The following is a 115,343-nucleotide window of genomic DNA, read 5'->3' as shown; positions in this document are numbered from 1 at the left end:
TCAACTTCATGCCTGGTGTACGCATTTTCAAAATCGTTACGATGAAGTTAATCCCCGTTGCCAAGCTTCCGATACCGGAAATTTGAATACCCCAAATATAGAAGTTCTGTCCAACACCTGGGCTATGCGACAATTCCGAGAGCGGTGGATAGCTTAACCAACCTGCATCTGGTGAACCGCCGATCACGAAGGAAACGTTGAATAACATAGCGCCCCAGAAGAACATCCAGAAGCTTAGTGAGTTCAAGAATGGATATGCGACATCGCGTGCTCCAATTTGTAAGGGAACGATAATGTTAAATAACCCGAACATAAGCGGCATCGCCATGAATAGAATCATGATAACGCCATGTGTTGTGAAAATTTGATTATAATGATCAGGCTGCAAGAACTGACTATCCGGAATGGCGAGCTGTACGCGCATGAGAAGCGCATCCACACCACCTCGGAATAACATCAGAATTGAACAGATGATGTACATGATGCCGATTCGTTTATGATCAACACTTGTCAACCATTCGCGCCAGAGCCACCCCCATTTTCTGAAGAAGGTGAGCACGAATACCATGGCTACTAATGAGAGCCCAATACTAACTTGAGCTCCCAGAATCATTGGATCGCCCGTTACGAAAAACTCGGATGCAAATTCTTTTATTTTATCCAGCATGAGCAGATCTCCCTTTCATGAAACTTTAATCTATATCCAACTACTTCGACATATTCATCTGACTATGATCCATTTGCATTTGCGAATGGTCCATGGAGCTTTCTTTCTTTGTATCCTTATTCTCATGACCAGCACTGTGACCATTGTGTACGGACTGACCATTCGTATATTTGTTTACCACTTGTTCAAAAAGTCCGTCAGGAACCTCAGAGAAATATTTCACACCAGATTTACCTGGCATTGCTAACTCATCGTAGCCTTCTTTGGTCAATTTCGTAGGGACTTTCTTGGTCTTCGCAATAAATGCATCAAAATCTTCTCGCGAAGTAGCATTCACGTCAAACGTCATGTCAGCGAAATGTTCCCCACTGAAATTCGCTCCTGTACCGAAATAATGTCCGATCTCATCTGCTTGCAAATACAGCGTCATCGCCATGCCTGACATTGTATAAATTTGACCACCTAATTGCGGAATCCAGAATGAGTTCATCGGTGCATCCGAAGTTAGTTCGAATTTAATAGGTGTATCTTCTGGAATTTGCAAATAATTCACAGTAGCAACCCCTTGCTCCGGATAGGTAAACAACCATTTCCAATCTAGTGATGTTACTTGAATAGTAATCGGTTCTTTATCCGACTTCAATGGTTTTGACGGCTCCAAAGCGTACGTGTACTTCAGCGTAATCACAGCCAATGTGACAATAATGATGATCGGCACAGCCCACCAAACGATTTCAAGTGAAGTACTGTGAGACCAATTTGGTTTATACGATGCCTTATTGCCTTTGCTATCGCGATATCGCCACACAATCCAACCCGTAAGCACAAGAACTGGAACGAGGATTACCCCGCACAAAATAGTTGCAATCACGATTAAATCTCTCTGCTCTGCACCAACGGGTCCTTTCGGATCCAACACCATAGCTTGGCTGCAGCCAGAAAGTACTAGGATGATGGCGACCATCATGAAGAGCATTCCTGCTTGTACAAGCTTTCTCATCTTCATCCACTTTAACCTCCCAAATCAACAAATCCTACCTGTTATCACCATATCATCTTGTTCATGAAAGTTCACCATCACAAAGTCAACTTAACAAATACGTCAACGGTTCGACGTAGTAATGTAAAACAAATGTCACAGAACGTTTGTTGACTCTGCTGTAAAAATATGAACAGTAAAAAGCCTTTCAAGTAGTAAACTTGAAAGGCTTGCATAGTATTCCTTCGTACCCTTGTTCTCATTCACCTTTGGAAACATTGCGAGAATGTACCAAGTGAATTGCTGTACGAATCACGTAAATATGGACACTACCGACCATGAACCCAATACCCACCATTAAAGTTGTATTGCGATCGCTGAAGCTTTCTAAACTAAACAAGCTAAGTACTAAACCTATAGCAAGCAACGCCCACGCAGCAAAAGTCATTAATTTCACTAACGGCATCACATCTCGTTCAACACGCTCTACGGAATTTACGGACACGGCTCTATTTGACATTATCATCACAACTCCTGACTTAAATGTAAGTGCTTTAAAACTAGTATAACACAAAAATCTGTTTTTGTTCATATTTTATTCACACGATGATCAAAATTTGGACAAAATTATATAGGTTCATATTGATTTTGAATTTATCATTGACTTTTCGCCATTAATGTGTTATAATAAAATATTTTATTGACACAAAACAACCCAGTGGATATGATATTTCCATGCCTTATCACACTTATCATTCCAATTTGGAGGGTTCCGCATGCAAATTTCAGAAGGACTTTATTCGCTTGAATTATCTGTCACCATCATGGGCCGACCCAATGTCATACACCCTGCACTAATTGAAGATGAGCATGGCGCTATTCTCGTGGATACCGGATATCCTGGCACTCTTTCACTCCTGCATCAGTCATTTGATAACATAGGCATTGCTGCATCAGCTTTGGATTCTGTCATCCTTACGCATCAGGACATCGATCATATCGGAGGCTTGCCTTCACTTCTCGAAGAATCTTCTCAGTACATTGAAGTTTTTGCTACAGAACAGGAAAAACCATATATTCAAGGTGATACGATGTTGATTAAAATAACACCCGCATCTATCGAACTCGCCATGGCGAATTTACCTGAGGACACAGCCCCAGAGTGGCGCGATGCATTTCGACGTAACCTCGAGAATCCACCTAAAGCACCGGTTAACACCCTTCTTGAAGATGGACAGGTGATTGACAGATGTGGCGGGATTGTTGTGATCCTTACACCTGGGCATACGCCAGGACATATGAGTCTCTATCATAAAAAAAGTAAAACTTTAATCGCCGCGGATTCCATGGTTGTCGCTAACGGTCAGCTCCAAGGACCAATCCCTGCTTATTGCTCTGATTATCCATTGGCTTTGCAGTCATTGCGTAAATTTTTGCAATTCGATATTGAAAAAGTGCTTTGCTACCACGGCGGCTTAATCACCGACAACGTGAATCAACGGATTGCTGAAATCATCAATGCTATGGAAGCTTAACAATAACAAAAGGCTGACTAACCGTAGATGATCTAACGGTAGTCAGCCCTTATTATTATGTAAGTACTACTTAAGAAGTGTATAACTGCCGATAATGGGAAGAGGTTTAACTTGGCCTTGCGCTGCCGCGACAATACCCAGCACGGCCAAAACCACCAAAGCCAAGTTAGCAATAGGCTGAAGAATCCAACCAATGAACGGGATAATACCTAGCACGACATTCACAATGACCCAAGCCAAAAACAAAGTGAGTCCTTGATTAGCATGGTACCAAGCATATTTGGACTCCTTTGCCGCAATCAGCGGGATGAAAAATAGAATGTACGCAAGAATAGCCATTCCCTTGTTACTTTGAATATCTGTGGAATCATACATAGACAGCACCTCATCTTCTCAGAGTTTACTCTTACATTATATTCAAAATCTCGCAGCTATGCATCCGCCTATTGGACAAAACTCAAATTATTTTTGACCAGCCAACCACTCCTGCCATGCCAGCAGCAGTTGCTCCTCCCTCTCAGGGTCCAGCCCTGCTACCCGTTTAACATCGGGGTCACGACTTTGATCCCATGCTCTTGTATCCTTCACCGTGTCAACGAGAGCTCTCGTCGTTAAACCCGAATTGAACGCTTTCGCATTGTTTAATTGCAACATACCTACCCAGCTGTCGCTCGGCAGCCACAGTGGAAGCTCCATCCAACCACCTACATTGTGATGCAGCAAAAACTCTTCAGTCACCCAAGTAAGCGTCGATTCTATGTCCTTGGTTCTACATGCCTCAACGACCTCTTCCATCGTATAATCGCTTCCACTCGCATGAATCGTTCCTGTTATGCCCTGTTCAATCAAGCTTATCGTCCATGAGGCTAAGTCACGTACGTCAATGAATTGAAGCTTGCGCTCTTTGGGCAGCGGAACTAACACCTCACCGCCTCGTCGTAACCGTGCTGGCCAGTAGGTGAATCGGTCTGAAGCGTCATAAGGCCCAACGATGAGTCCAGGACGAATGATAAGCGCTCCATTCGAAAATGCCGTTTGGACAACCTTTTCACATTCCACTTTTTGCGCCCCATAGCGCTGTCCAGGATCCGCTGCCTCTTCAAGCTGTAACACGGCTGCCGTTTCATCTAATTGAACCTGCTTTAGATCCGCATACGCAGATATGGTAGAAATGAATGTGTAGTGCTTCGCTTGTCTTTTCAACATATCGGTTGCTGCCATTACAGACTCCGGCTCATAACCACTCGTATCAATTACCGCATCCCACTCCCTGTCCTGCAGTTTAGCCAGGTCGCCATTACGATCACCTAGAATGTGATGTACTTGAGGGAATGCAGCAGCATTATGAAGACCGCGATGGAACAATGTCACTTCGTGCCCATTGACCATTGCCGCTTCCGTCAGTGCTCTACCTAGAAATTTGGTGCCGCCAAGGATCAGAATGTTCATTCGTGACCTCCACCTCCCTCCGGATATTCTTGAATGAGTTCATCTAATATGGTTCTCGCTTGTCTTACTCTCTCTTCCTCCACTGGCCCGCTCACAGTTCCATTTTCTCTAACAGCTGTGCCTAGGTGGACGCTTTGTACCCCTGTTGCCTGGACAAATGAAGCCAAACTGTCAAGCGTAAGTCCACCGCCTGGCAAGACGCTTAATTGACTACCGCGGGTAAGAGCTGTTAGTAACCGTATCTGTTCCACAGCATGAAGTGCACTTGCGGCGCCTCCAGATGTGAGGACGGAATGAATTTGTTGATATGACATCAGCAGTGCCAAAGCTTCTGCTTGTTGTTTAATTTCGTCGAAGGCCCGATGAAACGTAATCGGTAAAGTAGTAGCCGCCAACAAGATCTCAAGATGAAGGCGATCTATCTTCAAATCCGGTGACAGCATGCCGAATACAAGAGCGTTGGCACCTGCTTGCTCCGCACTTTGGATCGAAGCGAGCATGGTTGATATATCAGCCTCAGACATATGAAATGAGCGAGCATGCGGACGAATCATAACGTGCACTGGTATTTGCACGGAAGCTATAATTTGCTTAACGAGCTCTGTATCGGGCGTTAACCCCCCTTGTTGCAAATCTGCAACAAGTTCAATCCGATCTGCGCCGCCAGCTTCAGCCCTTAAGGCATCTTGCAACGTAGTCGCGATAACTTCCAGTAGCATGTTTCGAACTACCTCCACTTTCTAATATAATTCCCACTCTAAATGTAACACAAAGCGGACAACACAAAAACTCCTTAATCTATTGATTAAGGAGTTTTGAATACGCAATGGGATATATAGGGTCCTAAATATTCGCAGCTGTTTGCCATTGTTGTTGATGCACTTCGACGAGCTCAAGATTGGCAAATGAACGACTAAGCTTCAACATTTTCTCCGTTGCTGCTAATTTCGGCAGTGGTGCACTCATAGGCTTGCCTTTGTAACATACAATAAACAACAATATCATCACCTTCGCTTTCTAGGATTACACTGTAGAATTAAAATTTCTATTATATAATTCGAAAGACCCCCTCAGGTTTGAGGGGGTCTTTTCTACATTTCGACAAATTTCGCTTACTGCATTTATACGATTGCCAAATCAGATAATTTCGCACGAACCTCTTGGACCAACTGCGCTGCATCTGCCGCGCGGTTAACAACATCTACCCGGTCCATATCAACGATGAGAACTTCAGATGCATGGTAGTGATTCATGACCCAGTCATCGTATCCAGACCAAAGCTTGCGATAATAATCAACCAACGATTGATCCTGCTCAAAGCTGCGGCCACGGAGACCAATGCGGTACATAACAGTTTCGAATGAAGCTTTCAAATAGACCATCAGATCAGGCGCCTTCTTAGGCAGCTCCGCCAACTCTGACATCATGTTATCAGCCAAACCTTCATATACATCAAATTCTAATTGTGAAATACGCCCTAACTCACGGTTCACCTTGGCAAAATACCAATCCTCATAAATACTTCTATCCAGTACATTTCGGTTATGTACTAATGCCTGTTTAATGGCCTTAAATCGCGTATTCAAGAAGTGTAATTGCAGCAAGAACGGATACCGATGCTTTTCGATTTCTTCCGGTGATGCTGTGTAAAAAAGCGGTAATATCGGATTATCATCAACACTCTCATAGTAAACATTCGAATTTAGTTCTTGTCCAAGTAAAGTGGATACAGATGTCTTACCAAGACCGATCATTCCCCCAACCACAATCACTGCCATTGACCCCTTTCCCCTTCTACCCAATCATAATTTACCTACTGTCAATTCAGCAAAGCTTTCCTATTATACAAGGAATTCAAACGCTAGGGAACCCTCTTTTTTTCCTTTATCGTTCATCTTCGATATCACTGGTAATTCGCTCAATCACATCACATGTAAAATTTCGGGCATCGAATGCTCATATTCTACATAATTTAGGAAATCCTCAAAGTAACGAATTGAAATAAGACAATCTTGATTCTACTTGGAAAGAAATCAGAACGCCACAAAAAAAATTATAAACACAGTGTGATGATTTCATTTGCCATACTGTCCCTATTAATAAGTGCCTTACAACTAACCATATGACAGAGGTGTATTGATGATTTACGGAACAAAGCTACTAGATACAGATTCAGAATTATTTACTGCTGCCCTAACGAAAACACCTGTGTTCGTATGGTCACTCGATCAACTAGGCGTTTATTACCAAGTAACTACAGGGATTATCATCAAATACACGCCAGATCATGTTCTTGTTTACAATGAAAATAACACCACTATTTCAACTTGGTATTCGAGAGAAACTTCGGAATTTAGTATTGCATTCTAGAAATAAGAAAACCGCCGTTCTCGGTTCAACCCGACGGCGGTTTTCAACATCTCAACGTACATAACGCAAGGAAGTCAACTATGATCCCTTGTATAAGTAGGCAAGAACACATCGATTGTCGTCCCAAACCCCACTTGGCTCTGGATATTCATGGTTCCTTTGTGCGCTTCTACAATCTTGAAGCACATCATTAAACCTAAGCCAGTTCCCTTCTCTTTCGTCGTATAGAAGGGCTCCCCTAGCTGTTTCAATCGTTCCTCAGGTATCCCGCATCCGTTATCTTGTGTCCGAACTCTAATCTGATCAATCCCATGTAAAGAAACGATTAATTTGATTTGACCGTCCTTTGGAATAGCTTCCATCGCATTTTTGATCAAATTAATGAACAATTGCTTCAAATGCATCTCCGAGCACGTTATTTCTGGTATCTCCGATTGGAATTCCAACACAAGTTGAACGTTACAGAGTACGGCTTGCGTATCCAGAAGGGCAATGACCGATTGCAATATCGTCACTAGATCGCTCTTTTTATACGTTATAGCTTCCGGCTTAGCGATCACTAGAAATTCACTAACAATGAAATTGATGCGATCCAACTCAGATAACATGATGTCAAAATAATGCTTCTTATCTTTGAGATCATGTTGAAGTAGCTGTAAGAAACCGCGAAGCGAGGTAAGAGGGTTCCTAATTTCATGTGCAAGTCCCGCCGCGAGCTGTCCTGCAACGGAAAGCTTGTCTGATTTTCGGAGAAGCTCTTCCGTTTGCTTACGTTCAGTAATATCTCGCGTGATACCTGCAAATCCGAAAATATCACCCTTTTCGTTCCGAATTGGTGTTTTCGTTATACTCACGTGAATCAATTGACCATCTTTGCGAAGTCGAACCGATTCCATTCCTGATATCCGCTTACCTAATCGTAGCTCGTTATATATCTCATTGCGTTCATTTTCCAAGTAGTCAGGATAAATCGGTAATATTCGACCCGCTAACTCCGCTTGACTCCAACCAAAAATATGCTCATGTGCCGCATTGACTGAGATCACTCGCTCATTCAAGTCAAGCACACTAATGGCGTCTGAGGTGTTATTAATAACAGATTCCAGAAGCTCCTTCGTTTCTCTGAGCTCTGTTTCCATCCGCTTACGTTCCGTAATATCAACACACGAGCCGATAACCTCCACCATGCGCTCATTCTCCATAATGGGTCGCAAGGAAGTGAGGTAGGTAATCCCCCTGAAAGTTGCTTCAAACATCACATTTTCTTCGCCATTCCATGCTCGATGGTAATAAGCTTCTATAGAACTGGCCAAAAAGGCCGGCCAAATATCATGCAGTGTATTCCCTATAATGTGTGTTGGTTTAAAACCCAAACGATACAACAGCTCACCATCACATAATGTATGGATGAAATTACCATTTATTTTTCTGAACTTTAAAGTCATCCCCTGTTGTCTTCGTACGGTATCATGAAGATCCTGTTGAGCGACTCGCAATGATTCTCGATCACGATTGAATCGCGTGATATCTTTAGCAATTAAATACACGCCATCCAATTTATCATTGACAATGATCGGAACATTTTTGACACCTAATTCAATTTGTTCGCCATTCTCTTGTTGAAACACTACCATATAATTATCACTTTGCAACAGCATCTCTGCTGCATCAGCTATTCTCGTGTTATTTTGCATAAAAATATGATGAATAAATTGAGAGATCAATTCATCTTTAGAGTAACCTAGAATCCTTTCCATGGCTGGATTAACACCTTGAATGCGTCCATGAATGTCACAAGTCAGAATACCTGCGGGGTTATGTTCAATCAAAGATTTATAGCGCTGTTCGCTTTCCGCCAGTTTTCGTTCCATCTCGGACTGTTGGGAGACGACGTTCATTTGAACAATGAATGCCTGTGGCTTGCTCTCCGAATCTCGTATGATTGACATCCGCCAGTCAACGTATAGTAAAGTTGAATTCTTATGAATAATACGAATCGCTTCTTGAGATTTAGGTAACTCTCCATTAAGTAAGTTCTTCATGATACGATCTATGTGACGCACTTGATTAGGTTCTACTAACAACTTCATTTGCGTAGTAAGGAGCTCCCGCTCTGTATAGCCAACGATGTCGCACAAACTGCGATTCATTCTCAACCAATGACCCTCAAGCGAAATCAGAGCCATTCCCATTGTGGTGAATTCAAAAATCGCATCGAACGATGGCTCCATTTCCGAATGTTTATTCATATTTTTTCCCCCAGGGTACATGCTTAGATGGTAATCCACACCGTTTGATAGATTCGACAATCCTACAAACAATCCTGCAATTAAAACCTTATGGTTTGAAATTGTTCACGAAATATGCCCTTACTTTCCGTCAATATGTTAGAATGAAAACGTTCATTATTCTTCATCTCGAGTTATAGGAGGATGCTCCCTTGCCTAATATTTGGACACATTTAATTTTCGGTCAAAAAGCTATGAACCAACTCGGTCATACTTCGGTTCTTAATGATAAACAGCAGCGTCACATTTTTTCACTTGGCTGCCAAGGACCTGATTTTCTTTTTTATCACAACTTCCTACCTTGGCAAAAAGATAAGAAGTTAAATGCACTCGGTAGTCTCATGCACAAAGATTCCTGTGGACCTTTCTTACTTGATCTAGTTCGACAGGTGCGAGGCCGCGGCCTATATAATCCTGCGGTTCTCTATGTTCTCGGATTTCTGACACACCATGTTTTGGATCGCAATTTACATCCATATGTATTCTATAAATCCGGCTTCAAGAAATGGGATCATCAACGATTTGAAATCATCATGGATACCCTTTACGCCAAGCATGAGCGAGATATCCAAACGTGGAAAACACCCGTATGGAAAGAAATATATGTAGGTGAAAAATTCCCCTTAGGCATCGTTCCGGCTCTCACCGCTGCAACCGCAATCCATTATCCCGGAATCGCCTCACAAATGAAAGATTCCGATTGGGATGATGCCTACTATGACATGATCCGTGCACAACGGTTATTTCATGATCCGCATGGTATCAAGCGAATATTGACAGTAGGTCAAATATCGCCATTGGTTTACACGAAGCATCCCGCTCCACGCGATTATTTCAATGAAGCCAAGACGACTTGGAACTGTCCAACGGATCTGAATGAAACCTATACCTTCAGTGTATGGGAGTTGTTGGAGACAGCGATGGAGGATGCCGTCACTGTGCTTGAAGCAGCCATCCAAGTCTTGCAGCGAGGTACCGAAGCTGATTACGACGCATTTCGCGAAGTTCTCGGAAACCGCTCCTACGAATCAGGTAAAAATTGCGAGCTGAACTTGCCGATTACCTATGTACAACCTATATTATAGAAGAGCTAGGCAATCTTTACATAGTCTATACATACTATTCGTTTCGGAACGTAGGTTTCGGTCGATACATAATGAAAAAAACCACGAATGTTGTCATTCATGGTTTTTGTTATGCTTATTATTCGGGATTTCCCAGTCGATCTCTGTCATTTGAAGTCGATTCAATACGGCATTAACGTTAGAAAAAGGCTTGCTGCCAAAGAATCCGCGATATGCCGATAACGGACTAGGATGAGCCGATGTTATGATGACATGTCGCGTGGTGTCGATCACAGATCGTTTGGCTAGTGCATGGCTTCCCCAGAGTAGAAAAATGACGGGTTGCTCACGCGCACTTAATGCTTGGATGATTCGATCCGTGAATCTCTCCCAGCCCTTTCCTTTGTGTGAGTTAGGTAATGCCTCTCGTACGGTTAAAACCGTATTAAGTAACAGAACACCTTGATCTGCCCACGCCTTTAAATAGCCATGATCAGGAATAGGACAGTCGAGATCTGAGACTAGTTCCTTATACATATTTCTAAGCGAAGGCGGGATTGCAGTCCCAAGCTTCACAGAGAAACTTAGCCCATGGGCTTGTCCGCTTCCATGATAGGGGTCTTGTCCAAGTATTACTACCTTCGTATCCGCAAATGAGGTCCACTCCAACGCACGAAACACTTCATCCACAGGTGGATAGATCGTATGCTGGGAATACTCTTGCTGCAGAAACTGTTCTAGTTCCTTATAATAAGGTGCTTGAAATTCCTCTGCCAAAACCGTCAACCAATCATTCGTAACAGGTTTCACTCCATAGTTCCCCCATTTACTCATTCCGTTCCGAGTGCTCCCGTAGCAACGTCCATCAGCACAATCTTCCCGTCTGTTTCTGTCCCATCAGCTAAAACCAGCTTCAGCTTCGTCGTTTTCCCTTTCTGAACGAGTGCTTGCACTTGCGTGTCTGTTAAGCTTCGTCCGAAGCTTTCCTTCCAAATGACGAAGCTGCAGCCTTCCTTATAATGCGAGCAGCCATAGCCCTTACGCCCCATAAAAAGTGAGCCGCCGCAGCCAGGTCTCGGACACGTTGCAATGAACGTGTTAGCTCCGTCCGCTGCAGGTTTCGCAGCAGATGCTTTCTTCTTCGCAGGAGCTTTCGCAGAGCCGTCCCCACGAGACACCGTCTTCGTCGAAGCTGCGCCACGCTTGCCGCTGGTTTCCGGTGCAATCTCCCCTTCGAAATCCGTTTTCGAAGCTCTAGCTTGCTTGCGCACCTTATCGACGATCAGCGTCGCAAACCGCTTCACATTGTGCATAAACTGGTCGTCCGATGCTGTGCCACGGGAAATTTCGTTCAACCTACGCTCCCATTGCCCTGTCATCTCAGGAGACGTCAATAGCTCAATACCCGCTCCGCGAATCAATTCAACAACCATTCTACCCTTCTGAGTCAAAATGATTTTCTTACCCTGCATGTCGATATAGCCGACCTTCTTCAAGCGTTCAATCGTTGCTGCACGAGTCGCAGGCGTGCCGAGGCCAGAGTCTTTCATCGCATCGCGAAGCTCTTCATCCTCAATCTGCTTCCCCGCGCTTTCCATCGCTTTCAGTAACGTTCCTTCATTAAAGTGCTTAGGCGGCTGTGTATCTTTCTCCTTCACAATCGCATCCGTACACACCACGTCCCCATTCGCATCGATGGAGAACGGTTCGTTGACTTCGACCTCTTCGTCTTCTTCAGTGTCTTCTTTCTCTTTCCCCTTGGTTGCCTTGGCCTTTTCCTTCTTCTGATCAGCGTAAATAACCTTCCAGCCTAGCGACAACAATTCTTTGACGGTTGTCTTGAACAGTTCTTGTTCCACTTCCGTCATGACCGTATGTACCTTGTAAGCAGCAGGAGGATAAAACTGAGAAAGAAAACGTCTGACAATGAGATCATACAATTTCTGTTCATCCGGACTTAGTCCTGATGCCTTCTTATTCGTCGGCAAAATAGCGTGGTGATCCTCAACCTTGGTTGGATTACAAATAAATTTATTATTGATATGAACAAGATTGCGATTAGCGCCTTGTACTAGCTCATGATAAGCCGTTCCTTGCAAAGCGTTGAGCGCTTTATGCATGTCCGGAATATTTTGCTCTGTCACATAGTTGGAATTCGTTCTTGGGTAAGAAATAACCTTGTGCTTCTCATACAATGCTTGCGCCGTATCTAATGTTTTCTTTGCAGAAAACGCATATTTCCCATTCGCCTCACGTTGCAGCAAGGTCAAATCATACAATTTGAATGGGAATTCTTTGGTTTCCTTCACTTCATAAGACTGAATTCGTGCCGGTTTCCCTTTCACCTTAGCAGCAAGTGCAGAAGCCTTCTCGCCATCCGTGAAACGTTCACCCTGCCACATGCCTCGGTAAGGTGTTTCGCCTTGGGCGAAGTGACCCTCCAGCTCATAAAATTTGAGTGAGGAAAACGCCTCAATCTGCTTTTGACGATCATAAATCAATGCGAGCACCGGCGTTTGGACGCGTCCCACCGAAAGCAACACATTATGCTTCGTCGTAAACGCACGTGAACCGTTCATGCCAATCAGCCAATCCGCTTCACTACGGGAGCGTGCGGCGCGCGTTAAGTTCTCGTATTCGGCGCCATCCTTCAGCGTTGCGAACCCATTGCGGATCGTTTCCGAGGTTAAATCAGAGATCCAAAGCCGCTTAACAGGCTGATTGAGCCCCAGATGACGTTGGATAAGGGAGAAAATATGCTGCCCTTCACGCCCAGCATCACACGCGTTAACTAGCTGATTGCATTTCTTCGCTAACTCCGCAATCACCTTAAGTTGATCATACGTACGCGGGTTAGGAATTAACTTAAATTCTGAAGGAATAATCGGGAGATGATTAATATTCCACTTTTTATATTTTTCGTCATAATGATCCGGTTCTGCCAACTCAATCAAATGTCCGATTGCCCACGTGATGATATATTGCTCACCTTCAAGATGTGACCTCATATTTTTGGCTTTTGGTTCTATTGCGGCAGCTATGTTTCGGCCCATATCGGGTTTTTCCGCAATAATTAATGTCTTCAACCACAAATCGCTCCTATCATGTGATTCCCGAAGTCATACTGGAAATCAGATTCTGTCGATTCAGTGTATCCCACTTTATAATCGCCTGCAATATCGATTGCGTGAATTATGACTTTTAGCATAAAAAAAACCCTCACACCACATTAAAGTGGAGTAAGAGATTTACATAATTGAATGAAATATAAGTTGTCCTGGCAAGTCAAGTGAATTAAACCAACTTCCCATTCCAATAATAACTATCTTCCCGATAGACCTTGAAAGCAATTTCTACTTCAGGAATCCCGAGTGATAAGATATGTTTCGTCAGAACCTTCGCGTACGCATCACGAATTTCTTGCCCTCGCTCGAACCAGCCTACCTCTATAAATGGATAGGTCTCACAGATCTCCCCTTGGAAGATAGAGACGGTCGGCAAACATTCCAGCATGAAATTGTCTGTACCGCAAGAACAGACATCCGCCAATTCAACAATCAGCGCAGTACTTATAGCTTGGATTTGAGGAACACTGATTCCTCTAATTATCATATGGGGCATACTCGAAAGCTCCTTTAGTTGCTGGTGCGGTTAAGCTCTCATTAATTCTTTTATGGTTTGTAAGGAAACTCCTGTTTGATGGTAAATTTCAATAAGACTCGCTCGCGGATGCGTTCGAACAAAATCCTTTACTTTATTCGAATCGATCAATACCAGTTGCGAACAGCTTGTACATCTTGTTTCCCATTTCGTGAGGAACACGCGCCCACATTTATCGCAATTGCAAAGTGACATCCTTACACTCCCCTAGAAACATTGAATGACCTGCTCTATAAGAGCATTCGTCACTACTTGTCGATTTCTGGGGGTACACCAGAAGATATTTCTCAAATGTTGCCAATTAGATATCAACCTGCCATCCGAGAACAAAGGCCTCATAGCGTCTCTCTTCCGGAAAATCCACCAGATTGCCAAAGTGTCTCCCGATCGTGACATGCTGTGTTTGATGCGCTTTAAGTGCAGCAGCCTTTACGGGCCATTCCTTCTCAGTGTCAACTAGAATGGACGGTTGATGCCCTTGCGAACGCAGCAGCGGAGAAAAGGCATAATACAATTTCCTGACACTTGGACAAGCTCCACTGTGAACAGCCGCAGTAGTCGCTTTGGAGATCGCAATATGGTCTCGATGTCCATTACCGCCATCCTCAGCAAACGTGTAAACATTCTCAACTTCGTGACGCTGAATAAACGTGATGATCTGTGTCACGAGTGTCTCAAAATCAACTTCATCTAACTGTCCATCAGGCCAGCCTAAGTGTTCAATCGTTGAAATCCCTAGGATATCCGCTGCTGCACGCATTTCTTGTTCTCGTAGCTCCGCTAATTCTTGCCGATTCTTCGCCCGCTCTAATCCTTGTCTTCCCGCATCGCCACGTGTGGCTAGAAGTAAGACATTGTCTTCTCCAGCGTCAGCAAGACGGCGAATGAGGCATCCGCTCAAGAATGTTTCATCATCGGGATGGGCATAAATAAACCCGTTTTGGGACCCCACTGCGCGTCCACCTCATCTTTCCTTTAAGCTAAAACTGCCTCAATATCGGCGCTAATGTCAGCAGGTTCCGTACGAGCACTGTATTGTTTAATCACATTTCCGTTCGCATCAACTAAGAATTTCACGAAATTCCATTCAATGTCGCCAGTAGCATACGGCTCAGGCGTATGGCTTAGCAAATACGTGTACAATGGATGCGCATGCTCACCTTTTACATCGATTTTATCAAATAACGGGAATGTCACTTGGTAGTTAAGCTCGCAAAACGCTTGGATCTCTTCATTCGTTCCAGGTTCTTGGCCAGCGAATTGATTACAAGGAAAACCGAGTACAACCAACCCTTGGTCTTGATATTGCTCATAAAGCGCTTGAAGCCCCTTATAATGAGGCGTAAGTCCGCAAGCGCTAGCAACATTCACAATGAGAAGCGCCTTCCCTTTATATGCTGAAAGTGTTTGTGTTTCGCCTGAAATCGTTGTAACTGCGATATCATAAATAGACATGAATCCCTTCGCCTCCATGAATTAAGATGTATACTTTCTGAGTATACCATTCCTTTCCACAGAAGCCCAAATGATCGCTGATGATTTTCCAGAATCACTTTCTATCTCCCGCCAGGTATGTTATAGTGTTTACCTGTTTATTACAAATCAATAGACAACATCTGATCTTAGGAGGTAACTGATCTTGGACACAAAGACTCAAAGTGCCTATCAAGAAGAACTTCAACGGCTTGAACAAACGAATAAGGAAATTGATAAACAATTGGAACGCCTTAGAGCAACTCCCGTTTATTACGGTCCTGATCTAACAGAGCAAGCACTTGAAGTTTTGCGCGAGAACGGCAGGCACAATTTATCCAAAGCCATTGATGAACCTTATTTCGGCCGCCTTGACTTCGAAGAAAGGGGTAACGGCTCCCCATCACCGCTTTATATCGGTAAAGCAGGTGTTGAAGACGAACGTACTGGTCGACTTCTTGTCATCGATTGGCGCGCTCCTGTTGCAAGCTTATTCTATTCCTTCACAGGCGGCTTGGATGCAGCTTCTTATGATTCACCTGACGGCATCATTGACGGCTTAGTCTATTTGAAGCGGAACCTTGTTGTGCGCAAGCAGATTCTCCAGCGTGTTGTCGATACATATGATCGGAATGAAGACTCCCTCTCTGTCGGCGATGAGTTCTTGCTTTACCGCTTAGGCGAAAATAAAGATAACAAGCTGCGCGATATCGTTTCCACGATTCAAGCGGAGCAAGATCGGATTATCCGTGCAGCGAAGAATACCGCACTCATTATTCAAGGGGTCGCAGGAAGCGGTAAAACAACCGTAGCTCTGCACCGCCTCGCATTCCTTCTCTATCAATACCGCGAACAAGTTCGAGCGGAACGCATGATCATTTTCGCGCCTAACTCGATGTTCTTGGACTATATCTCAGGTGTGTTGCCTGAGCTCGGGGTCGGTAATATCCAGCAGAGCACCTTTACAGACTGGGCACTTGATGTGCTCGATCATGAAGTGCAGATCGCAGATCAAGAGCTCACCTTGCAACGTTGGTTTGCGCTCGGAAGCAAGCGGCCTCCAGTCGACGACCAAGCGCCAGGACGCTTCAAAGGGGCTATCACTTTCCAAAGTTACCTAGATGATTGTCTGAATCGTCTTGAAGCCACCTACGTACCTACTGCAGATTTCTCACCTTGGGATGGTGTTAAGCTGCCCATCGCCACCATTCGCGAATGGTTCTTCGTCGAGAATAAGCATTATCCGATGATCAAGCGTCGCGAGCGTGTCGTTGCACGTATCAAGCGTTGGATGGAGATCCAGCTAGAGAAAGTTTGGGAGCAAAGCTTGAAGAAAGAGCTGAAGAAGAAATCAGCTCAGAAGCTGCGGACCTATTTGACGGCATGGCCTGAGTATACCGCGTTTACGTTTTACAAAATGCTGTTCACCGACAAAGGTCGACCTGACAGCTTGCCCACAGATCTGCTCCAGAGCATACCAGAGCCCATCGTAACTGCATCTGCGAAGCTATTCAAAAAGAAAGAAGTTGGGCTTGAGGATCTAGCTCCTCTGCTTTACATTCATACTCGGCTTCATGGCATTTCATCGGATCGCCTATTCGATCATGTTGTCATAGATGAGGCGCAAGACTTCTCGCCATTCCAAGTCGCGGTATTAGATGCATACACCCGCAACAGTTCATTCACGATTTTGGGCGATTTATCGCAAGGGATACATGCGTATCAGGGCATCCAAGACTGGAAGGAATTTTCCAGTCTGTTCCAAGAAGAGGAAACAGGATATTTCGAACTTGAGCGGAGCTATCGTTCCACCATGGAAATCATCCAGTTTGCCAATTCGGTGCTCCAGCGCGGTGTAAGCAATCCCTTGCTTGCGGTCCCCGTCTTCCGCAGTGGCAATAAAGTTCGTGTCCTGCAGACTTCGCTCAAGGAGCGGCTGCCGATGGTCCATAAGGCGATTACGAGTTTACTCGCCGGCACTTCCAGCACCGTGGCTGTCGTCGCACGTACGGAGAAGCAAGCTCTGGAACTGCATGAAGCCTTGACACTTGCCGGGATCGAGACGAATCTAATCACCTCTAAACAACGCGTCTATCGCGGCGGAATATCAGTGCTGCCTGTCTATTTGACCAAGGGCTTAGAATTCGATGCCGTTATTCTGATGGACGTTACAGCGGAGCATTATGAAACAACCCTTATGGATGCGAAGCTTCTCTATGTTGGATGTACACGCGCCCTGCATGAGCTTTGGCTGCTCGTGACAGGAGATATTTCGCCGCTAGTTATTGTGGATCAACCGGAGATCACAACAACGGAGTTTCCGAAATAAATACCCAAAAAGACACCTACTCACCGATCACTTGCATCGATCGGGAGATAGGTGTCTTTTTTCAGCTTAATAAGCGACTAATACGCCGCCCTCACCAGCATAGGTGCCAATTACAGTACCCATATTGGAGAATATCACATTGCGGAACGGGTGTTTTTCTAAAAGTTGAGCCATGAATTCGCGAGCTCTTACTTCGCAGTTGCTATGTGCGATAGCAATCACGTCCTTCTCGTAATCATGCTCTTTCTCACCAAGAAATGAGAGTAATCGCTTCAAGGCTTGTTGTGAGCCGCGAATTTTATCGACAACCTCAATTGCGCCTTCCTCACTTGCTTTCATAAGAAGCTTAATATTCAAGACAGAAGCCACTGCGCCGCGCACACGATCGAGTCTTCCACCTTTAATTACATTTTCTAATGTGTCGAGGAAAAAGAAAGTACCTGAGCTCGTTACCGCTTGCTGAATGGACGTTGTTAGCTCTTCATACGACATACCACTTGCCACCATCCGCGCTGCTCGATACACAAGTACGCCTAAACCCAGTGAAGTTGTCTTGGAATCAATGACTTCGATCCGGCCTATATAACCATCTTCCAACAGCATTTCTTTCGCCATAACAGCATGATGGTACGTTGAGCTTAACGCCGATGATAGACACAGCACAAGAATATCTTGATCAGGACCGCCCTTCTGATACTCACTTAGGAAGTGCCCAGGTGAAGGGCTTGAGGTTTTCGGCAACACGCTCTCCCGCTTCATCCTAGCATAGAAATCGGCAACATCCATATCTGTCGGCATACATTCCTCGCCAAATTGAACAGATAAGGGAACGATCCCTGCTCCTATTGCCTCTACAGTGCTTCTTGGAAGGTCGCAGCTGCTGTCCGTGATAATCTTGATTGTCGTCATGGCTGTCCACTCATTTCTTAATTTTTTGCGAAAACAATACCTAGCTTAAGTAGTCCGAAGTGGCTCGAAACGACGTAACAATCGCTTGAATCTCTGACGCGTTTCGACATTCTAACGCCTCTTGTGCCGCCTTCCCTACTAGTACGCGAAAACCTGCTGATAGGTTTCGAGAAATGAACACCCTAATACTACCATCTTAACTGGCTGTACTTCCTAAAAGTCTGACCAATGATTCTTTGCCCAGATCTGTGAATAGTATATTAGAACTATATCGAAAGCTCAATCTTACAATTTTAGATATAATTAAACAATTTTCGTGAATCTATTGCATAAAAAATAAAAAAAATGGTATTAATTCCCATTTTCCCCAAAGCACTTATGCAGCCAACCGCAGCATACAGCGCTTTTTTTTACTAGAATCCGTAAATTGTCATACCGCCATCCACAAACAACGTTTGGCCTGTGATATAATTCGCTGCATCAGATGCCAGGAATACAGCTGGCCCAACAAGTTCCTCAAGCTCCCCTACACGACGAAGTGGTGTGCGGGCAATGATTTCGGCTAAATAATCCGGCTGATTTAGGATTTTCTCTGTCAATGGCGTTTTGAAATACCATGGACCAATCCCATTTACCAAAATGCCATATTTCCCCCATTCAAGGGCAAGCACCTTCGTCATTTGGATCATCGCCGCTTTTGTTGCAGCATATACAACACCCGTTCGCAGCGCTACTTGCCCTGCAACCGAGGCAATATTGATAATTCGTCCATATTCACGTTGTTGCATGTGACGACCGACGATCTGCGAGCACAAGAAAGCAGATTTCAAGTTCGTTTGCATGATGGTGTCCCATTCCTCATCTGTGACGGCCAAAGCCTGGCTACGGATGTTCATGCCAGCATTATTGATGAGAACATCTATGCGCCCCGTCTCTCTGATGATAGACGAAACAGCCGCTTCAATTTGTTCGCGATTCGTTACATCTACCGTAAATGGATAGGCTCGTCTACCCAATGCCCGAATTTCACCCGCCACCACTTCCAAATCTGAAGCTGTTCGAGCAAAAATTGCTACGTCAGCCCCCGCTTCTGCTAAGCCAATTGCGAGCGCTCGTCCAATGCCTCTTCCGGCCCCAGTCACTAGGGCCACTTTATGATTCAATTGAAATGAAGGTAAGTACATCGTTTCGTCGTCCAATCTATATGTTATGTATGGAGGCGCATCCTCTATCACCATGCCATCTGGCACTTAATCGTGCCGGCTGGCAGCGCCTGTCATTTCTGTATTTGGTTATGTGCGATAGTTTCATTTCACATGAACAACTGCTGCAGCTGCTGTAAGGAGACGGCAACCTCTAATTGGTTGGCCAAACGCTCATAGCCTAGATCATTTGGATGAATGGCATCCTCAGACAAAAATAGTGCCGATTGACCAACGAAAGCGTCGTAAACCTGCACGATTTGAATGTGCGGCTGTTCTAATTTACGCAGAAATAGATTAAAACGTTGTACCCAATAAGCAGCATCTGGGATCTGCGGTAATGGATTATATAAACCAATCAAGGCCAATAGATACGGGGTTTGTATACCTTGCCGCAACCGTTCAATTTGAGCGATAAGCTTACGATAGTTGGATTCGTACGTTTGCAGAGCTGTTTTGAGTACCGTATTATCGCCGTCATAAAAGAATGGTATAGCTGCTTGAATGAGATCGTTACCGCCAGCTGTAATTGTAATGAGAGTCGCTTCTTGAATATCCTTCTGAAGCTGCGGATCAGATTCGATAGTCTCCAGCAATTGCGCAGTCGTGGCACCATTGGTGCCCGCATGACGCAAGGAAACAGGTACATTCAGCAAACATTCTAACCTTTGTCGATACAGCGAAACGAAGCCTTGACCTTCCTCAGCACCATAACCAACGGTTAAAGAATCACCAAATGCCAAATATTGAATTCTTTTTTCCATCGCTATCCTCTCCCCTAAAGCGTGACGTATATTACTATATGCGCCACCGCCCAGTTTGGGAAGGGATACCTACAGGGGTTCATTCGTCGTTTTTTTGGCGCTTACATGTTGATTCACATATTTTTCAATTTGTTCCTTCTCCGCATAGGTAAATTGGAACTCACTATCACAACCTTCATCGTGCAAGACAATCTGTACAATTTCACCTTCCATATTGCAAATCACAAGAATAGATGGATCTAATAAATCTTCTGGAAGCTTTTCTCCCTCTTCCAATTGGATCCCTAAATAAACATCCCGCCACTGTCCGCGGCTTTCCGTTTCTAGAAAGCATAAGCTAAACCGATGTTCCTCATGCTCTGCTCCATATTTCATCATCGACGACCCCTCCAATTTCACTGTTCAAAAATGATCCTTCTTATTGCCTCTTGTCTTTGCATTTGGTAGTTCTTGCTTCTATATACTACAATGGAGTTAAGAACCATTCAACAAAGGAGCTTACCACGCCATGAAATCAATGATCGCTCAAACCATAGAAAGTAATGCCGCAAGATTTAAAGACATCTCTCGCTTTATTGGGGCAAACCCAGAGCTTGGGCATGAAGAGTTCCTTGCATTTGCTCGTTTAACCGAAGAATTAACCTTTCATGGGTTCACGATCGAACGGGGAGTTCTCGATATACCGACCGCTTTCATCGCGACATACGACTCGGGTCAACCTGGTCCCGTTGTAGCGTTCATGGCCGAGTACGATGCACTTCCTGAGCTCGGTCATGCCTGTGGCCATCATCTCATCTGCATGATGAGTATCGGGGCTGCAATCGGCCTCAAATCCGTCATAGCCGAAACTGGTGGCAGCATACGTGTGTATGGTACGCCAGCAGAAGAAACGAAAGGCGCCAAGGTTCCCATGGCTGCGGCTGGGCTTTTCCAAGACGTTGATATCGCTCTTATGGCACACCCGTACTATACTTATGAAAAATCAGGCGAATCTCTTGCGATGGACGCGATTGAATACGAGTTCTTCGGCCGTTCCGCACATGCCGCGGCTCATCCATACGAAGGTATCAATGCGCTTGACGCAGTCTTGCAACTTTTCAACAGCATTAATGCACTGCGCCAGCAGCTCAAGACGGATGCCCGTATTCACGGTATCATCAGCGAAGGCGGTAAAGCACCGAACATCATTCCAGATTATGCCGTGGCTAGATTTTACGTCCGCTCGGCTACACGCACATATACGAATGAGCTAGTTCAGAAAGTCCTCAAATGCGCAGAAGGCGCTGCACTCCAAACTGGCTGTTCACTAAAAACATCGTTCTACGAATACTCGTATGACGAGCTCCGTACGAATGAAGCCTTGTCCAACGTGTTTACAGATCAATTATTCGAGCTTGGCATCCATCCGAAGGAAATCGAAATTGGCAAAGATCACGGTTCCCTCGATCTCGGCAATGTGTCAACTCAGTGTCCTACCATCCATCCATTCGTGAAGGTAGTTAATGAGCGCCATTTGCTCCATACCAAGGAATTCCGTGATCTCGCCATGACAGAACCTGCACTAGACAGTATGCTCTTCACAGCCAAGGCGCTAGCTTATACAGCTTATGAAGTACTCTCCAAACCAGCTTTATTAGCTTCAATTAAAGAGGAATTTGCCGCTGCGAAATGAACGTTCTTCCGCTCTTCAAGCGATTCTAATTAAGGGTCTGCCATACCGCTATTTGCTCCACAAGTAGGTTTCAAGACACTATAGCATGATTAAATAGCGCTATTTCGATCAAAATGAGCAAAATACGGCCATTTAGTTCGAAATATCGCTATATCATAACGATATTCTCCTGATTTCTCTTCCGGACTAGCAAATAAGGTGTTCTCATAAAACTATTTTTGCGAACAATCCTCTGCTCCTAAGGTTTCTCATTACTACGTAAGAATAAGGCTACGCCAACCAATAGGAGACAACCAGCTAAAAGCTGTATCGTCGATATCGTCTCACCCAATAAGAAATAAGCCAATATAGAGGCACCCAATGGCTCTCCAAGCACGGTCATCGACACCGATGAAGCTTTCATATATTTGAGCAACCAGTTAAATACATAGTGACCGAAAATCGTGGAAACAAAGGCTAGCAGGAAAAAGATCCCCCATTCCTTCATCGGATAGCCTGTAAACGATTCTCCCGAATAAACATTCGTCACCGCAAGCGTTAATCCAGCGAATAAGAAAACGAGAAAGCTGTAAACATATGCGGAGATACGTTCGCGTAAGCTTTTGCCAAGTAACATATGAAACGCTACAGCGATCGTCCCCACGAAGGACAGCATATCCCCCTTAAGCGCCTCTCCGGAAAATTGAAAATCACCCCATCCGATGCAAATGGCACCCACAATCGCGATACACATCGCAATCAATGAGGTACGGTTTGTCCGAACACCATAGAGCAGGAACGCACCAATGAGCACAAAAATCGGCTCAAGCGTCAATATCGCAGTTGAACTAGCCACAGTGGTATATCGGAGTGAGTCCATCCAGAATAAGAAATGAAGACCAAGTGCAATGCCAGATATGGCGGTGCGCATCCAATCTCTCAGTTTAATTCTCTGAAACTCTTTACGATAAGCCCATAGGAATGGCAGCATTAATACATTCGTCATAAATAGTCTATACATGGCTATGACAGCGACTGATGCATCTGACCATTTTACAAAAATAGAAGAAAAAGAGATCGCAATAATGCCAATTAATAGGTAGATCGGGATGGGGACTTTTGTTTTATTCATTGCATTCATGTTTAAGTAACTCCTTAAGTGAACGTATCCTTCATGTTGTCGTCAATAAGTATATAGGAGGATTGTTTGGCTAAGCAATCTTTTTTTGACCATCGTTCATTTAATGGACAGCATAAAAAACCCTTCGTTTCACCTACATCACGTAGACCAAACGAAGGGTTGTATGTGTGACAGAATTAGTCCAAAACCGCGGACATATGTTTGTTCGTCACTGACCAGTGCGAAGTATTCCAGATGGATTCTTTATCTTTGAAATAAAGAATTTGCGGGGACGCATGCTTGATTCCTAGGTCCTCTGCAATTTGATTCGAAACCGGACGTGATTCAATCACTTTCACCAAGAAATAATCAACTGCCTCGTTGTGTGTTCCAGACAAATATTGTTCGTATTCATCAAGTGCACTCGCACTTACTGGACAAGTTGTACTGTGCTTCAGAATGACAGCAGGCTTTTCGCTCGAACGATCAAGTACTTCCTGCCATTCTGTTAACGTCGTTAACTCTTTCCATGCAGACATGTTTCACATCTCCTTTCTCTACTCTCTCTTCAAAATTATAAGGCAACGAATTCGCTTATGCAACTAAGCTGGTTACCTACATTACTCAAACTAAAAAACCCTTAGCACCTTAATGGCCCTCGGGTTCTAATCATTTAAGATCTTACTTGCAAGAATTGACGGAAAAGGAAAACCACCTTTAGCTTCAAGAGATCATTTACTTTTTTGAAATCAACTTGCAGAAGATCACTAATTTTCTCCAACCGATACGTAACCGTATTACGATGAATGAATAATTGCTTTGCCGCCTCACTGACTTGACCATCGTTCCGAATAAAAACTTCAAGAGTGCGGATCATCTCTTGGGAGTACTCAGGATCCTTCTCTAGGAGAGGGCGCAAGATCTTCGCACAGTAATCCTCCATCATCGGTGATGACATGTGCTGAAAGAGATGAGCGAATTCGATCGTTTCGTAATGTAGAACTCGATCTGGCAAACAGAGCTTCTCTGCCATTCGCCCCGTCTCACTACATTCCAAGTACGCTTCGCGAAGTGCTGTCGGCTTCACCTTCATCGATGATGTGTAGAACACCATGCCATCTCGATCTGACGCTTGACCAGCATCTCCCTCAAATTTACTTAACAATTGCGATAGCTCTTCTTCAGGGAAGCCGTCGGCTTGTGTCGTCGAGTAAATCGAGAAGATGTGATCTTTCAAAACAAAATGATGTCCACGCAAGTTGCTTGATTTTGAATGGGACTCCATGTAAGGCTTTAAATCTCTGAGCTTCTCGTTTGCGGCAGTTGGAATCAATGACTCCTTCTTGAACTTCCCAATCACACATTGGTAGCTACCTGTAAAGATGAATAATCCTCTGGACTCCGCTTGCTCCATAAACTCTTCGAGGGACGTACCTTTATCTAAATATCGGAGCAGGGTGTTCTGTAGATCTCGCTCTGCCGAAGCTTCCACATGTGATCTAAATGTATAACTCATATGGAACGTAAGAATATCTGCGGCTTGTTGAAACAATCCTTCCTCTACAGTTGCAAGTAACATCACATCTGGCATAATTAACAGATGGCCAAACGGTTCATCATCTTGTTGTTGTAAACCCACGCGGTACGCTCTCTCTTTGCCTGCGTACACCCAACCTGATTTACGTTTTGTCGGCCAATGCTGAGCAAGTTGATCTGAACTCCAGTTACTTGTATTATATAAAACTTGACCTCTCGCTCCAACAACCGCCATCGGGTACCCCAAAATTTCACAGACAAGTTGAAACATAGAGAGCATCTTGTCTTGCTTCAGTCCAAATTGCATCAGCTTCTTCTGCTTCTCAAGCACCGAATGCAGCAGTTCTGTATTCCGTCGATATTCGGCGTTAAAAAGGGCATTCATGCCATCTGAAAATGTAAATTGAAAAGGCATTTCAATAATTGGGAAATGCAATCGATCCGCTTCGTCCATGACGATTTGCGGCAGCTCCGTCCAAAATCTCCCAAGCTTAATCCCTAGACCCGCAGCTCCGCGGTCGTTTAATTTACGAAGGAGGTTCACGGTTTCTTGCGGGCTGTCTTTCATCGCAAAGGCTGTTGTAAACAGCATTTCACCTGATTTCGTCCAATCTGCAATATCAGGTGCGTCCATGACATTGACTGATTTAACAATTCGGGATTCCCCTTGTTTTCCAGCGACTAGTTTCGCTTCCGTTAAAGGATAAATCGCCAACGCTTCACGAATGGTAAGATGCATCGTGCTCCCCCCTATGCCTTTTAATCGATTATAGGATGACCGCATGTAAACAGTCAATGCTTATATGTAAGAAAACATAACATACATATAATATTTCATGGGATTTTCACAAAAAATCTTTATTCTATGTAATGTTATATGACATTCGATATCAAAAGAGCCTTCATGACCACTATCCTTGTGGTTATGAAGGCTCCAGCGCTCGCTCGAAGCTCTCGTCTAAATCACACGAAACGTCCCTGTCCCCATCGTCCCTAAATTACCTTCACTATCTTCAACTCGACTTTGTGCGGTAATCATTTTACGTGATTGATGGACAAGTTCCGCTGTCACTAGCAGCCGACCGGCATATAACGGAGACACAAAATGCACATTCAGATTTGTCGTAACGACCTTCTCCTCGGGCCTAGCTATCATGGCTATTATTCCCATGGCTGTATCTAACAACGAGGAAGTTACGCCGCCATGAACCATGCCGATCGGATTCAAATGATGCGGCTTCGCATCCAAGGCAATTGTGATAACACCGTCCTTCATAGCTACAAATTCACAACCCAGAAAACCCCAGAAGGTGGGCTCCACTGCTGCTGCGAGCTGTTGCAACCTTCGAATTATGCGATCATTTCCATCATCCATTGGACTCCCTCCTTCTTTGTAAGGGCTGCCCCTATACATGATAGCTAACAGATTTACTGCTTTACTTCTTCCTCTAGTAATTGCCGCCGGAGTACTTTTCCAATCATCGTTTTCGGCAAAGACTGCCTGAACTCAACTTTACGCGGCACTTTATAGGCCGCTAATCGCTCTCTGCACCAGACATCTAAATCCTTCTCAGAGAGCGTCATCCCTTCTCTTAGCACAATAAATGCTTTCACTGTTTCCCCTCGGTATTCATCAGGAACACCTGCTACAGCTGCTTCTAGAATCGCTGGATGCTCGTAGAGCACTTCTTCAATATCTCGTGGATAAATATTAAAGCCGCCTGCAATAATTAAATCCTTTTTCCGGTCAACAATCGAGAAGAAACCATCCTCATCCATTCGTCCCATATCCCCAGTGTATAACCAGCCATCTTTGATCGTCTTCGCCGTTTCTTGCTCACGCTTCCAGTAGCCTTTCATAATTTGCGGGCCTTTAATAATAATTTCACCGATTTCACCAATTGGCATTTCCTCGCCAGAGTCAGAATCCACGACTTTCGTTACCGTATCTGGAAAAGGAACTCCGATTGACATAATTTTACGAAATCCCCAAATCGGATTCGCATGCGTAACGGGAGAAGCCTCCGTCAGTCCGTACCCTTCAACTAATCTACCGCCGGTCAAAGATTCAAATCGCTCTTGAACCTCCAAAGGCAGTGGCGCTGAACCGCTTACACAAACATTGATCGAAGAAATATCAACTTCCTTAACCCGTTTATGATTGATTAACGCAACATACATCGTAGGTGCACCTGGGAAAATGGTAGGCTTTAATTTGTCAATTGTATCAAGAATCATATCAATATCGAACTTAGGAATAAGGATGAGCATACCGGCTCGATACATGGATTGATTCAGTAAAACCGTCAGACCAAAGACATGGAAACAAGGAATGGCACCTAAGTAACGATCTCCACCAGGCTCAACTTGATAACACCAGTTACTCGTCTGATACGTATTTGCGATTAAGTTGGTGTGCGTCAGCATCACACCTTTGGATAACCCGGTGGTTCCGCCCGTGTATTGAAGCAATGCAATATCGTCATCTGCGTTGACGTCCACACAGATAGGCGCAGCCGAAGCTGCTCGCAGTAACTTCTTGAATGCATAAACGCCATCACCAAAGTTAACATCGAGCTTGGCGCCATCCTTTTTCATTTTAATCGGATATAAAAGATTCTTCGGAAACGGTAAATAATCCTTAATCGAGGTCACAATTACATGGCGCAGAAATGTCTGCGATTTCGCCTTCTGTACACGATTGAATAGCAGATCCAATGTCACAATGACGACAGCTTCCGAATCAGAGAGCTGATGGATCAGCTCTCTCTCCACATAAAGCGGATTCGTCATCACGACAATTCCACCCATCATCAACGTGCCGAAGTACGCAATGATCGCCGAAGGACAATTCGGCAGCATAATCGATACCCGTTCCCCTGGACGTACCCCAAGATCCATTAACACGTGAGCAAATTGATAAGACGCATGAAGCAATTCGCGATACGATAGCTTTTTCCCCAAGAAATACAAGGCCGGCCGTTCGGGAAATTGATTTGCTGAATCAACCAACAGACGTGCTAGATTATGTTTCGGGTACTCGTAAGTCGGCGCCACTTCCGCTGGATAATGACGCAGCCAAGGCTTTGTCTCCCTCATACAAAACCATCCCCTTCAGGTTCTTGACATCAGGAATCATCCGATGAATTTCTCACCCTGAATGACACGTGCGGCGATGTCGCGCTTCAAGCCCACCGTATTGACACTGCTGCGTCTAGACAGCTTTTTGAGTATGGATAGCTGAGTCCGAAGAACATCTCCTTCTTCCATCGTACTGAGCGCTTCTTTCGCATATGCCTCAATTTTGTCAAAAGCCTCATGAATAAATACCGTCGTAAGCTGGATGGCATTAGTTGCTTTCGTTTCACCAAGTTTATGAATAAGTTTTTGAGTCCGTAACAGCCCACTTTCGGCAGCAAAAATCTGAATCATGATATCCGCAAGGTTACTCAAAACTTCTTGGTTTTTCTCAAGAGCCATGCCATATTTCTGTACGGCAAGCCCGCCGACCATGAGGAACACCTTTTTGGCCATCGTCACTAAGTGAGCTTCCTCTGCTAATGTACCTTCAAACGTTTGACCCGGCATGTAGGCAAGCAATTCACCTTGCAGTTCTTGTGCCTTTTGCAGCAAAGGCAGTTCACCTTTCATCGCTTTCTTCACTAAGGTACCCGGGATCAGCAGACGATTAATTTCATTCGTTCCTTCGAAAATACGATTAATCCGCGAGTCGCGATAGATCCGCTCCACTTTATATTCTTGAATAAAGCCGTAACCACCATGAATTTGCAGCCCCTCATCCGCAACAAAGTCAAGAACTTCCGAAGCAAATACCTTATTAATGGAGCATTCGAGTGCGTACTCCGATATGCCTTTGGCCGATATTTTGCCTGCATCAGGACTAGAATGGTCAATATCTTTGAGGATTTCATCAAATAAGCCCGTCGTACGGTACACCATACTTTCTAGAATATACGTCTGAATGTTCATTTCAGCTAGTTTCTTACCAATTAATGGGAATCTAGAAATCGGTGTTTGGAATTGCTGACGCGTATTCGCATATTTGACTGCAAGCTCAATCGTCTCCTTGGAAGCACCTAGACATCCAACAGCTAATTTATAGCGTCCAATGTTCAAAATGTTAAAAGCGATGAGATGACCTTTCCCAATTTCTCCAAGTAGGTTTTCTACAGGCACTTTCACATCTTCAAAAAATAACGGACGCGTCGAGGAGCCTTTGATCCCCATCTTCTTCTCTTCGGGTCCCATTGTGAAGCCTGGATCGCCTTTCTCCACGATAAACGCCGTAAAGTCCGTACCATTGATCTTCGCATACACGATGAAAATATCAGCGAACCCAGCGTTGGTAATATAGAGTTTGGACCCGTTTAATAGGTAGTGTTTTCCGTCGTCAGAAAGACGAGCCGTTGTTTTGGCACCAAGGGCATCCGATCCCGAAGTCGGCTCCGTTAAGCAATAGGCAGCAATTTTCGCTCCTGTCGCTAAGTCAGGCAAATACTTCTTCTTCTGCTCCGTTGTACCGAAGAACACGATTGGCAGCGTTCCAATCCCGACATGCGCACCAATGGATAAGGCAAACGAAGAGGCACGCGCTAAGTTCTCGCTTATAATCGTAGAGCTTACCTTATCCAAGCCAAGTCCGCCATAGATTTCTGGCACATCCGCCCCAAGCAACCCAAGATCACCCGCACTGCGCATGAGTTTGACAGTCAAATCATAATCTAACTTTTCTAAATGCTCATCATTCGGCATGACTTCTCCATTCACGTAGTCACGCGTTGTTTCCGCAATCATGCGATGCTCTTCCGTGAAATCTTCCGGTGTAACGATGGAATGAAAATTTAGATCAGATATGACAAAGCTTCCGCCAACGACTTTGTTCGTCATGAGTCAACTCTCCTTATGATTTGGAATGATGATAATGAACACTTATATTTGGGATAAAATGAGTGCCGCCTTACTCCGCTGCATGCACTTGAAACACGCCAGCCGCTCCCATACCGCCGCCGATGCACATCGACACAACTCCGTATCCGCCGCCTCGGCGCTGCAACTCATAGATTAAACTAGTTGAAAGCTTTGCTCCCGTGCAGCCAAGTGGATGCCCCAGTGCGATCGCTCCCCCATTGACATTGACCTTCTCCTCATCAATTCCCAGCTCCCGAACGATATGAACGCACTGCGAAGCAAAAGCTTCATTAATCTCAAAAAGATCGACTTGATCTTGGGAAATGCCCGCCATCTTCAGTGCCTTCGGGATCGCTTTGACAGGGCCAACGCCCATAATTTCCGGCTCCACACCGGAAAGCGCGAAGGACAGGAACGTCGCCATCGGCTTCAACCCGAGCGCTTCCGCACGCTCGCGACTCATCAGCACGGCCGCCGCTGCGCCGTCCGACGTCTGTGACGCGTTGCCCGCCGTCACAGAGCCCCCCAAGCTGAACGCAGGCTTCAGCTTGCTCAGCCCTTCCACGGATGTATCGGGGCGAACGCCCTCATCCGTGGCAAACACGAATGGACGGACGAACGCTTTGCCGCGTTCGTCAATACCCTTCACGCTCGTGCTCACCGGCACGATCTCATCTGTGAAGCGGCCGGCTGCAATCGCCGCCGCTGCCTTCTGATGGCTGCGCGTCGCGAAGCCATCCTGCGCTTCGCGCGTGATGCCGAAGCGCTGCGCGACGGCTTCTGCGGTATGCCCCATGCCCATGTATACCTCGGGCATGGTCTCGACCAGCTGCGGATGCGGCGAGAGCTTGAAGCCCGTCATCGGGACGTGGCTCATGCTCTCAACGCCTCCGGCGATGATCACCTCGGCGTGGCCGAGCATGATGCGCTCCGCCGCATATGCGATGGCTTGCAAGCCGGAGGAACAGAATCTGTTGACCGTGATCGCTGGCACGGTCACGGGAAAGCCCGCATACAGCGACATCGTGCGGGCGAAGTTCAGCCCTTGCTCGCCTTCGGGCATCGCGCACCCGATAATGATGTCCTCGACATCACCTTTGTCGAGACCAGGAACTCGCCGTACTGCTTCTTCGAGTACGGCTTTGCCAAGATCTTCCGCGCGCGTTTGCGCGAAACTCCCTTTCTTCGCGCGCCCTACGGCGGTGCGTGTTATGGATACAATGACGGCTTCCTTCATCGAATTCACCTCATTAGAAATAGTTGTGTATCATACCTCACCAATTGCGTTCTCATCCTTTTCGTTATCCTTATCCTCAACCTCATTCTCGCCTTCGTATTCTTCCTCATCCTCTCCGCTGCCCCGAAAGGGAATGAGAGTGCGCTATTTCAGCGGAATGAGCTCATTTTGGTGCGAAAGGGAACGTAGGTGCACTATTTACTCGAAATGACGACTAAACACTCGCTTTTGGACCAAATAGTGCACTGTCGTTCCCCTTAAGTTCGAAATCAGGGCTAATGCTTACAAATTAGCGTCTCTACGTTCCCTTACGGAGATATGAGTTAAGGGGTAGTCAGCGCTAGCTTCTTAATTCCTCAAAGCCTTCCCCTTCGACAACATATATTGCATCCGCTGCTGTGTCTTAATCTCACCGCATAAGCTCAAGAATGCTTCTCGCTCCAAATCCAGCATATATTGCTCCGTCACCAACGTTCCAGCTGGTAAATTCCCACCCGCCAACACATGCGCAAGCTTATTAGCAATCAGCTGATCATGTGCGCTGATGTAGCCGCCTTGACGCATCGTGTAAGCGCCGACCTGCATGACCGCTTTTCCGTTCTCGCCTACGACACGGATTTTCTCTTGCGCTGGCGGTGTATAGCCAGCAGCGTCCATCCGTAGTACAGCCTGCTTCGCTTCATAAATCCGATGATCCGGATTTACAACAACCGAATCCTGCACTCGCATAAAGCCGAGCCGTTTCGTATCATGGCCGCTTGTGGACACTTTCGCCATCGCGACTGTCTCAAATACGGCATTAATCCACGGCTGCAGATCAACCTCAGGGTCTCTCACTTGTTGACTAGCCAGCAGTGCAAACTCTTTGCAGCCCCCACCGGCAGGAATAAGTCCAACACCTGTCTCAACGAGTCCATAATACGTCTCTGCCGAGAAAATCGTTTGATCCGCCGGCATACAAGCCTCCACGCCACCACCGAGCGTCATTTTATGCGGAGCAGCGACGACCGGTTTATCTAGTCTCTTCAGCTTGAGCATCGCGTTCTGGAATAACCGAATGATGCCATCCACTTCATCCCACTCGCCATCCTGCGCTTCCATCAGCAGCAGCATCAGATTGGCGCCAACACAGAAGTTTTTACCCTCATTGGCGACTACCAGCCCGCGATAGTTGGCGCGAACCTCATCAACGCTTTGCTGAATCATCGTCAGGATATCGGCTCCGATCGCATTGTTCGGCGAATTGAATTCCAAGCATGCAACGCCATCGCCGATATCGATTAAGTTCGCTCCGCTGTTGGAGCGAATAATTTTATTTTGCTGTTTGAGTGCAGCCAATGAGATGATCTCGGGCCTGGATTCCACCTCGCGCAGCTCCTGATTCAAGATAGCAAAGGTTCTGCCCTCTTTCCGCTCATAGAAACTGTCATGACCCGCGTCAATCCATGCTTTTACCCACTCAGGCACGGTACTACCTTCCGCTTCCATACGTTCCACGGAACGTTTCAGCCCAATCGCGTCCCACGTCTCAAAAGGTCCCAACTCCCAATTAAAGCCCCACTTGAGCGCGTTATCGATGTCCACGATGTTGTCTGCAATTTCGTCCCGCTTCTCAGCTGCATACAGCAGAACCGGCTTCAAAATGTTCCACGCCAGCTCCGAGTACCGATCCTTCGCACCTAGCAAGGCTTTCAGCTTCCCAACTGTCCCCTTTGCTTGTTTGGCGGCCTCCAAGGATGCTGAGCTAATTTTGCTGACAGCCGAGTATGCCATCGTCTCTAAATTCAAAGCATGAATTTCCTTGCCTTCGGCCGATTTCACTTTCTTATAAAAACCTTGGCCCTGCTTCTCGCCAATCCAGCCTTTCGCTACCATCTCTTTCAAAATAGCCGGCGTATCGAAGACATCCTTCTGGGCTGGATCCGTAACGAGATCAAATACATTGTTCGCCACATGTACAAATGTATCCAACCCCACGAGATCCAGTGTGCGGAAGGTCGCGCTTTTCGGCCGCCCCATGGCAGGCCCTGTCACCGCATCTACCTCTTCCACCGTGTATCCTTTGGCCAGCATTTCTCTTAAGGTAATGAGAAGCCCGTAAGTACCAATCCGATTACTTATAAAATTAGGTGTATCTTTGGCTTGCACAACACCTTTACCAAGCTTTTTCTCACAATAATCGGTCATAAAGGCGACAATTCCTGGATCTGTCTGCTCATTCGGAATGATTTCCAATAATTTCATGTAACGCGGAGGATTAAAAAAATGAGTGCCCAGGAAATGCTTCTTAAACTCAGCCCCAGCGTTCTCCACCATGGCATTGATTGAGATTCCCGACGTATTCGACGATACGATGGTGCCAGGCTTCCACACCTGTTCAATCCGAGAGATTAGCGCTTGTTTAGCCTGCAAATTTTCGATAATGACTTCAACAATCCAATCCACTTGGTTTAGCTTCGCCCAATCGTCTTCGATATTCCCAGGCGTAATCCGTGAGGCAAAAGCTTCGCTATACAGCGGTGCTGGGTTTGTTTTCGCTAGCTTTTCCATGGCGCTCACAGCAAATCGGTTGCGCACTTTAGGATGATCGAGCGTTAAACCTGCCCCTTCCTCTTGTGGCGTTAACTGCTCTGGCACACGATCGAGCAATAAGACAGGAATACCTACATTGGCCAAATGCGCAGCAATACCGGAACCCATTACACCCGAACCGATTACCGCTGCCGTACGAATAGTTGTCATGAGATCATCTCCTATAAGTTTTTCGATAGAAAAACTAACTTCGAAAGCATATACTTAGTTTTTCGATAGACCGAACACCGATTGTGCAAGAATTTCAGCAATATCCCGAGCTTTAACCTGCTCCTCTATTTCTTTCAGCTTCGTGCCATCCTCCACCATCGTCAAACAATAAGGACACGCCGAGGAGATTACCGTTGGCTTGACACTCAACAGTTGCTCCGTACGCGCTACATTCACACGAGTACCAGCCGTTTCCTCCATCCACATCATGCCCCCGCCAGCTCCACAGCACATGCTGTTTTCACGAGAACGCGCTTGTTCCACAAGTTCCACACCAGGAATTGCCCGCAACACATTACGGGGCTCCTCGTACACTTCGTTATAACGACCTAAGTAACAAGAATCGTGGTACGTTATGCGTTCATTGACCTCGTGTTGCGGAGTCAAGCGTCCTTCTTTCACCCAAAGGTCCAGTAGTTCTGTATGATGAAACACCTCTGCCGTTAAGCCAAATTCAGGATACTCATTTTTGAACGTGTGGTACGTATGCGGGCATGTCGTGACAATCTTCCCCACCTTGTACTTTTGAAAAGTTGTGATATTGTCCGCACATAGCTGCTGGAACAAGAATTCATTCCCCATGCGACGCGGTGTATCACCGGAATTTTTCTCCTCATTTCCTAATATGGCAAAAGAGATACCAGCCTCCTTCATTAATTTCACGAAAGCATAAGTAATTTTGCGACTGCGATTATCATAGGCACCCATTGAGCCTAAGAAGAATAGATACTCAAACGTTGGATTCTCCTTGACCGTTCGCACTTCAAGCGCATCTTCTGGGTCAACCTCTTTGACCCATTTCACACGATCATTGCGGGAAATCCCCCAAGGATTGCCTTGTCTCTCAATGTTCTGCAGCGCACGTTGACCGTCATGCGGCATGCTGCCTTGCGTCAGCACTAAGTGCCTGCGCATATCAATGATTTTATCCACATGCTCATTCGCTACTGGACATTGATCCTCACAATTGCGGCAGGTTGTACAAGCCCACAGCTCTTCCTCAGTGATCACACCGCCGATCAGATCAACTTCAAGCGGATTTCCCTGCGATTCTGGTGCAAACACCACAGCCGGTACCCACGGGGACTTCGAGGTAATAACTGCGCCTTTCTCCGTCAAATGATCGCGCAACTTCGTAATGAGATGCATCGGGGACAGCAGCTTGCCTGTCGTATTAGCAGGACACACGCTCGTACAGCGACCACACTCGACACAAGAGTAGAAATCCAGCATCTGCTTTTGCGTAAAATCCTCAATCTTGCCAACGCCGAATTCCTCCGCATCTTCATCCTCCAAATTCAAGGATGCGAGCTTACCTGTCGGCTCCGTACGTCGCAGCAAGATGTTAATTGGAGCGGTAATAATGTGAAAATGCTTGGACTGCGGCACATAGATAAGGAAGGATAACAGAATCAGCAGATGCATCCACCAGCCTGCGTAGAATCCAATCGTTGCCGCTGAAATCGACATCCCTTCAAACATTGCCGCCCAACCTGATGTCAGCGGAGCGAATCCTGAAGCTGGTAGCCCCTCACGAATACGTTCAAAACCACCGCTAATCACAACCGACAACATCAAGAACATGATAAAAAACACAACAATGCTCGGCTTCCAGCCTCTTTTGAGACGCTTAAGCTTTTCGATGTATCGTCGATACGTGGCATAACCCATGGCCAGCACGATCAATCCGACCGTCACTTCCTGCATGATGGTGAAATAGTCATAACCAGGAATAGGTAACCTATGGTCAATTAGTCCTTTTAAAATAAGGTCCAAAGCCCCTAGCTGTAGAATTATGAAGCCATAAAAAATCACGATATGCATGATGCCGCTCTTTTTATCCTTCAATAACTTCGTCTGGCCAAACACTTGAACCGCAAACCCCTTAAGCCTTACCTTAGCTTCCTTCTTCAAATCCACCGATTTCCCTAACTGGATGTACAAGTATCGATGATACACAACTCTGCCGAACCCGTAGAGCGCCAAACCCGTAACCGCCAGAAAGAGGAGAAACTGAATCAGCGAACCGGTCATGGAGGTCCCTCCTTTTATTTAAATTGTTTACTCACCATTTTGTTAACGCTTACATTCGTGAATCGCAAAAAAGCAAATTCCATGAATCCCTTTTTAAATAAGAGTAGAAACCTGCTTCAATGTGAAGAGTAAGCCGACAAACCTCCCTACATGCTTGGTTAAGCGGAATAAGTCGTTGACAAGGCGTACTGCGTATTTTATGATGAAATTACAAAAATGAATGAGTATTCATTCACCGATATTTGTATTCTAACACCGAGGTGATCTCCTTGACAAGTGGCAAAAAACCAGACAAGTATTACGCGATTCTCGAAGGCGCGATGAAAGTATTTGCAGAAAATGGGTTTCATAAATCACAAGTTTCACGTATTGCCAAAGAAGCCGGTATTGCAGATGGCACCATTTATCTCTACTTCAAGAAGAAGGAGGATATCTTAACTAGTCTTTTTCAAGAGAAATTAGGCGAGCTTGTCGAGAAATTCAATCTTGCAGTCCGTGAAAGCACAAGCCCCAAGGATGCGTTGCGCAAAATTTGTGAAATTCATTTTAGCGAGCTGGAAAATAACATTCATATGGCTTACCTCACACAAATTGAGCTTCGTCAAAGTGATTTGGAGCTTCGTAAAGAGATTGGTCTTGCCCTTAAGAGATATATTATCCTCATTGAAAATATATTAGAAAAAGGAAAGAGTGACGGCAGCTTCCGTGCGGATCTGGATGTGAAGCTGGTGAGACTTCTTATTTTTGGTGGTATGGATGAAGTCGTTACCTCTTGGCTAATTTCTGGCCAGAAATATTCATTAACAGCTCAGGTTGGTCCTTCACTTGATTTTTTCCTTAGAGGGATTGAGTCGTAGTGCAAACGTTCATCAAGTCATTTAAGGTCTCTATTTCATGTATATTCAGGAGGGAGCCCCACTATGGACATTTTTGTATTATTGAAGCAAACGTTTGATACAGAGGAGAAAATCGTCTTGCAAGATGGCGTCGTTCAAGAGGATGGCGCGAAGTTCGTTATAAATCCGTACGACGAGTATGCAGTAGAGCAAGCCATTCAATTACGAGATGTGCATGGCGGTAAAGTGACACTTCTATCGATCGGACCAGATCGAACAGCAGAAGCGCTGCGAACTGCTCTCGCGATGGGTGCTGACGAGGCAGTATTGATTACGGATGATCGCATCATCGGGGACGAATTCGAAATTGCTGAAATCTTAGCTGCTTATTTACGCAGCCAATCCGTCGACCTCTTACTAGGCGGTAATTTCTCTGTCGATAACGGCGCAGGCCAAGTTGCCATTCGTCTAGCTCATCTACTTGGCTTGCCTCATGTCGCTTCGATTACTAAGCTGGACATTACAGGAGATAAAGCGCTTGTTCACCGAGATGCCGAAGGCGATATCGAAGTAATCGAGGTACCACTCCCTGCTCTATTTACTGCGCAGCAAGGCTTAAACGAACCTAGATATCCCTCACTTCCTGGCATTATGAAAGCGAAGAAAAAGCCTTTCCAACACTTAACGCTTGATGATATTTCTGGTTCGGATGCCATTCTTGCCAAAACAACACGACTGGCGTTATCCCTACCGCCCGAGCGTCAGGCTGGCCGTGTTCTCAAAGGCGAGCTTGCTTCCCAAGTAACTGAACTCGTTCAAGCACTGCGTAACGAATCCAAAGTGATCTAACTTCACCCACTAAGTGACTAGGGAGGCTATATCGATGGCTAAACAATTTCTTGTTGTTGCAGAAGCTCGCAGTGGCAAGCTTCGTCAAGTATCCTTTGAGGCTTTACGTTCGGCACAGCTATCTACTGGAGATGGTGATACACTTGCTGCAGTTCTACTCGGTGGTGCTGGCACGAAAGAATTAGCGGCTGAGCTCGCTGCTTACGGCGCAGACACCATCTATGTTGTAGAGGATCCTCAGCTAGAGAGTTATAGCTCGGAGGGATATTTGAGTGCTTTGTTGGCCGTGGCCGCTGTCGCAGCGCCACATGCACTATACTTCGGTCACACGGCTATTGGCCGTGATCTAGCACCTATGGCGGCCGCTTCGCTATCCGCCGGCCAAATCTCTGACGTTACCGCCATTGAGCGCAGCGGCGATAACGTCTTGTTCACCCGACCGCTTTATGCTGGCAAAGCCGTCGAAAAGAAATCGTTCACCGACCCTGCCGCGCCATGGGTCGTCACGATAAGACCCAACAACATCGCAGCCTCCGAGCCCGACGCTTCGCGTCAAGCTGCCATCATCGATGTTGCCTACCCCGCTCCCTCCCTGCGCAGCATCATCCGGGAGGTTGTGAAAAAAACGTCCGGCGCTATCGACTTGGCAGAAGCCAAGATCGTCGTCTCCGGCGGACGGGGCGTGCGCAGCGCCGATGGATTCCAGCCGCTCGAAGAGCTGGCTGCCGTCCTCGGCGGCGCTGTCGGAGCTTCCCGCGGAGCCTGCGACGCGGGGTATTGCGAGTACGCGATGCAAATCGGTCAGACCGGCAAGGTCGTGACGCCGGAAATTTACATCGCGTGCGGCATTAGCGGCGCCATCCAACATTTGGCGGGGATGAGCTCTTCGCGCGTCATCATCGCGATCAACAAGGATGCGGAGGCGCCGATCTTTAAAGTCGCCGACTACGGCATCGTCGGCGATTTATTCGAGGTCGTGCCGCTGCTGACCGCGGAGTTCAAGAAGCTGCTGGCGTAGATCAGCAGACGAAAGCAGCCCCTTCGCATTGCGCGAAGGGGCTGCTACTTCATTACTTCCTCCATTTTCGCCGAACCAAGAAAATGGTCGTACCCAACAGAACAAATCCAATGATCGCAACCCAGATATAGGGATGTAACCGAGAAAGTTCACCTTCAAGATTAACTTTATCCGTTGGGGGTTTCCCCTCACCTAATGCTGCTAGGTCCTCTTGCGCTTGATCTAAAGCAACCGTCCGATCACAAATGATTGTGACAAGTAATTTTTTGTCTCCATACATGGTAGAGTATCCAGCATAAACCAAATATTCTTTGCCTTTTTCAAAGTTGAATCCACAATCACCGCCACCGCTACCCGTGTGAATAATGATTTGAGATGCTGTGCCACCTTTCCAAATATGGCTTACATCGAATAGTGCAGCTTTCGTCATACTCCCGTTTAAGTTTCTTTGCTCATTTACATCAAGGACACGACCAGCGAAAACGGCTTCCGAACGATTAAATTGAGCTTCGACAGTTTGAGGCATAGCACAAGAGCAAGCATATGCATTGGAAGAATGGAAGATCGTCATGAAACTAAAACCTAGCACAGTCATCAGAATCAAACTTAGTACTCTTCTCACCATAACTCCCCCCTTCTAACCTCAACAACATAACAACATCAACAACTCTTAAACGGATCAGCTCCCCCAAATGTTTCAAGAATAATGTAAAATATTTCCGTTAAAAAACAGATTCATTTAGGTAGTTGATTGTTAATCATTGTTGTGTTCGTTGAATGAGTCGCCTAGGCTAGGAACTGGATATCATGCGTGTGCTCGTCAACCGCTGCAAATTTCAGAAGTTTTGCTCCTTCTATGGCTAGTTCGCCTTGTTCCTCAGAAGATAATCGCCTGAAGGATTCGATAGTAAGTGTTGCTGTTCCGCTCCCCCGTTTGATATGCCATATTCCGCTAACAAAGCCGTCCACGAGGATAACTGACCGAATAATACCGTTCTTAGTGAATACCCGATTTCGATAAGCGTCATCGATAATCCGTGTACGATCTGCATGCGATAATAAAACATTATCAAACTCACCTAAGAATCGTGGCGGGGATATGCTGCTTGGGTCGGGTCTTGGGGCATCTGGCAAGTCGAATAATTCAATCCCGTGCTCGTCACGGAAGCAGATGAGACTAGGACGCAGTTGCTCGAATGCCTCGCGCAACCTAGTTAGTCCCGACCAAGCCTGCATGTCCTTGACTGAAGCTGGGCCAAAGGCGGACAAATAGCGTTGGATCATAATCGCAAGCTTCGGTTCGGTAGAGAGGGACGATCCCAGCCACAGTTCTGCAGACGTATGCGCTGCTTGGCCGCTCTGACCCCAAAGTCCGCGTGGCGGCACTTGGACAAGAGGCAACATCGTCCGGATGGCAGCTGAGAGAGCCTCTGGATCTCGGTCTGGCCACTCTTCACTTAACTGCTTGCCGAGTTCGCTGAATGTCATTGGCTTCGCTTCGACCAGCGCTCGGCCTGCGGTAGCTAGCGCTTGTGCATCTATATTAGCGAGACTCTTGCCGTAGGCACCCGTATAACCTCGATCGTGGACAGATTGTAACAAGGGTCGCAACTCCAAACAATCTCGAGCTGACATCAAGTGAATCGTAGAGCGCATCATCGCGATGCGCACCGCCTTCCTTTCTTCAAGTAGACGGCTCAGCTCTTCCTGTTGAAATCCTTCAATTCGTGTCCACAAACCATAGTAAGGAGGATTCGGCGCTTGAGCCTGCAAACCTACTAAATGCTCAATTACTTCTAGCGCTGGCAAGTTGACTCGCCTCAGAAGCAATTGTCTCTCGAGTAACGCTCGATTCAGAGCGCGTTTCCCAAGAGTTTCTCGATTTGCTTCAGTACTTGCAGCCTTCTTCTTACCTGTATTCACGTACTTGCCCCCCCATATATAAATGATGGATCACTAAAAAATAGTAGGTACCATCCCCCCATCCATTCGGATCGGAGAACCTTTAAAAGCAGAAGCATATGGACTGCATAAGAATGCAGCTAGTCTACCTATTTCAATAGGATTAATAAATCGTTGGATTTCAGATTGAGGTAACATTGTAGACACCAATTGTTTCTCTTTTTCCGAAAAAGTCATAGCTTCATTAGGATACATACTTTCAATTATTTGTTGCACATTTTCGGAGAGTGTTGGTCCTGGCATGATCGAATTGACGGTAACTTCTGTTCCTCTTGTTAGTTTAGATAAGCTTTTTGACAATGACAATAGCATTGATTTGGTCATACAATACTGTGGCATTTGTCCAGAAGGCATCATTGCTTCTTCACTGGCGATAAAGATAATGCGACCAAAATCTTTTTTCAACATTGTAGGCAAGTAAAATTTACATAACCCATTTGCAGCCAGAACATTGATACGGAAGTACTTTTCCCATATTTCATCGTCAACGTCTTCATATTGCATCATTTCATAAATCCCCATATTGTTCACTAAAATATCTATGTGGGGATATTTTTTAAATAGTGCCTCCCTTTGCATCATATCCACAATATCGGCAGTTGCATTTTGAGGTGAGGTAGCTGGGAAATCCGACTTCAATTCTTCAACAATCCGTTCTACCTCTTCAAAGTTCCGTCCATTTATGAGGACATTAACACCTTCTTTGGCAAGTTCAATGGCTATTGCTTTACCAATCCCCTTCGTAGAACCTGTAACTAAAGCTGTTTTATTGTTTAATCCCATATCCATTGTACTTGTCTCCTTTACTAAAATCTTGTGCCTGGATAGGGATTAGTTTACTAGGTCTGGATTGTTCCGTAACTAGCCTATTGCGCCAAAGTTCTTGCGTAACACGCCAAATCATTAACAACTGTACATATTAATTCTCTGTAGCCAAGGTTAACTTGGCCGCACGCCAATTGGAAGGAGTATCACCTTCCCACATGCGGAAGGCACGATAGAATGAATTCTGGTCTTCATATCCAATCAAGAAAGCCACTTCTTTAATCTCGAACGAGGAGTCTGCCAAGTACTCCCTTGCCTGTTCATGTCTAACTTGAGACAACAGATGCTGAAAGCTCGTGTTGTCATCAGTGAGCTGGCGCTGCAAAGTGCGTTCACTCATCCCCAATTCCTTCGCAACGGTATGAATGTCAGGGCGCCCTGCTGTAAGGCTGCGCTTCAAGATCCATTTGACCATTTCAGTAATAGAGTGTCTACGCAGCTGTTCATCCAAGGATTGGTCCAGAACAGGAGTCAGCATCTCCAGCAATTCTTCGTTGTACGAAACAAAGGGGAGCTCCAAATCTCTTCGATGTAAAGTCAAACGGTTACTAGAAGCACCAACCCCGACGCGGCAACCAAAGTATGCTTCAAGAGCCTGCAAATCGCCCATGGGTTGTGAGAATTCGACAAATCTCGCCGTCAAATGTTGACCAGTTCCTCGTCGCCCGAGTTCCAGAAGGTATGCCAGTGTGATGCCAACCAACATTGGTGGACCGGGTTGCTCTGTCGTCAGCCAATTCAGTTCGATTACACAGTTCTCTCCCTCCTCGGTGATATGTAAGCTTTCGGGCGGACACATTTGTTTATAACGAACCATTCGGTTTAGTGCGTCGCGATAGTCACGAGCATGGTAAGTCGCTAAGACGGACGGTGGGTATTTGGCTGTTTCGAAGGCGGTCACAAGCTTGATAATTCCTTGGGCATTGTCACCGATGAGATCGGAATATGCCTGCCAGATCGCGAAATATTGGCTAGTGGTGACTCCAGGTTCATTAATTATGGTGAGCGGCAATCGTGCATGGCGAGCTATATCGTGGGAGGAAATCCCCAACTGATTTAATCCTGCCCAGAATCCTAGTGGGATTTTAATGCGGTCCGAGGTAAGATCCTTCATACTTTTACATTGGAGCCTCCTTCAACTATTTACTCTAGTTTAACACACTACCTTTGATAATCATCTGACTTATCCCTCTTCTAATCTGCCGCTTGCACATATACGCGCAATCCCCTATACTTTTTTACCAGGCATTCATTCTTCCAATAAAGGAGCGACCCCTATGCCAAGATCACCAAGAGACGTCGTGCAACAGTTTTTCCAACTCGTCCGTTCTGGTCTGCAGCCCGATGCAGCCCATGATTACATGGCCGAACAGGTTCTTGCCCACCAAATCACAGCTGAAAACGAAATAACAGTACATCGTACCCCAACTAATTACGCTGATCATGTTCGTGAAATGCTCGACGCATACGGCACTTTTAAATTAGAAGTTCAGGAGCTCCTCACCCAGGAAGATCGTGTTTATGTTCGCTGGAAGCAATCGGGTATACATATCGGAGAAGTTGATGGCTTCTCACCTACCGGGAAACCGATTATCGAAATCGCTAGCGCTGTGTATCGCGTAGAGCATGACAAAATCGTAGAATACTGGATTCAAATCGATCGTAAAGGCATTCGTGTACAACTCGAACGGAATGCGAATTAGTAACGATCGAACTCGTACTTTAACGTATCCAACCATTACCAAATAAAGCCGTTCCCCATAAGCCATCAGGCCAATAAGGAACGGCTTATTTCAATTCGCAATCCAACTATCTAACCTTGCGACAATATCCCCCATTACCTCATCGCGGTTAATTTCATTCAACATCTCGTGTCTGCCACCAGGGTATAACGTATAGCTGATATCTTGTATCCCCAACTTCTCATAAGTCTGAATTAATCGCCGAACTCCCTTTCCTTGCCCGCCAACTGGATCATCCTCACCTGAGAAAATATAAATGGGAACCTCTTTGCGAATACGAGCCAAATGATGAGGTGTATGTATTTCCATTAATCCTTTGAAGAAATCCCTAAAGTATCCCGATGTAAAAATCCCGCCGCAATACGGATCATTGATATAAGCATCAACCTCACGCTCATCTCGACTCAACCAATCAAATGGCGTACGATTCGGCTTGAACTTCGTGTTAAACGATCCAAATGAAAGTGCGGTTAACAGAACACTCCGAAAATGATCTCCTCGAATAGCAGCTTCCAACGTCGCAATCCCAATGCCAACATGAAGAGCTGGCCCTTCTTTTCCATTCGAACCCGACAATAGAATTCCTTGAACACGGGTCGGATACCGCTCCATATAAGTTCCCATGTAGTACTGTGTTAAAAATGAACCCATGCTATGCCCTAGCATAAATAGCGGCAGGTTCGTCTCTTCATAACGCATTCGAATTTGTGACGTAATATGCCCCATTGCATCCGCCATGGCATGGAAGCTATTCTTCCCAAACCTACCTACGGCCTCCAAAGAACCCGCTGTTTGACCATGTCCCAAGTGATCATTTGCATAGACGGCATATCCGTTCTTAGTCAAAACATTAGCTAGTCGCTCATATCTGGCGGCTGTTTCTGCCATCCCATGCGCGATCTGCACAATCCCCTTGAATCCTACGTCTTCCGAAGGTAGCCACTCGTACACATAGTGTTTGATTCCCTGCGCATCTTCCCAAATAAAGTGACCTTTACGCATAAGATTCTCCTTCCAAATCTCGCTTCTACTCCTCCTTAGTATACGTCTTCTGACGAATGAAAACAGCCCCCATTCCACAAGGCATGGGGGGCTGATGTATGAGTGCAATGAGGAAACCTTCTAGGTATTAATGTGGTAATTAGGCTACACTTTACTCTTTTGCTTGGTCGTCGATTTCACCGCTTGTAATGTGGCTTGCGCTTGCGGCGCAGCCGTCGTCTCAAATCTTTTTCTTTCTGTTTTATCAATCTGTGTAATCTTGCCGTCATGAACCACAATTTGTACAGAACCATATTCAAGTCCATCTAAAATTTGTTTAATTCGCTCTACCCAAATCTCGTCTAATTCCAGCGGTTTCGCCATCGTCATGCCTCCATGTCAATTAAATTATCCAATCATTCCACTCTTTGTTTCGTTTATACGTATAGTTCAGCCAATCTCCCGTTTTCTCAAGCAATTCAGTCGTTGATGGTGTTGTCGAGTACGTATGATTTGCTTGATAGACGAGCTCCAGGTCACATTGACCTTCTTTGCGCAGCCAGAACATCTTCTGATGTAACGGCGCATAATCGACAGGAATGGTTTCGTCTGCTGTTCCATGAAGAACAAATACATCGCCAGTAAATTTACGTAATTGTTCAAAAGGTTGATGCTGTGATAAAGATTCGAAGAATCGACTTGTGAGTTTGTAGCCATGATGATCGATCGTACCGCCCAGCGGCAGTTTCTCGTATTCGTTCTTGCCGACGATTCGCATAATATCATTGTGGGGGTGGGCAACAGCCGACCAAAGGACAAGGGTTTTCACGCGATGATCTTTAGCTGCCGTTAACACTGCCGCGGCACCTCCTAAGCTATGGCCAAGTAGAATCACTCTACTCAGATCCACACAATCAATGGAAACACCATAATCAATTACGCGTCGTGTCTGTTCAATGAGTACATCCAGCCCACCTGCACCATAATCCCCTGTACTCTCGCCACAGCCACCATAATCAAAACGAAGTACAAAATATCCTTGTGCGCTGAAAGTGCGAGCTGCCTTTACAAAAAGCCGGTCAACACCGATTCGACTCCCAATAAATCCGTGACAAATGATAATTAAAGGGTAGCGTTGACAATCGGCTTGAACCGCTGTGGGTTGCTGTGTAGGGTAATGTAATGTTGCGGCTAATTCGGCATTGTCGCTTTGAATCGTGATGGCATGCTCCATGCTGGTAACTCCCTTTCTTTACTCATATTAATCTTATCTATTTACTCGGAATTAAAATGTAAACCAATCTTAGCACGGGATGGTAATGGTGTCAATGTATGTTTTACTTAATTATCCAAACATTTTTCATAATAATGGTTAAAGATTTTGTCTTCAACTTATATTCACTTTTCAAACACGCATTTCTACTATTAAAGGCAAAAATAAAGACTTAACATCACAAATCCACTCCAAAATTACTTATTGACAGAATAATCCTGACGCTGTTATAGTCATTTTAATAAAACCAAGTAATTTGGTATGTTTTATGAGAATAGGTGGTGTTCCATGCGTAACAAGGTTTTCAAAGCGACGGTTCGATCCGTGCTTATAGGCTACTTAATTGTGCTTCTTCTTATCCCCATAGCCACCATCTACGTCAAAGGCTTTTCGCTAGGCTGGGAACCATTTTGGAAAGAAGTCACAGGACCTTTAGCATGGAAATCAATTGTATTAACAGTGAAATTAAGTATTGTTGCAACGGTCATTCAAGCATTTGTAGGAACGATTATCGCCTATGTCCTTGTCCGTTATCGATTCCGGGGACAGAGCATTCTGAACAGCATGGTTGATCTTCCATTCTCACTTCCAACTTCCGTTGCAGGCTTAATGTTCCTCACCCTACTTGGACCACAGAGTCCACTAGGAGCTTGGTTAGACTCAGTAGGAATCAAACTGCTTTATAATCAAACAGCCATTGTTATTGGTCTTGTCTTCGTCACTTTCCCATTCGTTGTACGTACGGTTCAACCACTATTGGAGCAGATTGATCCAGCAGAAGAACAAGCGAGTTTCACACTTGGTGCAAACAGGTTCTATACATTTTACCGCATCGTATTACCAGCCCTTTTACCTGGTACGATTGCCGGTAGTATGCTTGCTTTCTCCCGATCACTTGCAGAATTTGGTGCCATCTCCCTAATCTCCGGTAACTTACCGGGTAAAACGATGGTCGCCTCCGTCTATATATATGGTGAAACGCAGAACTACAATCCTGAAGGTGCAGCTGCTATCTCACTTGTCCTCCTGACACTCTCCGTTCTGATTTTATGGGGAATCCATTTATGGACTCGCGGAAAGGGGCGGCTAGCATGAGAAAGTTATTGATTGGCATTTCTTTTTTGGTCATATTCCTACTAATCATATTGCCTTTCTTAGGTATTACCTTCGGAGCATTTGAAGATGGCCCAGGCGCATTCTTTGATGCACTTGTTCGCCCAGAAGCTCTACACGCATTGAAGATTTCATTCATTATTGTAAGCATCGTTACCGTGCTCAATGCCATTATTGGTGTTTATATTTCCTTAGAAATTGTTAGAGGTTCATGGATCTCACGTTGGTTGAAACCGATCATAAATGCCCTGATCGACCTGCCATTCGCGGTATCACCTGTCATAGTAGGTTTGATGGTCATTTTGATTTTCGGACCCAACACGGCACTTGGTACATTCCTCGAAGATCATAATATGAAAATCGTTTATGCCATTCCCGGGATGGTTATTGCAACCATGTTTATCACCTTCCCCTTAATGGTTCGTGAAGTAGTTCCATTATTAGAAGAGATTGGGACACAGTCCGAAGAAGCTTCCGCAACCTTAGGCGCTGGACCCATCCGCACATTCTTCCAAGTGACATGGCCGAGTATTCGTTGGGGCGTCGTGTATGGCTTGATTTTGACGGTAGCTCGCTCGCTTGGTGAATTTGGATCCATTCTGGTTGTCTCAGGTAATATCATTAATCAAACACAAACAGCAACGACACTTGTTTATCAAGATGCTGAACAATTCCAGCTCGTAGCAGCCAATAGCGTGGCCTTCGTATTAGGTCTTATCTCCATTACGATTTTATTATCGCTCGAGTGGTTGAAACGAAGAAGCGAAGCAACGAGAAATCATGGAGGAGGATCCCCACATGCACATTGAAGTAACCAACTTGAATAAACATTTCGGCGATTTTCATGCAATCAAAGATGTTAATTTTAAAATAAAAGAAGGGAATCTTGTCGGTTTAATTGGACCGAGCGGTGGTGGTAAAACCTCCATCCTTCGGATGCTATCCGGACTTGAAAGCCCAACAAGTGGTGATATTTATTTCGATGGCAAGCTCGCCACTCACCTTTCGGTTCAAGAAAGAGGCATTGGTTTCGTCTTTCAAAGCTATGCGCTATTTAAACATATGACAGTGTTTGACAACGTCGCTTACGGATTGAAGGTGCTCAAGAAGTCGAAGGCTGAGATTCAAGATCGCGTAACGTATCTATTGAACTTAATGGGTCTCGCAGGCCATGAGCGGAAATATCCGCATCAACTGTCAGGCGGACAACGTCAGCGTGTAGCTTTCGCTAGAGCACTTGCACCTGAACCACGGCTGCTTCTACTCGACGAACCTTTCGCCGCGATTGATGCCAAAATTCGTAAAGAGCTTCGTGTCTGGCTGCGAAATTTGATCAACGAGTTCAAAGTAACGACACTTTTCGTTACACATGATCAGGATGAGGCGATTGAGGTTGCCGATGAAATCATCTTGGTTCAAGGCGGTAAAATTGAACAACAAGGAAGTCCATGGGAAATTTATACGAAGCCTGCCTCCTCATTCGCAGCTTCCTTCATTGGTGAATCCAATGTGCTTCCCTCCTATGCCCCACTTGTTGGATTCCCTACACTTGCTGATCTGCATAAAGACGGTAAATGGCTTCCTCATGTGAATGTACTAATACGTCCTGAGAACATAGAAATTCGTCATCACAATGTTAGTCACTTGGCTACTGCTGGTGAAAAAGGCAAAGTAACGCATGTTCACTTCCGCGGTGATTCCTGGTATCTCGAAGTGGATACAGGTCACATCAAGCTTTTTGCCTATCAGCCCGTGAAAGAACGCATTTATCAAGTTGGCGATGAAGTAAATATTCTTATCCACCAGATTTCCGTATTTACCCAAACAGGTACAACCTGGATTGATAATCAGGCCAAACAAGATCCACAGCCTGTCTTCATATAACCAATATCAATTAAGCTTTAGAAAAGAAGGGGAGTTGTTAACCATGAAAAATTTCAAAACGCTTGGCCTCGTTACTGCAGCATTATTCACAGCAAGTATTACGCTTACAGCTTGCGGATCCGGCTCAACGAAGACTGCTAGCACAAGTGCTCCAACTGCTGCTGCAACAACAGCGGCAACAGCAGCAGCTAGTACAACACCGAAAGCTGACGGCGGAAAAGTAACGATTACCGTCGGTGCTTACTCTATTTTGAAAGAATCCTTTGATGTGATCCTGCCAAAATTCAAAGAAGATTATAAGAAGAAAACCGGTACAATGGTTGAATTCCAAGAATCCTATGTAGCTTCCGGCTCACAAGCTACCGCTATCATCCAAGGCTTTGAAGCGGATATCGCTCCACTCTCTCTTGAAGGTGATATTCAAAAAATCGTGGAAAAAGGTCTCATTACTCACGACTGGAAAAAAACACCACAAAAGGGTTTCGTAACAACTTCTATCGCCGCTATTGGTGTGCGTGAAGGGAATCCAAAAGGCATTAAAGATTGGTCTGATCTGACGAAACCAGGCGTTGAAGTCCTCATTCCAAACCCAAGTACATCTGGTGGTGCTAAATGGGATATCAATGCTGTCTACGGTGCTGGGCTCAAAATTTCCGAAGCTGCCGGTAAGCAAGATCCTGCTGTAGCCAAAGATCTCGTAGCTAAAATATACAAAAACATTAAAGTACTTGATAAGAGCGGTGCAGATTCACTAGCAACCTTCGATAAAGGTGTAGGCGATGCGATCATTACGTATGAGAATGAACTAGTTGCTCGTATTCAAACGGGTAAAAAGTATGTTGAAGTTATTCCACAATACACGACTTCCATTGAAAATCCAGTTGCTATTATTGATAAATATGTTGATAAGCACGGTAATCGTGCAGCCGTTCAAGCATTCTATGAATACTTGTTCTCTGTTGATGCTCAGAAAGTATTCGCTGACAAAGGCTTCCGCTCTGTTCTTCCAGAAGTCGCTAAACAATATGAGAAAAACTACACAACACCTCCAGGCTTATTCAATATCGAGTACTTAGGTGGTTGGGACAAAGTGAACAAAGATCTATACGGTAAAGGCGCTATATGGGAAACCATCCTTGCTGAAGGTGGCGCGAAGTAAATAAGTTTGGACGAAGAACCCCCAGAGCCTGTGCTCTGGGGGTTACGTATTGTGGGGGTATTTTGTCGCATATTTATGTTCGATTCACAGGTGGCAAAATTTACAAGTTAAGTAGAAACTTGCTTTGGATATTTAATTCGCTTCAATTCCGCCACGATGATGATTGTAATAATCACCAACATAAACCACGAACTAATTTTACCCCAATGTACAATCCGCCAAGAAATCTCTTGATCTGGATAGCGCCAAGCACCAAGAAACGTTGAGATATTTTCAGCCAGCCAAATAAATAAAGCGACTAACATGAAAGAAAGAATCGTATGCATACGATAAGTTTCAGTTGTGACTGTGAACCGAATATGAGATTTGTAGAACAGTATCACGATGAAGGCAATGAGAATCCACCTGATGTCATACATAAAATGATGGGTAAAAAAATTCGCATAAATACCTATCGACACCAGAATCGCCATGTACTTGCTAGGCCAGTTAATGAGATGCAAATCAAAACGTTTCCACGCCTGACACACATAACTCGAGACGCTGGCGTACATAAAGCCGCTATACAGCGGGACTCCGGCTATTTTGGTTAAGCCTTCCTCCGGATATGACCATGAACCCATGCGTACTTTAAACAACTCGAGGCAGAGGCCGATGATGTGAAAGACCGTGATAACCTTCAGCTCATCTACACTCTCTATTTTCGTCCAAACCAAGATCAATTGCGCAAGTATACACACAAGTAAAATGAAATCATAGCGATGAATAAATGGCAGTTGTACTACTTTGGACACAGCTAACGTCATAAAGATGATAACAGGAAATATACAGCATAAAGCCTGTTTCCAACCGAAAATGAGAAAATCCTTCACATACTCTCTCTTCATTCGTTCTCCTGAGTTCCGTTAGATTTCATATATTTGACCTCTGCATGATTCACATTAATCAGTTCTTCAGCGACGATTGAATCATCTTGTTTATTTATTTTTTGCCGCCAAATTTCGTTGCCTCTATACCACTTGTTTGAAGTTTCGTAGAATGAATGATTCTTCTCTTTCACTCGATAATTATAAGGCAATTCTGCATCGCAGCTTATCGAACCTTCTAAGTACGCTTCCGTAATCTCCAGATGAAATTGAAACCGATTCGCAGTTGGATTATAGAATTGTAAATCGACGTAATTATAAAATACACTCGTTCCCGTACCAAATGGGATTATTCTGCGGTCGTCTGGGAATAGATCGAAGCTGTGATGGTGTCTTTCTTTGATCATAAGCGGCGTATGTAAAGCAAGCCAATATAACATATTCGCTAACTGACACAAACCACCTCCTGTACCTACGCGAACTTCGCCATGAGATAGCATGAGACCCTCGATATACCCCTTTTCTTTACTTGTCACACCAATAAGCTTCCAAAAGGAAAACGTTTCACCGGGATGAATCACAATGCCATCCACATGTCTAAGCGCTATTTTCAAATTCACAATCTTATTTTCTTGTAGAATAGGATCTGTATTTCCGAGTACCCGCCGCAGAATAGATTTGTGTTTCTTTGCTGTATAAGTATATTGCTGAGGACTTCTAACTAGAGCATATTTGATCTTGGGATTTAAATTGATGATGCGTCGTTGTAACATCAGTTGCTTGACGCGAAGCCCATATAAAAAAGGAAATCGCTTCCCTATTCGTCGTTTCATATCAACTAGTCCCACTGATTCTTCATCCTTCTCTGAACAAAAATTGGAGGCATCTCATCCTCTCTTCATTTGACTCCTTAACCAATAAAAAAGTTGTGAGATGGACTCTTTTTTCAAAGAAAAAAGCAGTTCCCTCGTTGGGAACTGCTGCTGTCACAGGCAAAAAGAACGCTTATAGACGTGTTTCCTTCCGAAGCTTTCGCGCTGTAAATCGGGCTTCCGCGGTTTCGAACAACCGTTTCTCTTCATCGGTCTCGGCAATAATGCCTGGGACAGGACACGGCTGCCCAGTTTCATCTAATGCAACAAACGTCAAAAATGATGTGGCTGTATGTTTCTTTTCTCCAGTCAGAAGATTCTCGGACTCAATTTTCACATAAACCTCCATCGAACTCCGATGTGTCCACGTGACAAATGCTTCCAATTGAATTGCCTCGCCAAGCTTAACCGGTGCGAAGAAATCCAAGCTATCACTCGACGCAGTTACCACACTCTTACGACAATGGCGCATGGAGGCAATCGTGGCAACTTTATCAATATATTGCATCACGCGACCGCCAAAGACAGTGTTATGATAGTTCGTGTCCGCCGGCAAAATTATTTCTGTCAACACGGTTCGAGACAGTCTTGCTGCTTTAGGTTCCATATTGGTTGCCTCCGGATGATGACTTCAGACCTGGTACAGCGTACTTCAGTCATTCAGTTTAGTTGTAATTCAATGTGAGCTTACTAGCTGCTTCTTTAGCTAGGCTGCGTGCTTCTTCTACAGTCTGCCCAGAACTCAAGGCAACAGCCATACGACGACCTACTTTGGTTTCTGGCTTGCCAAATACCCTGACTTGCGTATTCGGTACAGATAAAGCCTCATCAATGCCGCTAATGGTATATTCAACTTGTTCGCGATCAGCTTTCAAAGTGTAGCTGGCGCCTGGCGTCAATAAACGAACGCCCGTTATAGGGAATCCAAGAATCGCTCTCGCATGCAGTGCGAACTCACTGAGATCTTGCGTAGCCATTGTAACCATACCTGTATCATGTGGACGCGGGGACACTTCGCTGAAGTATACACCATCTGAGGTTAGGAATAATTCAACACCATACAAACCGTGACCGCCAAGTGCGTCAGTAATCGTTTTGGCCATGAGCTGTGCATCCCTAATTTGCTGCTCAGACATCGTATGCGGCTGCCAGGATTCGATGTAATCGCCGTCTTTTTGAATATGGCCAATTGGCTCACAGTAAGTTGTCCCTGAAACAGAACGAACCGTCAATAACGTAATCTCGGATTCGAAATGGATGAATTCTTCGACGATCACACGCGCTTTCTTGGCACGACCACCTTCCATCGCGATGTTCCAAGAAGCTTCCACACCTTCAGCTGATCGGCATACACTTTGCCCTTTTCCAGAGGAGCTCATGATCGGCTTAATCACACAAGGTGTCCCAATTACTGCTACAGCTGCGTGCAATTCTTCAAGACTATCGGCAAACTCATATTTGGCTGTGCGTAGTCCAAGTGTTTCGGAAGCGAGTCGACGAATCCCTTCTCTATCCATCGTTAAACGCGATGCTGTCGCCGTGGGGATAACACGGTAACCTTCTTGTTCTAATTCAACAAGAACAGACGTCGCAATTGCTTCAATTTCAGGTACGATGAGATCTGGGCGTTCTTTCTCGATAACCGCACGAAGCTGCTCGCCATCCAGCATCGAAATAACATGACTGCGATGAGCAACCTGCATGGCTGGCGCATTCTCATAGCGATCCACGGCAATCGTCTCAATGCCGAGTCGCTGCGCCTCAATAATAACTTCTTTGCCTAGCTCACCAGAGCCAAGCAGCATAATTTTCTTGGATTTGTTGGATAATGGTGCTCCGTACATGAGATGAAATGCCCCCTAAATGAATGATGAGTACAAGTTATGTAGGATTAGTACGTATGTGATTCATCCGACTTTTGTCGGAGTTTGGCGAATTTTACCTAGAATGACCCTGATCTATTGTACTGGATTTTGGGGTTAAAAGATAGATAAGATCTTCAGATTGAGCTGTTAAACGTTATTCTGAACTATACATTGCGTATAGCTCAGCTCGGTTAATACATATAAGTAAATGTAAAAAATACATCGAATTTGCGTCTTTTGGAAAAGTTTCAAGCGAGTAAATGAATTTCCTCCAGATACTTTTAGGATTTAGGAGATAAATCATAAAGTCCTAAAAATAACTGGAGAAAGAACAGATCATGATTGGATAGATTTCAGCAAAAGCTTACGTAAAATCGGCACAAGCTGTTCATGTAGACCTTCAACATTCGGAACAACGATGCTGCTTCGCCCATACATATTACGCATTGCGTTCCGCTGTGTTTCATGCACAGTGCCATTTGCCAGAAAAACGCTGATCACTTCAACACCCATGCGTCTAGCTTGCAGAACGGCTTCGTGCGTATCCAAGATGCCGACATCATTATAGTTGGCTGCCGAAGGCTCCCCATCCGAGAACACGAGGAGGATGCGCTGCCGCTCTGTGCGCCGCAGCAGCCGTTTCATCATCTCGCGTATAGCAAAGCCATCGCGATTGTCTTGCTGCGGCTCCAGCTGCATCAGAGCCGCTCCACTCCCGGCCGCGAGGCAGGAGCCGAAGTCCACCGCAACCTGGAACAGGTTCGGTGCCTCCTGCTCTGTTACGCGGTCCGCGTCCTCCCAGAATCCCACAATTTCGTGGGGGATTCGGAGATTCTTTAGGGTCTCGTGGAATAGCACGAGACCGAGCTTGGTTTCGTCCATTTTGTCATACATGGACGCTGAGCAGTCGACAAGCAGCGCGAACGCTGCGTCGAGCTGGGGAACCGGCGCGCGCTTCTTATAGAAGAGGCGCGGCAGTTCTTGTGTAACGGCTCGTGTTAGCCGCTTGTCGAGCCGCCCGAATAGGCGATCGCCGCGCGGGCCGATCCGCCTCTGCGCAAGCGTGCGCCGGATCGCACGCTGCAATGGCTTCGCGAGCGGCGCTGCGCGCTCGCTCAGGCGCCTGAACCCGTCCTCCTGCGCAGCAGTAGGACGTTCAGGCAAGAGCCAGGTCGCCGTCGCATACGCGGCGACCTCGCCCTCCCCGTGCCCCGCGGCAGCGGGCACGGAATGCCCTTGGCGCCGACTTGCTGCGGCGCCGGTGCGCTGGGCGCGCTGCGAGCGCCCCTGGGTGATGGCGAGCGCCTGGTCGGCGGCATCGCCCTCACGGGGCGCAGAGCCCTGCGCGGCGGTGCGTGCGCCGCGCTCCAGCTCGAACCGCAGCAGCCCTGGGCTGCGGTCGCTGCTCTCACGATGCCAAGTCGGCATCCGCTCTTGGCCTGGCAATTGACGCTCCCCTTCTTGCTCGGGGAGCACATCATCGTTAGCGAGCCGCTTCGCGCGCTTCAGCTCGCCTTTATAGTCCGCAGGCAGCGGAGCCGCGCTGCCGCTTCCCTGCTGCATCCAGAAGTACGCAGCCACAGCATCACGCTCTAACCACGGGGACAACGTCTCGAATATCTGTTCACATAAAGTTGCAACCTCGGTCGTATGCGACGATTCCTCTACTTGCTCTAGCATCGCGTAGAGACCACCCAATCGAGCAGATAACTCACTTCCAAGCACAGAACAGAATGACTCATCTTGCCACGACTTACCAGTGAACCAACCATACACGATCAACAGCAACGCATCCGCCAACTCACCTTTGCTCACATGCGTTCGGAGCTTATGCCCGAAATATCCGCCTAAGATCTGATGCCTATGTGCAAAGACAGCTCCCATTCCAGGACGTTGACTGCGGCAAATTCGCTCCAAACGCATATCCTCGCATAGCGCAAATAAGCTATTCGCCATCTTAGGAAACCTGACATTTGAACAGTATTTGAGGTAGGCGGTCACTGCCTGCTTTCCAGTAAACCAAGCACTGCCAAGACAGCGTAGATACACATCGGTTTTCATACCTGCTGTTTTGTCACGAAGCGGATAATCCCACCAAAACTGACTCACCGTCATTTGCAAGGCAGTCTCATCATAATGCGCATGAAATCCAGCCTCGACTTCCAGCTTTCCACGTTTCGTAAACAAACGAGCCAAATCCACTAGCTGCATGTGGAGCAGCGCATCGATTTTATCATCCAATCGACTAAGACTTCCTACGAACATTGCGCTACAGTAACGTTTCAGCCGTATTCATCACAGCTGCACGTTCCCTTTCATCCTCTAGCTTATCCGCTATCGCACGCGTAACTGCCCGCATCGGCGGTATATAGGCTGCCAAATCACAAGCGTCTAACAAAGCCCTAATTGATCCAGCTTCATCCGGAAGTTGGCCCATTTCAATTAGCGAAAGCAAATCAGCGGATAGTTGGACAAAGGTGCGCAGCAGCTTATCATCACGCAACACCGAACGGCTTTTTAACAACTGAAACAGTAATTCCCCTTGCAAATACGGCACTTCCACGGTAACAAAACGATTTTTCAGCGCTTCATTTAATGGCACAGTGCCAATGTAGCCTTCATTAATCGCAGCGACAACTCTGAAATTCGGATGGGCAGTTATCACTTCACCTGTGAAAGGGTTAGTTATCGATCTGCGGTGATCCAACACACCGTTGATGAGAGGGAGCGTTTCTGGCTTGGCCATATTAATCTCATCAATGTAGAGCAAGTGCCCTTTGGTCATCGCTTTCATAATTGGACCTGGGATAAATACAATTCGACTCCGTCCTTGCTCATCATGTGTTAGCGTTTTGAAACCAAGTAGCGCCTCCGCATCTAAGTCCGTGGAACAATTCACGCTGTGCATAGGTAGATTAAAAACAGCGGATACGTGCTCAGCGAGCTTTGTTTTACCTGAGCCTGTCGGTCCCTTTAGGAGTACATTTTTGCCCAGAAACAGTGATAAGATCGCATCTGTTAACAATTCTTCAGTTGGCGCTTCATAGGCAGCAATTCCGATTAGCTTACTGTCCTCGGCGGAATGACTGATGAGCTCATACTCCTCTAAACGTGTTCGGACCTCTGGTGGTAATGCATCTATTTTCAAAAAATCTGTCATCATCGCGTCGGTAATCCTTTCCTGATTGCATTATTCTCTAACTATTATCAGGATAGCGCGAATTGTCAAGCTTCATCAGGTTAACCAAGGCTCCTCAATGACGGAATGGGCATAGAAAGCCATAGCTTCACCACAAGAAGGGCAACTTGGTTTGGTCGTAATTTCATTGTACACCTGCGCCAAACTGCAGGCCGTTTCATAATTAATGGCGATCATCACATCTTCTTTGTGGACATACTCACATATTCTCGAGGAACAGTAAGCGCGAACTTTGTATTTATTACTCATTTGGAACTATTAAACGTATATTGCACCATCGTATTAAACTCGTGCAAGAACATATCCATCCGTTTATTTTTCCTCTGCTGCATGTCGTAGTACATCATCCTGTTTACGAACAAAGCATTTGACGAAATGAAAATATGTGAATCGGGATAAATACGCGTTAACACATGTCGAATCACATTCATGCTATCTCCAGGTATAGGTTTGGCAGATACCCAATCCATTTGAGCGCCCTTCCCTGAACCGAATAACCCCGCTTCCGTCGCTGGATCGTTATACTTACTTAGTTGTTTAGCTTGCTCATTTATAGCATGATCTTGAAACTCTCCCATATCAACTGCTACATATATATTCGTATCCGTCATTGCGATTGAAGTCGCGCCCAGATGAGCCTCTTGCATCACTTGATCTGCCACCTCGCGGTTCATGGACAGGTAGGTATTGCGATGTAGATCGGCTTCCTCTAAGCGCGATTGACCTCTTGCTCGATCAATCGTTTGATCAATCTTAGTGACAGTTACAGCGGTTTTTGACTGATCCTGAAGCTTCGTCGCACTAGAATCTGATAACCCAACACTTTGAATAGACACTGTAGCCTTCTCTATTTTGTTTGAGTGAGTTGTTGAACACCCCGTCGAGCCGACGAGGGCAGCCGTCATGATGACTGACATTTTCACAGCTTTCATCGTCATTCCCCCTATCTCTCTGTATGTATTACTTGCTTGGGAGCCCATCCGCTTCCTTGGTATAGGCAATTAGCGCAATTTCGTACCCTAATTCCTCTTTCATGCGAGTTTCTAGATTGCGAAGATCTTGCATTAATTCCTCATGAATACCTAAATTTGCAAAATGATACGATTCCATTTCCATCTTCAAATGTCCCCCTTTCTTATCTTCAAATGACGCTAGTGTTAATATGGTCTATTTCCCTTATTTTTACTAAACGTCTCAAAGAAAATAGAGTGATGGCTTGATCTGGACAGTTAGGTGGATCACAAAAAAACTCTTCGAAACCACTCAAATTGAGCAGTCTCGAAGAGGTTCATTTCGCTTTCAATCTAATCTTCTTTCTTCCTAGTCTCATCCATTTCTTCTAACAACTTACGAACGGCTTCCGGGTCTACATTTCCTTGTTCATGAAAAGCGCGGAGCTTCTGAAGAAGTTCAGCCGCAATGGCTTCATCTTCGGATTGTTCAGCTTCGTGCGAAGGATCCCACCAGATATAGAAGCCTTCTGGGCCATTTCTTAAGAAGGAAGCGTTCCAGTGCTCTGGATAGGCATATCCTTGCTCGCCAAAAATCATACCAAGCACATCATCATTCTCAATGGGCATTAAGTAATGAAAGGACTCCGGCTCTCCGGTATTCGTGAAATCTCGGTGCATGTAGGCGTAATGCAAGTAATGTTCACCAGTCTCTGAATCCTTTGATATTTCATACAGATCTAACTCCGTTTGCAACAATTCCTTAACGGAAATAATACGGGTCGCAATCGTTTCAGCTGCAATTTTCTGTTGCTGTGTTAAAGATGCTTCCACTTGAAACTCCTCCTTTCTCAACGCGATCGCCATTCAGGTGACTTGGTCTACGAATCCGATCTTCGTGTGGACTCCACTAATGAATCACGCAAAGAGCGTTTTGGCAGCTTCCATTTATAATTAACTGAGAACATACGTAAAATGATAATAAGGGCAAATAGAATAGCTAACTGCCAAGTACCTTGTGACCACCCAAGTCCGACCAATGCACCTGCGAGCATGCCCCAAACGGCATAAATTTCATCTTTGAGCACGAGAGGTTTGCGGCCTGCTAACACATCACGAACCATGCCTCCGCCAATCCCAGTTAATACCGCGGCAACGATGATGGCACTTAATGGGTGGCCCATATTCGTCGCATAGAGCGCCCCTTGGATGGCGAATGCCGCTAAGCCAATGGCATCAAAGAAAGCTTCCCAGGTTTTCCACATGCGAATATATTTGACAGGCATAAGGAAAACAACTGTCATCGCAAATAAAGCGATTTGAAAATACATCCCTTGCTCCCATAGAGCCACTACTGGTTTGCCAATGAGCATGTTGCGAATGATCCCACCGCCGAAGGCTGTAACAAGCCCAAGTACATACACACCTAAGATATCATATTCTTCTTCCATCGCCACGATCGCACCACTAACTGCGAAGGCGATCGTCCCTATGATACTAAATAACTCCCAGTTCACTTGCTTGCAGCCCCTGTCTACTCGATGTCCCAGTTCAATTTTACTTCATCGCCCGTTTGCGACGAACGGTAAATCGCATCTAGGATCAAATTATTCGTGTAGCCAGTCATGACAGAAGTTATTGGCTTAGAACCACTCGCGATACTGGACAAGAAATGCTGCACCATACGTGTACGTGGATCATCATTCGCTGCAGGAGTCGAAAGTTCCATTTCCACGATCCGATCGAATTTTTCTGCAAAAAGCTTTCCTTTGGCTCCTTTCAAATACGCGCCGCCTTCCGATCCTAACAACTGTACAACTGGCAAGTTATCCGTTTCGAGCAAGCCTGCCCAGCTGACTTCCAAAGAAAGTGTTGCTCCATTTTCAAACTTAATCAAGGCTGTCGCTAAATCCTCAACATCAAACTTCCCTTGCCAATTCGGAGCTCCCCATGTGCCAATCCCTTGTTTACGCGGTCCAAACTCGGAATAGGTTGATCCGTATACAGAAACTGGCTTTGGATTTCCCATTAAATACAACGTTAGATCTAACATATGTACACCAAGATCGATTAGGGGACCTCCGCCTGATTTATCCATTTGTGTAAACCATGTTCCCCAGCCGGGAATACCCTTACGTCTCAGATAGCTCGCTTTCGCATGATAGATGTGACCGAGCGCACCTTTTTCCACTTGCTCCTTCACAGCAATAGACGATGCTTCCCAACGCATTTGGTGAGGAATCATGAGAATCTTGCCCGCTTTGCGCTCGGCTTCAACAATTTGACGAGCTGAGGCTAAATCGATCGCCATTGGCTTTTCCAGCATGACATGCTTTCCAGCCTCTAATGCTTGAACTGCAATTGGTGCATGCCATTCATTCGAAACAGCAATAACGACCGCATCAATGGATGGATCCCCTAACAATTTATCTGAACTTGCATAAACTTGCTCAATGTTATGTTCTTTCGCTCTCATTTCAGCAAGTGGCAAATATACGTCTGTCACGCCTGCAAGCTGCGCCCCTGGCATGGTTTTAAAAGTCTCCATGTGTACATTTCCGATATTTCCGGCGCCAATTATCCCAATGCGAATTGGTTTTGCTACTGTCATTTCTGTGACCCTCCAGAACCTGTTAGAATACAATCTTATCTATTATAAATGGGGTTAACACTCCCCGCAACCACGAATCTGCCTTCTAAAAATTTATCTTATCGGAACTAGCCCTGTAGCGCTATTATTCACATATAATAAAATGCTAAAACTTTTTTAATAGTTGCACGCAAACATATTTAACATTTGAAATGTATCCTAAATTGTATAAGACAGCAATAAAGCGGCAGTTACCGTGTAAAGGAGGGCTTTAATCATGCAAGCAAACACAATCCGTTTCAAGAATAAATCGATCCCGGTGATGAATTTTACTCATAAACGTTCACAGATGGAGTTACTCTCGACTAAATTGAAGGAATACGAACTACATTTTGAATTTCGCAGAAAATTAAAAATGATCTCGATGATCGAGATCATTGGTGATGTGGCTATTTTCAAATACAATGATGGTACCAAATTGTACTTAGAAGTATCCTAATTGGACGGTGGAAAATATTCTTTACTCAGCTGATCAAGCTCCTGTAGAGAGCGTCGGGCCCATGCTTCCATGTCTGACAGCTTATCGATCTGAGCCGATAGCGCTCTCTTCAGAGACACTTGGTAATCTGGCACCTCACCCGCATAAGGACGAATCGTTGCAAGCGGCATTAATGCGATTTCTTGATGGGATAATGCCCTTCTTTGATGAAAAAAAGCTACGCTTGGATCCATCGGATTATGTAAATCTCCTTGTGTTGGGTGATCCTTCACGGCAAGAATACGAACAGCCGCCTTCATACTGGAGGACATTTCTACAACCTCACCATAATAAACCCCTGTTTTGTACTCAGCGATAACGCGGTCTCCGATTTGAAAGCTCATTCTTTACTCCACTCCTATTCTCATTCAACTAATGGCATTAGCCTTCGATATAACTCATCCACGGATTGCATCCGATATATAACTTGTTTCTCTTCGCCAGGTTCAATGATGACAATACAAGGGACACTTGCAATTTGCCATTCTTGACTGATTTGAGGCAAAAAATTAATATTACATTTCACTAACGGCATGTTCGGTTTCATCGTCAATATGATGTCCAGCATACGCTCAGTAACTTTGCAGGTACCGCATAACGGTGTGTACATAAAGACAGCAAAAGATTTTTCGTTATCTTGGTTTACTTTGGATTGCAATTCTTGTTGAGATAACTCTTGCATCGCTATGTCCCTCTTTCATCCAGCCACACTAAGCTATCAAGCGCATAGTCGATTAGATCCGAAAAGTCATCGAGGTGGCTCTCATCAATTTTGCGACCAAAGGATAATGTAATGAGATTACGGTACTCCTCTGGCTGTTCTCCAAATAGATACGAAATTTGTTGGGTAATACGAGGGCGCTGCTCCCAAATGGCATTCAATTGTGCTTCAATCAATGGGCAATCTAATTCGGGATCGTTCACATACGTATGTAGCTTAATTAACAGCGTGCATCCAGGTTTAGCCGTAGGATTTTCTAGAATTTCAGCTGCCAAATCACTCAAATGCACATGCAAGTGAATTTCCGCTTTGTTCAGTAATCCCACTTGTCTAGCAAATTCAATAGCAAATGTGCGAGACATCGAGGACAAGTCAATTCTATCTTCTCTTCGCGTTATGATGATTTTACCTTCCAAATCCAAATCATAGACGGCCCCTTCGAGCACAACTTTGATATTATCATAGATCGTCGGATCAAACATCCCCACACACCTTCTTTCATCTTTTCTTTGATTCGATTATACTATGTTTATACCACGTAAAGAAGGTGTTCTTATGTCAGACAATCCACAAGCTGGACAGGCCGACCAGGTCGAGCCGCAAGGAGTCAAAAAAGTCAGTTTAGCCGATGCCATTAAAGCAAAGCTAGCACAGAAGCAAGCGGATCAAGCCGCAGCACGCGCTAACCCGAAAGCAGCAGGAAATGCGAATCAAACTGCAAAAAGCCAAATGACCAAAAAAGTAAATAATCAACGCCGTCGCACTGGCGGCAGCTAGACCGTACTTTATGTAGTAAAAGCGCCCTGAGAGTAACACTTCAGGGCGCTTTTCACATTATTTCTTACGCGTAATGAATTTCGCGTTGTTTTTTCACATCTTCGCTTTCCAAGAACTCATCGTACGTCACCATTTTGTCGATGATACCTTTCGGTGTCAACTCCATAACGCGATTCGCAATCGTTTGAATGAACTGATGGTCATGGGAAACGAACAACATCGTACAATCGGAATCAACAAGGCCATTGTTAAGCGCTGTGATGGATTCCAAATCCAAGTGGTTCGTTGGCTCATCAAGAATTAGAACGTTGGCACCGCTCAACATCATTTTGGAGAACATGCAGCGTACTTTTTCTCCTCCGGAAAGGACATTCGCTTTCTTCAACGCTTCCTCGCCAGAGAACAACATGCGGCCTAAGAATCCACGTAGGAAAGACTCATCCGGATCTTTGGAGTATTGACGCAGCCAATCCACCAGAGTTAGTTCGGAATTGAAGTAATCTTGGCTGTCTTTTGGGAAATACGCCTGTGACGTCGTGATCCCCCATGAGAACGTGCCGCTGTCTGCTTCCAATTCACCCATTAAAATTTTAAATAGCGTAGTTTTAGCAATACCGTCAATACCCACAAAAGCGACTTTATCGCCTTTATTAAGGGTAAAGGAAACATTGTTTAGAACTTTAATGCCGTCAATTGTTTTCGTTAGACCTTCAACAGCCAACAATTGCTTACCAGCTTCACGCTCACCTTTGAAGTGAATGAACGGATATTTACGGGAGGACGGACGAATATCTTCAAGCGTAAGCTTTTCCAACTGCTTTTTACGGGATGTCGCTTGCTTGGACTTGGACGCATTCGCGCTAAAGCGCGCGATAAAGGCTTCCAACTCTTTACGTTTTTCTTCCGTTTTCTTATTCGCATCACGTTGCAAACGAAGTGCCAACTGACTGGACTCATACCACCAATCATAGTTACCAACATACATTTGGATTTTACCAAAGTCAATATCTGCGATATGTGTACACACTTGGTTCAAGAAGTGACGGTCATGTGATACAACGATAACAGTGCCTTCAAAACGGGACAAGAAGTTCTCCAGCCATTTAATGGACTCCATGTTCAAATGGTTGGTAGGCTCATCGAGCAAGAGGATGTTCGGGTTACCGAATAACGCTTGTGCTAAGAGCACGCGAACTTTCTCGTTTCCGTCAAGATCTTTCATTTTCGTATCGTGCAAGGAAGTTGAGATTCCTAGTCCGATTAATAGCTCTGCTGCGTCGGATTCTGCTTGCCAGCCATCAAGATCTTGGAATTCGCCTTCAAGCTCAGCAGCTCTCATGCCATCTTCTTCAGAGAAATCGGCTTTCGCGTACAGCGCATCCTTCTCTTCCATAATTTTAAACAAACGAGAATGACCCATAACGACAGTTTTCAAAACTTCGATTTCATCAAACTCGTAATGGTTCTGTTTGAGGACAGCCATGCGCTCGCCAGGTGTAATGCTAACTTCACCTGTGTTCGGCTCGATCTCGCCAGAAAGGATTTTAAGGAAAGTAGATTTACCAGCACCATTTGCTCCGATCAAGCCATAGCAATTTCCTGGTGTGAATTTAATATTGGCATCTTCGAAAAGGGCTCTCTTGCCGTAACGAAGCGTCACGTTATTTACATTAATCATGGGGTCTATATACCTGCCTTTATAATATTTTCTTCTAATAGATATTCAAAAAGTCGGATTTTTGAACTACCTCTACTATCATACCTTATTTCGTTCTATTTGTTCTACTAACTCTGATAAATAAGTCCATCTTTCCATCGCAGCTTCCAGTTCTGCAGCGGTTTGTTGCTCCTGTTCATACAGGTCGCGGGCGAGATCAAAGTTGCTTCCAGAGGCTTCGATTTGCTTTTTCAAGCTTTCTGCTTTGTCCTCAAGGGCAGCAATTGTGTTCTCAATTTCGTCCCATTCTTTCTGTTCTTTAAACGAAAGCTTTTTGGGACGACTCGCGGCTGGAGCTGCATTCGAAGGTGACGTGTTAGTAGCTGTGATGGCGCTATTTGCCTTCGCACTCGATTGGCGAATGATTTCTTTCCTCGACTGCTCAGCCTCTTCTTGCTCACGCCGTTCTTCCAAGTAGTCCGAATACGTACCAATGAACGGCTCGATCCCGCCATTCCCGTCAAAGGCAAATAAATGCGTCACGGTTCGATCCAAAAAGTATCGATCATGCGATACCGTAATAACAGCCCCGGAGAATTGATCTAGATAATCTTCCAGTATCGTCAAAGTTTGGATATCCAAATCATTGGTCGGCTCATCGAGGAGCAGAACGTTCGGTTCGCCCATTAACGTGCGTAACAAATAAAGTCTACGGCGCTCTCCACCAGAAAGCTTGCCGATTGGCGACCACTGCAGATTAGGAGAGAATAAGAAACGCTCGAGCATCTGTGCAGCCGAAATGGTTTCACCATCCGACGTCCGTATCTGCTCTGCCGCTTCTTTGATATATTCGATTACACGCATTTTTTCGTCCATTTCGACGTTTTCTTGCGTGTAGTACGCCAACTTCACCGTCGTTCCGGTCTCGATCGTGCCGCTGTCGGGCTGAATACGCCCGGCAAGCATATTAAGCAACGTCGACTTGCCGCTGCCGTTCGGACCAATGATGCCGAGACGATCCTTCGGCATCACAATGTAGCTGAAGCCGCTGAGCAGCTGCTTCCCGCCATCGAAAGACTTGGTGATGTCGTCAAGCTCCATCACCTTCTTGCCAAGGCGGCTGCCAGCCAGCGCCATGTCTAGCTTGTCAGCGGGACCGTCTACCTTGCGGTCCCTTAATTCCTCGGCGCGGTTAATACGCGCCTTTTGTTTCGTCGTGCGCGCCTTCGCGCCGCGACGGAGCCAGGCCAGCTCGCGGCGGAGAAGATTCTGCCGCTTATCTTCACTAGCGGCTTCGGAATCCATCCGCTCCGCCTTCTTCTCGAGGAACCACTCGTAGTTCCCCTCATAGCTGTAGATCTTGCCCCGGTCGAGCTCCAGAATGCGGGTGGTGACCCGCTCAAGGAAGTACCGGTCATGGGTAACGAGCAGCAAAGCGCCGCGCCATTTGCTGAGGAACTCCTCGAGCCAGATGGCCGTCTCGTTATCAATATGGTTCGTCGGCTCATCCAGGATGAGCAGATCGGCGGGCTGAATGAGAACGCGCGCCATGGCGACGCGTTTGCGCTGACCGCCTGACAGCTGTCCGACGGGCTTGTCGAACTCGCTGATGCCGAGTTTCATCAGCACGGTTTTGGCCAAGGTGCTGGCTTCCCAGGCACCTTGCTCATCCATGCGCGCCTGAGCGGAGAACAGGCGCGCTTGTTTCTTCTCGCTGGAGGCGTCCAGCTCCAGTTCCGCAAGGGCCAGCTCATAGTCGCGCAGCGTCTTCATGAGCGGCGAATCGCCGTGGAATACTTGCTCGAGCACCGTAGAGTTCGGATCGAACTCCGGGTTTTGCGGCAAGTATTCCACGCGGAAATGGTTCGCGTGCACGAGCTTGCCGCGATCCGGGGTTTCCAAACCAGCTAGCATCTTCAGCAACGTGGACTTGCCTGTGCCATTCACACCGATGAGGCCAATGCGCTGCTTCTCGTTCAAGGTGAACGAGATATCATCGAAAATCACTTTGTCGCCGTAGGTTTTGGTAATATCGACTGCACTTAGAATATTCATCTTTGCACCGGCTCCTGGATGTACGCGGCAAGCAGCGCGGCTGTGTTTACTACAGCATCCATATGCGTTCGTTCCATGCTATGTGAGGCATGAACGCCAGGCCCTATTAGCGCAGCCCGAATGTCACGACCACCTCTAAGTGCTGCCGATGCATCCGAGCCATAACGCGGATAAATATCAACTGCATAGCCAATTTCCAATTTCTCAGCATGCTCGATCATTTTGGAAGTCATCGCATAATCATATGGCCCTGAGGAATCCTTGGCACAAATAGAGACATCGCGCTCACTGCCGCTCAAATCATCACCAAGCGCACCCATATCTACCGCAATAAAGTCCGTAATATCCTCAGGAATAAATGAGGAGCCATGACCAACTTCTTCGTAGTTGGAGAAGAACAGCTTGATTGTATAATGTGGTTGAAGGCTTTGTTCTCTTATCAGCTTAAGAAGTCCGAATAGGGACGCTACGCTCGCTTTGTCATCCAAATGGCGTGATTTTACATATCCATTCTCTTTCACTCGGACACGCGGATCGAAAGAGATGAAATCGCCAACGCGGATCCCAAGTGCCTGCACATCTTTTTTGGAGCTAACAAGCTCGTCAATACGGACTTCCATATTCGCTTCATCACGCTTGTACTCGCGCGCGTCCTCGTAAACATGAACAGAAGGTCTCGACGTAAGAATCGTGCCATCAAATACTTGCTCATCACGTGTATGAATTTGCACATATTCATTCTCAATGGCACCCATCATAAAACCGCCAAGTGACGTAATTTTCAACGTACCATTCTCTTTAATTGAACGAACCATAGCACCGAGTGTATCTACATGCGCTGAAATGCCAATTACGCGATCAGAACTAGCACCTGGAATGGTCACAATGCCGCAGCCTTTATTCGTATAAGAAAGCTCGAAACCAAGCTTACTGACTTCTAACTCTACTTTTTGCATAATATGATGCGTATACCCTGTTGGACTAGGAGTCCGCAGGAGCATTTCTAGAACTTCTGTCATATAAGCTCTATTTAATATGTACTTCACTTGAATTCCTCTCCCATGTCTATGTAATTTCATATTGCGCTAAACACACAAAGAACAGTGCAGCCTAAGAATTTTCACTAGTGCCTGACAAGGTCAAGAACGAGTCTCTTCTAAGGATACTACACTGTTCTCCTATGTTTTTCAAACATGGGTTAGCTTACAAAATCAACACAAATGGACGTTCCATCAAGAACTGTTTTCATATGAGCTTTGACTTGTTCATGCAGAGGGTGCGTATCATAAACCTTCAAATCGTCTACTGAATCAAATTTCGTAATAAGTGCGATATCGTACGAACGCTCAAGGTGTAGAATGTCTGTTCCGACCTCAATGTGCCTTAAAACCGGTATTTTACCCTCCATGTTCGTAAGAACAGCTTTGGTTATTTCTATGGCTTCTGGACTACGATCTTTGAGCTTAAAAAACACAACATGCGTTAACATCGTTATCTCCTCCATTTGATTAATGAATTAATTCGTTACTTTGGCAGACCATTCTTCAACGTCCCACACACGAGTTACCCAACCTTCATAGAATTCCGGCTCATGGCAAACAAGAAGTACAGTACCCTTATACTCTTTCAAAGCACGCTGAAGTTCTTCTTTGGCAACGACGTCCAAATGATTCGTCGGCTCATCGAATAACAACCAGTTGCTTTCTTGCATAAGCAGTTTGCACAAACGAACTTTCGCTTGTTCTCCACCACTTAACATGCTCATTGCACGCGTGATATGCTCATTCTTAAGCCCGACTCGTGCAAGCGCTCCTCTGACTTCATTCTGAGTCATGGAAGAGAATGAATTCCATACATCATCAATCGGAGTCATGCTTGGTGCTTTGACCTCTTGCTCAAAGTAGGCAGGACTCAAATAATCGCCGCGATATGTTTTGCCGCTGAATGGTTCGATTTTCCCAAGAATCGTCTTCAATAACGTAGATTTACCGACTCCGTTACAGCCGACAATTGCAATTTTCTCACCGCGTTCAATCGTCACATTCATCTTTGGAAGCAAGGCACGATCATAGCCGATCTCCAAATTTTCCGCTTCAAATACTACTCTACCACTTGAACGCGATTCTTTAAATATGAATGTAGGCTTCATAGCCGTTTCAGGACGTTCAATACGATCAATTCGATCCAACTGCTTCTCGCGGCTCTTCGCACGCGTTGAAGTTGAAGCACGCGCTTTATTACGTGCGATGAAATCTTCTTGCTTCTTGATATATTCCTGCTGTTTCTCATACGCATCGATATGCTGTGCTTTGTTCATTTCAGCCATATCCAGGAATTTCTCATAATTCGCCGTATATCGCGTCAATTTGGAAAACTCCAAATGGTACACAACATTAACGACATCGTTCATAAATTCCGTGTCATGTGAAATCAGCATAAATGCATACGGGTAATCCTTCAAGTACATTTTCAACCATTCAATGTGTTCTACATCCAAATAGTTGGTAGGCTCATCTAGCAACAGTACGGTTGGTTTTTCTAGCAATAGCTTAGCAAGTAGAACCTTCGTTCTTTGTCCACCACTAAGCGACGTCACATCGCGATCTAATCCAATCGCATTTAAACCAAGACCGTTACCCATCTCTTCGATTTTCACATCAAGCAGATAGAAATCTCCGATCTCTAAACGCTCTTGAATTTCACCCATTTCCTCAAGAAGCTCTTCAAGCTCCTCAGGCGTGGCATCTCCCATTTTGTCGGTAATAGCCATCATTCTTTTTTCTTCTTCATACAAAGGCAGGAACGCATCTCGCAAAATATCACGGATTGTTCGACCCGCGGCCAACACAGAGTGTTGATCCAAATATCCATAATGGACTCTCGGAGTCCATTCTACCTTGCCTGTATCCTTTAAAAGCTTGCCTGTTAATATATTCATCAACGTGGATTTCCCTACGCCATTTGCTCCTACAATGCCAACACGTTCACCAGCAAGCAAGCGGAAAGATACATTTTTGAACAATGTACGATCGCCAAAGCTGTGGCTTAAATCTTCAATTGTTAAAAGACTCATTTTGTAAAACCAAACCCCTGTCTAGTTCTGAGATAATCACGTATTTTACACGCGACTTCTTATTATACCACTGCTCATCGCAGACAGGAAGTAGAACTATTTGTATTAGAGCCGAAAAATCAGTTCTTGTCGAATAATTCGCACAATATCCCCATCTTTTAACGAATATCCTTGATAGGTAACGAGGGGGAAATCATTCAAAAACGTTCCGTTCGTAGAACCTGCATCTCGAAGTAGAAAGCCGTTGCTAGTTTGAACAATTTCCGCATGAATCCTGGAAACTCCAATATCATCCACCACATAATCGACTTTACTGCTTGAATCTCCTCTGCCAATAGTAAAAACATCACTTTTAATCGGAATGGTTCGACTGACTCCTTCTACTTGACTCTCCAATCGAGGGCCAATTGGCTCTTGCTTAGGTAATTTTCCAAGTAACACTGTGGCATTTGAATGTGAGGGGCTAAGTAAGGTTGTATGCAAAGTCAGATTTTGATAATAGTGTTGGATGTCCAGTAGATCCGACGCACGAGCAGCATCTTCACGCACGACTTCCTTCTCGGGATCATAGATATTGTGAGTGATGGAGGAATTTTTTTGATTTAGATTCATTCGAGGAGTGAAATCTGGGCGACCTAAGAACAAAAGAACGAAACCCACATCCCCCAACAACAAGGTGGTTCCCGCTATGATTTGCAGCATGCTCACGCTGGGGTAGACCAAATATTGCTGCCATAGAAAAGCAGATAAGATTAGGATAAGAGCTATTGTCATCCATCGCCATCGTTGTTGAAGTGGAATGAATGAAAGAGGGAATATACGTAAATTGGATGTTGATGACTTCATATCATGTCCATTCGTTTGCATCTGATCAGGTTTAGGTAAAATGGGATTTTCCGATTTGGGCAGTATGTGTTTGGCTTCATCACGCTTCCAATGAGCTTTGGGTAATCCTAGTTCTGGTAATGAAGCTTCAACTTCAATAGGTTCTGATTCTGTTTCACTCATTGATTTTCTTGTAAGAATCGGCTCGTCCATTAGCTTTAATAATGCTTCTTTATATGTCAAAAAATTTTTATTTGCTAATTGTGTGGACATCCAAGTATGTAGTTGATTCTGTTCCTCTTCTCCAAGGTGTAAGATAAGTTTATGAAGGAGTGCATCTATCGCAGGATAGCTCTCATCGACATCGTGATCTATATCTAAGGGCGCATACGTAAGGTAAACGTCCGACCAGTCTTGCCCGATGAAGATGAAATTATCCTTTAATACGAAATTCATTTCACACAGCATATAATTCTTGCTCTCATCCAATGTACAAACAATTGCATACATCAGCTTGGCAAGTAAACGGACCGAGATATTCTCTACCTTCAAGACATATGACAGCATTCGTTTGGATGACAATCTATAAAGTAGTCTAATGTTCGAATCCACTTCATGAATGTCCAGTGGCAGCACTCTCGGAACTTGATTGGCTTCTAACATTCGCACTTGCAGGTTGGAAAGCTCACTTGCTGCTAGCCCTCCTTCTTTAAATAACTCCATGAGATGTCCATGTCGATAAACAAATTCATAACGAAGCCCGAATACTTCTTGCGTCATTCAATCACCTCATTCAAAGCAAAGAGTAGTAAATCGTTAGGGCAACAGCTGGAAAAACCGCGTACATAAAGGGAAATTTGATGTTTTTTTGCTGCTTAAGCTCAAATAGGGTTTCAAACTTATGAAGTGCACATATTTCGAACAGCCAACCTGCAAGCTTACTTCCCGTTACTCTCATTTTTCTTTGAATAAGTAGAAGAAATAGTCCGATTAATCCTGCCCATAAAATCGCATAAACAAGTGTTTGTATCACAAACATAACCCCCATCATCGAACCAATAGCAGCAAAAAGCTTGACATCACCAGCCCCCAAAGCACCGATTACATACAACACAAGTACCATTAGAAAGCCTGTACAGCTACCTATGACGGAAAAAAGCAACCCGTTCCAGCCTCCTGATACTGTGTGGAACAAGACACCGAATAACGTTCCACACAGTGTCAACTTATTGGGCAGCCTGGAATGACGCGCATCAATGACGAAGGCCACAGTGATAAAAATAATAAATAGACCATGACATACAAGAATAGTGTTACTCCTCCCCCATTTAAGCTCCAACCCAAGCCCGCTCATAAGCCTTTTTTTTCAAAACAATCGTTTGGCTCATAAAAGGGATGGGCAATTTATAGATCAGTTGAGCTTCAATTCCAAAATACGCCTCACCGTCTTGTTTTAAACTCGGCAACGTCACGGAGATAACTTTAAAGTTCATCTTATCAATGATCTTTGCATCACAAAATGCAAACACAATTGGTGTAAAGACAGCAAGCATGCGCGGCAAAACCTGTGAATGATACAATCCATTCAACTCATCTTGTGCCATGCCTTCGCCAAGCTCCCGCTTCTCTTTTTCCCAGCGTACGAGCTCTATAAGTGAATCGGGTATGTAAGCCCCGTATTCAGTTACTATTTCCTCTGTATTCGTCACGTGGTTCCTAGCCGATTGGACGCCATCCACGACACTATTAAGCATCTCCGCAGCACGGCTTTGATCATATTTCGATTGGGCCTCCTGGACGACTATCCTCACTGGATACAGTTGACCCGCAATAGACTTCGTCGCCTCAGACACGCCTGACTGCAACGCCATTTCAACCAACGCAATTTGAATGAAAAGGACCAGTCCTACTACGAAAGCAAGAAACAAAGGTAGAATAAGTGATGCCTCTAAGACGATGCCGCCTTCTTGTTCTTTGTGTAATTTGAGAAGCAAATCTATGCCTCCTTCCTCAATACGAAACGACGGCAGCTCGATTCATTTGACAGTGTGTTCCAACAACTTTACATCCTAGAAGTCCAGTCCCATCCAACAGCTTCATGACTTGAGGAATAAACCAAAGTCTTATTTCACTCGTTGCATTCGCTTGGATATAGGAGGTTACTTGATTAAGATCTATCCCTGTTTCTAATTCATGGAGAGCCTGCATTCGGGCCATCAGCTTGGTATTGTTGCTATGCAGAATGAGAAATAAACGGAGATAGTCTTTATAGGTCAACTTGAGTACCGACGAGGAGAGCTTTGACGATAATTCAACAGCTTCCCCTTTCACCAAAGCGTTCATATCGACGAGTGCCTCTGCTGCGCCTTGAGCTGCTGCGGCCAGAAAAACGAGAAAAGGAGAGCCAATTTGGAGAAGTTCTTTTTTAGGATCTAATAGCGCTTCAACCGTACGAATCGCTAACCGTAATGAAAACATTTCAGCATACGCAGAAGCCATATTACCCGCGCAAGAGGAGAAGCCGTACAATAGATACTCAACCTCTTGATTTACTAAAGCGTGTGTCCCGGGATCTACTAACTCATTCGACACTTTCGGGTTCCCGTGGGGATCTTTCTCTAATCCATAAGTTCGATAATTAAACTTTGTTAAGGCATATTCATTCACGTATAGTTCATCTCGGAGAACTTCCGCCGCGTTGTTTAATACGCCTAGCATATCCATTGCCCTCAAACTAGCAGGCTCTGCTTTTTCAATGTCGTAGGCTACATCGTTCCCGATCATTGAATCTTGCGCATTTACTTGTCGATATTTCTGATAATAACCGGATTCACCTTGGAGTTTACTATAAGTCACAGAATCACTGGATTGCGTACTCGTTAGGGTGCAGCCACCAATAGCTTGCTTGGCCTGATCCATAATGGCTTGAATTTTGTTCTTTTGTGTCTGTTTATTCGTCGTTGTTGTTTCATTTGTAGTCATTCTGGATTTCTCTAACGGACTTTGTTTGGCATGGAAATCACTTGCCACTGTCAAGTAGCTGTCGTTGGCTTGGTTGACCATACTTGTATGCACAGATGTATATAGCATGACACTCTCTACGGCAGATCGGAATGACGAAAACAACGCGGCGATCCCTGCGATCGACGTTTGATATTGGTAAAAATATTCATCCCCAATTAATGAAACGTGTTGAAACACAGCATACGCAGCTGAATTTCCTTGCATAGATGAACCCCTAACTCCTGTCAGCTTTATGCGTATCTCCTCATTTTGTTGCTTGGCTAGTCGCAAAGTTGGCTCAATCACCTGCTGTAGATGCAGAACCACTTTCTCATCTGCAGCTACTTCAAGTTTCGTAGAGATGACTAGAGATGTATAAGTCAGTATTTTCTGAACTAAAGCTTCAAGCTCATTTAGCTTTTGTGAGAGCATTCCTGCCTGTTCCTCAAGCCTGCTTTTGGCTTCGACAAGAGATCTGATACTTGCCGCTGCCTCAGGACCTGCTTGTACGAGGGATGCTAAAGAAAGATCCATATTCCTTATACTCGCCGAAAGTGAACGTAAATTTTCTTGAACTTGGCTGATTTCACCACGTACTTCATCAACCGTATGAATGCCGATTTCAGCTGCTAATTTATCTAGTTCAGTAACTCTAGTTCTATAATAGCTATGAAAATTAGTAGTTCTAGCATGCAGCTCTTCCGCATTCTGCCATGCTTCATCCAGCGAGCTTTCCCGTTGTTCAATCAACTTCTCAAGCTCTGCAGATTCTTTAGCAAATTGGGAACCAATTTGAAATGGCTCTCGGACACCGCTCTTTTGAAATTTATCAACAATTTCGAGCGTGTATTCAATCGGTGCTTTTATTTTCATATCCTCTAGGAGCTGTCCCTCAAATATGACATGACTAGCAAGCGTATACACTGGCGTAACGCGCAATGTTCCATCAACAGCCTTGGTTTCAATAAAGTGAAAAGCATTACCCGAGCCGCTACCCGATAAGTTTTGGACAAAGACATCGTAAAGTAATTTCTCGGAAGCTTCCTGAGACAGACCCATGCCATAAAGTCCTCTCTTCTGCAGCTCTTGATCAAAAGAAGACATCACGGATCGTGTAGAAGCATGTAAGGCAGATTCCGTTTCTTTCTCCGCTACTTTAATTCTGGCAAAATCAATAAGTACCGCTTGAAATAAAAAAATCGGCACAATAATCAAAATCAAATAGACGGATACTGTGCCATTTTCTGTTCGAAAGAATCTGTTCAATGGTTCCCCTCTTCCTAATTATGAATAACGACTACAATCCCTTTTCGTTCGAGTTCTTTGCGAAAAGCAACTGTAGGCATCCCTTTGCCGCTGGCATCCTTCTTAAAAAAATGCCAAACGATGCCTTTCACAGTCGGATCATGCTGGAGTAATTCAACATCCTTCGGGAGCTGTTCCGTGCGAAGCTGAGCTTCCGTCATACTATAAAACGCTTGATGACCAATGCCTCTTGCATCTAAAGCATCAATTTTTCTACTTTTACCAGACGCAGTCGTACGTACAACCTCTGTCCCTCCTACAAGTGACCTCAAGTACGAAGATGCCTGACGTTCGGATTGAATTGTGACGCTAGGACCTGACAAATCGCTTTTGACCGGATCTACAAGTGCTGCTTTCGCTTTCTCGGGAGAGATCCGTCCAACTAATGTCGGCAGATAGGTACGTGTCAGATCTATGGTTCTGATCAATTCAATCGAATCAATAACATGAACGACAGCTTTACTTTCCGTTTGCTTGGCATGCATCCACCTACTAAGTATCGAAGGCATTATAAATGACTTGTTCACAATCACTTCAACTCGATGGTCTAATAAATGATTCGTATATGATGCTGTTCCAGTAACGCCTGTTGGAAGTAACACCGCGGCTTTAGCTAGTTTTTTCTCGACTAAACCCGTAGCTTGATTGGTGGGAAGTGTGACGCTAGAACCTGATCTACCATGTAACAAGCCAAATAAGTCACTTACATTGTCTTGCGTCAGACGCCAATACAAACCGTCCGTTTCCTGCGGATTATAACTTCCAGTGCTTATATCTTTATGACTGTTTGTCCAGGTAAAAGCTAACTTTTCCGCAGCTGAGCGCGCTAATTGCCCTACGTAGACATGCTGATAGGCAAACATGCCTACAAACAACAATGTCACTGTGCAAATTAAAATCACAGGAAATATAAGGGATGCTTCTAACGTAAAGGTACCCAGGTCATTGTTTATTAACTGACGAAGTCGACTACGGCGCACAACTTGTGGTCGGGCTCGGCGCACAAGGGGCAACCGCACTGTTATCCTTCAGGTCGGAGTTCGCATCACCGATCAGCTTTTGGAACCATGAGACGATCCACTTTCTGAAAATGATCGCTATCGCAACGAGCACCGCTACAATCAATAAAATTTCTAACGTTCCTAATCCATCTTCCTCTTTCCACACACGCTTTAAGGTTTCCATTATTGTTTTCATTTCAACATCCCTCTCCTATTGGTTCATCATGAGTAACGCAGGTGCTGCGACGATCACCATCACCACAACAAAAATTAACACCATCGGGAACACAAGCTTAGAAGATGCTTCCTCCCCTAATGTCCGCGATACACTCTTCCTCCGCTGCCACAGCTCCAGTGAAAGAGCATGCAGCGAAACGACAAAGTCACTGCCGCCTCGTCTATAATTAAGACCTAACGTTGAGGCAAATAAGGACACTTCATGTAACGCGCAGCGCTTACTGAAATCTTCTAATACTTTCGTAAAGGAAATATTCATCTCCAGTTCGTGCACAGCTACTAGTAACTCTTTGAAAAGCGGGGAATCCGACACATTCGGCTTTGCTTGAACACAACGTATCCAAGCACCGTTGACAGTCTCTCCAGCATTTACTAAAAGCACGATAGTGCTCAGGAATTCAGGCAGCTCAAGAATCATCCTTTGTTGTTTTTTGCGGATTTTACTGTCCAAATCACGAACCATCATCATTGGTGTCCCAATGGCTGCAACCACGCCAAAAGCAAGCAACGAACTATCTTCACCTGATAGAATGGCAAGTACGGTAACGACGAATAGGCACACCATGCTAGCGGAGATTAGTTCTGCCATAAACCATTTACTGCCTTGCGAGGTCAAGCTTCTTCCATACAAAGTCATGCATTTATGATGGATTTTTGAAGTGAAATCAGGGAACCTCTCTAGTAATTGGAGCTTATCGATCACGTAATAGCTAGATGGTAAGAGCATTTTCATCCGAAAGGGGTACGTTTGCATTTGTAACTGTCCTCCGTATTTCCTCCTTGCGATCACTTGTACTGATATACAAAACACAATCTGCGCTAAACCAAAAAGCCATATCCACATCCTACACCTTGATATTCATTATTTTATGAGTAAGTACAAAACAAGCTCCAAGCAATAATAAGCAAACAGTCATGATGAGAATCCCGCTCCCCTGATACAGCGGAACCATATAATCAGGCGAGGAAAAAGCCAATACAGCAACAATGAGGATAGGAGCAACAACAAGAACTCTCGATTCAAAACGTTTTTGAGCAACCATGACTGATATTTCCTGAGTTATTTCTAACTTCTCCGCAATGACGGTTGCTGTACGTTTCATCACCTCAACTAAATTGCCTCCCGTGCGCTTACAGGTCAGAAAAACATCGGTGAAGCTCATAACATCTTCCAAATGACTGCGATCTGCAAAATGTTTAAGTGCCGCCTCGATCGGCTCGCCGTTTTCGACCTTCCGGCAAATCAACCCGAATTCAACAACGATCAAACAAGATGGATCAGGATACAGCAGCTTCAAATCCTCCCATGCCTCTCGAAATGCTGATTCAATGGATTTCCCCACCGTCATAGAGGAAGAAAGACAGCTGAGAGCTTGCTTAAATTGTACATAAAGTATATTTTTACGTTTTCGGATTAATTGCTTTCGACGAAACCGAGGAAACAGAAAGCCCATAAACGATAAAGCGGTAGCGAGGATTACATTTTGATAGAAAACATAACCGATCATGAATGCCGGTAAACCAAGCATGAGAATGGCTGCTATTCTCTCTTTGGAGGACAGTTGATACTGGTTATAATCGATGAATAAAACCGGGGGGATAGGCGGTGACTTGTAGGTTGGCGAGCTCACGCTTCGTATTCGGGGAGATTTCCGCCTTTCTAGGTAAAGTAATAACATCCAACTCGCGCCACCAATGAAGACGAGCAGCAACCAAACACTCATCCTGTACCACCTCCTGAACTGCCGATAAACCAACTAGGCAGCTGCTTGCCTGCCATTTGCAGTTTGAACAGATTCGCAAGTGTTTGACCCGTATATTGGAGTGTTCCAAGGAGCTTCCCTTCTGCCGATTCCCCTTTCTCCTCGAAAAGAAAAAGCGGTTGCAGTTGGACTTCGCCATCTTTCAAGCCTACAACTTGATGAATCTCGGTCACTTTGCGTGATCGATCTCTCATTCGGGAAATATGTACTATGACATCAAGCGCTGAAGCGATCTGCTTACGTATGACTTCTATAGGGAGCGGAGCCGCACTGAGTACCATCGTCTCCAGTCTGCTGAGCATATCCTGAGAGGTATTCGCGTGACCAGTACTTAAGCTGCCATCATGCCCTGTATTCATTGCTGACAGCATATCTAATGCCTCAGCTCCACGCACTTCACCAACAATAATGCGATTAGGACGCATCCGCAGAGAAGATCTAATCAATTCACGCATTGTAATCGCCCCCTTCCCTTCCGTATTCGCATTTCTCGTCTCCAATCGAACTAGATTAGGCACAGTTTGGATCTGTAACTCAGCTGAATCTTCAATTGTTATGACACGTTCATGCTCAGGAATCCATGCGCTCAGCGCATTGAGAAATGTCGTTTTACCTGAGCCCGTTCCGCCGCCAACGAATATATTAAAACCCGCTTCTACCATCATCTGAAGCATTTCCGCAGCTTCTATAGAAATACTATCCATGCGAATCAAATCCGACATATCCAATGGCCTTGCAGGAAATTTACGGATCGTTAACGTTGGACCACTGAGTGAGGCAGGTGGAAGCACAATATTGACGCGAGAACCGTCTTTCAAACGTGCATCCACTATCGGTGTAGCTTGATTGACAATCCGATTCACCTTGGAAACAATCATTTGGATTAAATCTTCAAGCTTCTCTGCGCTTTCTAGTTCGAAGGGATAACGTTCCACGGCCCCCTTTCGTTCAAAGAAAATACAGCTGTGTCCATTAACCATAATCTCTGTCACAGTCGGATCGTCAATTAACGGTTGGAGAATATCTAAGCCTCGAAAACTATCGAAAATACGCTTGACACCATCATGCATGTCACTCGATGTCCAGCCATGCGCACTCGCTGCACGGAAGATGGTTTCCTCAATATGCCCCAACAATTGGGCATCACTAACTTCATGTGAGAGATCGAGATTTTCTTTAATCACCTGCTTTAATTCGTTAAACAGCCCTTGATTCAAGATAAAATGCCGCTCCTTCCTTGGAGACTCCCCCATTCTCGCTATACACAGCTTGCAGCATGACATACACCTGTTCGGAAAATATATCCGATTGCCAGACTTGATCTGCCGAACTCATCATCTTCCAATCAGGAATATAGGGAAGTTTGAACGTCACTTTTTTACCTAGAAAATCGAAAGAATTGGTTTGAGTCCCCCTGAAGCTCGTCATGACAAAATGGATTTGCGCATATGCACTCATTTGTTTTAAGAGCGATTTAGTCCTATACGCATCATTCCAATCATCTCGGATAAGCCAAATGATCGTGTCGCTGATCTCTAAGCTCTTGACGATTCTAGGATGAACAGAAGTTTCGAGATCAACGATTAAGGTATCGTAGACTGACAGATCAACAATAGACGCAATGAGTTTTTTAACCTGCTCACCGCTCATTTCTTGCATCTCCCTCATTTGCTCAAGTGGTGTCACATAATCAAACCTTCGAATGGTATCATGTGATTTTAATAGCGCCAGCTTCGGTCCAATTGACTCCGGTGACTCCTTTAAATAATAGAGGAGCTGCGATAGTCGCCCCGACTCGCCCTGCAACCACTGAGTAGCTGTACTCGTTGATTCCAGGCTCAAATACAATACTCGTTCACCACGAAATGCCAACTGTTTCGCCATATGAACGGCTGTGATCGATTTACCTGCATGGCCACTGCTGCTGTACACGGAAATCACTCTTGTGCGATTGGATTGTGTTCGACCTGAGCTGGAGGGTGATCGCTCCGTGTATAAGGCTTGGATACGTGAGACCAACTCATGCAGCGGTTGAAATCGGAATAAGAATGGATGAACCGTTTCTAGCGAATCGGAATTTCTGATATGTTGACTCAAAAATATTTTGCTTAATGAAGTACGATGGTGCTGCAATAACGGATAAAATGCATCAGATATCAATAACACACCACTAAGATTTGGTTTCTCTAATACCTGCAGCAGGAGATCAACTTGCGAGAAAAGCTTTATTTGCACACGCTCAGCGAACTCCGTCGCTCGAATGAATACAGCTAATCGCTCGGCATAAACCATGTCGTCATCTATGACATATAATTGAAGTTTCTTCAAGCCCGCATCTCCTCTCCTAAATTTTCGCTATCCAGCGACGTACACACCATTGCCAATGAGTGCACAACCCATAACCGCGACCACGATTGCGATACGCGTTATCGTTTCCGTCCTCATACTTCCCCTCCTATCCCCCTTCGGAAAAGCAAAAAAGCACGCGCTGACGATAGAGATGATTCCTCTACAATCAGCGGTGCTTCCGCTTGTCCGATTTTCAATTATCCAAATTGTACCACAATATCCTAATAAATCAATCCCTTATTCCCAAGGATATTTCATCGTGAAAAAGCTAGCGAGCTTCTTACTTTCTACGCGGCGAATACGTCTCATCTCAGCACGCTGAGGGGCAGATTCGTGGAGTTTCTTCTCTTCTTCCGTTTCGGGAACGACATCTGGTACTTCAACGGGCACCTTATTTTCATCTAATGCTACAAAAGTTAGGAAAGAAGTTGCCGCAATTTTTCTAGCGCCTGATTTCAAATCCTCGGTAACAACTTTAACAAACACTTCCATCGAGCTTTTGCCTGTCCAGGTCACGAAAGACTCTAAACAAACGGAATCTGATGTATGAATCGGCGACAAAAAGTCAACAGAATCCGTCGAGGCCGTCACAACAGACCTCCGGCAATGCTTATGTGCCGCAATGGAAGCAATGTCATCAATATAGGACATCAATTTTCCGCCAAAAAGCGTATTATGGTTGTTGACATCAGTAGGAAAAATACGTGATGTTTTGAAACATCTAGATTCTCTGGAAAATCTCTGCTCCATACCTGTTTCCCCCTCTTTATCTCGAGCAAAATATGACTCATCATATCATACTTTTGGCCAAATTTGGTTATAACTTATCGCACGCGTGTAATATAATAATACAAGCTCATTCGTCAATAGGAGGTGTTTGGATGTGTTCACATTTATTATCGTGTTCTTAATTACCTATGCGCTATTTTCGATTTCAGGCGTACTGTTCCCAACAGATCTGACTTACTATGCCAATCTGAAGAAACCAAGTTGGAATCCACCAGCCAAGTTATTCGGTATTGCATGGGCGATCTTATATGCGCTAATATCTGCATCTGTCGCCATTGTCTACACGAAAACCGATGGATTTCAAGAAGCGGCGAGCAGTTATGTTTTGATACTATTGGTAAATTACATAGCTAACCAAGCCTTCACCTTTTTCGAATTCAAATTAAAAAACCTACGTCTTGCTTTCCTTGACTCCGCGATTGTAGCTATCACCACATTCTTGTTAATCTACGCAACAATTCCTTATTCCAAGCTAGCTGCTTGGCTATTAGTTCCTTATTTATTATGGTCTTGTTTCGCTACCTTACTAGCATGGACCATTTATCAGTTAAATAACAACACTAACCGCGTTTATTGAAACGGGAAAATATCGATTTTCTGGGTTGCAGAGCGAATTGATTGAGGCTTTCGTAAGGGAGAATCTCGCTGAGGAAGGGTTTCAATGCATCGAATAAAATGTTCAAATGTTGCGGCTGATCTTGAATGCAATCCCCTTTCCACATAGCTTGAATCACTTCAGATCTCGCAATTAGGGGCATGGTACATAAGGGGTTAGACGGCAGTGAGTTCTGCCAATCCATTCGAACATGCGGAGGCAGCACACCATTCGCAATGTAATGCACTTTTTTTCCACGCTGCTGGTAGGATGCAAATTGCTCTATCCGCTTTCGCGAGCTGGGTCGATCACATTTGCCAGGTAAGCTATCCACAAGGACGATAATTTCATCTGCACTATAACAAAGTTCCTGTACCGCAGGATGCTCCCACTGAGTCGATACATCCCACAGGATGATCGGCTTCTTGAGCATGTGCAGAAGTTTAAAAGCATGAGAAACCTGCCATGTACCTTGAAAACCATCAGGATTAATAGGGGCCCAAGTGGTAAACCCATTAATCCATGGTGTTGTAAACGTGGAAGTTGGATCACATATGTGATCGGAAGGAAACATGTACGGGCTTGGTGCATGACGATCACCATACAGGAGCATATATAAATCAGGTTCTATCGTCGGCTGTTCAACAAGGGCGTTTGGGATTTGGAGTGCATGCAATATTCTGGCAAGTGTAATTGCAGTGAATGTCGCGCCAACACCAGCGAATAACCCGCCAATGACGATTAATTTATCGGTCGTATTTGATTGATGTAAGGGCGCTTCGAGATGTGATTCAGTAATAAGCAGATCGGCATCGGGGGTTAAGGAACGAAGTCTTAGCTTCACTTCCATTGCGGTTTGACAGCGGTTCTGAGGTTGATCTTGCAGGAGAAAATGTATTGTTGTGCGCAAGGTTTCAGGGATGTCATCCTGTCGAAGCTCCAGCGGCTTGGCCTTGCTATAGACATAGTGACCACCTGAAAGTAAGTAATATAGCATGGAGCCAAGTGTGTACAAGTCTGTTCGAGCATCTGTTTGCAAACCTAGATATTGCTCTGGCGCTGCGAACCCGATCGTCCCCATCTGCATCGTATCAGACGTTTGTCCTTGTTTAAATTGTCTAGCTACTCCGAAATCAATTAACCGAACTTGATTATGTTGGTTAATCATGACGTTGGAAGGCTTGAGATCACGGTATATAATGGGTCGAGGCTGAAACGTGTGTAAGTAGTGGAAAATATCAAGTAACTGAAAAGCAATATGAATGATAAGCTTTATCGGTAGTTCACGTTGATTCTTTTCGAATAAATCCTGTAAGGTTGGACCCTCAATATAATCCATGACCAGATAACCATTTCCACCTGCAGTAATAAAATAATCCACTAACTGTGGGAGCTGCGCATGTCCTAGCTTGGCCAACATTTCGGCTTCCTCCAAGAAAGCAGTTTCATCAGTACCCACACATGCTACCTCTTTGACTGCCCAACGCTTGCCCTTTAACTTGTTATCTTTAGCCAGATATACCTGACTCATGCCACCTTGTCCGAGTAAGGACACGAGCTCGTATCTCCCTCCTACAAGTGACCCTTTCCACTGTGGTCTAGACTTCACAATGACTAAAAACCCCCTCTTATATCCAAGTCATAATGCTTGATTATAAGGGAGGGCTATTGGAAAATCTAGCTATTTTTCCGATTTTTATATTTTTTGCAAATAAAGTGTCAATTCTTCCCGATTATGAAACAATTGCTTCGCCTTCAAGAGAAATAGCGAATCTTCAAAAATTCGCAAAATATCACGGACAGTTTGAAACGGTTTCTTATGCATAAGCTTTACGGTAACGATCGCCGTTCCGCCACTCTGCAATGAGAAAAGCAAATCCGACACTAGTCGTCCCATCTGCCGCGGATCCCAGCTCATGTCGCAGACTAGTAAATCAAACTCATTTTCACGCAGCTTCACATCATTAGCATTTTTCTTTAGGAAGGTAAGCAATGGATTGCCAAGTAGACGTGGGTTCATCGCTGCCGGGTCAATCGCTGTAACCTTCAATCCGCGTTCTAGGAGTAAAGACGTCCAGCCGCCAGGAGCGGCCCCAATATCAATCGCTTTACGAGCACTACTAAAATCTATCCCGAACCGTTGCTCCGCTTCCAAAAGCTTAAATTTGGCACGTGAAATTTGATCCTCTTCTTTCATGAATCGGATCGCACCACCTGACCAATCTGATAAGTTATCACTCGGCTTTGAAATGCCGACATAGATCTTTTTGGCGCTTATGTACACCGAAATAATATGGTCTGCATAACGGACAACCGGTTCGCCACCACATTCCGAAGTGAGGATTTCGTCTATAGCAGCTTTGATAGCAAAAGGTGCATAAGGAACATCTGCACGCTCTTCCTTCCGAATCTGGGTAGCAATTTTCTCTCCGTAACCAAATAAACCAGCAGCATAGGCTTCACGAAGCCACGTAGTCAAATGAGCGATATCAGCATCCGTTCGGCAAATCTCCCATTCCTGATGAACAGGTTGAACATGTCGTAGAAAGATGGGTTCATTCTCCTGCATGGTTGAAATCACATCTGTCGTATCTTCAGGTACCTGGAAATAAAACACTTCTGTTGGTACCAGTAAAGTAAATTTCGTGAGTGGAAATAACTTACGCAGTTCATCTTGCGCATATTGTGCGAACCCATGATTCGAGGTTCCAATATAGGTCGTTAATTGTGTCATAGCCGCATCCTTTTAGTAATCTACAGTCATTATCGCTAACTTAATTAATAAGCCTATTTGTCCTCAATAACCTTGATCCAAGGACGATCTTGGAACCATTCCAAGGCAACATGAATGCCGAAGGCCTTATGAATATTCTCAGGTGTCAATACATCTTCCTTGCGTCCAGAGGCAATTAGTTCACCTTGCTCGATTATCGCAACATGCGTAAATAAAGGCATGATTTCTTCGATATGATGGGTGACATATACAACCGTTACATCTTGTTTACTAAGCTCATTGACGTCAGATAAGAACCGCTCACGCTCAAACAAATCCAACCCCGCAGCTGGCTCATCCATAACGAGGATCGCTGGCTTACTCATCAAAGATCTTGCAAGCATGACCTTCTTACGTTCCCCTTGTGAAAGGCTTCCCAGAGGCTGGTCTGCCAGATGTGGAATACGTACACGAGTAAGCATCTCCAGGGCACGATCTTTCACTTCCTGTGGAATTTCTTGATAGAATCGCAGATAAGCGTACTCACCTGTTGCAACGACCTCAAGCACAGGATCAATCAAGCTTAATTTTTCGAATAGAGATTGCGAAATGTAGCCAATCTTCTTGCGAACTTCCCGTACATCACATTGACCATATCGGTTTCCGAGCACATCGACTGTGCCAAGGCTAGGAAATTCATAGCCATTCATCATTTCAAGCAGCGTTGTTTTGCCAGAGCCATTTCGGCCCAGCAATACCCAGTGTTCACCGGATTCGATATGTACATTCACATCGTTTAAAATATGGCGTTCTCCACGTATAAAATGAATACCGGATAAATGGATCATAAGTTCGTTTCCTTTCACATTACGGTTTACTTGGATAGGTTCCTAGTGCAACCCCCATCAATACTTCATCTGGCATACGATGAGCATAAAGCTCCATTTGATCTGGCTTGGCAGCATATAGCATCTGGTACATCTGTGTGCATGCAGAAGAACTAGAGGTATGAATATAAATCGTTCTTGGAAATTTACGCTGCTGAATCAACCAAATGACAACATCCATGCCCGTTTGCTTCGACATCCAACCCAAATCATGATCCAGAGACAAGAGGTCTACTTCACATTCCTGAAGCAATTCTATGCATTCTGTCGCATCTTTGGCTCCAACAAATCCTTGGGGACAAGGACGCGAATCATCTAAGTATACATGAATCATCCTCACATTTCCTTTCCAATAACGAATTTACGAACACAATCTCTTCCCGATGCGTACCATCACGCCCCGTGCCTGTTTCAAGAACAATTGGAATGTCTCGTAAAAAAGGGGATTGCAATAGGCTTTGAAAATTCGAAATACCAATATGACCCGATCCGATGTTGGCGTGCCGATCACGGCGCGATCCCCATGGATACACCGAATCATTCAGATGAATAGCTTTCAGATGAGGCAAATAATCTAGCTGAACTCCCTTCGACTCCAACTCCGCCCAATCCGTTCCTTGCCAAAGTCGACTAGCATAAGCATGACAAGTGTCTAGGCAAAAGCCAATTTTCTCAGGTGAATCGCATAGCTTCCGAACTTGCACCATTTCTTCAAGGGTCAGACCTAATTGGGAACCTTCTCCCGCTTGATTCTCAAGCAAAATGAAAGAAGCTCCCGTGTAACCCTCCGTAGCCCTATTCAAACATTGTATTATATTTTTGTAGCCTTGTAACGGGTCTTTTCCTGCATATTTCCCATAATGCACCACAAGTCCAACAGAACCACAAGCATTTGTAATATCTAGGCCATTTTTCAGCAAGTTAACCATGATCTCACGCTCAGACTCATCTGCTGCGGGATTTAATGCATAAGGCGCATGCCCGATGGAGAGAATGCCATGTTCTACACATAATTGAGCACATGCGTTCGCGTCTTTGTGTTCGACAACTTTCGTAGCCAAACTGCGCGGATTCATCGGAAAATATTGAAAAGCCTTTGCACCAATTGAGAAGGCGGTTTTGGCTGCATTCAAATAACCACCTCGTGTTCTTACATGGGCTCCGATAAACACATTCAATCCGACCTTTCACTTCTGGCAATGGGCACAATAAAAGCATTTACGACTTGAGACTTCGGTTTGAATGATAGAACTCCCACATCGCAAACAAGGCTCCTCCCTGCAATCATAGACACGACATTGTGAATTATATTGTCCAGTTAAACGATCTCCCACGAATAATGGTTCTTCCATATAGCCGCCGACCCCAATCGCTTCACGAAGTAAAACCTGCATGGCTTGATAGAGCTGAAGTTGCTCATTTTCGGAAAGAGATGGCACTTTTCGCAAAGGGAGTAAGCTCGCTTCAAAGCAAATTTCATCCGAGTAACAATTCCCTATTCCTGAAAGAAAGGATTGATCAACAAACGTCACTTTAAGGTTACCCCGTTTAGGTCGCAGTGCGTTGCGAAATTGTACAAAGTTAAGTTCTAGCGGTTCTGGTCCAAGCTTTTGTAGCAGCTTATGTGTTACCTCAGAAGTATGCAAATGTAAGAAACCTAATCGCAAACCAATAAAGAACAGACTGTTTATACCAAAATGAAGCTCTATTTGAATCGTTCGATCTGGTTTCTCTTCTTGGGTACCAAAGAATATCCAACCGCCAAGCATGAGATGTAGCAACAGGATTTCACCCGTAGCCAAATGAAACAGCAGGTGTTTGGCTCTGCGCTCAATCCGCACAATTCGATTGCCGATAAGTTTCCCAGCAAATTCTTCAGGTTCTACATTCAAGGATTTCGGGCGTGACACATCGACTCCCGTAATCGGTATTCCTATGATCAATCGCGTCAACTGCTGACGGTAGGTTTCCATTTCCGGAAGCTCAGGCACGAGAATCACTCCTTGCCATTTTTATAACTTGTATAACCAATTGGCGGTTTGCGTAAACGCGTACCCTTCGCTGAATGGATGAGATGTGATTCCTACTCTTTAGATTAATCCTTCGCTGACGTAAGTGGGCTTCGGAGTCTTTTTGTTTCTTTTCGGTATTCCCATTTTATCCGAAGATGGGGGATACGAATCTGCTTGCGTTCGTAAACTCATCTCTTTCTTCCGCATTTTCTGCTGCAAACGTGCAAGCCGTTTCTCCCAAGCCTCTTCAATCTCGTTAATTTTCCGATCACCTCGATGAAGCGCACGTCGCCGCCATAGTCTCGCCCATGCTTCCTCTGTATAAAAGACAGCTTGAGCCAAGTCCTTCTCACGGTGTTCATAATACATCGCAAGTTCTAAATAAGGCTCTAGCTGCAACGAAATACTTGCAGGTTTAAGTAAAATTGCCTGCTTCCATAGCTCGATCGCACGATGATATTGGCCAATTTTCTTATAATAGGTTGCTAGTTGTAGCAATACCGTTTCTTGTTCAGCCGACTGGGCAGCAGCAGAATTGATGTTCAAGAGTTTATTGAATAAGACATTAAAATAGCGCTCTGCCTTGGATGGCCTTGCCATTTTGTCGAGCCAAAGTCCTGTGCGAAAGAGCTCTTCTGGATCGAGATTGGAAATGAGATCGGGATCATTCGCATCGGGACGCAGCAAATTGCCAAAATGGACCGTCAACGCGGCCAATGTTACGATATCGTGCTCATTATGAATAAATACACCTTGAAGGACTCCAGGATCCTTCTCAGCCAAATATTGAAAGTACAACGCAGGCGCCATCGACCCTGGCACGTCATCTATGCGTTCAAAGCCTAATCTGCTTTCCTCTACCTTACTCAACCGGCAGGAGGGCAGCGTATTGCGCCACAGACTTCTTGAAGCATAGAGTAGATCGAGTTGAAGCAGCTCCGAGTCATCTAGCTTAAGACGATTCAGGACGAAGCGATTCTTGAGAATCGGCCAATCGAACGTTCGGCCGTTATAGGAGACGATATGTGTGTATCGTCCTAACAGTTCTTGTAAATACACCAGCATCGCATGCTCTTCTGCTGGGTTGCGTATCATGAGCTGTTCGACCGTGAACAGCTCACCCGTGTAGTAGCCGATGCCGACCATGAACGGCACATTACCAGCGCCGACGCCGAGTCCGGTAGTCTCAGTATCGAAGAAGAGCAGCTCTTCGAGCCGGACGACGGCGTCCCGGTCGTGAAAGCAGGACAGCTGCGGCGCAACATCGGCGAGCTCACGCAGCCGATATATGCCGTGAGCGCTGTCCGCGCCGTACTGGCGGCGCCGCATGATGAACGAGCCCGCGGGGCTCGTCGCAATATGGGCGCCGAGCTGCGCCCACTCGCCCCCTGCCTCCGGCGGGGGCGGCGGTGTTACCCCAGCCGCCGCGGGTCCCCGCAGGCGGCCGAGCCTTTCGCGGAGCCCGCTCATCGGGCACCGCCATCGAGCTCTGCGAGCAGCTCCAGCGCGAGCTTCTTGCCCAGCAGGCCGACCTCTTCGATCGGCCCGACACAGGCCGGGCAGCCGCTGATGCAGCCGCAGCTCTTGATCAGGCTGCGCGCCTGATCCATCAGCTGTCCGTGGACCTCGTACAGCCGATCGCTAAGACCCACGCCGCCTGGGTAGCGGTCGTAGAAGAACACCGTCGGCAGCTTGCTGTGCACGGCCTTCACTTGCGGAACGACCCGAATATCCATCGGGTCGCACATCAAATACAGGGGCGCTAGATGCGCCAGGACGTTGGCAATGCCAAGCAGCGCATGCTGCATGTCATTGGCCGAGCGTCCTGCCGCCATCGCCTCGTCGAAAGTAAACCAATAGGAGCTCGTATGCAGCTCCTCTTCTGGCAATCGAATCGGCCCCGAGCCGATATTCTCGTGAGTACGCAGACGGATTTTCTTGAAAATCGTTGGCTGCGCATTCACAGTAACTTCGCCAAGTTGACGCAAGAGACCGCCAACGCGCCCTTCCCGATTCACATGCAAGACTTTAAGCTGTACAGCCATACTTGCATCCGTGAAGTAATCCACACTCACTTGCCTCACGAACGCTTTCTTCTCTTCATAATCCAACTTTTCTACTTGGAATTGTATGCCTTCATGAATATAAATAGCCTCTTCATGAATTAAGGTTGGCGCACTAAAACGATCACATTCCCCTATCACGCGATGGCCATTCGTCATATCGATAATGATGAAATTCTCTTGCGCCGCAGAGCGCAATGAAATGTTGTGCGCAGGGAACGATTGCTCCATCCAATACCAACGGTCATTGACTTGGTGCAGTACCTGCTCCTCCGTCAAATATTCAAGAACATCGGTGAGCGATTCCTCACCGAACTTCTCATTCGCTTCGAACGGCAGCTCATAGGCCGCACACTTCACATGATCCACGAGGATAATCAGGTTATCGGGATGAATGCGCGCCTGCTCCGGCGGACGCTCGAAGAAATAGCGCGGATTCTGGATCAAATATTGATCCAGCGGGTTACTGCTCGCGACGAGTATCGTCAGCGAGGTTTCCTGCCGCCGTCCGGCACGCCCGGACTGCTGCCAAGTGCTGGCTATCGTGCCAGGATAGCCATTGAGCACGCATGCTTGCAGCTGGCCAATATCGATGCCCAGCTCCAGCGCATTCGTGCTCACAACGCCGCGGATTTCCCCGCTGCGTAAGCCTCTCTCGATCTCCCTGCGAAGCTTAGGGAGATAACCGCCGCGATAGCCGCGAATCGACTTGCTGCCGAGCTCGTGACTCACGAGCTCTTGCAAATAGGTCAGCAAGATCTCCACGCGTACGCGGCTCCGTGCAAAAACAATCGTCTGGATCCCGCTCCGCAGCAGCTTGCCTGCCAGCGTACGAGTTTCCAAGACGGAGCTTTTACGTATCCCTAACTGTTGATTCACAACAGGCGGGTTATAAAATACAAAGTGCTTCTCGCCTGCTGGCGCACCATTATTAGCAATCAAAGCTACGGTTTCACCGATCAGACGCTCAGCATGCTCCTTCGGATTATCAATCGTAGCCGAAGCGCATATAAATTGCGGATTAGAACCATAAAAACGACATATCCGTTTCAGCCTGCGAATGACATTCGCTACATGACTGCCGAATACCCCCCGATAGGAATGCACTTCATCAATCACAATGTAGTTCAAATTCTCGAACAGTTTCACCCATTTGGTGTGATGCGGAAGTATCGCGGAATGAAGCATATCTGGGTTCGTAACAACAATATGCCCCGCATTTCGGATCGCTTGCCGAACTGTAGGCGGTGTATCACCGTCATACGTATGCGTTTTAATATCCACATCCATAAATTCAATCATTTCTTGCAGTTCTGCAACCTGATCTTGTGCCAGCGCTTTAGTAGGAAATAAATATAGTGCTCGTGAAGCGTCGTTCTCCAAAATCTTCTGAAGGACAGGCAAATTGTAACAAAGCGTCTTACCAGATGCCGTAGGCGTAACCGTGACAACATGATTACCTGCCGTCACTTGGCGAAACGATTCCGCCTGGTGTGTGTATAATTGCGCGATGTTTTTATGTTGAAGCGCAACACAAATACCCTCATGCAATCCTTCTGGAAATTCAGCCAGTTTCGGATCTCGTGGGGGTATCGTGTGCCAATATGTGACTTGTTGCATGATTTCAGGCGAGTTACGCAACCCTTCAATCATCTCTATCATTGAAGAAACCTTACCTGTGAAAGGATTCATAAACCGAATCTCCTTACCCATTTCGTTTCTTCCATTTTACAGAATATACGTTCGTATGTCTACATTAAATCAGATGAATCATCATAATCGTATCGTAGGCCATCATGTTCACTAGTGATCTGAGCTGAGACCATCAGCGCTTGGTTAGCACTCTCTTGCATTTTGAACAAAACTTCTTGATAGTCTCTAGAACGGTGCTCTTCTCGATCATGTTTCATGGCAGTTCTTAATGCTCTTTCAATAATAATGACATCATGACTCGTGAAATTCACGGCTTCTCGCACCTCTTCTTGGTCCATCATGTTCATAACAACTAGCTTTGCCAATTTGAGCCAATGACATACAAGTTATTAAAAAATAGAGAAATTCGTAAACCAACTAATAATAAGGTAAAATTAGGATGAGCTACATTATAAGGAGGAATAACTAATGTCCACTTCATTACCCAATGAAATTGAAGATCACCGCCAGCCTGATCATGAAATTAATCCACAGTTTCTAGAACGGTGGTCACCTCGTTCCTTCTCGAATCAAGAAGTATCGGAAGATGTATTGTTAAGCTTGTTTGAAGCAGCGCGTTGGGCACCCTCTGGAAGTAATAACCAGCCTTGGCGTTTCATCGTTGCCCGTACACCTGAACAATTGGCTAAATTCCATACGTTTATTAATCCCTTTAACCTTGTATGGTGTGAGAAAGCCCCTGTACTCACGCTCGTTATCTCTCATACCAAAAGCCCAAGAGGAACGGACAATCCAAGCCATGCCTTCGATGCCGGTACAGCTTGGGGATACTTAGCGCTTGAAGCGAATAATCAAGGGCTAATTACGCACGCAATGGGCGGATTCGAACGTGAACAAGCACGTGAAGCACTTCAAATTCCTGCGGATTATGAACTTCATGCTGTTATTGCCATTGGCTACCGCGGTCCTATTGATGCCCTCCCTGCCAATCTGCAAGAACGTGAAGTACCATCTGGCAGACTGCCGATAAATGAAACCATATTCGCAGGTGAATTTGGTAAAAACTTGTCATAGTAAATTGGGTTGGTATCGTGCAATAGCACTATGCCAACCTTTTTTTATTCGATATAATAGGAGGTATGTCAATCATAACAAAGGAGAGTTCATCATGAAACTTCTCATTCCTCTCCGAAGCGAAAGAGGAAATGTGCTTACCTATGTGCTTCTAATACTCCTTGTCCTGATGATCGTAACTCCGGTTATCCTTGCCAATTCTTCAACGAATCAACTTGCGAATAGCCAAACTGAATACGAGAAAAAGGCTACCGATCTAGCCGTTAGTGGCATGGAAGCATTTATTACCTATCTGAAGAATTATGATATCTATGGAAACGGAATGAACCGAAGAACTTATTTTAATAAGTACGGCGGTGGTTCGGGAGCGAAGGGATTAGGCTGGGAAACTCAGACAATAACAACTCCTGAAGGTGTTGAAACAAACTATGAGCAGTATGTAGAAGTGGCATCCACCAACACGAGAATCGGCATCCCCATTTCTACTGATGATGTATATAATGTTTATTTCAAAGCTACCGTCAATAACGTACATAGCAAATTAATCAAATTTCAAATATCTGCGTTTAATGCGATCGTAGTACCGACGCCGAGCCCTTCTCCATCAGCAAGTCCAACACCAAGCCCTACTCCGAATTCATCGACTCACATTGAATCAGGTCAAACCGTGCCGATTCCGGCAGGAGTTGGTGTTTTGTATGGAGACAGCTCGAATGTAACCGCCGGCAAAAACACCACACTGTTGCCAGCAATAACTAACTACATGTCAGATATCAAATCTAGTGTCTCATCTGCCATTGACGACTATTTAAATGTGACAAAGACACCTGGTTTAATAACTTGCAGTACATCTTGCAGCATTAGTCAAGTGCAATCGAACATTAATGCAAGCACAACCAATCCTGTTGTTATCTACGTGCCTGGTACATTAAGTATCTCTAGTAATGAAACTCTTGGTTCAAGTACAAAGCCAGTCATTCTGATCGCGGATAATTATTCGTTTAATAATGCTAATATAGTTATATATGGAAATCTAATTGCAAACAAAACTACAGCCAATTCAACAACCACTGGAAATATCACAGGGAGCAATCAACTTGATATAACCATTAATAACGGTAATGGCGGTACGCACGGAAACTTTTGGATCGAAGGTAACTTTGTTACAGGTACGCAAACTACACTTAAAATTGCAAATAACATCTACGCTGGAGGTCTAACGCTTAGCAATGGAGGAACTGTCTCCGCAAAACAAATGACAATCGATACGACATTTAGAATTGAAACCCAAACCACCTTAAATATTTCTAATGGCAATCTATCTTCTGGAAATATTTACGTTAAAAATAATGCGGAGTTAACCGTTTCTTCTGGCGATATATTTGTTTCAGGAGATTTCACCTCAGGGACTCAAATTAATCTTAAGACTGGCGGCCTCATTGCAGTTGCAGGGGAAATTGACTTTAAGAACAATAGCACAATTAGAACCGGAACGTCCGATCCACCTGTAACTTCCTTACAATTAAGCGGCACCTCGTCCGCTACACCTACGCCATCGGCAAGTTCATCCGCGACACCGACGCCAACGGCAACTTCGACAATAACACCAACACCTCCACCCGATTGGAACCCTGTAAGAAAATAAAAAATAAGCCAGAAATGCTAAGAGTGAGTATCCCTTGGCATTTTTGGCTTTTCTTAATATTGAAGCAGTTTATATCCTGTTTCCCTCTTAACGGTGTAATTCTCATGTCCTCCGAATAACTTTGAACGCTGAAATGTAAAGCTCACAACAATCCTGAAACCAGTTCCCCCATCCAAATTTCTTCCAGTCAGCGGAGTAGTTCCTACCGTAGGCAAGTACTGCACCCCTGTAACATGAGAGGATAGTTCTCTTTTATACAAATAAATTCCAGGTGTCGCTATAGTAACATTGTCTTGAATGTTCGCTGTTTTAAATACATACATCGATAACGTTGTCGCAACACCATCATAGTACAGTGATTTCACTTCTTTAGAACCAGATGCATAAGTCACATAACGAAGCTCATTCGTCGTCACATAAGCTTGATTCGAATCACTGATCTCTTTCGAGATCGAGTCCATCGTTCTACGAATCTCAGCATCAGCATTGTATTTCTCTCCACTAGATTTGGATTGTAGGCTTGTCGATGAAAGTAACATAAGGACTACTCCGAACAATACAGTACTTATGGTCAACGTCGCTAACACTTCAATTAAGGTGAGACCTCGTTGATTCTTCAATTCGTCGCCCCCCAATAAACCGTTACCGTCATAATTCGAGGAACTAGCTTGGCAGGAGTTGTACTGATATCTCGGAATAATATGATACTTTGAAGGGATACTAATTTCCGGTTCGTAAACGCCGCTGTTGAGAACGTTTGATTTTGAATGCCGGATTGTTGAACATAAAGACCATATGGTGAACCTGGATTTACTGCGGGGTTGTTAAGATCAGCCCAATTTTGTAAAACGGGTATAGCAGCTGTGTAAGTGCTCCTATATTCGTTTAACTTTTGCTCCGCTAGTTGTAAAGCATTCACGCGCAAATCATCATTTTTGTTTGACATAATGGAAAAGGATGAAATATTAAGAAACATTAAGATTACAAGACTTAAAATAACGGTCGCAGCCAGTACTTCCAGCAGTGTAAGTCCTCTTTCATTTCTTAGCATTTGCATCCCTTCTCTCTTCAATCTTCTTCAATTGGAATTCGTCTTATCAATGAGTTTATACTGATAGTTATCTGATAATTTCGTTGTTAAATCCTTATTCAATAAATCAGCATTTTTACTATATATCGTCCATGCCAGCATATAATCATCCATGTTCTTATTCTCCCAGCCACTTTGCAATAAGATGATAGCAGCTCTCATTTTGTCGATGGTTTGGGACATTGTGAGATCATCTATATCTTTGGCAACTTTGCTTATCTCCGCATAGCGCTCAACGATACTTTTGAGATCGTCAAATTCTATGTTTTTAAACATAGGTATTAAATCTTTAGTAATTTGATTATTTCGAATAGCTATATATTGATACATTTTTTTTTGCGAAGCTGTAAAGAGTACATTTGTATTATCATTGATAAAATCAATTGCTACTTCCTGAGTATCACTATCCCAGCCAACCTGTGCGCCTAACATTTCAGATAAACTGCGTAATGGCACGTACACTGATCCCTCATACAAGATCGAGTCTTTATTCAGGGTGTTTTGTTGGCCGTTTATCGTTACATGTATTCTTTGAAAAAACACCTCAATGTTTCGGAATTGATCCTCCGCCCATGCTGATCCGTTCATCGTGAATAGCCCAATTAGGCCAATTGAAAGAATCAGTTTGTACTTCCTCATCATTCAGTTATCCCCTTTTTAGCATTAGTTAGCTGCCTTAGATGTTTGCAATTGCTGCAGCTGCTTGAAATACTCTTCATCCGATTGGACCGGATTCTTTCGCTGACTCGGTTCTTTGAGCGGTATAGGAGGCAGCTCTTTCAATTTCCCTGCAAAAGATGGCGCATAATAAAAAGAACATACCAACGTGACTTGAAGATTTGACTCCTGCTCTACAGACTTATCTGTTGGTGAACTGTTCCCTATTGGAAGAACATTCGATGTGTCGGTTACATCTGTTTTACTGCTCTTTACTGCTGATGTTTGCCAGTTCCAGTTTTGAATTTCTATAAAGCGCTCACTATGTTGAACCTTGTTTATAAAATCAATAATTTGTGGATACGTACCCGATGCTTGTATCGTAAAGGTTTCTTCCATGATGACCGCTTGCGTCTGGTTCCGCTCTTTGGAACTTGTTGTTGGGCTTGCTGAAGGTGCCGCTTGTTGAGCGCCATTCGAATTTGTCGTATATCCTTGAGTAATATTCGCTTGCCCATTCGCATTTATTAAACTACCAGCAGAACTGCCCACTTGCCCTTGATCACCAAAGTTGATGGATAGAATCGTTAACCCGGCTTGCTGCTCAAACTCTCTAATACCAAGCAGTAAACGCGGTAGCTCTTCTTTCGTAGGAACTTGATACAGCGCTTGTTGAATCTCAGTTTCTTCCACTTTTTTGGGAATAGCACTCTGTTGAATTCGTTTTTTTTCGAGCTCCACCTTACTTAATAGTGTTTGAAGTGTTACATGCTGTTTCGAAGGCGGAAGCACATTTTTTACCAAGATAGTTCCGCAGAACAAGCACCCCATACTAATTACGAGAAACAATATGGTTGCCGGGGATCTCAATCGACCTATGAGTTGATGCCATTGTTCTTTATTCATAAGTCCCCCCCTAGTTGCTATCCACAGAATTCTTCAATGCGATTTCAATTACTACTTCATATACGTTAAATTTTTGGACAGAAGCAGCTGCTGGATTTGAATTTTCAACTGATGGTGAATTGGCTCCAGTTTCTGAGGATGTAGCTGACTTCTTTTTCATGTCCTCAAGCGTTTTACGCGCATCTTCATAATCCGCGTCGGTCAAGGCTGAGGTTTCATCCTGGTCATACTGGTCATCCTGTAATTTCGTTCCAAAGTTCTTGTCTGGCAGTTTTAATCCGAACTCTTGTTTTGCAATCTGCTGATTGATCGTCCATTTGAGTTCATTTAGGAGATTGTCTCCTTCGTTTTTACTATCAGTAAGTGTGTCTTCAAAGATTTTATTAATATTATCTTCTGTATTTACTGTTGTAGATTGCGTATTCGTACCATTTGAACCTGGTAAGCTTGCAATCGGTGTACTAAACGTTTTTTCCGTCTTAATGGCTGACATAATCGAAACGGAATCGAATAATGATGAGCTTTGCAGAAGTAAGATGTAGTCAGCAACAGATGTTAAAGCTCCGAACTCAAGCTTCAAATTTACAATGACCGGTTCAGTTTGGGGTACAGCAGGATTTGCACCATTATTATCTTCTTTCTTCTCCTCATTGGCCATCTCAGCAGACAAAATTCGCCCAGTCGACGGAAGCTTAGATGAGATTGTCTCCAAAACTGGTATCCAATCGATTCGTTTCTTTTTTAATTTATCAATTTCGGCTTGTAGGTTCTGATAATTGAATGTTTGTTCATCCAATTGCCGCTGCTTGGTTAAAGCTTGAATCGAAGCATTCGTTAAAGCAATTTGATTTTCAACGTTTTGCATGTTGTTTTTAAAGTAGTGACCAACATACAGGAATGCTGATGAAAGGAGTAGAAAAAATATAACTGATGACACTAGTAGGGGCAAAAAAATCCGTTTAGCTCTGGGTACCTTAGGCAGTAGGTTAATGTTTTTCATGAGTCTGCCCCCCTTAGAGCTAGACCCAACGTAACAGCATACATTGAAAAGTCTTTGAGCGCCGAATTTTGTCCAAACGTATTGGTAGGTTGAAACATTTGTACCGGAATCGGCAGCCGCTCGGTCAAGAACGTTACGATTTCAGACATTCTTTTCAAATCACCTGAGATAACCACACCGGCAAATTCTTGATTCCGATTATTTAGCGTATAACGATAAAAGTTCATCAACCTTTCAAGCTCATGTGCCAAATCATTACAATGACTTCGGAAATCAGCATCGCCGTCCATAAACTCTGAGAAGAGATGATCTGCACTTGCTTTCACATCTATATTTCCCTGCGACTTTGCTGCGAAGATGAGCGGAATACTACGTGTAATCTTGAGCTCCTCACCATGAAAAATACTAAGATCGCCAGCAGTCTCGTTCAAATCAACAATCATGAAGGTGTCCTGTAACTTGGTCAAGGATGTGCTTTGCTGCAAACGCAATAAAGAAAGTGCTTTAATCTCAATACTCGTTAGCTTAATCCCTGCTGAATCCAGAACTTCAAGATATTGATCCATTATTTCTTTTGGAGCAGCAACCAGCATAACATCACATTGCATGGCTATAGCTTCTTTGGATTCTTCCTCCTGAAAATCCTCAAATAGCCCTTTACCTCTACCTAAATCCTCTTTACCAGCAGCAGCCTCCAAGAAATAGTCTTTCTCAGCAGGTGTTTCAGATTCCTTTTTCGCCTTTTTTACTGTTTTTCTTTTTTTATGAGCTGTCCCATTCATCTTCACAAAATCATACAGTGGATTCTCAAAAGGTAAATGAATATTGTGTTTAATCTCAAAATCGACAAGCTTAGCCATATCCTTTTCGGGGATATCCGGCAGCTTTAAAAATCTTACCATCACGAGTTGGCTAGGAAATACTAGATGTATATGTTTTGGTTTCGAATCTAATCGCGCCATCATGGTTTGCAAAGTTTGTATCAAGCGAAGCGGTTCTTTAATTCGTCCTTCTTCCATTACATGAGGTGGAAGCTCCTCTGTTAAATTCATTTGAATCAACGGTTCATTCTTATTTCTCAGCAACACTTTGCTCATTTTTATAGTCGAATCAGAAATTTCAATTCCCAAAGAGGTTTGTCCTGGTTTCAAGGCTTTAATAAAATCGAACGATGATGTAAGCATGTCCAGTCTCACTCCTTTGCTGAATTTCTGAGAAGTTTGCAACGTTAAGTTCTATTATTTGAAATGAATGAAGCTTAAGTACCAGTTAATCACGGACTCTCCCCAAAAGTAACTAAAGAAGGCTCCTGCAGCAATAAATGGACCAAATGGAATTCCTTGATCTTCCCGTGACGATTTCACGCGTATTTGTACAAGACCATAAATAGTTCCAAACAAACTAGCAACAAATAGTGTAAATAAGGTTAATTTAATACCGACAATGAGCCCGATAAAAGCCAATAATTTGATATCGCCGCCGCCCATACCTTCTTTTTTCATGATTAACACTGACGCAAGAGCAACCAGGTAGAGAACACCTCCACCAACGATAAACGCTACTGAGTAGTTCCATAAAGGTAAAGGGTGTATCCATATTCGAAGTAGGAAAGCAACTATCATGCCCGAGAATACAACTTTATCAGGGATGATCCTATATCTACTGTCTGCGATTGAACAAATCATTAAGATAGATACAAATACAAGTCCGACTATCAGTTCTAAAGAAGGCCCGATCAGCCATGTTGTTACTGCAAAGGCAACTGCTGTCACGAGTTCACCAATGGGATAAATCGGAGAAATCTTAGCTCGGCAATACCTGCAAGCTCCACGTAATCCTAGATAGCTAAGCACAGGAATCAGGTCTAGTGGTTTAAGTTCATGATTGCAGTGAACACAATGTGAAGGGGGATAGGCGATGGATTCCTTTTTGACGACTCTTATGCCTACGACATTAAAAAAGCTGCCAAATACAAGTCCGAACAGACCAGCCGTGATTGCGTATAAGAGAGTTAATGTGTCCATAGTCGCTCCATTCGGGAAAGATTGAAGGATTCAATAAAGGTAACTCGTGAGAGTTACCTTTATCGGGGTAAAACCTAAGCATATAGTATTATTGTACAGCTCCTGCAGTCCAGCCTGTTGCTGCTGTATAAGCTACCGTAACAGACGCGTAAGCTGCACCTGCAGTAGCCCCTGATTGCCTCAAAGGAATATCTCTTAAATAGTGATTTGTTTCTAATGTTGCTACTGCTACTGTTGTTACTGCCGTTGACCCATCAGCATCAGTATCAGTTAAATATCGAACCGCAGTATCTTGCAACAATACCACTGTTTGAGCATCAGCATTTATTTTTGAGTTATTAATAATCCCCCCAATAGCTGGAACAGCTATCGCAGCAACAACCCCCAAAATAACAATAACAGCCAACAACTCGACAAGTGTTAACCCTTTTTGATTTTTAAGCAGTCTAAGCTTGGTATTCATCATTCTTTTAAACATAGTACCCTCTCCTTCGATTGATAAAATAATCATATATTTAATGAATACCGCCCATCAGTTTAAAGGTCGGAAGCATTACAGCTAATACGATGCCTCCAACGATTCCTGAGAGAAGTAGTATCATTAGCGGTTCTAATAGCGACTTCAAACGATCAGCCATCGTATCCACATCAGCCTCGTAGAAATCTGCTACTTTTTCCAGCATACTATCCAAAGAACCTGTCTTCTCACCAATCGCTAGCATTTGAACTACCATTGGCGGAAATAACCATGAATCCTTAAACGGATCAGCAATTGAATGTCCGCTCCTGAGGCCTTCCCTTGATTCCAAGATCAGCTTTCCAATTACGTCATTCCCAACGACATTCGAAACGATGGTCATGGCTTGAAGCATAGGAATTGCAGCTGCATATAAGGAACTGAAGGTTCGACTGAAGCGTGCGATGGATTGCTTATGCGCTAATTTGCCAAATACGGGAATCTTAAGCCGGAAATAATCCCAGTAATAGTTTCCCTTCTTTGTACGCTTCAATGCTTGAATGATTAGGCTCGGAGCAATCACGAAGATTGGTATAAAGAACCAGTAAGCTAGCAATAGATCGCTCAGTTTGATGACAATCATAGTTGGTAGTGGAAGTTCCAATCCCATTGCTTCGAAATTCTCAACATATTTAGGAATTACGAATGTCATCATAAGCGTGACAACCGCTATCGTAACGAAACCCATAATGATCGGATAGATCATGGCAGATTTCACTTTCTCCTTGGTGTAATACTCTTTCTCGTAGAACACAGCTAAGCGATCCAGCATATCATCTAGATTCCCGCTTGCCTCTCCAGCTCTGATCATATTGACGAATACAGTGGAAAATACGGTGGGAAACTGCGCGGAAGCTACAGAAAGCTGTGTACCTCGCTGCATGTCCTCGGCAACTTCCTTAAGTACTTTCTTAAACACCTTACTCTCTGTTTGCTCGCTTAAGATCCGTACCGACTCTACCATATTGACACCAGATTTATACAATGTAGAAAGTTGTCGACAAAACACAGTAAAGTGCTCCATCTTGACCTTCGGACCACCGAAAGTAAGCTCTCGATACAAGATACTCTTACCCTGGTCAAAGCAATCTAGTATCCAAAGATCTTTTCCCTTTAACTCATCGGTTGCTGCTTGAAACGAGGTAGCTTCGAGTACCCCCTTGTAATATTGACCATGATTGTCAACAGCTTGATACCGGAACTTCGGCACTCGAGCTCACCTCCTTACTTACAGCTCACTTATTGCAACTCTGCGAAACCAAAGAGTGCTTCTTTCGCGGTATCTACAGTGATTATTCGCTGCTGAAGGAGCTCTCTTAGCGCCATCTCCATCGTCTGCATACCTTGAGATTTGCCTGTTTGCATCACAGATCGAATCTGGTGTACCTTCTCCGAACGAATAAGATTAGCTACCGCTGGCGTGTTCACCAATACTTCGATTGCCGCAACTCGTCCACTGCCATCCGCCGTTGGTAAAAGTCTCTGTGCCATAACGCCCAGCATAACGGATGCGAGTTGCACGCGTACTTGTTGCTGCCCTTCCGAAGGAAAAACATCAATGATCCTATCAATGGTTTGAGGTGCATCAGCCGTATGTAAAGTTCCGAAAACCAAGTGCCCCGTTTCAGCTGCGGTAATTGCAATGCTAATCGTTTCCAGATCGCGCATTTCACCTACCAGAATAACGTCTGGATCTTGTCTCAGTGCTGCACGAAGTCCTGCAGAAAACGAATTTGTATCAACACCGATCTCTCTCTGATTGACAATACAAGATTTATGCTGATGCACAAACTCAATTGGATCTTCCAGCGTGATGATGTGATCATTTCTAGTACGATTGATATAATCTAATATCGCAGCTAGTGTTGTTGATTTTCCGCTTCCAGTAGGTCCAGTGACGAGCACGAGACCTTGTGGCTTTTTGGCAAAATCTTGTGCGATTGCTGGTAAACCTAGCACTTCCATTTCCGGTACTTGAGTAGGAATAAGTCGAATCGTCAGACCAACATGTCCTTTTTGCTTATAGATATTGACTCGATACCTAGAGACGTCAGCAATACCATAAGATAAGTCGGAATCCCCTTTTTCTAAAAAGAGTTCATATTGTTCGTTTGTCATCAATTCTTTCGCCATCTCTAAAGTATCTAAAGGGGTTAGAATTTGATCATTCACTGGCTTAAGTTCACCATGAATACGAAACATAGCCGGCGAATTAACGGTAATATGTATATCAGAAGCTTTACGGTCATGAGCAAGCTTCATCAACTCAATCATGGTCACACGAATCCCTCCATCTCATGGAAACATCTAGAATTAGTCATACTTACACAGTACTATGTAACTGTTAGTAAAGTATTAGGACAACTTTCGATATATTTCGACATTTTTCTCGAAAAAAAGTGAAAAAAAATATCATTCTGTACCCGTAACACGGAACACTTCCGCTAATGTCGTTAGACCAGCGATCACTTTGCTAATGCCATCATTAATCATTGGAATCAACCCGTGTTCAATTGCGTAATTCCGATAATCGTTATCTGAACGTTTTTGCAATATCATAGTTCGAAGTGTATCATCAATTGGCAAAATTTCATGAATCGCAAGTCGCCCCTTGTATCCGCTTCTCCCGCATTCGCCGCACCCACTGCCTCTACGCAGCATCTCTGCTGTATACCCATAACCTCCCAACAACACCTTCTCTTCTTGAGAAGGGACATAGGACGTTGAACAGCTTGTACAAATTTTACGAACGAGTCGTTGCGCAATAATGCAATTTACCGCGGATGAAACCAAGAAAGGTTCAACGCCCATATCAATTAAACGCGTAATCGAATTTGCTGCACTATTTGTATGCAGCGTACTCAAAACAAGATGTCCGGTCATCGCTGCGCGAATAGCGATCTCCGCTGTCTCAACATCCCTAATTTCCCCAACCATAACGATGTTAGGATCTTGACGCAGAATCGTACGGAGTCCTGTCGCGAATGTCAGTCCGGTTACCGAATTCACCTGTACTTGATTAATACCTTGAAGTTGATATTCTACCGGATCTTCAACGGTAATTATATTGACTTCCTCGTTATTCAATCTGGATAAGGCGGAGTACAACGTTGTCGTTTTACCGCTGCCAGTCGGTCCTGTAATAAGGACTACACCATGCGCATTGCTTATTGCTTTTTGAAATAACTGAAGGTTGTGCTCAGATAGCCCTAATTTCTCGATTTCGGTGAGCGTGCTCCCTAGATCGAGAATTCGCATAACAACTTTCTCGCCGTGAATCGTAGGAAGAGAAGAGATTCGGATATCTACTTTACGGAACTCAATATCCATCTCAACACGGCCATCTTGCGGTAACCGTCTCTCGGCGACGTTCATGTTTGCCATGATTTTGATCCTTGCAATAATGACACTCTGCATATGAGGAGGTAGTGTCCTCTCTGTACGCATGACCCCATCCACACGATAGCGTACACGCAAGCTATCTTCCTGTGGATCGATGTGAATGTCACTCGCGCCACTTTGGATCGCCTGAATAATGATTTGATTAACCGTCTTAACGACAGGAGAATCCTCATCTTCCACGATTGGCTTCGCTTCTTCCGATTCACGAATATTTAAGTTCTGCATGATCTGCTCAACAGATTCCTGCAACCCATAATAGCGTTTAATCGCCCGTTGGAGTTCATCTTTCGAAGCAATCGTAGGTTCAATGCGGAAACCAGTCGTCATACGAAGCTCATCGATGGCAAAATAATCCAGAGGGTCTGCCATTGCCAAAATTAGTTTATTGCCCTCAGTCCTAATCGGCAACACCTGATGTTGCTCAGCTAGCCGCTGTGGGATAATATTGATGATTTTCGTTTCGATTTTCTGACGGTAAAGCTGGATATGCGGAATGCCCAGTTGGAATTCAAGAACTTCGATTAGTTGTTGTTCTGTTATGTAATTACGGGTGATGAGCACATCACCCAGCCTCATATTCAGTTCTTTTTGCTCTCTGAGAGCATTTTTCAGTTGTTCTTCCGATATTAGTCCCGATTCAACCAAGAGATCACCGATTCGTTTACGAGGAGCCATAACTCCGTTCACCCCCATCGATTTCAAAAAACCTTTTTCTGACATCAAAAAAGGCCAGTTGCTTAATTCGCACCTGACACATTAGCGCCTATAAACGTGATGTCAGCCAATGATTAGGGGCGCAAATTGGATATTCTCTTTTATTTAAACATAACGTGAATTCTTTGGTCAATGTCAGTTTCATCCAAATGGACCAAACGTCACACCGTAAGTTCGTGATCAAACATGCTCACACAAATGGCGGATCCCACGCTTTTTTGTCCATCCCAATCCGATCACTCACGACTTTCATATCTCGATCCAGCTGTACATCGACGCCGAATCTCAACTTGCGTTTGTGCCAGAATCGCATATCGCGCCACTGTACTTCATAGCCACCATTCTTCTCTTTCCAACACACATAAATGTGCTGAGCAAATTGCAGAAATGCACGAACGCCATCTGTCCCCATAGATGCTTTCACGATTGGATGTGACTGCTGTTGGTTGTAATCCTTCTTACTATACTGCTCAAGGACGATCACTTGACCATGCCGCAGCTCACCTAAATAAAAGCTAGCATCACTTTCAAAGACAAACTGCCAATAAAACCAGCTTAAACTAGGTACAAGATGACATACACCTGTAGGAATCTTCACTTCACTATGCACTCTCTTTATTAACTTGTTACGTTGAGAGCTTTGGAACCACACATACATAAGTGATGCTGCGAAAATAAGAGCAAACATCTCCCCAATATGACTTCCAGCCACTCCTCCCCATATCGTAAACCACAAGATCACACCGCCTGTATGAAGCGTGAACAAGAAAGGATCATACAGACATAGCGTGTCTAAATGCACCCATCTTTTCGTAAAAGGCCGTAAGCATTGGACGCCATAAACATTCAAAGCGTCCAACCCCACATGGCATGCAACAGCAAGAAATGTCCATAAGCATAAATGAAAGAAATGCTCCCAAATGCCGAATGCAGCCGCGAGCGGTAAACTTATCAATAGTGGCCAGATGATAAGTGCTGGTATTGAATGCGTGACACCTCGATGTAAACGAACATAACTCGCATACCCCCGTAATCGGGCAAATGTGTCCAAATCCGGCGCATGGGATCCAATTAATGTTCCAGCGAGAATGGCATGACTTAATGCGGGCTGCTGCGTAACCACCATATCTAAACATGCTAATCCTGCGAGGCTCACCCCGAACAATAAGTGGCTTGCTGTATCCATTTATCGATTCCCCCGTCCTTATGTCGATTGTGGTTACTGAAGACTGTTTTCCCAACGTTCATGAACGTTAAACCAGTAAAACCAAGATGCGGGCTGCTCCCGAATAACCCGCTCAACGAAGCTATTCAATATCAGATTGGTTTCAACCCTAGAAGCTCGAACACCACTATGATTGTTGGCGTATACAGAAAGAGGCTCACCCACCACTAGCGTGTGCTTGAAGCCATGAGAGCGGAACCCATAGAAGGGGACAATAGGGATTTGCAGTTCAAGCGCCAACATAGCCGTACCTTCAGGTGTACGAGTCACCCTGCCAAATAATTTCGACAAAGGAAAGTTAGGCCGCCAGAAATCGCCAAGCAAGAAAACGACGCCACCAGATTGAATATGTCTTTTTAAGCAGCGATATAATTCCAATGCGGGAACACTGTCATAATCTAAACCTTTGCAACCTAACGCGGCAAACTTGTCATATAAAGGCTTGAGTTCAGGACTCCCCGCTGATGCGACAGTAAGACAATCGAACCTTCTCGAGAAATACCAATAATAGTTGAAAAAATTACCAACATGAGGTGTGTAAATAATAAACCCTTTCCCTCTGGCTAACTGCTGTGCGGTATGCAAATGCTCCTCACCTTGCAACTTGAATTCATATGTCGACAATCGATCTGATTGGAAGCAAATTTCGAACAATGAAAAGACAACATTTCGCACATAATCCCTTGTAATTGATCTGACTTTCCGTTCGGACATCGGTCCTAAAACATCTGCCAGATTAACTTTCACGTTCTTTAGAAACCCATTTCGTGAAATGAGATACCATATTGAAGCTACTCCCCAACATAGCAATGCCATCATCCACAATGGAACAAAGGGTATCATACGCGCCAGAAGGCTTCGTTCTCCTTCACTTGAGGTTAGCTTTGCAATCCACTCATACAAGGCAAGCCCACCTCATCTCACTCTGCATTTAGAAAATGACGTTTATACCGACGCGCCACATTATCCCTTTGTAGTATGATAAAAAAATCAACCGTCCCAAACAGCTCATCATACGCAGGATCCCCGCCAATTTCAGCTCCAAGCCATTGGTAGCCTTTCATCAAGGGTGGCAGTTTGCGAAACATCTCCTTCTCATTACAAGAGAGATCAATTTGAGCTAGGCCAGAAATCCGATGTGATTCTAGGGGTTCTATCCCAAATCGATCTGTCAGCACTTGTTTCTGCTTCAACATCGTATACATTTCATTTAAAGCTTCAATTGTTGAGAAGTGTACACTCGCACATCCGATTAAATGAGTGAATTTGCGCTCACTAATATAACTGGCAATCCCTTCCCACAACAGTTGAATGGCCCTTCCCCCACGATATGCTGGCGCAATGCAACTTCGCCCCAGTTCCAATGATTGATGTCGTAATTCTGCAAGCGCGCTTAAATTAAATTCGGTTTCGGAATAAAATCCAATCCCCGCGATTGCCCGATCACCAGGTAGAAGTCGATAAGTACCAATTACTTGATCGGTTTCAAGGTCTTTGACAATCAAGTGATCACAATAGGAATCATACACATCACATTCAAGCTTTTGTTCATTCATCAAACGTAAGTTTTTCTCTTCCTCCACAAATATTTGATACCGTAATTGCATGGCTTGCTCAATTTCTTGTTCATAACTAGCAAGCTTCACTATCAGCTTGGCAGGTTGTGGCGCCGTCAATAGAGGTACTCCATTCATTATTCCTCACGCCTCTCAACTAGAGTTTACAACTCCAGATTACCAAAGCTTTATTTTCTGCTTATTTGCTGGTTGTGAAGGTTTTGTAATGATTGGCCTTTTTCTGAAAAATATAAAAAACACAATCAGCCAAAGGCGAATTGTGTTTGTAAGACTCAATCAATTCATATATTGCAAATAGATTAATAACCGTTTCAACATGACTGCCGCTTGTGCTCTCGTCGCGAATGCGTTGGGGTTAAGCTGCGTCTCGGTGACACCTTGAATTAACCCCGTTTGAAGAGTAAATGCCATCGCTTGCCTCGCCCAGTTGTCGATTGCATGTTGATCTACAAATGGACTAAGAACTGTATCTTGCGTGTAGCTTTCTGGCTGGCTGCCTGTGATTTGAATCGTTCTATTGATCATTGCTGCCATCTGCTCACGTGTCACTTGTAGTAGTGGTCGGAATGTCCCGTCTTCGAAGCCCTCAATGAGGCCGGCTGCAGCCGCTGTGTTCACCATTTGGGCATACCAGTCTCTTTCCATAATATCCCGAAAACCAGAGGTTCCAGGCTTTGATTCATTTACTTCCATTCCAAGCGCACGAATAAGCAACGCAGCAAATTCAGCGCGAGATATTTCCTTCTCAGGTGAGAAGTTTTGTTCATCTACGCCAGAAATAATCCTTTTGGAAGCAAGTTTTTCTACATCTTCTCTTGCCCAGTGCGTCCCCATATCTTCAAAATGCTTATCCTTCTGAATGATGGTATATAACCCACCATATTGGTCTTTAATGACCATCTTCCATTGCTCATCGCTACTGAGTAATAGAGATGAAACGAAGGTTATCTCTCCTGATTCTACATTCAAGCGTACAGCAGTCACATTGGTTGTGTAAGAAGTGCCTGGAAGCGCGATTGATCTCTCCACGGTCATGTTATCATACTGACGAATCGCAACGCCGCCTGCTTGGATTTCAAACTCAATTGGATTCGTAATCAACAAAGCTGTTTGTTCGGCAGTTGCTTTTTCTTGTAACCTTTCTGCAAGTTGACTTGCTTCATGTCGAATAATCACAGAGAATAGTCCATTCGAACTTGTAGCTTCATTCACATGATTTTTGAAAAGAAGCAACGGAATTGTAAATTGAATGGCATTCATATCCAGTTGAACACTTCCATTTATCCCCATCTCTTGTAAATCATCAAATACGCTGGATGCGAATTCGACCACTGTCGTATCATGATCATCTTGAATTTGTAGGAGTAAAGATGATGCCGATCCCTCATTTAATGCGATGAAAGCATCTCTTAACTCTCCTTCATCCGCGTGATATCTTGAGCGCATCCTGCCGTCTGGTGCAGCTTCACGGACCCGCACACTAGAAATTAGGCGCGTCGAAGAACTCGTTGACTTCAACTCCATCGTTAATGAGTAGTTCACACTGGGACCCGTAGAAGACCAATTATTCGCTCCATCTCCCGCTTCCATTTTGAAATTCATGTCTATGCCCACTGTTAAGCCTGATATGTTCGTAGTTAGCTCACTTCCGCTAACCGTCGTTACCAGCTCAGAATCCTTATAGATCCGATAAGAAGTGACCCCAACATTGTCTGTTGCTGCCGACCAGGTTAAAGTTACAGAAGAACCCGTGCTTGGTGTTACCGTTACATTGGCGCCATAATTCCATGTAGGAGCTATTATGTCTTTGAATCCAACCGTGATATAAATTGTTGTCGAGATCCCGCTATAAGTTGCAGTAATAATTGCACTCCCTGCACTTACTGCTGTGATATAACCGTAACTACTTATGGTAGCGACAGATGAATTGGAACTTGTAAAACTCGTACTCGAGGTTACGTCAGTTTCATTATATTGCGAATCATAGGCAAGTATTGAAAGATACTGAGTACCACTTACTTCCAAGTAAATGGTACTTTCATCAGCTTCAATCCGACTAACGGTAGTTGTCACATTCACACTCGCTGATGCTGTGAAACTGCCATAGAATGCTGTAATCGTCGTTATGCCAGGCGAAAGGCCTGTCACCATGCCATTAGAATTTACACTAGCCGCGGCAGGATTTGAGCTAGTAAAAGTCAGACCCGTTGTCAATGTTTGTGTACTACTATCATTTTTATATCCAATTACATAGGGAGACCGTGTTGTCCCTGATTGGAGTGAATACGAATAAGAATCAAAGGCTATACGATTCAAATTTGCCAAAGTTGAAGTTACCGCAATGTTGGCTGAAGTTGATTGGCCATTATAGGTTACCGTCAAGGTTGTTGAGCCAGCAGCAACTCCCGTGATAACGCCATTCGCATTGACTGTTGCCACAGCTGTATTAGCAACCCTGTAGATGGCGCCAGATTGGATAGGAAAGGTAGTACCATTCGCATAAACCCCTGTTAAGTAACTGGCTATCGTTTCATTAGGTTGCAGGCTATAACCTTCGTCATCCAAATACATACGCGTTAGCGTTTGTGGATTGGAATTTGTATTTAATCCGCCATCCGGCCCATAGATTTGGAACTCTGCAACGCTCGCATACCCTCCCGAAGCAACACCTGTTGTTGTTAATCGAAAGTATCGTGCCGTGACATTCCCTTCATCCACATAACGCGGATTTCCTACCTGCATGTTCCCTGTTCGATCGGTAAAGGTATACCAGGTAATACCATCTATAGAGAAATCAATTTTGTAACCATATATGTCCTGGATATTTGAATATGTCGTCTCAAAGCGCTGCACATTGCGTAGTTGCCCCAGATCCACAACCATCCATTGAGGTAATGATGTACTACTGGGAGCCCAACTAGATAACAATTGTCCATCCACAGCCTTATCAGAGCCCCAAGAACCAGAAAAACTAGATAAAGCAGCCGTCGTCTTATTTTGTGACAGAAGCGCCAGTGAATCATTCGTTGCATACACGCGAAAGTCAAACACACTGGCTTGATCTCCTGGCGAGCCAACGCCTACTACTTGTAATCTGACGAATCTGGCAAGAACATCACCTGTGTCAGAATAATAAGGGAAATTTATGGCTGTATTCGCAGAACGATCCACAAAAATGCTCCAGTTGATACCATCGATCGAGGATTCAATCTTATATGAATACGAACTATGTACATGTTCAAACACAGTTTCAACACGTGAAACATGTACATTTTGAGAAAGATCCACTGTTAGCCACTGTGGGAGTTGTGAATTACTTGCTACCCATTTGGTATATATGAATCCGTCCACTGCGTGACTTGCCAGATATGTTGCTCCTGTTACCGATGATGCAACAGCAGATTTACCTTGAGAAACGGGTATTTCAGAGGCATAGGTATCTCTTGATTGACATACTATCCCAATAATGACACAAATAGAAATGAGTAAAGCAAAATGGTATACAGTCAATCTGTAAACCGGATACGTCATGTCCACCCCCATTTATTAAGCGTTTACAACTATTTTATCAAAAGACCCATATTTGCGTATAGGGCTTTTGATCTAATCTTCCGATTATTCTGAATCTTTGTATGATTTTCTAATTTCCTTAATCAGAATGAAAAAGATCGAGGATATAAAGATAGAAAGCAGCACTTCACCGAGTGTAATTTCCATGCCTCCACCTCGATTTCCGTTGGTTTTGTTTAGTGTATGAGGTGAACATAGGAAATTGTCATTAGGAAATAAAAATAAGCTTCTCCCATTCGTAATGAACAGGAGAAGCTTATTTATTTTACACTTTGCGAGGTATCTCAAAGCTCCAAAAATCCCTTGCCAAGTGACTATTCAAGTGAACATGCTGTGCTTGATGAAGCAGTTCATTTACGCTTTCGCCCTGATACCGCGAGCTAAGATGCGTCATGATCAGTACATTCGCACCAGCCTCCTGTGCGGTTCGTGCCGCATCAGTTGAGGTTGCATGATCGAAGGCGTAGGCTAGCTCCTGCTTATCCATGGCAAAAGTAGCTTCATGAACGAGAACATCAGCATCTCTTGCCAACTTAATAGCTCCCTCACAATACCGCGTATCTCCTAAAATGACAACTACTCGACCAGGAACTGGAGAACCTAAGAAATCTTGCCCATTAATGGTCCGGCCATCTTCTAGCTGCACTGTATGCCCTAACTTCAACTGGCCATAGATCGGACCTGCTGGTATTCCGAGCTCCTTAAGCTTTTCATGTAGAAGCTTGCCAGGTTGATCCTTCTCCACAATGCGGAAACCGTAACATTCAATCCGATGCTCTAAGCGCGCCGTTTCCACTAGAAAGCTTTCGTCTTCGAAAATAATCCCTTCTTCATCAAGCTCTACAAGATGAAGTATATAGCTCAGATGGGCCCCGCTGACTTCTAGTGCGGTTTCTACGAATTGCTTGAGCCCCCGCGGACCATATAAGGTCAATGGTGTATCTCCACCCAAATAAGAACGACTCGTCAATAACCCCGGGAGCCCATATAAGTGATCACCATGTAAATGTGTGATGAAAATTTTCTCCGTACGTCCCAGCTTCACGGGAGAGTTCAAAATCTGCTGCTGTGTACCCTCTCCGCAATCAACAATCCAGTATGTCCCCCGTTCGTCTAATAAATTCAAGGCAATTGAGGTTACATTTCGTTGCTTAGAGGGCATGCCTGCCCCCGTTCCTAGAAAATACAAGTCCACAAGCCAACCCCATTCTTTTCTCAATATCTCATTGTCAAAACGGAAAGCGAGGATGCCGCGGAACATAATCGTTCCTACTCGCTGCCTCGCTCTCGCAATCTTATCCTACGTTAAAATAACGTGCTTCTTTATGTGCAAATACAATCGCAGATACAGAAGCTTCTGGCTCCATCATGAACGACTCCGTCAGCTCAACGCCGATATCTTCAGGCTTCAGCAGATTAAACAGCTTCGCTTGATCCTCGAGATTAGGGCATGCTGGATAACCGAAAGAGAAACGTTGTCCAATATATTTAGCACCAAATCTTTCTTGCATCGTCATATCGACACGATCTGCAATTCCAACAACATCGCGCATAATGTGATGAACACGCTCCGCGAAGCCTTCTGCAACTTCAAGCGCTGTCGCTTGCAACGCATGGGATTTTAAATAATCTCCTTTGTCACGCCATTCTTTGGCCAATTCATTAATATCATGTCCAGCTGTCACGAGGAGGAATCCAACATAGTCCATTTCGCCGCTTTCGGTGGATTTCAAATAATCAGCTAAGCATAGGTACGGTTCCTTGTCTTGACGAGGGAATGTAAATGTCTCAAGCACCTTGCTCGTATCTTGCGGGTCATAAATGATGACATCATTTCCGTTCGATTGTGCTGGGAAGAAACGATACATGCCGTGAGCCTTAATGATACCGTTATGCTGCGCAGCATGGAGGATAGAATCCACGGTGTCCTTCAGCTGAAGCGCTTTGGAATCCTTATCGCTCAGTAGCTGCTCTACTTTGCCCTTCAAGCCAAGGTGATGTCCTAACAGCATCTGCATGTTCACATAAGGCATCAAATGACTAATTGGGTAGTCCCGTAAAATATGACGATCTGTATCTTGCGGCACCTGAACAGGTAGATCCTTGGATACAGCAGAAGAACTCACACGCGTAAGCTGTGGCATCTTCTCTTCTTTTTTTCCTGTGTCCATGACATCGGATTCTAGGCTTTCACGAAGCTCTTGAATCAAACGTTGTCGTTGCTCAGGATCACTCAGTTTGTTCGCAATATCCAGACCATCCATTGCATCCTTCGCATAGAGAACAACACCCTCATATTCAGGTTGAATACGTGTCTTGGTGAATTTCCGAGTAAGCGCAGCACCACCGACGAGAATCGGAACATCCACACCAGCGGTCCGTAAATCCTGAGCAGTGATAACCATCTGTTGCGCGGATTTAACTAGCAAGCCGGACAGCCCGATTGCATCTGCTTGCTCCTTGCGATAAGCTTCAATGATTTGCTCCGGCGGTACTTTAATCCCTAAATTGATAATCTTGTATCCATTATTGGATAGAATGATTTCAACGAGATTTTTCCCAATATCGTGGACATCCCCTTTGACCGTTGCCAAAATAATTTTACCCTTCACCGCACTCTCGGATTTCTCCATGAACGGCTCCAGGAAATTAACGGATGCTTTCATTACCTCAGCACTTTGAAGCACCTCAGCCACGATAAGTTCGTTACCATTGAACAGACGACCAACTTCCTCCATTCCCTTCATAAGGGGCCCATTGATGACCTCTAATGGTGAATAAGTTTGAAGAGCAATCTCTAGATCCGGTATTAAGCCTTCCTTCGTACCTTCAACAACATAAGATCCCAGTCTTTCTTCCAGAGATAAATTCGAAATCTTCTCCTTCTTCTCGACCTTCTTCTCACGGAAATGGGCAACGAACTGCGCCAAGGTATCATCATTCGTATTATAAATGAGTTCCTCTGCCAGCTGCCTTTCCGTATCAGGAATCGACGCATACCGTTCTAGTTTCTCCGTATTTACAATGGCATAATCAAGTCCAGCTTTCGTACAATGGTACAAATAAACTGAATTCAGAACCTCACGACCCGCATCCGGCAAACCGAATGAGATGTTACTTAGTCCTAGAATCGTTTTGGCAAGTGGATACTTCTCTTTGATTAGCTTGATTCCTTCAATTGTTTCTACGGCAGAACCAATGTATTGCGGATCACCTGACCCAACAGGGAACATATTCGGGTCAAAAATGATATCCTCTGGATTCATACCGTATTTGCCAGTAAGCAGCTCATACGAACGTGTTGCCACTTCGATTTTGGCTTGACGGGAAACAGCCTGCCCACGCTCATCAATTAAGATACAAACGACGGATGCCCCGTAGCGATGGATCAGAGGTAAAATACCTTCAAATTTGCTCTCTCCATCTTCTAAATTAATCGAGTTAATAATGGCTTTACCTTGCGAATATTTGAGTCCAAGCTCAATAATGTGATCATAAGTCGAGTCAATCATTAATGGGACCTTGACTTTTTTGACAACTTCTTGCATGAATTCTTCTACCGCATAAGCTTCATCAATATCCGTATCCTGTAGATTAATGTCGATAACATGTGCGCCATTTTTCACCTGATTACGAGCAATTTCAGAGCCTTCTTCCCATTTGCCTTCTTTAATTAGGCGTTTAAACTTCCTGGATCCGGAGATATTCGTCCGTTCTCCAACCATGATTGGTCGATTTTCCGGCTCGATATAAACAGTCTCAATACCTGAAATCGCAGGTGGATGAGAACCGTATTCAGCTCTTGGTTTGTAGTTCGCAAGCGTTTCGGCCATTGCGCGAATGTGATCAGGCGTCGTCCCGCAGCAACCACCGGCAATATTGAGCCAACCTTGCTCAGCAAAGCCAGCCATCTTTTTGGCCAATGATTCTGGAGACTCATGATAATGCCCATTCTCATCCGGCAACCCTGCATTCGGATAACAACTGATGGCCGTATCTGCAATACCAGAAAGTGTACGAATATGATCCCGCATAAATTCAGGTCCTGTCGCACAGTTCAAGCCCATCGAAATTGGCTTCAAATGCTCAAGTGAAATATAGAAAGATTCAATATTTTGACCAGCTAGTGTTGTCCCCATCGGTTCAATCGTACCCGAGATCATAATTGGGAGTTCTACACCTAACGTTTCAAAAGCTCTTCGAATCCCGATACTCCCCGCTTTCACGTTCAGTGTATCTTGGGATGTCTCCAGTAACATGGCATCAACGCCTGTTTCAACAAGCGCAAGTGCTTGCTGGTAGTAACTTTCTTCCAGTTGTTCAAACGTCACGCCACCTGTCACGGACAAGGTCTTGGTTGTCGGCCCCATAGCACCTACAACGTAACGCGGCCATTCCGGTGTCGAATATTTCTCAGCGGCAGCAATCGCCAATTTCGCAGCGGCGATGTTCAACTCCCGATGACGGTCTTGTAAATCATATTCTGCAAGTACGACGCTCGTCGTTCCGAACGTATTCGTTTCTATCATATCAGCGCCAGCGGCGAAATAAGCTTCATGAATTTTTTGAATGACATCTGGGCGTGTTACACATAGAATTTCATTACACCCATCGAGGTCATCACTACCGAAATCATCAGCAGTCAAGTCTTCTTGCTGAATCATCGTACCCATGGCACCATCTAGGATCATAATCTTCTTCTTAAGCTGTTCTTGAATCGGTGGTTTCTTCATGGCAAGACTCCCTTTCAACTTATCCTAAAGCAGAATATAAAAAACGACAAAATATGTTAAGATTTAGTGTAACAGAATACGGCTTCTATGAAAAGATTTTGAATAATGATTAATTCCTATAGGTTTTATCGGAAAAATTTATATCCATCCATCGACAGTTAGCTGGATATCCTCTATAATATGGTTATATTTATTTATGAAAGAGGGATGTCAAGTGGCACAAATTAGAATTCGAAATACCAATGAACGCATCGAAGGCGAAGCTGAAGTTAAAGCCTTCTTAGATAGTCAAGAAGTCGTATACGAGCATTGGGATGCGAACAAGCTTCCTGAAGCACTTCGCGAGAAATTCATCCTTAGCGATGAAGAGAAAGCACAAATCATCTCCACGTATGAAGCTGAAATTAAAGATCTAGCTGCTAGACGCGGTTATGAAATTTGGGACGTAATTTCTCTATCTGATGTTACTCCGAATATTGAAGAGCTTCTGAAGAAATTCGAACAAGTGCACACGCACACCGAAGATGAAATCCGCGCTATCGTGTCTGGAAAAGGGATTTTCATTATCAAATCCGAAGAACTTGGCTATTTCGATGTTGAACTCGAGCCAGGGGATGTGATTTCTGTTCCAGAGAACACGAACCATTTCTTCACTTTGATGGATAACCGTGAAATCGTCGCTGTTCGCCTCTTTATCGAAAAAGATGGCTGGGTTGCTTACAACATTGATGATCCTGACTTCATCAAAGCATAAAATGCAACATAATAAAGCCCAATAGCACTTCAGACCATTGTGTCTTAAGTAGCTGTTGGGCTTTATTTCTACACGAAATTAACCGTTATCGATGATCGGTAAAATATCCTGAAGACGCGCCACTTCATAAGCAGGTACGATCTCATCACCACTTTGAAGCCCATGATGATTAATCCAAATATTGCGCATTCCAATGCTTCCTGACCCTAGAATATCTGTCGTCAGTTTGTCCCCGATCATAATGCCTTCCTCCGCATTAATCTCAAGAAGACCCAAAGCATAATGGAAGATGGCTGCTGCTGGCTTCCCTTGCCCAAACTCACCTGAAATCACGATATGATCAAAGTATGAAGCAATCTCAGGAACCCCTGCTAATTTCTCTTTTTGTAAATCAGGTGAACCATTTGTTAAAAGAAGAAGCTTGTAATTCCCTTTCAACGCATCTAATACACGGAAG

The 115,343-nt window shown here is 44.7% G+C and carries 113 protein-coding genes (2 of these 113 running past the window's edge); 19 read left to right on the top strand and 94 right to left on the bottom strand.

From position 1 onward, the window contains the following. The 3 genes from ASG89_RS24815 to ASG89_RS24805 form a co-directional block, all read right to left on the bottom strand. Nucleotides 1–667, bottom strand: the start of a protein-coding gene (locus tag ASG89_RS24815; RefSeq protein ID WP_057313695.1) for a cbb3-type cytochrome c oxidase subunit I. The gene continues 1,304 nt to the left of window position 1, outside the view; the window shows 667 of its 1,971 coding nt (coding positions 1–667); the start codon lies at nucleotides 665–667; its stop codon lies beyond the left edge, outside the window. Nucleotides 668–707: 40 nt separating this feature from the next. Next, complete coding sequence (cyoA, locus tag ASG89_RS24810; protein ID WP_063868126.1) at nucleotides 708–1,673, bottom strand: ubiquinol oxidase subunit II; 966 nt, start codon at nucleotides 1,671–1,673, stop codon at nucleotides 708–710. A gap of 232 nt (nucleotides 1,674–1,905) precedes the next feature. Continuing rightward, nucleotides 1,906–2,166, bottom strand: coding sequence for a hypothetical protein (locus tag ASG89_RS24805; RefSeq protein WP_057313694.1), 261 nt, complete (start codon nucleotides 2,164–2,166; stop codon nucleotides 1,906–1,908). 256 nt (nucleotides 2,167–2,422) lie between these two features. Here ASG89_RS24805 and ASG89_RS24800 point away from each other — a divergent pair, with 256 nt between their 5' ends. Next, nucleotides 2,423–3,181, top strand: coding sequence for an MBL fold metallo-hydrolase (locus tag ASG89_RS24800; RefSeq protein ID WP_057313693.1), 759 nt, complete (start codon nucleotides 2,423–2,425; stop codon nucleotides 3,179–3,181). A 66-nt stretch (nucleotides 3,182–3,247) separates the two neighbouring features. Here the strand turns inward: ASG89_RS24800 and ASG89_RS24795 are convergent, their stop codons facing one another. From ASG89_RS24795 to ASG89_RS38700, 6 genes are all read right to left on the bottom strand, one after another. Then, nucleotides 3,248–3,556, bottom strand: coding sequence for a DUF4870 domain-containing protein (locus ASG89_RS24795; RefSeq protein ID WP_057313692.1), 309 nt, complete (start codon nucleotides 3,554–3,556; stop codon nucleotides 3,248–3,250). A gap of 87 nt (nucleotides 3,557–3,643) precedes the next feature. Next, nucleotides 3,644–4,630 carry an NAD-dependent epimerase/dehydratase family protein gene (locus tag ASG89_RS24790; RefSeq protein WP_057313691.1) on the bottom strand — a complete coding sequence of 329 codons (987 nt, stop codon included), beginning with the start codon at nucleotides 4,628–4,630 and terminating at the stop codon, nucleotides 3,644–3,646. After that, on the bottom strand, nucleotides 4,627–5,349 hold the full coding sequence (locus ASG89_RS24785) for a copper homeostasis protein CutC (RefSeq protein ID WP_063868124.1): 723 nt from the start codon (nucleotides 5,347–5,349) through the stop codon (nucleotides 4,627–4,629). The genes ASG89_RS24790 and ASG89_RS24785 overlap by 4 nt, the downstream gene beginning before the upstream one ends. A gap of 124 nt (nucleotides 5,350–5,473) precedes the next feature. Continuing rightward, a complete protein-coding gene (locus ASG89_RS36655; RefSeq protein WP_157276788.1) occupies nucleotides 5,474–5,626 on the bottom strand; it encodes a hypothetical protein in 153 nt (50 codons plus the stop codon). 125 nt (nucleotides 5,627–5,751) lie between these two features. Next, nucleotides 5,752–6,408, bottom strand: a complete 657-nt coding sequence (locus tag ASG89_RS24780) for a deoxynucleoside kinase (RefSeq protein WP_057313690.1) — start codon at nucleotides 6,406–6,408, stop codon at nucleotides 5,752–5,754. Between the two features lie 144 nt (nucleotides 6,409–6,552). After that, entirely contained in the window at nucleotides 6,553–6,627 is a 75-nt protein-coding gene (locus ASG89_RS38700) for a DUF3900 domain-containing protein (RefSeq protein ID WP_414813286.1), read from the bottom strand. A 142-nt stretch (nucleotides 6,628–6,769) separates the two neighbouring features. Here ASG89_RS38700 and ASG89_RS24775 point away from each other — a divergent pair, with 142 nt between their 5' ends. Continuing rightward, a complete protein-coding gene (locus tag ASG89_RS24775) occupies nucleotides 6,770–7,000 on the top strand; it encodes a hypothetical protein (RefSeq protein ID WP_057313689.1) in 231 nt (76 codons plus the stop codon). A gap of 74 nt (nucleotides 7,001–7,074) precedes the next feature. On the opposite strand, the gene ASG89_RS24770 is transcribed toward ASG89_RS24775, so the two are convergent. Beyond that, nucleotides 7,075–9,249: a PAS domain S-box protein gene (locus ASG89_RS24770; protein WP_057313688.1), complete on the bottom strand. Its 2,175-nt coding sequence runs from the start codon at nucleotides 9,247–9,249 to the stop codon at nucleotides 7,075–7,077. Between the two features lie 191 nt (nucleotides 9,250–9,440). On the opposite strand from ASG89_RS24770, the gene ASG89_RS24765 reads away from it, so the two are divergent. Then, a complete protein-coding gene (locus tag ASG89_RS24765; protein ID WP_057313687.1) occupies nucleotides 9,441–10,373 on the top strand; it encodes a zinc dependent phospholipase C family protein in 933 nt (310 codons plus the stop codon). 93 nt (nucleotides 10,374–10,466) lie between these two features. Here ASG89_RS24765 and ASG89_RS24760 read toward each other — a convergent pair whose 3' ends face one another. From ASG89_RS24760 to ASG89_RS24740, 6 genes are all read right to left on the bottom strand, one after another. Continuing rightward, on the bottom strand, nucleotides 10,467–11,186 hold the full coding sequence (locus tag ASG89_RS24760) for a uracil-DNA glycosylase (RefSeq protein WP_057313686.1): 720 nt from the start codon (nucleotides 11,184–11,186) through the stop codon (nucleotides 10,467–10,469). Then, nucleotides 11,183–13,438: a type IA DNA topoisomerase gene (locus ASG89_RS24755; RefSeq protein WP_057313685.1), complete on the bottom strand. Its 2,256-nt coding sequence runs from the start codon at nucleotides 13,436–13,438 to the stop codon at nucleotides 11,183–11,185. The genes ASG89_RS24760 and ASG89_RS24755 overlap by 4 nt, the downstream gene beginning before the upstream one ends. Next, on the bottom strand, nucleotides 13,435–13,560 hold the full coding sequence (locus ASG89_RS38265) for a hypothetical protein (protein ID WP_268795659.1): 126 nt from the start codon (nucleotides 13,558–13,560) through the stop codon (nucleotides 13,435–13,437). Before ASG89_RS38265 ends, ASG89_RS24755 begins: the two co-directional genes overlap by 4 nt. 86 nt (nucleotides 13,561–13,646) lie before the next feature. After that, entirely contained in the window at nucleotides 13,647–13,973 is a 327-nt protein-coding gene (locus tag ASG89_RS24750; protein ID WP_057313684.1) for a DUF1904 family protein, read from the bottom strand. Between the two features lie 340 nt (nucleotides 13,974–14,313). Beyond that, nucleotides 14,314–14,964 carry a PIG-L deacetylase family protein gene (locus tag ASG89_RS24745; protein ID WP_057313683.1) on the bottom strand — a complete coding sequence of 217 codons (651 nt, stop codon included), beginning with the start codon at nucleotides 14,962–14,964 and terminating at the stop codon, nucleotides 14,314–14,316. A 23-nt stretch (nucleotides 14,965–14,987) separates the two neighbouring features. After that, a complete protein-coding gene (locus ASG89_RS24740) occupies nucleotides 14,988–15,467 on the bottom strand; it encodes a glutathione peroxidase (protein WP_057313682.1) in 480 nt (159 codons plus the stop codon). A gap of 184 nt (nucleotides 15,468–15,651) precedes the next feature. Here ASG89_RS24740 and ASG89_RS24735 point away from each other — a divergent pair, with 184 nt between their 5' ends. After that, nucleotides 15,652–17,814 carry a HelD family protein gene (locus ASG89_RS24735; protein ID WP_057313681.1) on the top strand — a complete coding sequence of 721 codons (2,163 nt, stop codon included), beginning with the start codon at nucleotides 15,652–15,654 and terminating at the stop codon, nucleotides 17,812–17,814. Between the two features lie 66 nt (nucleotides 17,815–17,880). Here ASG89_RS24735 and ASG89_RS24730 read toward each other — a convergent pair whose 3' ends face one another. The 4 genes from ASG89_RS24730 to ASG89_RS24715 form a co-directional block, all read right to left on the bottom strand. Continuing rightward, a complete protein-coding gene (locus tag ASG89_RS24730; RefSeq protein WP_057313680.1) occupies nucleotides 17,881–18,723 on the bottom strand; it encodes a DegV family protein in 843 nt (280 codons plus the stop codon). A 413-nt stretch (nucleotides 18,724–19,136) separates the two neighbouring features. Beyond that, entirely contained in the window at nucleotides 19,137–19,907 is a 771-nt protein-coding gene (locus tag ASG89_RS24725) for an SDR family NAD(P)-dependent oxidoreductase (RefSeq protein WP_057313851.1), read from the bottom strand. 128 nt (nucleotides 19,908–20,035) lie between these two features. Then, nucleotides 20,036–20,689 carry a GDSL-type esterase/lipase family protein gene (locus ASG89_RS24720; RefSeq protein ID WP_057313679.1) on the bottom strand — a complete coding sequence of 218 codons (654 nt, stop codon included), beginning with the start codon at nucleotides 20,687–20,689 and terminating at the stop codon, nucleotides 20,036–20,038. Between the two features lie 69 nt (nucleotides 20,690–20,758). Further along, on the bottom strand, nucleotides 20,759–21,067 hold the full coding sequence (locus ASG89_RS24715) for a hypothetical protein (protein ID WP_057313678.1): 309 nt from the start codon (nucleotides 21,065–21,067) through the stop codon (nucleotides 20,759–20,761). A gap of 130 nt (nucleotides 21,068–21,197) precedes the next feature. On the opposite strand from ASG89_RS24715, the gene ASG89_RS24710 reads away from it, so the two are divergent. Continuing rightward, nucleotides 21,198–22,361, top strand: a complete 1,164-nt coding sequence (locus ASG89_RS24710; protein WP_057313677.1) for a M20 family metallopeptidase — start codon at nucleotides 21,198–21,200, stop codon at nucleotides 22,359–22,361. Nucleotides 22,362–22,599: 238 nt separating this feature from the next. On the opposite strand, the gene ASG89_RS24705 is transcribed toward ASG89_RS24710, so the two are convergent. The 9 genes from ASG89_RS24705 to ASG89_RS24665 all read right to left on the bottom strand — a co-directional run bounded on the left by ASG89_RS24705 (nucleotide 22,600) and on the right by ASG89_RS24665 (nucleotide 35,998). Further along, entirely contained in the window at nucleotides 22,600–23,481 is an 882-nt protein-coding gene (locus ASG89_RS24705; RefSeq protein WP_057313676.1) for a DMT family transporter, read from the bottom strand. Nucleotides 23,482–23,657: 176 nt separating this feature from the next. Then, a complete protein-coding gene (ytxJ, locus tag ASG89_RS24700; RefSeq protein ID WP_057313675.1) occupies nucleotides 23,658–23,999 on the bottom strand; it encodes a bacillithiol system redox-active protein YtxJ in 342 nt (113 codons plus the stop codon). A gap of 134 nt (nucleotides 24,000–24,133) precedes the next feature. Continuing rightward, entirely contained in the window at nucleotides 24,134–25,735 is a 1,602-nt protein-coding gene (locus ASG89_RS24695; protein WP_057313674.1) for a PucR family transcriptional regulator, read from the bottom strand. A gap of 219 nt (nucleotides 25,736–25,954) precedes the next feature. Beyond that, entirely contained in the window at nucleotides 25,955–26,371 is a 417-nt protein-coding gene (locus tag ASG89_RS24690; protein WP_057313673.1) for a PaaI family thioesterase, read from the bottom strand. Between the two features lie 53 nt (nucleotides 26,372–26,424). Beyond that, complete coding sequence (locus ASG89_RS24685; protein WP_057313672.1) at nucleotides 26,425–28,095, bottom strand: long-chain-fatty-acid--CoA ligase; 1,671 nt, start codon at nucleotides 28,093–28,095, stop codon at nucleotides 26,425–26,427. A 36-nt stretch (nucleotides 28,096–28,131) separates the two neighbouring features. Further along, nucleotides 28,132–29,904: an acyl-CoA dehydrogenase family protein gene (locus tag ASG89_RS24680; protein ID WP_057313671.1), complete on the bottom strand. Its 1,773-nt coding sequence runs from the start codon at nucleotides 29,902–29,904 to the stop codon at nucleotides 28,132–28,134. Nucleotides 29,905–29,974: 70 nt separating this feature from the next. Beyond that, nucleotides 29,975–31,162 carry an acetyl-CoA C-acyltransferase gene (locus ASG89_RS24675; RefSeq protein WP_057313670.1) on the bottom strand — a complete coding sequence of 396 codons (1,188 nt, stop codon included), beginning with the start codon at nucleotides 31,160–31,162 and terminating at the stop codon, nucleotides 29,975–29,977. Between the two features lie 348 nt (nucleotides 31,163–31,510). After that, complete coding sequence (locus ASG89_RS24670) at nucleotides 31,511–33,904, bottom strand: 3-hydroxyacyl-CoA dehydrogenase/enoyl-CoA hydratase family protein (RefSeq protein WP_057313669.1); 2,394 nt, start codon at nucleotides 33,902–33,904, stop codon at nucleotides 31,511–31,513. 54 nt (nucleotides 33,905–33,958) lie between these two features. Next, nucleotides 33,959–35,998, bottom strand: coding sequence for a (Fe-S)-binding protein (locus ASG89_RS24665; protein WP_057313668.1), 2,040 nt, complete (start codon nucleotides 35,996–35,998; stop codon nucleotides 33,959–33,961). 269 nt (nucleotides 35,999–36,267) lie between these two features. Between ASG89_RS24665 and ASG89_RS24660 the strand changes: the two genes are divergently transcribed. The 3 genes from ASG89_RS24660 (at nucleotide 36,268) to ASG89_RS24650 (ending at nucleotide 38,701) form a co-directional block, all read left to right on the top strand. Continuing rightward, a complete protein-coding gene (locus ASG89_RS24660; RefSeq protein WP_268795658.1) occupies nucleotides 36,268–36,855 on the top strand; it encodes a TetR/AcrR family transcriptional regulator in 588 nt (195 codons plus the stop codon). Between the two features lie 63 nt (nucleotides 36,856–36,918). Then, complete coding sequence (locus ASG89_RS24655; protein ID WP_057313667.1) at nucleotides 36,919–37,683, top strand: electron transfer flavoprotein subunit beta/FixA family protein; 765 nt, start codon at nucleotides 36,919–36,921, stop codon at nucleotides 37,681–37,683. Between the two features lie 34 nt (nucleotides 37,684–37,717). Beyond that, complete coding sequence (locus ASG89_RS24650; RefSeq protein ID WP_057313666.1) at nucleotides 37,718–38,701, top strand: electron transfer flavoprotein subunit alpha/FixB family protein; 984 nt, start codon at nucleotides 37,718–37,720, stop codon at nucleotides 38,699–38,701. A 52-nt stretch (nucleotides 38,702–38,753) separates the two neighbouring features. On the opposite strand, the gene ASG89_RS24645 is transcribed toward ASG89_RS24650, so the two are convergent. The 4 genes from ASG89_RS24645 to ASG89_RS24630 all read right to left on the bottom strand — a co-directional run bounded on the left by ASG89_RS24645 (nucleotide 38,754) and on the right by ASG89_RS24630 (nucleotide 42,602). Further along, nucleotides 38,754–39,326, bottom strand: coding sequence for a hypothetical protein (locus ASG89_RS24645; protein ID WP_057313665.1), 573 nt, complete (start codon nucleotides 39,324–39,326; stop codon nucleotides 38,754–38,756). A gap of 161 nt (nucleotides 39,327–39,487) precedes the next feature. After that, a complete protein-coding gene (locus tag ASG89_RS24640; RefSeq protein ID WP_057313664.1) occupies nucleotides 39,488–40,624 on the bottom strand; it encodes a winged helix DNA-binding domain-containing protein in 1,137 nt (378 codons plus the stop codon). 33 nt (nucleotides 40,625–40,657) lie between these two features. After that, on the bottom strand, nucleotides 40,658–41,452 hold the full coding sequence (locus ASG89_RS24635) for an SDR family NAD(P)-dependent oxidoreductase (protein WP_057313663.1): 795 nt from the start codon (nucleotides 41,450–41,452) through the stop codon (nucleotides 40,658–40,660). A 130-nt stretch (nucleotides 41,453–41,582) separates the two neighbouring features. Then, on the bottom strand, nucleotides 41,583–42,602 hold the full coding sequence (locus tag ASG89_RS24630) for an AraC family transcriptional regulator (protein WP_057313662.1): 1,020 nt from the start codon (nucleotides 42,600–42,602) through the stop codon (nucleotides 41,583–41,585). A gap of 163 nt (nucleotides 42,603–42,765) precedes the next feature. Between ASG89_RS24630 and ASG89_RS24625 the strand changes: the two genes are divergently transcribed. Then, a complete protein-coding gene (locus ASG89_RS24625; protein WP_057313661.1) occupies nucleotides 42,766–43,191 on the top strand; it encodes an ester cyclase in 426 nt (141 codons plus the stop codon). Between the two features lie 90 nt (nucleotides 43,192–43,281). Here the strand turns inward: ASG89_RS24625 and ASG89_RS24620 are convergent, their stop codons facing one another. The 3 genes from ASG89_RS24620 to ASG89_RS24610 form a co-directional block, all read right to left on the bottom strand. Continuing rightward, nucleotides 43,282–44,232 carry an alpha/beta fold hydrolase gene (locus ASG89_RS24620; RefSeq protein ID WP_057313660.1) on the bottom strand — a complete coding sequence of 317 codons (951 nt, stop codon included), beginning with the start codon at nucleotides 44,230–44,232 and terminating at the stop codon, nucleotides 43,282–43,284. Nucleotides 44,233–44,376: 144 nt separating this feature from the next. Then, nucleotides 44,377–44,595: a YezD family protein gene (locus ASG89_RS24615; protein WP_057313659.1), complete on the bottom strand. Its 219-nt coding sequence runs from the start codon at nucleotides 44,593–44,595 to the stop codon at nucleotides 44,377–44,379. A 19-nt stretch (nucleotides 44,596–44,614) separates the two neighbouring features. Further along, nucleotides 44,615–45,445 carry an alpha/beta hydrolase family protein gene (locus ASG89_RS24610; protein ID WP_057313658.1) on the bottom strand — a complete coding sequence of 277 codons (831 nt, stop codon included), beginning with the start codon at nucleotides 45,443–45,445 and terminating at the stop codon, nucleotides 44,615–44,617. 327 nt (nucleotides 45,446–45,772) lie between these two features. Between ASG89_RS24610 and cysT the strand changes: the two genes are divergently transcribed. Genes cysT through ASG89_RS24590 form a run of 4 tightly spaced genes read left to right on the top strand, consistent with a single transcriptional unit; the run spans nucleotide 45,773 to nucleotide 49,640 of the window. Beyond that, entirely contained in the window at nucleotides 45,773–46,579 is an 807-nt protein-coding gene (gene cysT / locus ASG89_RS24605) for a sulfate ABC transporter permease subunit CysT (protein WP_057313657.1), read from the top strand. Further along, nucleotides 46,576–47,406: a sulfate ABC transporter permease subunit gene (locus ASG89_RS24600; RefSeq protein ID WP_057313656.1), complete on the top strand. Its 831-nt coding sequence runs from the start codon at nucleotides 46,576–46,578 to the stop codon at nucleotides 47,404–47,406. The genes cysT and ASG89_RS24600 overlap by 4 nt, the downstream gene beginning before the upstream one ends. Next, a complete protein-coding gene (locus ASG89_RS24595) occupies nucleotides 47,396–48,481 on the top strand; it encodes an ABC transporter ATP-binding protein (RefSeq protein ID WP_057313655.1) in 1,086 nt (361 codons plus the stop codon). The genes ASG89_RS24600 and ASG89_RS24595 overlap by 11 nt, the downstream gene beginning before the upstream one ends. 43 nt (nucleotides 48,482–48,524) lie before the next feature. Then, nucleotides 48,525–49,640, top strand: a complete 1,116-nt coding sequence (locus ASG89_RS24590) for a sulfate ABC transporter substrate-binding protein (protein ID WP_057313654.1) — start codon at nucleotides 48,525–48,527, stop codon at nucleotides 49,638–49,640. Nucleotides 49,641–49,747: 107 nt separating this feature from the next. Here the strand turns inward: ASG89_RS24590 and ASG89_RS24585 are convergent, their stop codons facing one another. The 12 genes from ASG89_RS24585 to ASG89_RS24540 all read right to left on the bottom strand — a co-directional run bounded on the left by ASG89_RS24585 (nucleotide 49,748) and on the right by ASG89_RS24540 (nucleotide 60,003). Then, nucleotides 49,748–50,527 (bottom strand): DUF817 domain-containing protein, encoded by a 780-nt coding sequence (locus ASG89_RS24585; RefSeq protein WP_057313653.1) that lies wholly within the window; start codon nucleotides 50,525–50,527, stop codon nucleotides 49,748–49,750. Next, entirely contained in the window at nucleotides 50,524–51,339 is an 816-nt protein-coding gene (locus ASG89_RS24580) for a VanW family protein (RefSeq protein ID WP_057313849.1), read from the bottom strand. The genes ASG89_RS24585 and ASG89_RS24580 overlap by 4 nt, the downstream gene beginning before the upstream one ends. 172 nt (nucleotides 51,340–51,511) lie before the next feature. Beyond that, nucleotides 51,512–51,985: an acyl-CoA thioesterase gene (locus ASG89_RS24575; protein ID WP_057313652.1), complete on the bottom strand. Its 474-nt coding sequence runs from the start codon at nucleotides 51,983–51,985 to the stop codon at nucleotides 51,512–51,514. A 58-nt stretch (nucleotides 51,986–52,043) separates the two neighbouring features. After that, the gene (gene purT, locus ASG89_RS24570; protein ID WP_057313651.1) at nucleotides 52,044–53,222 is read right to left on the bottom strand and encodes a formate-dependent phosphoribosylglycinamide formyltransferase; all 1,179 of its coding nucleotides are present in this window, start codon (nucleotides 53,220–53,222) and stop codon (nucleotides 52,044–52,046) included. A gap of 357 nt (nucleotides 53,223–53,579) precedes the next feature. Further along, nucleotides 53,580–55,484, bottom strand: coding sequence for a nitric oxide reductase activation protein NorD (locus ASG89_RS24565; protein ID WP_235549907.1), 1,905 nt, complete (start codon nucleotides 55,482–55,484; stop codon nucleotides 53,580–53,582). A 28-nt stretch (nucleotides 55,485–55,512) separates the two neighbouring features. After that, complete coding sequence (locus ASG89_RS24560) at nucleotides 55,513–56,403, bottom strand: ATP-binding protein (RefSeq protein WP_057313848.1); 891 nt, start codon at nucleotides 56,401–56,403, stop codon at nucleotides 55,513–55,515. Nucleotides 56,404–56,478: 75 nt separating this feature from the next. After that, nucleotides 56,479–56,691 carry a hypothetical protein gene (locus ASG89_RS36645; protein WP_157276787.1) on the bottom strand — a complete coding sequence of 71 codons (213 nt, stop codon included), beginning with the start codon at nucleotides 56,689–56,691 and terminating at the stop codon, nucleotides 56,479–56,481. Next, complete coding sequence (locus ASG89_RS24555; RefSeq protein ID WP_057313649.1) at nucleotides 56,688–57,374, bottom strand: hypothetical protein; 687 nt, start codon at nucleotides 57,372–57,374, stop codon at nucleotides 56,688–56,690. The genes ASG89_RS36645 and ASG89_RS24555 overlap by 4 nt, the downstream gene beginning before the upstream one ends. 28 nt (nucleotides 57,375–57,402) lie before the next feature. Next, complete coding sequence (locus ASG89_RS36640) at nucleotides 57,403–57,558, bottom strand: hypothetical protein (protein WP_157257047.1); 156 nt, start codon at nucleotides 57,556–57,558, stop codon at nucleotides 57,403–57,405. A 188-nt stretch (nucleotides 57,559–57,746) separates the two neighbouring features. Further along, nucleotides 57,747–58,226: a hypothetical protein gene (locus ASG89_RS24550; RefSeq protein ID WP_235549906.1), complete on the bottom strand. Its 480-nt coding sequence runs from the start codon at nucleotides 58,224–58,226 to the stop codon at nucleotides 57,747–57,749. A 47-nt stretch (nucleotides 58,227–58,273) separates the two neighbouring features. Beyond that, nucleotides 58,274–58,909, bottom strand: coding sequence for a trimeric intracellular cation channel family protein (locus ASG89_RS24545; protein ID WP_082593566.1), 636 nt, complete (start codon nucleotides 58,907–58,909; stop codon nucleotides 58,274–58,276). Nucleotides 58,910–58,926: 17 nt separating this feature from the next. Beyond that, nucleotides 58,927–60,003, bottom strand: coding sequence for a Gfo/Idh/MocA family protein (locus ASG89_RS24540; protein WP_057313646.1), 1,077 nt, complete (start codon nucleotides 60,001–60,003; stop codon nucleotides 58,927–58,929). Between the two features lie 256 nt (nucleotides 60,004–60,259). Between ASG89_RS24540 and ASG89_RS24535 the strand changes: the two genes are divergently transcribed. Further along, entirely contained in the window at nucleotides 60,260–60,481 is a 222-nt protein-coding gene (locus tag ASG89_RS24535) for a hypothetical protein (RefSeq protein WP_056621044.1), read from the top strand. On the opposite strand, the gene ASG89_RS24530 is transcribed toward ASG89_RS24535, so the two are convergent. Genes ASG89_RS24530 through ASG89_RS24520 form a run of 3 tightly spaced genes read right to left on the bottom strand, consistent with a single transcriptional unit; the run spans nucleotide 60,478 to nucleotide 61,723 of the window. Further along, a complete protein-coding gene (locus ASG89_RS24530; protein ID WP_057313645.1) occupies nucleotides 60,478–60,864 on the bottom strand; it encodes a kinase-associated lipoprotein B in 387 nt (128 codons plus the stop codon). The two genes, ASG89_RS24535 and ASG89_RS24530, sit on opposite strands and share 4 nt — an antisense overlap. 20 nt (nucleotides 60,865–60,884) lie before the next feature. Next, nucleotides 60,885–61,202: a thioredoxin family protein gene (locus ASG89_RS24525; RefSeq protein ID WP_057313644.1), complete on the bottom strand. Its 318-nt coding sequence runs from the start codon at nucleotides 61,200–61,202 to the stop codon at nucleotides 60,885–60,887. A 2-nt stretch (nucleotides 61,203–61,204) separates the two neighbouring features. Beyond that, the gene (locus ASG89_RS24520) at nucleotides 61,205–61,723 is read right to left on the bottom strand and encodes a hypothetical protein (RefSeq protein WP_057313643.1); all 519 of its coding nucleotides are present in this window, start codon (nucleotides 61,721–61,723) and stop codon (nucleotides 61,205–61,207) included. A gap of 73 nt (nucleotides 61,724–61,796) precedes the next feature. On the opposite strand from ASG89_RS24520, the gene ASG89_RS24515 reads away from it, so the two are divergent. Then, nucleotides 61,797–62,018, top strand: coding sequence for a hypothetical protein (locus tag ASG89_RS24515; protein ID WP_057313642.1), 222 nt, complete (start codon nucleotides 61,797–61,799; stop codon nucleotides 62,016–62,018). A 64-nt stretch (nucleotides 62,019–62,082) separates the two neighbouring features. Here ASG89_RS24515 and ASG89_RS24510 read toward each other — a convergent pair whose 3' ends face one another. The 16 genes from ASG89_RS24510 to ASG89_RS24435 form a co-directional block, all read right to left on the bottom strand. Next, complete coding sequence (locus tag ASG89_RS24510; RefSeq protein ID WP_057313641.1) at nucleotides 62,083–63,696, bottom strand: ABC-F family ATP-binding cassette domain-containing protein; 1,614 nt, start codon at nucleotides 63,694–63,696, stop codon at nucleotides 62,083–62,085. A gap of 78 nt (nucleotides 63,697–63,774) precedes the next feature. Next, nucleotides 63,775–65,730: an ABC-F family ATP-binding cassette domain-containing protein gene (locus ASG89_RS24505; protein ID WP_057313640.1), complete on the bottom strand. Its 1,956-nt coding sequence runs from the start codon at nucleotides 65,728–65,730 to the stop codon at nucleotides 63,775–63,777. Further along, the gene (locus ASG89_RS24500; protein ID WP_414813285.1) at nucleotides 65,727–66,749 is read right to left on the bottom strand and encodes a M42 family metallopeptidase; all 1,023 of its coding nucleotides are present in this window, start codon (nucleotides 66,747–66,749) and stop codon (nucleotides 65,727–65,729) included. The genes ASG89_RS24505 and ASG89_RS24500 overlap by 4 nt, the downstream gene beginning before the upstream one ends. Before the next feature lie 179 nt (nucleotides 66,750–66,928). After that, a complete protein-coding gene (locus ASG89_RS24495; protein ID WP_057313638.1) occupies nucleotides 66,929–67,219 on the bottom strand; it encodes a Dabb family protein in 291 nt (96 codons plus the stop codon). Nucleotides 67,220–67,246: 27 nt separating this feature from the next. Further along, a complete protein-coding gene (locus tag ASG89_RS24490; RefSeq protein ID WP_057313637.1) occupies nucleotides 67,247–68,803 on the bottom strand; it encodes an ABC-F family ATP-binding cassette domain-containing protein in 1,557 nt (518 codons plus the stop codon). A 105-nt stretch (nucleotides 68,804–68,908) separates the two neighbouring features. Beyond that, nucleotides 68,909–70,408 (bottom strand): DUF6382 domain-containing protein, encoded by a 1,500-nt coding sequence (locus ASG89_RS24485; RefSeq protein ID WP_057313636.1) that lies wholly within the window; start codon nucleotides 70,406–70,408, stop codon nucleotides 68,909–68,911. Nucleotides 70,409–70,421: 13 nt separating this feature from the next. Then, complete coding sequence (locus tag ASG89_RS24480; RefSeq protein WP_082593564.1) at nucleotides 70,422–70,982, bottom strand: prepilin peptidase; 561 nt, start codon at nucleotides 70,980–70,982, stop codon at nucleotides 70,422–70,424. Continuing rightward, nucleotides 70,957–71,622: a hypothetical protein gene (locus tag ASG89_RS24475; protein WP_057313634.1), complete on the bottom strand. Its 666-nt coding sequence runs from the start codon at nucleotides 71,620–71,622 to the stop codon at nucleotides 70,957–70,959. Before ASG89_RS24475 ends, ASG89_RS24480 begins: the two co-directional genes overlap by 26 nt. Before the next feature lie 16 nt (nucleotides 71,623–71,638). Further along, nucleotides 71,639–73,897 carry a hypothetical protein gene (locus ASG89_RS24470; RefSeq protein WP_057313633.1) on the bottom strand — a complete coding sequence of 753 codons (2,259 nt, stop codon included), beginning with the start codon at nucleotides 73,895–73,897 and terminating at the stop codon, nucleotides 71,639–71,641. Nucleotides 73,898–73,911: 14 nt separating this feature from the next. Beyond that, nucleotides 73,912–74,820, bottom strand: coding sequence for a hypothetical protein (locus ASG89_RS24465; RefSeq protein WP_057313632.1), 909 nt, complete (start codon nucleotides 74,818–74,820; stop codon nucleotides 73,912–73,914). Nucleotides 74,821–74,905: 85 nt separating this feature from the next. After that, the gene (locus ASG89_RS24460) at nucleotides 74,906–75,133 is read right to left on the bottom strand and encodes a Flp1 family type IVb pilin (protein ID WP_057313631.1); all 228 of its coding nucleotides are present in this window, start codon (nucleotides 75,131–75,133) and stop codon (nucleotides 74,906–74,908) included. Between the two features lie 15 nt (nucleotides 75,134–75,148). Further along, the gene (locus ASG89_RS24455; protein ID WP_235549905.1) at nucleotides 75,149–75,877 is read right to left on the bottom strand and encodes a type II secretion protein F; all 729 of its coding nucleotides are present in this window, start codon (nucleotides 75,875–75,877) and stop codon (nucleotides 75,149–75,151) included. A 142-nt stretch (nucleotides 75,878–76,019) separates the two neighbouring features. Next, nucleotides 76,020–76,898 (bottom strand): type II secretion system F family protein, encoded by an 879-nt coding sequence (locus ASG89_RS24450; protein WP_157276786.1) that lies wholly within the window; start codon nucleotides 76,896–76,898, stop codon nucleotides 76,020–76,022. Next, entirely contained in the window at nucleotides 76,895–78,154 is a 1,260-nt protein-coding gene (locus ASG89_RS24445) for a CpaF family protein (protein WP_057313629.1), read from the bottom strand. The genes ASG89_RS24450 and ASG89_RS24445 overlap by 4 nt, the downstream gene beginning before the upstream one ends. Next, on the bottom strand, nucleotides 78,135–79,265 hold the full coding sequence (locus ASG89_RS24440; protein ID WP_057313628.1) for an AAA family ATPase: 1,131 nt from the start codon (nucleotides 79,263–79,265) through the stop codon (nucleotides 78,135–78,137). Before ASG89_RS24440 ends, ASG89_RS24445 begins: the two co-directional genes overlap by 20 nt. A 258-nt stretch (nucleotides 79,266–79,523) precedes the next feature. Next, nucleotides 79,524–80,036, bottom strand: coding sequence for an acyl-CoA thioesterase (locus ASG89_RS24435; protein ID WP_057313627.1), 513 nt, complete (start codon nucleotides 80,034–80,036; stop codon nucleotides 79,524–79,526). A gap of 133 nt (nucleotides 80,037–80,169) precedes the next feature. Between ASG89_RS24435 and ASG89_RS24430 the strand changes: the two genes are divergently transcribed. Then, nucleotides 80,170–80,652, top strand: a complete 483-nt coding sequence (locus ASG89_RS24430; RefSeq protein WP_057313626.1) for a TspO/MBR family protein — start codon at nucleotides 80,170–80,172, stop codon at nucleotides 80,650–80,652. Here ASG89_RS24430 and ASG89_RS24425 read toward each other — a convergent pair. From ASG89_RS24425 to ASG89_RS24385, 9 genes are all read right to left on the bottom strand, one after another. Then, a complete protein-coding gene (locus tag ASG89_RS24425) occupies nucleotides 80,636–82,279 on the bottom strand; it encodes a serine/threonine protein kinase (RefSeq protein WP_157276785.1) in 1,644 nt (547 codons plus the stop codon). The genes ASG89_RS24430 and ASG89_RS24425 overlap by 17 nt on opposite strands. An 87-nt stretch (nucleotides 82,280–82,366) precedes the next feature. After that, nucleotides 82,367–83,404: an SAM-dependent methyltransferase gene (locus ASG89_RS24420; protein ID WP_057313624.1), complete on the bottom strand. Its 1,038-nt coding sequence runs from the start codon at nucleotides 83,402–83,404 to the stop codon at nucleotides 82,367–82,369. A 53-nt stretch (nucleotides 83,405–83,457) separates the two neighbouring features. After that, the gene (locus tag ASG89_RS24415) at nucleotides 83,458–84,231 is read right to left on the bottom strand and encodes an ABC transporter ATP-binding protein (RefSeq protein WP_057313623.1); all 774 of its coding nucleotides are present in this window, start codon (nucleotides 84,229–84,231) and stop codon (nucleotides 83,458–83,460) included. 19 nt (nucleotides 84,232–84,250) lie between these two features. Continuing rightward, a complete protein-coding gene (locus ASG89_RS24410; RefSeq protein WP_057313622.1) occupies nucleotides 84,251–84,604 on the bottom strand; it encodes a cyclic-phosphate processing receiver domain-containing protein in 354 nt (117 codons plus the stop codon). Further along, a complete protein-coding gene (locus ASG89_RS24405; RefSeq protein ID WP_057313846.1) occupies nucleotides 84,582–85,442 on the bottom strand; it encodes a deoxyribonuclease IV in 861 nt (286 codons plus the stop codon). Before ASG89_RS24405 ends, ASG89_RS24410 begins: the two co-directional genes overlap by 23 nt. Before the next feature lie 15 nt (nucleotides 85,443–85,457). Continuing rightward, nucleotides 85,458–86,261, bottom strand: a complete 804-nt coding sequence (locus ASG89_RS24400) for an Fpg/Nei family DNA glycosylase (protein ID WP_057313621.1) — start codon at nucleotides 86,259–86,261, stop codon at nucleotides 85,458–85,460. A gap of 99 nt (nucleotides 86,262–86,360) precedes the next feature. Next, nucleotides 86,361–87,752, bottom strand: a complete 1,392-nt coding sequence (locus ASG89_RS24395) for a ribonuclease H-like domain-containing protein (RefSeq protein WP_057313620.1) — start codon at nucleotides 87,750–87,752, stop codon at nucleotides 86,361–86,363. After that, complete coding sequence (locus ASG89_RS24390) at nucleotides 87,749–90,037, bottom strand: DEAD/DEAH box helicase (RefSeq protein ID WP_057313619.1); 2,289 nt, start codon at nucleotides 90,035–90,037, stop codon at nucleotides 87,749–87,751. The genes ASG89_RS24395 and ASG89_RS24390 overlap by 4 nt, the downstream gene beginning before the upstream one ends. A gap of 59 nt (nucleotides 90,038–90,096) precedes the next feature. Then, nucleotides 90,097–90,339 carry a hypothetical protein gene (locus ASG89_RS24385; protein WP_235549903.1) on the bottom strand — a complete coding sequence of 81 codons (243 nt, stop codon included), beginning with the start codon at nucleotides 90,337–90,339 and terminating at the stop codon, nucleotides 90,097–90,099. A 127-nt stretch (nucleotides 90,340–90,466) separates the two neighbouring features. Between ASG89_RS24385 and ASG89_RS24380 the strand changes: the two genes are divergently transcribed. Next, a complete protein-coding gene (locus ASG89_RS24380) occupies nucleotides 90,467–91,072 on the top strand; it encodes a nitroreductase family protein (protein ID WP_057313617.1) in 606 nt (201 codons plus the stop codon). Nucleotides 91,073–91,166: 94 nt separating this feature from the next. Beyond that, a complete protein-coding gene (locus ASG89_RS24375) occupies nucleotides 91,167–92,717 on the top strand; it encodes a hypothetical protein (RefSeq protein WP_057313616.1) in 1,551 nt (516 codons plus the stop codon). 53 nt (nucleotides 92,718–92,770) lie between these two features. Here ASG89_RS24375 and ASG89_RS24370 read toward each other — a convergent pair whose 3' ends face one another. The 17 genes from ASG89_RS24370 to metH all read right to left on the bottom strand — a co-directional run bounded on the left by ASG89_RS24370 (nucleotide 92,771) and on the right by metH (nucleotide 114,132). Beyond that, nucleotides 92,771–93,337 (bottom strand): type II secretion system protein J, encoded by a 567-nt coding sequence (locus tag ASG89_RS24370; RefSeq protein WP_057313615.1) that lies wholly within the window; start codon nucleotides 93,335–93,337, stop codon nucleotides 92,771–92,773. After that, a complete protein-coding gene (locus ASG89_RS24365) occupies nucleotides 93,334–93,768 on the bottom strand; it encodes a prepilin-type N-terminal cleavage/methylation domain-containing protein (RefSeq protein WP_162259727.1) in 435 nt (144 codons plus the stop codon). The genes ASG89_RS24370 and ASG89_RS24365 overlap by 4 nt, the downstream gene beginning before the upstream one ends. Nucleotides 93,769–93,795: 27 nt before the next feature. Beyond that, nucleotides 93,796–94,449: a copper amine oxidase N-terminal domain-containing protein gene (locus ASG89_RS24360; RefSeq protein ID WP_057313613.1), complete on the bottom strand. Its 654-nt coding sequence runs from the start codon at nucleotides 94,447–94,449 to the stop codon at nucleotides 93,796–93,798. 21 nt (nucleotides 94,450–94,470) lie between these two features. Further along, nucleotides 94,471–95,370: a hypothetical protein gene (locus ASG89_RS24355; protein ID WP_057313612.1), complete on the bottom strand. Its 900-nt coding sequence runs from the start codon at nucleotides 95,368–95,370 to the stop codon at nucleotides 94,471–94,473. A gap of 10 nt (nucleotides 95,371–95,380) precedes the next feature. Beyond that, a complete protein-coding gene (locus tag ASG89_RS24350; protein WP_057313611.1) occupies nucleotides 95,381–96,370 on the bottom strand; it encodes a PilN domain-containing protein in 990 nt (329 codons plus the stop codon). Next, on the bottom strand, nucleotides 96,367–97,554 hold the full coding sequence (gene pilM, locus ASG89_RS24345) for a type IV pilus biogenesis protein PilM (RefSeq protein ID WP_057313610.1): 1,188 nt from the start codon (nucleotides 97,552–97,554) through the stop codon (nucleotides 96,367–96,369). The genes ASG89_RS24350 and pilM overlap by 4 nt, the downstream gene beginning before the upstream one ends. A gap of 54 nt (nucleotides 97,555–97,608) precedes the next feature. Next, nucleotides 97,609–98,394, bottom strand: a complete 786-nt coding sequence (locus ASG89_RS24340; RefSeq protein ID WP_057313609.1) for a prepilin peptidase — start codon at nucleotides 98,392–98,394, stop codon at nucleotides 97,609–97,611. An 88-nt stretch (nucleotides 98,395–98,482) separates the two neighbouring features. Then, nucleotides 98,483–98,872 carry a type II secretion system protein gene (locus ASG89_RS37870; RefSeq protein ID WP_057313608.1) on the bottom strand — a complete coding sequence of 130 codons (390 nt, stop codon included), beginning with the start codon at nucleotides 98,870–98,872 and terminating at the stop codon, nucleotides 98,483–98,485. A 37-nt stretch (nucleotides 98,873–98,909) separates the two neighbouring features. Beyond that, nucleotides 98,910–100,121 (bottom strand): type II secretion system F family protein, encoded by a 1,212-nt coding sequence (locus ASG89_RS24330; RefSeq protein WP_057313607.1) that lies wholly within the window; start codon nucleotides 100,119–100,121, stop codon nucleotides 98,910–98,912. 29 nt (nucleotides 100,122–100,150) lie between these two features. Further along, on the bottom strand, nucleotides 100,151–101,185 hold the full coding sequence (locus ASG89_RS24325; protein WP_057313845.1) for a type IV pilus twitching motility protein PilT: 1,035 nt from the start codon (nucleotides 101,183–101,185) through the stop codon (nucleotides 100,151–100,153). A gap of 138 nt (nucleotides 101,186–101,323) precedes the next feature. Then, the gene (locus ASG89_RS24320) at nucleotides 101,324–102,988 is read right to left on the bottom strand and encodes a GspE/PulE family protein (protein WP_057313606.1); all 1,665 of its coding nucleotides are present in this window, start codon (nucleotides 102,986–102,988) and stop codon (nucleotides 101,324–101,326) included. Nucleotides 102,989–103,217: 229 nt separating this feature from the next. Then, nucleotides 103,218–104,213, bottom strand: coding sequence for a metal-dependent hydrolase (locus tag ASG89_RS24315; RefSeq protein WP_057313605.1), 996 nt, complete (start codon nucleotides 104,211–104,213; stop codon nucleotides 103,218–103,220). Between the two features lie 33 nt (nucleotides 104,214–104,246). Beyond that, nucleotides 104,247–105,155: a lysophospholipid acyltransferase family protein gene (locus ASG89_RS24310; RefSeq protein ID WP_057313604.1), complete on the bottom strand. Its 909-nt coding sequence runs from the start codon at nucleotides 105,153–105,155 to the stop codon at nucleotides 104,247–104,249. Nucleotides 105,156–105,172: 17 nt separating this feature from the next. Further along, nucleotides 105,173–105,946 carry a GNAT family N-acetyltransferase gene (locus ASG89_RS24305; RefSeq protein ID WP_057313603.1) on the bottom strand — a complete coding sequence of 258 codons (774 nt, stop codon included), beginning with the start codon at nucleotides 105,944–105,946 and terminating at the stop codon, nucleotides 105,173–105,175. A 159-nt stretch (nucleotides 105,947–106,105) separates the two neighbouring features. After that, a complete protein-coding gene (locus ASG89_RS24300; RefSeq protein WP_057313602.1) occupies nucleotides 106,106–109,360 on the bottom strand; it encodes a discoidin domain-containing protein in 3,255 nt (1,084 codons plus the stop codon). A 304-nt stretch (nucleotides 109,361–109,664) separates the two neighbouring features. Next, complete coding sequence (gene rnz / locus ASG89_RS24295; protein WP_057313844.1) at nucleotides 109,665–110,594, bottom strand: ribonuclease Z; 930 nt, start codon at nucleotides 110,592–110,594, stop codon at nucleotides 109,665–109,667. A 100-nt stretch (nucleotides 110,595–110,694) separates the two neighbouring features. Next, on the bottom strand, nucleotides 110,695–114,132 hold the full coding sequence (gene metH, locus ASG89_RS24290) for a methionine synthase (RefSeq protein WP_057313601.1): 3,438 nt from the start codon (nucleotides 114,130–114,132) through the stop codon (nucleotides 110,695–110,697). Between the two features lie 214 nt (nucleotides 114,133–114,346). Here metH and ASG89_RS24285 point away from each other — a divergent pair, with 214 nt between their 5' ends. Continuing rightward, complete coding sequence (locus ASG89_RS24285) at nucleotides 114,347–114,886, top strand: 1,2-dihydroxy-3-keto-5-methylthiopentene dioxygenase (protein ID WP_057313600.1); 540 nt, start codon at nucleotides 114,347–114,349, stop codon at nucleotides 114,884–114,886. Nucleotides 114,887–114,964: 78 nt separating this feature from the next. Here the strand turns inward: ASG89_RS24285 and ASG89_RS24280 are convergent, their stop codons facing one another. Further along, a protein-coding gene (locus tag ASG89_RS24280; RefSeq protein WP_057313599.1) for an HAD family hydrolase crosses the window boundary here: on the bottom strand, nucleotides 114,965–115,343 show its 3' portion. Its footprint extends 416 nt past the window's final position; only the last 379 of its 795 coding nucleotides appear in the window; its start codon lies off the right edge, out of view; the stop codon is at nucleotides 114,965–114,967.

This window comes from Paenibacillus sp. Soil766 (genome assembly GCF_001428105.1).
Lineage (GTDB): Bacteria > Bacillota > Bacilli > Paenibacillales > NBRC-103111 > Paenibacillus_E.
The sequence above is the reverse complement of the archived record's forward strand: the minus strand, read 5'-3'. Positions and strand labels throughout refer to the sequence as shown.

Coding starts and splice junctions, on each gene's coding strand:
- ASG89_RS24525 (WP_057313644.1), bottom strand. CDS start 61,202: ATGCAAGAGTTATCTCAACAAGAATTGCAATCCAAAGTAAACCAAGAT.
- ASG89_RS24435 (WP_057313627.1), bottom strand. CDS start 80,036: ATGGAGCAGAGATTTTCCAGAGAATCTAGATGTTTCAAAACATCACGT.
- ASG89_RS24715 (WP_057313678.1), bottom strand. CDS start 21,067: ATGATGAAATATGGAGCAGAGCATGAGGAACATCGGTTTAGCTTATGC.
- ASG89_RS24520 (WP_057313643.1), bottom strand. CDS start 61,723: ATGTTTGATCCGACGATCTATGATAATATCAAAGTTGTGCTCGAAGGG.
- ASG89_RS24600 (WP_057313656.1), top strand. CDS start 46,576: ATGAGAAAGTTATTGATTGGCATTTCTTTTTTGGTCATATTCCTACTA.
- ASG89_RS24690 (WP_057313673.1), bottom strand. CDS start 26,371: ATGGATGATGGAAATGATCGCATAATTCGAAGGTTGCAACAGCTCGCA.
- ASG89_RS24625 (WP_057313661.1), top strand. CDS start 42,766: ATGCCAAGATCACCAAGAGACGTCGTGCAACAGTTTTTCCAACTCGTC.
- ASG89_RS24355 (WP_057313612.1), bottom strand. CDS start 95,370: ATGAATAAAGAACAATGGCATCAACTCATAGGTCGATTGAGATCCCCG.
- ASG89_RS24740 (WP_057313682.1), bottom strand. CDS start 15,467: ATGTCTATTTATGATATCGCAGTTACAACGATTTCAGGCGAAACACAA.
- ASG89_RS38265 (WP_268795659.1), bottom strand. CDS start 13,560: ATGCTAAAAGTCATAATTCACGCAATCGATATTGCAGGCGATTATAAA.
- ASG89_RS24530 (WP_057313645.1), bottom strand. CDS start 60,864: ATGAGCTTTCAAATCGGAGACCGCGTTATCGCTGAGTACAAAACAGGG.
- ASG89_RS24750 (WP_057313684.1), bottom strand. CDS start 13,973: ATGCCCCATATGATAATTAGAGGAATCAGTGTTCCTCAAATCCAAGCT.
- ASG89_RS24305 (WP_057313603.1), bottom strand. CDS start 105,946: ATGAATGGAGTACCTCTATTGACGGCGCCACAACCTGCCAAGCTGATA.
- ASG89_RS24695 (WP_057313674.1), bottom strand. CDS start 25,735: ATGCATCTTACCATTCGTGAAGCGTTGGCGATTTATCCTTTAACGGAA.
- ASG89_RS24575 (WP_057313652.1), bottom strand. CDS start 51,985: ATGGAACCTAAAGCAGCAAGACTGTCTCGAACCGTGTTGACAGAAATA.
- cyoA (WP_063868126.1), bottom strand. CDS start 1,673: ATGAAGATGAGAAAGCTTGTACAAGCAGGAATGCTCTTCATGATGGTC.
- ASG89_RS24375 (WP_057313616.1), top strand. CDS start 91,167: ATGAAACTTCTCATTCCTCTCCGAAGCGAAAGAGGAAATGTGCTTACC.
- ASG89_RS24610 (WP_057313658.1), bottom strand. CDS start 45,445: ATGGAGCATGCCATCACGATTCAAAGCGACAATGCCGAATTAGCCGCA.
- ASG89_RS24800 (WP_057313693.1), top strand. CDS start 2,423: ATGCAAATTTCAGAAGGACTTTATTCGCTTGAATTATCTGTCACCATC.
- ASG89_RS24795 (WP_057313692.1), bottom strand. CDS start 3,556: ATGTATGATTCCACAGATATTCAAAGTAACAAGGGAATGGCTATTCTT.
- purT (WP_057313651.1), bottom strand. CDS start 53,222: ATGTACGGAGCACCATTATCCAACAAATCCAAGAAAATTATGCTGCTT.
- ASG89_RS24685 (WP_057313672.1), bottom strand. CDS start 28,095: ATGAGGGAGACAAAGCCTTGGCTGCGTCATTATCCAGCGGAAGTGGCG.
- ASG89_RS24790 (WP_057313691.1), bottom strand. CDS start 4,630: ATGAACATTCTGATCCTTGGCGGCACCAAATTTCTAGGTAGAGCACTG.
- ASG89_RS24385 (WP_235549903.1), bottom strand. CDS start 90,339: ATGATGGACCAAGAAGAGGTGCGAGAAGCCGTGAATTTCACGAGTCAT.
- ASG89_RS24595 (WP_057313655.1), top strand. CDS start 47,396: ATGCACATTGAAGTAACCAACTTGAATAAACATTTCGGCGATTTTCAT.
- ASG89_RS24760 (WP_057313686.1), bottom strand. CDS start 11,186: ATGAGTAAATGGGGGAACTATGGAGTGAAACCTGTTACGAATGATTGG.
- ASG89_RS24500 (WP_414813285.1), bottom strand. CDS start 66,749: ATGACAGAAGTTCTAGAAATGCTCCTGCGGACTCCTAGTCCAACAGGG.
- metH (WP_057313601.1), bottom strand. CDS start 114,132: ATGAAGAAACCACCGATTCAAGAACAGCTTAAGAAGAAGATTATGATC.
- ASG89_RS24510 (WP_057313641.1), bottom strand. CDS start 63,696: ATGATTAATGTAAATAACGTGACGCTTCGTTACGGCAAGAGAGCCCTT.
- ASG89_RS24680 (WP_057313671.1), bottom strand. CDS start 29,904: ATGACGAACAAAGTCGTTGGCGGAAGCTTTGTCATATCTGATCTAAAT.
- ASG89_RS24340 (WP_057313609.1), bottom strand. CDS start 98,394: ATGGACACATTAACTCTCTTATACGCAATCACGGCTGGTCTGTTCGGA.
- ytxJ (WP_057313675.1), bottom strand. CDS start 23,999: ATGTCTGCATGGAAAGAGTTAACGACGTTAACAGAATGGCAGGAAGTA.
- ASG89_RS24710 (WP_057313677.1), top strand. CDS start 21,198: ATGAAATCAATGATCGCTCAAACCATAGAAAGTAATGCCGCAAGATTT.
- ASG89_RS24725 (WP_057313851.1), bottom strand. CDS start 19,907: ATGTACTTACCTTCATTTCAATTGAATCATAAAGTGGCCCTAGTGACT.
- ASG89_RS24580 (WP_057313849.1), bottom strand. CDS start 51,339: ATGAAACGACGAATAGGGAAGCGATTTCCTTTTTTATATGGGCTTCGC.
- ASG89_RS24410 (WP_057313622.1), bottom strand. CDS start 84,604: ATGATTCATGTATACTTAGATGATTCGCGTCCTTGTCCCCAAGGATTT.
- ASG89_RS24780 (WP_057313690.1), bottom strand. CDS start 6,408: ATGGCAGTGATTGTGGTTGGGGGAATGATCGGTCTTGGTAAGACATCT.
- ASG89_RS24460 (WP_057313631.1), bottom strand. CDS start 75,133: ATGAAAACAATAATGGAAACCTTAAAGCGTGTGTGGAAAGAGGAAGAT.
- ASG89_RS24515 (WP_057313642.1), top strand. CDS start 61,797: ATGTCAGACAATCCACAAGCTGGACAGGCCGACCAGGTCGAGCCGCAA.
- ASG89_RS24620 (WP_057313660.1), bottom strand. CDS start 44,232: ATGCGTAAAGGTCACTTTATTTGGGAAGATGCGCAGGGAATCAAACAC.
- ASG89_RS24420 (WP_057313624.1), bottom strand. CDS start 83,404: ATGACACAATTAACGACCTATATTGGAACCTCGAATCATGGGTTCGCA.
- ASG89_RS24560 (WP_057313848.1), bottom strand. CDS start 56,403: ATGACAGATTTTTTGAAAATAGATGCATTACCACCAGAGGTCCGAACA.
- ASG89_RS24540 (WP_057313646.1), bottom strand. CDS start 60,003: ATGACAGTAGCAAAACCAATTCGCATTGGGATAATTGGCGCCGGAAAT.
- ASG89_RS36645 (WP_157276787.1), bottom strand. CDS start 56,691: ATGAGTAATAAATACAAAGTTCGCGCTTACTGTTCCTCGAGAATATGT.
- ASG89_RS24365 (WP_162259727.1), bottom strand. CDS start 93,768: ATGCTAAGAAATGAAAGAGGACTTACACTGCTGGAAGTACTGGCTGCG.
- ASG89_RS24670 (WP_057313669.1), bottom strand. CDS start 33,904: ATGACAACTATTCGTACGGCAGCGGTAATCGGTTCGGGTGTAATGGGT.
- ASG89_RS24390 (WP_057313619.1), bottom strand. CDS start 90,037: ATGAATCCTTTCACAGGTAAGGTTTCTTCAATGATAGAGATGATTGAA.
- ASG89_RS24655 (WP_057313667.1), top strand. CDS start 36,919: ATGGACATTTTTGTATTATTGAAGCAAACGTTTGATACAGAGGAGAAA.
- ASG89_RS24775 (WP_057313689.1), top strand. CDS start 6,770: ATGATTTACGGAACAAAGCTACTAGATACAGATTCAGAATTATTTACT.
- cysT (WP_057313657.1), top strand. CDS start 45,773: ATGCGTAACAAGGTTTTCAAAGCGACGGTTCGATCCGTGCTTATAGGC.
- pilM (WP_057313610.1), bottom strand. CDS start 97,554: ATGCTTACATCATCGTTCGATTTTATTAAAGCCTTGAAACCAGGACAA.
- ASG89_RS24535 (WP_056621044.1), top strand. CDS start 60,260: ATGCAAGCAAACACAATCCGTTTCAAGAATAAATCGATCCCGGTGATG.
- ASG89_RS36640 (WP_157257047.1), bottom strand. CDS start 57,558: ATGGAAATGGAATCGTATCATTTTGCAAATTTAGGTATTCATGAGGAA.
- ASG89_RS24785 (WP_063868124.1), bottom strand. CDS start 5,349: ATGCTACTGGAAGTTATCGCGACTACGTTGCAAGATGCCTTAAGGGCT.
- ASG89_RS24350 (WP_057313611.1), bottom strand. CDS start 96,370: ATGAAAAACATTAACCTACTGCCTAAGGTACCCAGAGCTAAACGGATT.
- ASG89_RS24555 (WP_057313649.1), bottom strand. CDS start 57,374: ATGAAAGCTGTGAAAATGTCAGTCATCATGACGGCTGCCCTCGTCGGC.
- ASG89_RS24480 (WP_082593564.1), bottom strand. CDS start 70,982: ATGAGCGGGCTTGGGTTGGAGCTTAAATGGGGGAGGAGTAACACTATT.
- ASG89_RS24650 (WP_057313666.1), top strand. CDS start 37,718: ATGGCTAAACAATTTCTTGTTGTTGCAGAAGCTCGCAGTGGCAAGCTT.
- ASG89_RS24505 (WP_057313640.1), bottom strand. CDS start 65,730: ATGAATATTCTAAGTGCAGTCGATATTACCAAAACCTACGGCGACAAA.
- ASG89_RS24495 (WP_057313638.1), bottom strand. CDS start 67,219: ATGTTAACGCATGTTGTGTTTTTTAAGCTCAAAGATCGTAGTCCAGAA.
- ASG89_RS24315 (WP_057313605.1), bottom strand. CDS start 104,213: ATGGATACAGCAAGCCACTTATTGTTCGGGGTGAGCCTCGCAGGATTA.
- ASG89_RS24720 (WP_057313679.1), bottom strand. CDS start 20,689: ATGGAAAAAAGAATTCAATATTTGGCATTTGGTGATTCTTTAACCGTT.
- ASG89_RS24395 (WP_057313620.1), bottom strand. CDS start 87,752: ATGAGCGGGCTCCGCGAAAGGCTCGGCCGCCTGCGGGGACCCGCGGCG.
- ASG89_RS24675 (WP_057313670.1), bottom strand. CDS start 31,162: ATGAAGGAAGCCGTCATTGTATCCATAACACGCACCGCCGTAGGGCGC.
- ASG89_RS37870 (WP_057313608.1), bottom strand. CDS start 98,872: ATGTTTAAAAGAATGATGAATACCAAGCTTAGACTGCTTAAAAATCAA.
- ASG89_RS24705 (WP_057313676.1), bottom strand. CDS start 23,481: ATGAATGCAATGAATAAAACAAAAGTCCCCATCCCGATCTACCTATTA.
- ASG89_RS24585 (WP_057313653.1), bottom strand. CDS start 50,527: ATGAAGAGAGAGTATGTGAAGGATTTTCTCATTTTCGGTTGGAAACAG.
- ASG89_RS24490 (WP_057313637.1), bottom strand. CDS start 68,803: ATGAGTCTTTTAACAATTGAAGATTTAAGCCACAGCTTTGGCGATCGT.
- ASG89_RS24615 (WP_057313659.1), bottom strand. CDS start 44,595: ATGGCGAAACCGCTGGAATTAGACGAGATTTGGGTAGAGCGAATTAAA.
- ASG89_RS24590 (WP_057313654.1), top strand. CDS start 48,525: ATGAAAAATTTCAAAACGCTTGGCCTCGTTACTGCAGCATTATTCACA.
- ASG89_RS24630 (WP_057313662.1), bottom strand. CDS start 42,602: ATGAAGGATCTTACCTCGGACCGCATTAAAATCCCACTAGGATTCTGG.
- ASG89_RS24665 (WP_057313668.1), bottom strand. CDS start 35,998: ATGACCGGTTCGCTGATTCAGTTTCTCCTCTTTCTGGCGGTTACGGGT.
- ASG89_RS24325 (WP_057313845.1), bottom strand. CDS start 101,185: ATGATTGAGTTGATGAAGCTTGCTCATGACCGTAAAGCTTCTGATATA.
- ASG89_RS24730 (WP_057313680.1), bottom strand. CDS start 18,723: ATGACGACAATCAAGATTATCACGGACAGCAGCTGCGACCTTCCAAGA.
- ASG89_RS24380 (WP_057313617.1), top strand. CDS start 90,467: ATGTCCACTTCATTACCCAATGAAATTGAAGATCACCGCCAGCCTGAT.
- ASG89_RS24450 (WP_157276786.1), bottom strand. CDS start 76,898: ATGAGTGTTTGGTTGCTGCTCGTCTTCATTGGTGGCGCGAGTTGGATG.
- ASG89_RS24770 (WP_057313688.1), bottom strand. CDS start 9,249: ATGAATAAACATTCGGAAATGGAGCCATCGTTCGATGCGATTTTTGAA.
- ASG89_RS24415 (WP_057313623.1), bottom strand. CDS start 84,231: ATGATCCATTTATCCGGTATTCATTTTATACGTGGAGAACGCCATATT.
- ASG89_RS24645 (WP_057313665.1), bottom strand. CDS start 39,326: ATGGTGAGAAGAGTACTAAGTTTGATTCTGATGACTGTGCTAGGTTTT.
- ASG89_RS24320 (WP_057313606.1), bottom strand. CDS start 102,988: ATGGCTCCTCGTAAACGAATCGGTGATCTCTTGGTTGAATCGGGACTA.
- ASG89_RS24300 (WP_057313602.1), bottom strand. CDS start 109,360: ATGACGTATCCGGTTTACAGATTGACTGTATACCATTTTGCTTTACTC.
- ASG89_RS24635 (WP_057313663.1), bottom strand. CDS start 41,452: ATGGATATGGGATTAAACAATAAAACAGCTTTAGTTACAGGTTCTACG.
- ASG89_RS24805 (WP_057313694.1), bottom strand. CDS start 2,166: ATGTCAAATAGAGCCGTGTCCGTAAATTCCGTAGAGCGTGTTGAACGA.
- ASG89_RS24360 (WP_057313613.1), bottom strand. CDS start 94,449: ATGATGAGGAAGTACAAACTGATTCTTTCAATTGGCCTAATTGGGCTA.
- ASG89_RS24485 (WP_057313636.1), bottom strand. CDS start 70,408: ATGACGCAAGAAGTATTCGGGCTTCGTTATGAATTTGTTTATCGACAT.